This window comes from Seohaeicola zhoushanensis (genome assembly GCF_014656415.1).
Classification (GTDB): Bacteria; Pseudomonadota; Alphaproteobacteria; order Rhodobacterales; family Rhodobacteraceae; genus Seohaeicola_A; species Seohaeicola_A zhoushanensis.
Window position 1 is genome coordinate 1 of sequence record NZ_BNCJ01000016.1, and the last position, 107,022, is coordinate 107,022.

97 protein-coding genes and 4 pseudogenes are annotated in these 107,022 nt (G+C 66.3%); 47 read left to right on the forward strand and 54 right to left on the reverse strand.

Annotated elements, in window-relative coordinates; all coding sequences use genetic code 11:
* Nucleotides 1-417 (forward strand): hypothetical protein (locus IE266_RS26940; protein ID WP_229864320.1); only part of this gene is annotated, 417 nt, incomplete at its 5' end.
* Nucleotides 418-507: 90 nt separating this feature from the next.
* Here the strand turns inward: IE266_RS26940 and IE266_RS19935 are convergent.
* Entirely contained in the window at nucleotides 508-1,200 is a 693-nt protein-coding gene (locus IE266_RS19935; protein ID WP_189681885.1) for a MaoC/PaaZ C-terminal domain-containing protein, read from the reverse strand.
* A gap of 25 nt (nucleotides 1,201-1,225) precedes the next feature.
* A pseudogene (locus IE266_RS27310) lies at nucleotides 1,226-1,498 on the reverse strand (hotdog family protein); the annotation flags it as partial.
* Nucleotides 1,499-1,822: 324 nt separating this feature from the next.
* Between IE266_RS27310 and IE266_RS19945 the strand changes: the two are divergent.
* Nucleotides 1,823-2,521: a spermine/spermidine synthase domain-containing protein gene (locus IE266_RS19945; protein ID WP_189681886.1), complete on the forward strand. Its 699-nt coding sequence runs from the start codon at nucleotides 1,823-1,825 to the stop codon at nucleotides 2,519-2,521.
* Between the two features lie 436 nt (nucleotides 2,522-2,957).
* On the opposite strand, the gene otnC is transcribed toward IE266_RS19945, so the two are convergent.
* Nucleotides 2,958-3,599 (reverse strand): 3-oxo-tetronate 4-phosphate decarboxylase, encoded by a 642-nt coding sequence (otnC, locus tag IE266_RS19950; RefSeq protein ID WP_189681887.1) that lies wholly within the window; start codon nucleotides 3,597-3,599, stop codon nucleotides 2,958-2,960.
* Between the two features lie 26 nt (nucleotides 3,600-3,625).
* The gene (locus IE266_RS19955) at nucleotides 3,626-4,408 is read right to left on the reverse strand and encodes an FCD domain-containing protein (RefSeq protein WP_229864322.1); all 783 of its coding nucleotides are present in this window, start codon (nucleotides 4,406-4,408) and stop codon (nucleotides 3,626-3,628) included.
* Between the two features lie 177 nt (nucleotides 4,409-4,585).
* Here IE266_RS19955 and IE266_RS19960 point away from each other — a divergent pair, with 177 nt between their 5' ends.
* From IE266_RS19960 to IE266_RS19985, 6 genes are read left to right on the forward strand one after another with little or no spacing between them, the layout of a single operon-like run.
* Nucleotides 4,586-5,548: a TRAP transporter substrate-binding protein gene (locus IE266_RS19960; protein WP_229864323.1), complete on the forward strand. Its 963-nt coding sequence runs from the start codon at nucleotides 4,586-4,588 to the stop codon at nucleotides 5,546-5,548.
* A 57-nt stretch (nucleotides 5,549-5,605) separates the two neighbouring features.
* The gene (locus tag IE266_RS19965; protein WP_189681890.1) at nucleotides 5,606-6,121 is read left to right on the forward strand and encodes a TRAP transporter small permease; all 516 of its coding nucleotides are present in this window, start codon (nucleotides 5,606-5,608) and stop codon (nucleotides 6,119-6,121) included.
* The gene (locus tag IE266_RS19970) at nucleotides 6,118-7,410 is read left to right on the forward strand and encodes a TRAP transporter large permease (protein ID WP_189681891.1); all 1,293 of its coding nucleotides are present in this window, start codon (nucleotides 6,118-6,120) and stop codon (nucleotides 7,408-7,410) included. The genes IE266_RS19965 and IE266_RS19970 overlap by 4 nt, the downstream gene beginning before the upstream one ends.
* A gap of 29 nt (nucleotides 7,411-7,439) precedes the next feature.
* A complete protein-coding gene (locus tag IE266_RS19975) occupies nucleotides 7,440-8,402 on the forward strand; it encodes an NAD-dependent epimerase/dehydratase family protein (protein WP_189681892.1) in 963 nt (320 codons plus the stop codon).
* Complete coding sequence (locus tag IE266_RS19980; RefSeq protein WP_189681893.1) at nucleotides 8,402-9,655, forward strand: ribulose-bisphosphate carboxylase large subunit family protein; 1,254 nt, start codon at nucleotides 8,402-8,404, stop codon at nucleotides 9,653-9,655. The genes IE266_RS19975 and IE266_RS19980 overlap by 1 nt, the downstream gene beginning before the upstream one ends.
* Nucleotides 9,652-11,040: a four-carbon acid sugar kinase family protein gene (locus tag IE266_RS19985; protein WP_189681894.1), complete on the forward strand. Its 1,389-nt coding sequence runs from the start codon at nucleotides 9,652-9,654 to the stop codon at nucleotides 11,038-11,040. Before IE266_RS19980 ends, IE266_RS19985 begins: the two co-directional genes overlap by 4 nt.
* Before the next feature lie 14 nt (nucleotides 11,041-11,054).
* Here IE266_RS19985 and IE266_RS26950 read toward each other — a convergent pair.
* From IE266_RS26950 to IE266_RS20000, 4 genes and pseudogenes are all read right to left on the reverse strand, one after another.
* Nucleotides 11,055-11,240: pseudogene (locus IE266_RS26950) on the reverse strand (IS6 family transposase); the annotation flags it as partial.
* 105 nt (nucleotides 11,241-11,345) lie between these two features.
* Nucleotides 11,346-12,347, reverse strand: a complete 1,002-nt coding sequence (locus tag IE266_RS19990) for an ABC transporter substrate-binding protein (RefSeq protein ID WP_189681895.1) — start codon at nucleotides 12,345-12,347, stop codon at nucleotides 11,346-11,348.
* Nucleotides 12,325-14,271, reverse strand: coding sequence for an MFS transporter (locus IE266_RS19995; protein WP_189681896.1), 1,947 nt, complete (start codon nucleotides 14,269-14,271; stop codon nucleotides 12,325-12,327). The genes IE266_RS19990 and IE266_RS19995 overlap by 23 nt, the downstream gene beginning before the upstream one ends.
* Nucleotides 14,268-14,978 (reverse strand): hypothetical protein, encoded by a 711-nt coding sequence (locus IE266_RS20000; protein ID WP_189681897.1) that lies wholly within the window; start codon nucleotides 14,976-14,978, stop codon nucleotides 14,268-14,270. Before IE266_RS20000 ends, IE266_RS19995 begins: the two co-directional genes overlap by 4 nt.
* A gap of 414 nt (nucleotides 14,979-15,392) precedes the next feature.
* Between IE266_RS20000 and IE266_RS20005 the strand changes: the two genes are divergently transcribed.
* Nucleotides 15,393-17,465, forward strand: coding sequence for a choice-of-anchor I family protein (locus IE266_RS20005; protein WP_189681898.1), 2,073 nt, complete (start codon nucleotides 15,393-15,395; stop codon nucleotides 17,463-17,465).
* A 90-nt stretch (nucleotides 17,466-17,555) separates the two neighbouring features.
* On the opposite strand, the gene IE266_RS20010 is transcribed toward IE266_RS20005, so the two are convergent.
* The 6 genes from IE266_RS20010 to IE266_RS20035 all read right to left on the reverse strand — a co-directional run bounded on the left by IE266_RS20010 (nucleotide 17,556) and on the right by IE266_RS20035 (nucleotide 24,295).
* Nucleotides 17,556-19,214, reverse strand: a complete 1,659-nt coding sequence (locus IE266_RS20010; protein WP_189681899.1) for an ABC transporter ATP-binding protein — start codon at nucleotides 19,212-19,214, stop codon at nucleotides 17,556-17,558.
* Entirely contained in the window at nucleotides 19,211-20,056 is an 846-nt protein-coding gene (locus IE266_RS20015; RefSeq protein ID WP_189681900.1) for a metallophosphoesterase family protein, read from the reverse strand. Before IE266_RS20015 ends, IE266_RS20010 begins: the two co-directional genes overlap by 4 nt.
* A 53-nt stretch (nucleotides 20,057-20,109) precedes the next feature.
* Nucleotides 20,110-21,660, reverse strand: a complete 1,551-nt coding sequence (locus IE266_RS20020) for an ABC transporter substrate-binding protein (RefSeq protein WP_189681901.1) — start codon at nucleotides 21,658-21,660, stop codon at nucleotides 20,110-20,112.
* A 63-nt stretch (nucleotides 21,661-21,723) separates the two neighbouring features.
* Nucleotides 21,724-22,605, reverse strand: coding sequence for an ABC transporter permease (locus IE266_RS20025; protein WP_189681902.1), 882 nt, complete (start codon nucleotides 22,603-22,605; stop codon nucleotides 21,724-21,726).
* Nucleotides 22,606-22,616: 11 nt separating this feature from the next.
* Nucleotides 22,617-23,543 (reverse strand): ABC transporter permease, encoded by a 927-nt coding sequence (locus IE266_RS20030; RefSeq protein ID WP_189681903.1) that lies wholly within the window; start codon nucleotides 23,541-23,543, stop codon nucleotides 22,617-22,619.
* A complete protein-coding gene (locus IE266_RS20035) occupies nucleotides 23,540-24,295 on the reverse strand; it encodes an HAD family hydrolase (RefSeq protein WP_189681904.1) in 756 nt (251 codons plus the stop codon). Before IE266_RS20035 ends, IE266_RS20030 begins: the two co-directional genes overlap by 4 nt.
* Before the next feature lie 130 nt (nucleotides 24,296-24,425).
* Here IE266_RS20035 and IE266_RS20040 point away from each other — a divergent pair, with 130 nt between their 5' ends.
* From IE266_RS20040 to IE266_RS20045, 3 genes and pseudogenes are all read left to right on the forward strand, one after another.
* Entirely contained in the window at nucleotides 24,426-25,310 is an 885-nt protein-coding gene (locus tag IE266_RS20040) for a LysR substrate-binding domain-containing protein (protein WP_189681905.1), read from the forward strand.
* Nucleotides 25,311-25,375: 65 nt separating this feature from the next.
* Nucleotides 25,376-25,576 (forward strand): annotated as a pseudogene (locus IE266_RS26955) (IS6 family transposase); the annotation flags it as partial.
* Between the two features lie 23 nt (nucleotides 25,577-25,599).
* Complete coding sequence (locus tag IE266_RS20045) at nucleotides 25,600-26,556, forward strand: alpha/beta fold hydrolase (RefSeq protein ID WP_189681906.1); 957 nt, start codon at nucleotides 25,600-25,602, stop codon at nucleotides 26,554-26,556.
* On the opposite strand, the gene IE266_RS20050 is transcribed toward IE266_RS20045, so the two are convergent.
* From IE266_RS20050 to IE266_RS20060, 3 genes are read right to left on the reverse strand one after another with little or no spacing between them, the layout of a single operon-like run.
* Entirely contained in the window at nucleotides 26,553-27,563 is a 1,011-nt protein-coding gene (locus IE266_RS20050) for a phosphotransferase family protein (RefSeq protein WP_189681907.1), read from the reverse strand. The two genes, IE266_RS20045 and IE266_RS20050, sit on opposite strands and share 4 nt — an antisense overlap.
* Nucleotides 27,560-28,765 (reverse strand): acyl-CoA dehydrogenase family protein, encoded by a 1,206-nt coding sequence (locus tag IE266_RS20055; RefSeq protein WP_189681908.1) that lies wholly within the window; start codon nucleotides 28,763-28,765, stop codon nucleotides 27,560-27,562. Before IE266_RS20055 ends, IE266_RS20050 begins: the two co-directional genes overlap by 4 nt.
* A 10-nt stretch (nucleotides 28,766-28,775) precedes the next feature.
* Complete coding sequence (locus tag IE266_RS20060; protein ID WP_189681909.1) at nucleotides 28,776-29,549, reverse strand: SDR family NAD(P)-dependent oxidoreductase; 774 nt, start codon at nucleotides 29,547-29,549, stop codon at nucleotides 28,776-28,778.
* Nucleotides 29,550-29,665: 116 nt separating this feature from the next.
* Here IE266_RS20060 and IE266_RS20065 point away from each other — a divergent pair, with 116 nt between their 5' ends.
* Nucleotides 29,666-30,334 (forward strand): TetR/AcrR family transcriptional regulator, encoded by a 669-nt coding sequence (locus tag IE266_RS20065; protein ID WP_229864325.1) that lies wholly within the window; start codon nucleotides 29,666-29,668, stop codon nucleotides 30,332-30,334.
* Between the two features lie 86 nt (nucleotides 30,335-30,420).
* The gene (locus tag IE266_RS20070; RefSeq protein ID WP_189681974.1) at nucleotides 30,421-31,446 is read left to right on the forward strand and encodes a nucleotidyltransferase family protein; all 1,026 of its coding nucleotides are present in this window, start codon (nucleotides 30,421-30,423) and stop codon (nucleotides 31,444-31,446) included.
* A 111-nt stretch (nucleotides 31,447-31,557) separates the two neighbouring features.
* On the opposite strand, the gene IE266_RS20075 is transcribed toward IE266_RS20070, so the two are convergent.
* The 15 genes from IE266_RS20075 to IE266_RS20145 all read right to left on the reverse strand — a co-directional run bounded on the left by IE266_RS20075 (nucleotide 31,558) and on the right by IE266_RS20145 (nucleotide 48,704).
* Nucleotides 31,558-33,138 (reverse strand): acyl-CoA synthetase, encoded by a 1,581-nt coding sequence (locus IE266_RS20075; protein WP_189681911.1) that lies wholly within the window; start codon nucleotides 33,136-33,138, stop codon nucleotides 31,558-31,560.
* A 55-nt stretch (nucleotides 33,139-33,193) separates the two neighbouring features.
* The gene (locus IE266_RS20080; protein WP_189681912.1) at nucleotides 33,194-34,501 is read right to left on the reverse strand and encodes a TRAP transporter large permease; all 1,308 of its coding nucleotides are present in this window, start codon (nucleotides 34,499-34,501) and stop codon (nucleotides 33,194-33,196) included.
* On the reverse strand, nucleotides 34,494-35,030 hold the full coding sequence (locus IE266_RS20085) for a TRAP transporter small permease (protein WP_189681913.1): 537 nt from the start codon (nucleotides 35,028-35,030) through the stop codon (nucleotides 34,494-34,496). The genes IE266_RS20080 and IE266_RS20085 overlap by 8 nt, the downstream gene beginning before the upstream one ends.
* 79 nt (nucleotides 35,031-35,109) lie before the next feature.
* Nucleotides 35,110-36,246 carry a C4-dicarboxylate TRAP transporter substrate-binding protein gene (locus IE266_RS20090; protein ID WP_189681914.1) on the reverse strand — a complete coding sequence of 379 codons (1,137 nt, stop codon included), beginning with the start codon at nucleotides 36,244-36,246 and terminating at the stop codon, nucleotides 35,110-35,112.
* An 84-nt stretch (nucleotides 36,247-36,330) separates the two neighbouring features.
* On the reverse strand, nucleotides 36,331-37,110 hold the full coding sequence (locus tag IE266_RS20095) for an enoyl-CoA hydratase-related protein (RefSeq protein ID WP_189681915.1): 780 nt from the start codon (nucleotides 37,108-37,110) through the stop codon (nucleotides 36,331-36,333).
* Nucleotides 37,107-37,997, reverse strand: coding sequence for a crotonase/enoyl-CoA hydratase family protein (locus IE266_RS20100; protein WP_189681916.1), 891 nt, complete (start codon nucleotides 37,995-37,997; stop codon nucleotides 37,107-37,109). Before IE266_RS20100 ends, IE266_RS20095 begins: the two co-directional genes overlap by 4 nt.
* Before the next feature lie 29 nt (nucleotides 37,998-38,026).
* The gene (locus tag IE266_RS20105; RefSeq protein WP_189681917.1) at nucleotides 38,027-39,283 is read right to left on the reverse strand and encodes an acyl-CoA dehydrogenase family protein; all 1,257 of its coding nucleotides are present in this window, start codon (nucleotides 39,281-39,283) and stop codon (nucleotides 38,027-38,029) included.
* A gap of 13 nt (nucleotides 39,284-39,296) precedes the next feature.
* Nucleotides 39,297-40,301: a phosphotransferase family protein gene (locus IE266_RS20110; RefSeq protein WP_189681918.1), complete on the reverse strand. Its 1,005-nt coding sequence runs from the start codon at nucleotides 40,299-40,301 to the stop codon at nucleotides 39,297-39,299.
* Nucleotides 40,301-41,041: a FadR/GntR family transcriptional regulator gene (locus IE266_RS20115; protein WP_189681919.1), complete on the reverse strand. Its 741-nt coding sequence runs from the start codon at nucleotides 41,039-41,041 to the stop codon at nucleotides 40,301-40,303. The genes IE266_RS20110 and IE266_RS20115 overlap by 1 nt, the downstream gene beginning before the upstream one ends.
* 338 nt (nucleotides 41,042-41,379) lie before the next feature.
* Nucleotides 41,380-43,203 (reverse strand): sensor histidine kinase, encoded by a 1,824-nt coding sequence (locus IE266_RS20120; RefSeq protein WP_189681920.1) that lies wholly within the window; start codon nucleotides 43,201-43,203, stop codon nucleotides 41,380-41,382.
* A 386-nt stretch (nucleotides 43,204-43,589) separates the two neighbouring features.
* Nucleotides 43,590-44,972, reverse strand: a complete 1,383-nt coding sequence (lpdA, locus tag IE266_RS20125) for a dihydrolipoyl dehydrogenase (protein ID WP_189681921.1) — start codon at nucleotides 44,970-44,972, stop codon at nucleotides 43,590-43,592.
* Entirely contained in the window at nucleotides 44,965-46,239 is a 1,275-nt protein-coding gene (locus tag IE266_RS20130) for a dihydrolipoamide acetyltransferase family protein (RefSeq protein ID WP_189681922.1), read from the reverse strand. Before IE266_RS20130 ends, lpdA begins: the two co-directional genes overlap by 8 nt.
* A complete protein-coding gene (locus IE266_RS20135; protein ID WP_189681923.1) occupies nucleotides 46,239-47,255 on the reverse strand; it encodes an alpha-ketoacid dehydrogenase subunit beta in 1,017 nt (338 codons plus the stop codon). Before IE266_RS20135 ends, IE266_RS20130 begins: the two co-directional genes overlap by 1 nt.
* A 2-nt stretch (nucleotides 47,256-47,257) precedes the next feature.
* On the reverse strand, nucleotides 47,258-48,490 hold the full coding sequence (locus tag IE266_RS20140; RefSeq protein ID WP_189681924.1) for a thiamine pyrophosphate-dependent enzyme: 1,233 nt from the start codon (nucleotides 48,488-48,490) through the stop codon (nucleotides 47,258-47,260).
* Nucleotides 48,483-48,704: a hypothetical protein gene (locus tag IE266_RS20145; protein ID WP_189681925.1), complete on the reverse strand. Its 222-nt coding sequence runs from the start codon at nucleotides 48,702-48,704 to the stop codon at nucleotides 48,483-48,485. Before IE266_RS20145 ends, IE266_RS20140 begins: the two co-directional genes overlap by 8 nt.
* Nucleotides 48,705-48,849: 145 nt before the next feature.
* Between IE266_RS20145 and IE266_RS20150 the strand changes: the two genes are divergently transcribed.
* Nucleotides 48,850-49,323, forward strand: a complete 474-nt coding sequence (locus tag IE266_RS20150; protein ID WP_189681926.1) for an Lrp/AsnC family transcriptional regulator — start codon at nucleotides 48,850-48,852, stop codon at nucleotides 49,321-49,323.
* An 18-nt stretch (nucleotides 49,324-49,341) separates the two neighbouring features.
* Here IE266_RS20150 and IE266_RS20155 read toward each other — a convergent pair whose 3' ends face one another.
* From IE266_RS20155 to IE266_RS20165, 3 genes are all read right to left on the reverse strand, one after another.
* Nucleotides 49,342-50,652, reverse strand: a complete 1,311-nt coding sequence (locus tag IE266_RS20155; RefSeq protein ID WP_189681927.1) for an aspartate aminotransferase family protein — start codon at nucleotides 50,650-50,652, stop codon at nucleotides 49,342-49,344.
* Nucleotides 50,653-50,729: 77 nt separating this feature from the next.
* A complete protein-coding gene (locus tag IE266_RS20160) occupies nucleotides 50,730-52,394 on the reverse strand; it encodes a hydantoinase B/oxoprolinase family protein (RefSeq protein WP_229864327.1) in 1,665 nt (554 codons plus the stop codon).
* The gene (locus tag IE266_RS20165; RefSeq protein ID WP_189681928.1) at nucleotides 52,391-54,430 is read right to left on the reverse strand and encodes a hydantoinase/oxoprolinase family protein; all 2,040 of its coding nucleotides are present in this window, start codon (nucleotides 54,428-54,430) and stop codon (nucleotides 52,391-52,393) included. The genes IE266_RS20160 and IE266_RS20165 overlap by 4 nt, the downstream gene beginning before the upstream one ends.
* 143 nt (nucleotides 54,431-54,573) lie before the next feature.
* On the opposite strand from IE266_RS20165, the gene IE266_RS20170 reads away from it, so the two are divergent.
* A complete protein-coding gene (locus IE266_RS20170; RefSeq protein WP_189681929.1) occupies nucleotides 54,574-55,353 on the forward strand; it encodes an IclR family transcriptional regulator in 780 nt (259 codons plus the stop codon).
* 38 nt (nucleotides 55,354-55,391) lie between these two features.
* Here the strand turns inward: IE266_RS20170 and IE266_RS20175 are convergent, their stop codons facing one another.
* Genes IE266_RS20175 through dctP (IE266_RS20185) form a run of 3 tightly spaced genes read right to left on the reverse strand, consistent with a single transcriptional unit; the run spans nucleotide 55,392 to nucleotide 58,291 of the window.
* Nucleotides 55,392-56,696 (reverse strand): TRAP transporter large permease, encoded by a 1,305-nt coding sequence (locus IE266_RS20175; protein WP_189681930.1) that lies wholly within the window; start codon nucleotides 56,694-56,696, stop codon nucleotides 55,392-55,394.
* The gene (locus IE266_RS20180; protein WP_189681931.1) at nucleotides 56,689-57,228 is read right to left on the reverse strand and encodes a TRAP transporter small permease subunit; all 540 of its coding nucleotides are present in this window, start codon (nucleotides 57,226-57,228) and stop codon (nucleotides 56,689-56,691) included. Before IE266_RS20180 ends, IE266_RS20175 begins: the two co-directional genes overlap by 8 nt.
* Before the next feature lie 34 nt (nucleotides 57,229-57,262).
* Nucleotides 57,263-58,291, reverse strand: coding sequence for a TRAP transporter substrate-binding protein DctP (gene dctP, locus IE266_RS20185; protein WP_189681932.1), 1,029 nt, complete (start codon nucleotides 58,289-58,291; stop codon nucleotides 57,263-57,265).
* Between the two features lie 439 nt (nucleotides 58,292-58,730).
* On the opposite strand from dctP (IE266_RS20185), the gene ilvD reads away from it, so the two are divergent.
* Complete coding sequence (ilvD, locus tag IE266_RS20190; protein ID WP_189681933.1) at nucleotides 58,731-60,584, forward strand: dihydroxy-acid dehydratase; 1,854 nt, start codon at nucleotides 58,731-58,733, stop codon at nucleotides 60,582-60,584.
* A gap of 55 nt (nucleotides 60,585-60,639) precedes the next feature.
* Here the strand turns inward: ilvD and IE266_RS20195 are convergent, their stop codons facing one another.
* The 5 genes from IE266_RS20195 to dctP (IE266_RS20215) form a co-directional block, all read right to left on the reverse strand.
* On the reverse strand, nucleotides 60,640-62,154 hold the full coding sequence (locus IE266_RS20195; protein WP_189681934.1) for a malonate--CoA ligase: 1,515 nt from the start codon (nucleotides 62,152-62,154) through the stop codon (nucleotides 60,640-60,642).
* Between the two features lie 13 nt (nucleotides 62,155-62,167).
* The gene (locus IE266_RS20200) at nucleotides 62,168-63,409 is read right to left on the reverse strand and encodes a malonyl-CoA decarboxylase (protein ID WP_189681935.1); all 1,242 of its coding nucleotides are present in this window, start codon (nucleotides 63,407-63,409) and stop codon (nucleotides 62,168-62,170) included.
* Nucleotides 63,406-64,725: a TRAP transporter large permease gene (locus IE266_RS20205; protein WP_189681936.1), complete on the reverse strand. Its 1,320-nt coding sequence runs from the start codon at nucleotides 64,723-64,725 to the stop codon at nucleotides 63,406-63,408. Before IE266_RS20205 ends, IE266_RS20200 begins: the two co-directional genes overlap by 4 nt.
* The gene (locus IE266_RS20210; protein ID WP_229864328.1) at nucleotides 64,725-65,222 is read right to left on the reverse strand and encodes a TRAP transporter small permease; all 498 of its coding nucleotides are present in this window, start codon (nucleotides 65,220-65,222) and stop codon (nucleotides 64,725-64,727) included. The genes IE266_RS20205 and IE266_RS20210 overlap by 1 nt, the downstream gene beginning before the upstream one ends.
* 98 nt (nucleotides 65,223-65,320) lie before the next feature.
* Nucleotides 65,321-66,310 carry a TRAP transporter substrate-binding protein DctP gene (gene dctP / locus IE266_RS20215; protein WP_189681938.1) on the reverse strand — a complete coding sequence of 330 codons (990 nt, stop codon included), beginning with the start codon at nucleotides 66,308-66,310 and terminating at the stop codon, nucleotides 65,321-65,323.
* Nucleotides 66,311-66,409: 99 nt separating this feature from the next.
* Between dctP (IE266_RS20215) and IE266_RS20220 the strand changes: the two genes are divergently transcribed.
* A complete protein-coding gene (locus tag IE266_RS20220) occupies nucleotides 66,410-67,084 on the forward strand; it encodes a GntR family transcriptional regulator (protein WP_189681939.1) in 675 nt (224 codons plus the stop codon).
* A 226-nt stretch (nucleotides 67,085-67,310) separates the two neighbouring features.
* On the opposite strand, the gene scpB is transcribed toward IE266_RS20220, so the two are convergent.
* The 3 genes from scpB to IE266_RS20235 form a co-directional block, all read right to left on the reverse strand.
* Nucleotides 67,311-67,907, reverse strand: coding sequence for an SMC-Scp complex subunit ScpB (scpB, locus tag IE266_RS20225; protein ID WP_189681940.1), 597 nt, complete (start codon nucleotides 67,905-67,907; stop codon nucleotides 67,311-67,313).
* Between the two features lie 2 nt (nucleotides 67,908-67,909).
* Nucleotides 67,910-68,794, reverse strand: a complete 885-nt coding sequence (locus tag IE266_RS20230; protein ID WP_189681941.1) for a DUF1403 family protein — start codon at nucleotides 68,792-68,794, stop codon at nucleotides 67,910-67,912.
* Nucleotides 68,795-68,872: 78 nt separating this feature from the next.
* Nucleotides 68,873-69,376, reverse strand: coding sequence for an Lrp/AsnC family transcriptional regulator (locus IE266_RS20235; RefSeq protein ID WP_268249764.1), 504 nt, complete (start codon nucleotides 69,374-69,376; stop codon nucleotides 68,873-68,875).
* A gap of 215 nt (nucleotides 69,377-69,591) precedes the next feature.
* On the opposite strand from IE266_RS20235, the gene IE266_RS20240 reads away from it, so the two are divergent.
* On the forward strand, nucleotides 69,592-70,611 hold the full coding sequence (locus IE266_RS20240) for a 1-aminocyclopropane-1-carboxylate deaminase (RefSeq protein ID WP_189681942.1): 1,020 nt from the start codon (nucleotides 69,592-69,594) through the stop codon (nucleotides 70,609-70,611).
* A gap of 240 nt (nucleotides 70,612-70,851) precedes the next feature.
* Here the strand turns inward: IE266_RS20240 and IE266_RS20245 are convergent, their stop codons facing one another.
* A complete protein-coding gene (locus tag IE266_RS20245; RefSeq protein ID WP_189681943.1) occupies nucleotides 70,852-72,297 on the reverse strand; it encodes an NAD-dependent succinate-semialdehyde dehydrogenase in 1,446 nt (481 codons plus the stop codon).
* Between the two features lie 59 nt (nucleotides 72,298-72,356).
* Here IE266_RS20245 and IE266_RS20250 point away from each other — a divergent pair, with 59 nt between their 5' ends.
* Nucleotides 72,357-73,175, forward strand: a complete 819-nt coding sequence (locus IE266_RS20250) for an IclR family transcriptional regulator (RefSeq protein ID WP_189681944.1) — start codon at nucleotides 72,357-72,359, stop codon at nucleotides 73,173-73,175.
* A gap of 239 nt (nucleotides 73,176-73,414) precedes the next feature.
* Nucleotides 73,415-75,070 (forward strand): Na/Pi cotransporter family protein, encoded by a 1,656-nt coding sequence (locus tag IE266_RS20255; protein ID WP_189681945.1) that lies wholly within the window; start codon nucleotides 73,415-73,417, stop codon nucleotides 75,068-75,070.
* Nucleotides 75,071-75,082: 12 nt separating this feature from the next.
* Here IE266_RS20255 and IE266_RS20260 read toward each other — a convergent pair whose 3' ends face one another.
* On the reverse strand, nucleotides 75,083-75,871 hold the full coding sequence (locus IE266_RS20260) for an SDR family NAD(P)-dependent oxidoreductase (protein WP_189681946.1): 789 nt from the start codon (nucleotides 75,869-75,871) through the stop codon (nucleotides 75,083-75,085).
* Nucleotides 75,872-76,010: 139 nt separating this feature from the next.
* On the opposite strand from IE266_RS20260, the gene IE266_RS20265 reads away from it, so the two are divergent.
* The 19 genes from IE266_RS20265 to IE266_RS20355 all read left to right on the forward strand — a co-directional run bounded on the left by IE266_RS20265 (nucleotide 76,011) and on the right by IE266_RS20355 (nucleotide 95,648).
* Entirely contained in the window at nucleotides 76,011-76,970 is a 960-nt protein-coding gene (locus IE266_RS20265; RefSeq protein ID WP_189681947.1) for a thiamine pyrophosphate-dependent dehydrogenase E1 component subunit alpha, read from the forward strand.
* A gap of 4 nt (nucleotides 76,971-76,974) precedes the next feature.
* Nucleotides 76,975-77,949, forward strand: coding sequence for an alpha-ketoacid dehydrogenase subunit beta (locus tag IE266_RS20270; RefSeq protein WP_189681948.1), 975 nt, complete (start codon nucleotides 76,975-76,977; stop codon nucleotides 77,947-77,949).
* A gap of 17 nt (nucleotides 77,950-77,966) precedes the next feature.
* Nucleotides 77,967-78,749: an enoyl-CoA hydratase/isomerase family protein gene (locus tag IE266_RS20275; RefSeq protein ID WP_189681949.1), complete on the forward strand. Its 783-nt coding sequence runs from the start codon at nucleotides 77,967-77,969 to the stop codon at nucleotides 78,747-78,749.
* Between the two features lie 2 nt (nucleotides 78,750-78,751).
* Nucleotides 78,752-80,017 carry a dihydrolipoamide acetyltransferase family protein gene (locus IE266_RS20280; RefSeq protein ID WP_189681950.1) on the forward strand — a complete coding sequence of 422 codons (1,266 nt, stop codon included), beginning with the start codon at nucleotides 78,752-78,754 and terminating at the stop codon, nucleotides 80,015-80,017.
* A gap of 18 nt (nucleotides 80,018-80,035) precedes the next feature.
* Nucleotides 80,036-81,208 carry an acyl-CoA dehydrogenase family protein gene (locus tag IE266_RS20285; protein WP_189681951.1) on the forward strand — a complete coding sequence of 391 codons (1,173 nt, stop codon included), beginning with the start codon at nucleotides 80,036-80,038 and terminating at the stop codon, nucleotides 81,206-81,208.
* A gap of 25 nt (nucleotides 81,209-81,233) precedes the next feature.
* Nucleotides 81,234-82,736, forward strand: a complete 1,503-nt coding sequence (locus IE266_RS20290) for an AMP-binding protein (RefSeq protein ID WP_189681952.1) — start codon at nucleotides 81,234-81,236, stop codon at nucleotides 82,734-82,736.
* Nucleotides 82,737-82,751: 15 nt separating this feature from the next.
* Nucleotides 82,752-83,405, forward strand: a complete 654-nt coding sequence (locus IE266_RS20295) for a TetR/AcrR family transcriptional regulator (RefSeq protein WP_229864335.1) — start codon at nucleotides 82,752-82,754, stop codon at nucleotides 83,403-83,405.
* A gap of 88 nt (nucleotides 83,406-83,493) precedes the next feature.
* Nucleotides 83,494-84,255: an IclR family transcriptional regulator gene (locus IE266_RS20300; RefSeq protein ID WP_189681953.1), complete on the forward strand. Its 762-nt coding sequence runs from the start codon at nucleotides 83,494-83,496 to the stop codon at nucleotides 84,253-84,255.
* Nucleotides 84,256-84,312: 57 nt separating this feature from the next.
* A complete protein-coding gene (locus tag IE266_RS20305; protein ID WP_189681954.1) occupies nucleotides 84,313-84,762 on the forward strand; it encodes a MaoC family dehydratase in 450 nt (149 codons plus the stop codon).
* A complete protein-coding gene (locus IE266_RS20310) occupies nucleotides 84,759-85,913 on the forward strand; it encodes an acyl-CoA dehydrogenase family protein (RefSeq protein WP_189681955.1) in 1,155 nt (384 codons plus the stop codon). The genes IE266_RS20305 and IE266_RS20310 overlap by 4 nt, the downstream gene beginning before the upstream one ends.
* 102 nt (nucleotides 85,914-86,015) lie before the next feature.
* Nucleotides 86,016-87,152, forward strand: coding sequence for an acyl-CoA dehydrogenase family protein (locus tag IE266_RS20315; RefSeq protein WP_189681956.1), 1,137 nt, complete (start codon nucleotides 86,016-86,018; stop codon nucleotides 87,150-87,152).
* Between the two features lie 204 nt (nucleotides 87,153-87,356).
* Nucleotides 87,357-88,172 (forward strand): enoyl-CoA hydratase/isomerase family protein, encoded by an 816-nt coding sequence (locus IE266_RS20320; protein ID WP_189681957.1) that lies wholly within the window; start codon nucleotides 87,357-87,359, stop codon nucleotides 88,170-88,172.
* Nucleotides 88,169-89,332 carry a thiolase family protein gene (locus IE266_RS20325; RefSeq protein ID WP_229864337.1) on the forward strand — a complete coding sequence of 388 codons (1,164 nt, stop codon included), beginning with the start codon at nucleotides 88,169-88,171 and terminating at the stop codon, nucleotides 89,330-89,332. Before IE266_RS20320 ends, IE266_RS20325 begins: the two co-directional genes overlap by 4 nt.
* 5 nt (nucleotides 89,333-89,337) lie before the next feature.
* Complete coding sequence (locus IE266_RS20330) at nucleotides 89,338-89,745, forward strand: Zn-ribbon domain-containing OB-fold protein (protein WP_189681958.1); 408 nt, start codon at nucleotides 89,338-89,340, stop codon at nucleotides 89,743-89,745.
* A complete protein-coding gene (locus tag IE266_RS20335) occupies nucleotides 89,742-90,128 on the forward strand; it encodes a hypothetical protein (RefSeq protein ID WP_189681959.1) in 387 nt (128 codons plus the stop codon). The genes IE266_RS20330 and IE266_RS20335 overlap by 4 nt, the downstream gene beginning before the upstream one ends.
* A complete protein-coding gene (locus tag IE266_RS20340; RefSeq protein WP_189681960.1) occupies nucleotides 90,116-90,481 on the forward strand; it encodes a MaoC family dehydratase in 366 nt (121 codons plus the stop codon). The genes IE266_RS20335 and IE266_RS20340 overlap by 13 nt, the downstream gene beginning before the upstream one ends.
* Entirely contained in the window at nucleotides 90,478-92,631 is a 2,154-nt protein-coding gene (locus IE266_RS20345; protein ID WP_189681961.1) for an acetate--CoA ligase family protein, read from the forward strand. Before IE266_RS20340 ends, IE266_RS20345 begins: the two co-directional genes overlap by 4 nt.
* Nucleotides 92,632-92,706: 75 nt before the next feature.
* On the forward strand, nucleotides 92,707-94,623 hold the full coding sequence (locus tag IE266_RS20350) for a TRAP transporter permease (RefSeq protein WP_189681962.1): 1,917 nt from the start codon (nucleotides 92,707-92,709) through the stop codon (nucleotides 94,621-94,623).
* 29 nt (nucleotides 94,624-94,652) lie between these two features.
* Nucleotides 94,653-95,648, forward strand: coding sequence for a TAXI family TRAP transporter solute-binding subunit (locus IE266_RS20355; protein WP_189681963.1), 996 nt, complete (start codon nucleotides 94,653-94,655; stop codon nucleotides 95,646-95,648).
* A gap of 34 nt (nucleotides 95,649-95,682) precedes the next feature.
* On the opposite strand, the gene IE266_RS20360 is transcribed toward IE266_RS20355, so the two are convergent.
* Together IE266_RS20360 and IE266_RS20365 are read right to left on the reverse strand one after the other, a co-directional pair.
* Nucleotides 95,683-95,874, reverse strand: coding sequence for a hypothetical protein (locus IE266_RS20360; RefSeq protein WP_088665146.1), 192 nt, complete (start codon nucleotides 95,872-95,874; stop codon nucleotides 95,683-95,685).
* A complete protein-coding gene (locus tag IE266_RS20365) occupies nucleotides 95,871-97,478 on the reverse strand; it encodes an FAD-dependent monooxygenase (protein ID WP_189681964.1) in 1,608 nt (535 codons plus the stop codon). Before IE266_RS20365 ends, IE266_RS20360 begins: the two co-directional genes overlap by 4 nt.
* A gap of 62 nt (nucleotides 97,479-97,540) precedes the next feature.
* Here IE266_RS20365 and IE266_RS20370 point away from each other — a divergent pair, with 62 nt between their 5' ends.
* Entirely contained in the window at nucleotides 97,541-98,272 is a 732-nt protein-coding gene (locus IE266_RS20370) for a helix-turn-helix transcriptional regulator (protein ID WP_189681965.1), read from the forward strand.
* Nucleotides 98,273-98,283: 11 nt separating this feature from the next.
* Here the strand turns inward: IE266_RS20370 and IE266_RS20375 are convergent, their stop codons facing one another.
* Nucleotides 98,284-98,928 (reverse strand): TetR/AcrR family transcriptional regulator, encoded by a 645-nt coding sequence (locus IE266_RS20375; RefSeq protein WP_229864339.1) that lies wholly within the window; start codon nucleotides 98,926-98,928, stop codon nucleotides 98,284-98,286.
* Between the two features lie 191 nt (nucleotides 98,929-99,119).
* On the opposite strand from IE266_RS20375, the gene IE266_RS20380 reads away from it, so the two are divergent.
* Nucleotides 99,120-99,428 carry a Dabb family protein gene (locus IE266_RS20380; protein ID WP_189681966.1) on the forward strand — a complete coding sequence of 103 codons (309 nt, stop codon included), beginning with the start codon at nucleotides 99,120-99,122 and terminating at the stop codon, nucleotides 99,426-99,428.
* Between the two features lie 5 nt (nucleotides 99,429-99,433).
* Here IE266_RS20380 and IE266_RS20385 read toward each other — a convergent pair whose 3' ends face one another.
* Together IE266_RS20385 and IE266_RS20390 are read right to left on the reverse strand one after the other, a co-directional pair.
* Complete coding sequence (locus IE266_RS20385; RefSeq protein WP_189681967.1) at nucleotides 99,434-100,642, reverse strand: acetyl-CoA C-acetyltransferase; 1,209 nt, start codon at nucleotides 100,640-100,642, stop codon at nucleotides 99,434-99,436.
* Nucleotides 100,643-100,759: 117 nt separating this feature from the next.
* Entirely contained in the window at nucleotides 100,760-101,437 is a 678-nt protein-coding gene (locus IE266_RS20390; protein ID WP_189681968.1) for a DnaA N-terminal domain-containing protein, read from the reverse strand.
* A gap of 481 nt (nucleotides 101,438-101,918) precedes the next feature.
* On the opposite strand from IE266_RS20390, the gene IE266_RS20395 reads away from it, so the two are divergent.
* Nucleotides 101,919-103,211 carry an AAA family ATPase gene (locus IE266_RS20395; RefSeq protein WP_189681969.1) on the forward strand — a complete coding sequence of 431 codons (1,293 nt, stop codon included), beginning with the start codon at nucleotides 101,919-101,921 and terminating at the stop codon, nucleotides 103,209-103,211.
* 10 nt (nucleotides 103,212-103,221) lie between these two features.
* On the forward strand, nucleotides 103,222-104,340 hold the full coding sequence (locus tag IE266_RS20400) for a ParB/RepB/Spo0J family partition protein (RefSeq protein WP_189681970.1): 1,119 nt from the start codon (nucleotides 103,222-103,224) through the stop codon (nucleotides 104,338-104,340).
* 9 nt (nucleotides 104,341-104,349) lie between these two features.
* Here IE266_RS20400 and IE266_RS20405 read toward each other — a convergent pair whose 3' ends face one another.
* Nucleotides 104,350-105,447: a tyrosine-type recombinase/integrase gene (locus IE266_RS20405; RefSeq protein WP_189681971.1), complete on the reverse strand. Its 1,098-nt coding sequence runs from the start codon at nucleotides 105,445-105,447 to the stop codon at nucleotides 104,350-104,352.
* Between the two features lie 125 nt (nucleotides 105,448-105,572).
* Here IE266_RS20405 and IE266_RS20410 point away from each other — a divergent pair, with 125 nt between their 5' ends.
* The 3 genes and pseudogenes from IE266_RS20410 to IE266_RS26970 form a co-directional block, all read left to right on the forward strand.
* Nucleotides 105,573-105,842, forward strand: coding sequence for a DUF1403 family protein (locus IE266_RS20410; RefSeq protein WP_189681972.1), 270 nt, complete (start codon nucleotides 105,573-105,575; stop codon nucleotides 105,840-105,842).
* 31 nt (nucleotides 105,843-105,873) lie between these two features.
* On the forward strand, nucleotides 105,874-106,578 hold the full coding sequence (locus tag IE266_RS20415) for an IS6 family transposase (RefSeq protein ID WP_189681973.1): 705 nt from the start codon (nucleotides 105,874-105,876) through the stop codon (nucleotides 106,576-106,578).
* 51 nt (nucleotides 106,579-106,629) lie between these two features.
* A pseudogene (locus IE266_RS26970) lies at nucleotides 106,630-107,022 on the forward strand (IS3 family transposase); the annotation flags it as partial.

The window sequence follows — 107,022 nt, forward strand, 5'->3', positions numbered from 1 at the left end:
GACCCTACCGAGAAACCCGATGGCCACCGACAGCTACACCACGCACCGGGACGTCACCACCGGCTCTGTCCGCTGAAGCCTCTACCAAACTACGAGACGCGAATTGAGCGTATCGCCGATGCCCTGCCCTGCGCACTCCTGACGCAACCGGAATGCGTCAAAGCTTGCGCCGAAGTTCGCCCTTTTCCTTGTAGGGCCTTTGACGAGGAGCGCGCGCTCCGAGAGGCCTCCAAACTGCTCCACGGTTTCGACAGCCTGCGCAGCCGCGGCGTAGAGCCATCCGAGATCGTCGAGCTTGTGGCCTGGGTCGGTAGCACGATTAGATTCATGGATTTCTGTCGAGAAAACCGCGCGATGATCAGCCCATTCCTGCCGACGAAGCCAAAGAACGTAAAGTCTCGCCGCCGCAAGGCCTAGTGTCATATGGGGTCCCCCCAATAGTTCAGGTGACGTCAACTATCCTGTCGGTCTGAGACGCGGGTGCCGGTTGCATGGTTGTTTTCACGGTCAACAACGGTTGCCGCAGGATGGAGCTTCGCGGGAGGAGCCCTCGAATGTAATCAGCGCACTCAGCCGGACCAGCGGTGCGTCCCTGGCAAGCGGAATGGCTCTGCCCATGTCCAGACAGGGGCGTCTCAGTGCGTTCGGAGCCTCAACGGTATCCGTGAGCTTTGAAACATGCAGTTGTTCCGATGGTCGTATCAGGGATACGACCATCGGCTGCCCTGGAACCTGGTCCGCCCCACCGGGCGCGACCAGAGCCAGACCACTGTCGATTACCGTTCGGTCGCCAATGAAGGCCCGAAACTGGACGCGCGGCCCGGATTGCCACACCGCCACGGCAAGGGTCCCGCCCGGATAGGCTACGCCCGAGAACCGGCCGCCGATGCACTGCAATTGCTCGGGCGCAGTCACCCGGCCGCAGATTGTGCGGCCGGCCGCAGCAAAGCTGCAAAGCCGGTGCAGGATCTGCCGCGGGAAGCCTGCGGCGGTTGCATAGTTTGGATCGGCGTGCAGCGGGTTCGTGTCGCCGGCGAGCCGGTAGAGCAGCGCGGCGCCCGGCGGAATGGCGACTTCGGTCACCATGTCGGGCATGCGCTCGGGGACCCGCTCGTTCAGGGCAACGGTCTCGCCCAAGCTGCCACAGCCGCCGTCGCCCCGACAGTAGGTCAAAGTCACGAACCACGGCAAAAGGCTCATCCTGCCCATCCGCACGGATCTCACGCCGGGTCGAGACGATCGCACCGCACCCTTCGCCCTTGTCTGTGATGCCCACCACCCGCAGCTTCGCACGTAGCAAACCATCGGTCGGGATCCTGCCCAGTAGAGTCAGCCGCTCTTCGCCACGGACGACGCGGGCGAAATCGATGCCGAACTCCGGCAGCAACACCCAGCGGAAGAAACCCATGGTCACCGGCTGCGTCAGCACGGCGCGGAAGTCCGGATCGGCCACGCGGAGGTGGCGCAGTTGTGCTTGGTCGAGTGGCGCATCGCCCAACTCGATCCCCAGTTCATTAAGGCGGGCATCGTGCGGAGTGACCGGTGCTGGTTCCTGCTCGGCTGGGGTGTCTTGGTTGCTTTTCGGGCTAGCCGCCGCTATCTAGCTGGGGAGCCGTTATCTGCGACGGCGTCTGTCAGACAGGCTGGACTGATGAATTCCCTGTTCAACATTTCGGCTGTCTTCCCCCTCCTGTGCGGATTCAGTTCAAACAATGTCTGAGGGTTGCCTGATCGCCTGAGGCGCAGGGCAACCCCGGAAAGCGATGAACCGCTGATCGCCCCCGCCTAAGAGCGAGGGGTCACTTTTGTTACAGGACATGACATGACCTCGTGGACCACACTTGCCCGCGCCGGGACGGCGTCGGGAGATGACATCTTTTTGCGCCAACGCGATGAACTGTTCGAAATCCGCTACAACGGCATAGAACTGATGTCGAACCTGAACCATCAGTCCGAGGACCAGCTTGCGCTGCGGTCCATGCGCCGGATGAACTTTGCGGCGCGGCGGATTCTGATCGGAGGTCTCGGCCTCAGCTTCACGTTGCGCGCGGTGCTTGATCTTGCCGCGCCAGATGCGGAAGTGACCGTCTGCGAGCTGATCCCGGAGATTGTCGATTGGAACCGGGGTCCGTTGGCCCATCTGGCAGACCATGCGCTGGACGACCCGCGGACCCGAGTACTGATCGGCGATGTGCAAGCACATCTGGCAGAGATCACCACAGACTATGACCTGATCCTGCTGGATACCGACAACGGGCCAGATTTCCTTGTCCGCACAGAGAATACGGGGCTCTACCAAGATTGTGGTCTGGGCGTTGTGGCAAGGTCGCTCACCCCTGCAGGGGTGGTTGCATTCTGGTCAGCCACCGCATCGCGAGAGTTCGAGGGCAGGTTGTCGCGCCAGCCATGGTTCTGGCTACGGGACGACATTCCGCTGGTTCCGGGGCGCGTCGATGCGATGCATCATATCTACAGCTGCAGCTTCAGCGCTGCGGCGCTCGGGCAACGCAAGGCCGCCTGATCGCCGCGGCCTTGCGTTGCCCGAGCCCCCTTGCGGTCGGCGAGGCGTGGGAAGCTCACGTCCGCAAAGTTGGCGTCTTGCCGTTCGTGACATGCGGGGAATCGGCATGAAATCGACGAACCTTTTCCGCCGCCATCGCTTCCCACCCGCCGTGATCGCCCATGCCGTCTGACTATATTTCCAATTTCCGCTGAGCCTGCGGATGGTCGCGGATCTGTTGGCCGAACGCGGCATTGTCGTGTCGCATCAGCCCTTGCGCGCCTGGGCCGAGAAGTTCGGACGAAAATCGCCGGGACCAACCGCCGGCGTAACGGCGGACGCCGTGGCTACAGATGGCAGCTCGACGAAGCGGAGGTTTCGGTCAGTAGCCGGAATCCCTCCCTTCCGATATCGAATATCCAAAGGATGCTGACGGCGAACAAGTTGCACCCCGCGTTCATGCCTTGCGCAAAGCGTCGGCCTGTTCCTTTGTCAACGGCCGGATCCTGTAATCCTTGAGCAGCATGAACAGACGCGCCGTCTCCTCGAGTTCCTCGGTAGCATACTGGGCCTCTTCGAGGGTCTTGCCGGCGACAATGGGGCCATGGTTGGCAAGCAGGACCGCATGGCTGTGGCCAACCCGTTCCTCGACGGCACGGGCAAGCGCCGTATCACCCGGCGCGTAATAGGGCACCAGCGGCAGCCGCCCAACCCGCATCACATAGTAGGCGGTCAGGGGCGGCAGCAGGTCATCGGGGTCGAGCCCTTCCATGACGCTGATGGCGACGGAATGGGTCGAATGCAGGTGCACAACGGCGTCGGAATGCGGCCGTTGGCAATACACGCACATGTGCAGGAAGGCTTCCTTGGTCGGCTTGTCGCCGTCGAGATGCTGACCGTTGGAGTCCACCAGTGAAAGCCGCTCGGGATCAAGCGCGCCGAGCGAAGCGTTGGTCGGCGTCATCAGGACAGTGCCGTCGGACAGCCGCACGCTGATATTGCCGGTGGAGCCAAAGGTCAGGCCCCGGTCGAAGATCGATTTGCCCACGGCGGCGATTCGGTCGCGCATGCGGGTCTGTTCGGAAATTTGCGCGGTCATGCGCGGTCCTTTTCTTGGCCCCGGTTTCAGAGCCTGGGCGGTTTGGCGTCCGGATTGGTGGGATAGATCGTGGCGAGCTGGCGCAGATGCGCGCGCATCTCGTCGGCCGCGCGGTCGGCCGAACGCGCCGCGATCGCTTCGAATATCCTGACATGGGCGGCGTGAGCGGTCTCCATCTGCCCCTCGTTGCGCAGGCTGGTGTCGCGCACCTCCTGAAGCCACTGCTCGACGGCACGAAAGAAAGAGGAAATGATGGGGTTATCGACGATCTCGGCGATGGCCAGGTGAAACTCGATATCGGTGCTGCCGAACAGTCGGGTGTCCCCTATGGCCTCGCGGTTGGCGCGGAGGCGGTCACGCAGGATCTCGATCTGCTCGTCGGTGGCGCGTTCCGTGGCCAGGCGCGCGGTGCCGGCTTCGACCAGTTCGCGGACTTCGGCGAAGATCTTCAGGCCGCCCGGCTGCTGCAGCGAAAAGGTCGCCGCCTGGCTGAGCATGTCGAGCAGGAAATCCGCGCGCGGCCCGCAGACGCGGGCCCGCGTGCCGGGTCGGGTTTCGATCAGCCCATGGCCTTCGAGCGATGCCAGAGCCTCGCGCACTGTCAGGCGGGAGACGCCGAAATCGTCCATCAGCTGGCGTTCGGACGGCAGGAACTCGCCCACGGGATAGATGCCCTGACGGATATCCTCGCCCAGGACATCCACCAGTTCCTCGTGCATGCGGCGGCGCCGCACCACGCGACGTGGGCGTGCCGCGGCAGTGCCTTGCGCCGTTTCCGGCGCAGGTACCGCGGCGTCGTCAGGTTGCATGGACATGGCAATCCTTTCGGGTTTCTCGATCCGGCTAGTTCCGCAAATTGCTCTTGACAAGAGAGACATCATTCAACGAAGAAAGCAACCGGTCAGATGGTCTGCTGGTCGGACCAGTTGCACTGGAGCAATGCGTGGCGGCGCTGTCGCGCGCACGCTGGAAACTGGGAGGTTACATTGAAGAAATTCGCCCTTGCTGCCCTTTTGGGCAGCGTATCGCTGGCTGTACCGGCCTTTGCCGATGACATCAGCATCGCACTCCACGTCGATCCCTCGCACGAGATGTTCCGGGTTGGCGAACGCCTGAAGGAAGCGATCGAAACCCAGTCCGAAGGCCGCTTCACGGTCACCCTGCTGGGCACCGAAGTGGGTGGCGAGCGCGATCACCTGGAAGGCGCCAGCGTGGGCGAATACCAGATTGCGCTTGGCGGCTCGATGCCGATGTCGCTCTATGCTCCGGCCTATGCGGCCTCGGACCTGCCCTTCGTCTATGACAACTCGGAATCGGCGCGGAAAGTCTATGAAGGCGCGATCGGCGAGGCCGTGCAGAACGCCCTGATCAGCAACGGCAACCTGCGGCTGATGGGCCTGTCGGTGCGCAACCCTCGCAACCTCACCTCGAAGAAACCGGTCATGACGCCGGATGACGTCGCCGGCGCCCGGCTGCGTATCCCCGAGATCGCGCCCTGGGTGACGATCTGGCAAGAAGTCGGCGCCCTGCCCAGCCCCATCGCATGGCCCGAGGTCTATACCTCGCTCCAGACCGGTGTGATCGAAATGCAGGAAAACCCGGTCGACTTCATCTATGCCGGCCGCCTCTACGAGGTGCAGGACTACGTCAACAAGACGGAACACGTCCACTCGTTCTTCCACTGGCTGATGAACAACGACTTTTACGAAGGCCTGTCGGACGAGGACCGGACCCTGATCCAGGGCGCGATCTCCGATTCGATCGCTTGGGGCGACGAGCTGGTGAAAGCCAATGAATCCACCGCCTACGACAACCTCAAGGCCAAGGGTATGGAAGTTGTCGAGCCGGACGTGGCCGCTTTCCGCGAGAAGGCCAAGCCCGCGATCCGCAAGGTCGCCGAAGGCTTTGCGCCCGAGGTCCGCGACTACGTTCTGTCGCAGATCGAGTGAGCCTCCTGCCGGCCCGCACATGTCGCGGGCCGGCCCCCTGTCCGGTGGAGTATGACTATGTCGGCAGATACAGCGGCCGATCCCGTGCCGCGCCCCTCGCGTAACCCGTTCTGGTTTGCGGTCGAGGCCGCGATGATCCTGGCCTTCATCTCCATGCTGGTCGTGATGTTCATCCAGGTCGTCTCACGCCATGCGCTTGCCGTTGGGGTTCCCTGGACGGACGAGACCTCGCGCTTTCTCTATATCGCGCAGATCTTCCTCGGGCTTTCCATCGCCCAGCGTTATGGCCAGCACATCCGCATCACTGTCGCGCTCGACCTGATGGGTCCGCGGCTGCGCCGCATTACCGAGGCCTTTGCCGATCTGCTGACCGCGCTCATCTGCATCCTGCTGATCGTCGGCGCCGTGGAGATGATGCGCAAGAGCGGCAACGCGCTTGCCAGCACGCTGCCGCTGCCGATGTCGGCGATCTATGGCGTCCAATGCATCGGGATCGCGCTTTATGCGCTGCTGGTGCTGAAGGACCTCCGCGACAAGCTGTTTTACCATGATGAGAAGGGAGCTGCCGCATGACGATCCTTATCGCCCTGTTCGGCACCCTGATCCTGCTGATGGCAATCGGAGTCCCCGTCGCCTTCGCGATGGTGGGATCATCGGTCGTGGTGCTGGCCGCCAATCGAGGGCTGGACAGCATTCCCTATGAAATGCTGGCGCAGCGCACGCTCTACGGCGTCAACAGCTTCACGCTGCTTGCCATTCCGGCCTTCCTTCTGATCGGCCGCCTTATGAATGCCTCGGGTATCTCGGACCGCGTCTTCAACGTCGCGCGGGTCATGGTAGGCCACCTGCGCGGGGGCCTCGGCCATGTGAACGTCCTCTCGTCGATGATCTTCGCGGGCATGTCCGGATCGGCCGTGGCCGATGCCGGCGGGCTTGGCCCGGTGCTGATCAAGGCAATGGACCGCGACGGCTATGACCGTGGTTTCAGCGCTGCGGTCACGGCCTCTTCGGCAACGATCGGGCCGATCATCCCACCGAGCATCCCCGCCGTCATCTATGGCGCCCTTGCCAATACCTCGATCGCGGCCGTCTTCCTTGGCTCGATCATCCCCGGACTGCTGATGGGGCTGAGCCTGATGGCGCTAGTTGCGATCATCTCGCACCGGCGCGGATACCCTGTCTCGGCACGGGCAAGTTTTGCGCAGTTCGGCGCCGCACTGGTGACGGGCTTCCTGCCGATGCTGACCCCGATCATCATCATCGCGGGCATCCTGTCGGGGATGTTCACCCCGACTGAAGCCTCGGTCGTGGCGGTCGTCTACTGCCTGGTCATCGCGGCACTGGTCTATCGCACCATCAACCTGCGCGAGTTCTGGGCGATCTGCCGCGAGACCGCCGTCGACACGGCCGCACTGCTCGCCATCATAGCGGGATCGGCGCTCTATGCCTGGGTCCTGGCACGCTACCAGGTCACCAACCAGATCATCGGCACGCTGACCGGCGCCATCGAAAGCAAGTATGTCCTGCTGCTGTTGCTGACGCTGTTCGTACTGGCCATCGGGATGTTCATCGATTCCGTTCCGGCGCTGTTCCTGCTGACGCCGATCCTCGTGCCGCTGGTGACGAGCTATGGCATCGACCCGGTCCATTTCGGGGTCGCCATGATCTTCAACCTGATGATCGGACTGGTCACGCCGCCGGTCGGCACGGTGCTGTTCACGGTCCAGAAGGTAGCCGATCTCAAGTTCGGCACGCTGATACGCGAGATCATCCCCTTCTACATCCCGCTCATGCTGATGCTCCTGGCGATCACTTTCATTCCGGGCCTCGTCCTGTTCCTGCCCGACCTGTTGCTGCGCTGAGCCGCGGCCAAACCTATCGGAGATAATAAATGTCAGTTCTCGTTTTCGGCGGCATGGGCCATGTCGGCTCATGGATCGCGCATGATCTCGTAGCCGAGGGCCGCGACGTCGTGATCTTCGATCTCGGCGCGCGGGGACTCGAAGGCCGGGGGCTCGACTACCTCGAGCCTCACGCCGATCGTCTCCGGTTCGAGGACGTGGACGTCATGGATACCCATAGCGTCTTCGAACGGATGCGGGCCTATGAAGGGCAGATCGAGGCGGTGATCTTCGGGGTCGCCGTCATCGCGGGGCCGACCTTCAAGCTACGTCCGATACGCAACATCAACATCAACACGGTGGGGATGCTGAACGTGATCGATGCCTGCCGGATCCTGGGCGTGCCGAAGTTCGTCAACCTCAGCTCGGGCGCGGTCTATGGCGATCAGCCCGGCGGGCAGACCGAACAGACTCCGTTCAAGGCCACCGATCTTTACGGTGCCACCAAGGTCGCCAACGAAGCGCTTGCCCAGCAATATGGCAATGCCTACGGCATCGACGTGCGCCAGGCGCGGCTCTACTTCGTCTATGGCCCCGGCAAGCTTCCCTCGCAGATGCACGTCCTCTACCAGGCCATGTTCGGCCCGTTGCAGGGGCTGCGCAACATTGCCGCGCCGGCGGGCGGTGGACAGGGGCTCGACTGGACGCATGTGCGCGATACCGCGCAAGGGGTGGTCCGGTTGCTGGACGCCCCTGCCGAAGCCGCGGGCGAGGCGTTCAACATCTCCTGCGGGGTCTCGACGCCGCACCGCGAGATCGTCAGCCATGTCTCGGACCTGCTGGGGCGCGACAGCGGCATGACCCTTGGCGACGGCAATTTCTTCGAGCGCGGTGCGCCGCTGGCGATCAACAAGGCACGCCGGGTCCTTGGCTTCGAGCCGCGCTTCACCGATATCCGCGAGGGCCTGCGCGACTACCATGACTGGCTGAAATCCGTCGGGAAGGCCGCTTGATGGTAACCGAGCGCATCCGCGCGGAGTATTTGCTGCGCACGACGGGCGATCCCGCAAGGGTCGCGGCGGTCATTGCCGGCGAACAATCCTCGGGAACTTTCGTCCGCCTGCCGGGGGAAAGCGACGCGCTGCGCGAACGCTCCGCCGCGCGGGTCGAGACGCTGGAGGAAGTAGCAGACAACGGTGCCCCTGCCCTGCCCGGCGCGCATCCCGATTCAGCCGCGGCGGCGCTGCGGAGCTTCCGCATGGTGCTGTCCTGGCCCTTCGATACCGTTGGCGCCTCGATCCCGAACCTGGTGGCCACGGTGGCGGGCAACCTGTTCGAACTGCGCGAGGTCGCCGGCCTGAAGCTGCTCGACATCTCGCTGCCGGAGGCGTTCATGGACGCCTATGCCGGTCCCGGTTTCGGCATCGCGGGCACCCGCGCGCTGTCCGGCGTGGCCGAGGGGCCGCTGATCGGCACGATCATCAAGCCCTCGGTTGGCCTCGGGCCCGAAGAGACCGCCGAACTCGTCGACAAGATGATCGAGGGCGGAATAGACTTCATCAAGGACGACGAGCTGCAGGCCGATGGTCCCGCCTGCCCGTTCGAAGAACGGGTCCGGGCGGTGATGGCGGTGGTCAACCGCCATGCGGAACGCAGCGGCAAGCGGGTGATGTATGCGGCCAACCTGACCGGCGACCTCGACCAGATGCGCCGGCGCCACGACCTGCTGGTCGAGCTTGGGGGCACCTGCGCCATGCTCAGCCTGAACTCGGTCGGGCTGGCAGGTGTAGCAGCGTTCCGGCGTCATTCCCGGCTTCCGATCCACGCCCATCGCAACGGCTGGGGCTACCTCGGCCGCAGCCCGGCCAACGGGTGGGACTATGCTGCCTGGTCGAAGCTGTGGCGGGTGATCGGCGTCGACCACATGCATGTGAACGGGCTGGCCAACAAGTTCTGGGAGCCGGACGACAGCGTCATCGCCTCGGCGCGCGCGCTGCTGACACCGATCAGTGCCGAGGCCCCGCGGGTTGTCATGCCGGTCTTCTCGTCGGGCCAGACGATCCGCCAGGCGCATGGCACCTGGGCACGGCTGAACTCGGCCGATCTGATTTTCTGTGCCGGCGGCGGGATCATCGCCCACCCCTCCGGCGTGGCGGCCGGCGTCTGTGCGCTGCGCGAAGCCTGGGATGCCGCGCGTGCGGGAATCCCGCTCGACAGCCCCACCGCCTCGCCTGCCCTGCGCAAAGCAATGGAGACGTTCCGATGACCCAGGCCCTGCCCGATGGCGTTCTTCTGGCCTTCTACGGTGACGATTTCACCGGCTCGACCGATGCGATGGAGGTCACGGCGCGGGCGGGGTTGCGCACGATCCTGTTCACCCGCCGCCCCGAACAGCAGGACCTGGATCGTTTCTCCGACTACCAGGTGATCGGTGTGGCGGGCACGGCTCGCGCGCAGGGACCGGATTGGATGGCGCAGAACCTGCCCGAGACATTTGCTGCGCTGGCCTCGCTGAAGCCGAAAGTCCTGCAGTACAAGGTCTGCTCAACCTTCGATTCCTCGCCCGAGACCGGCTCGATCGGCAGGGCGGCGGAACTGGGCGCACAGGCGGTTCCGGCGGGATGGCTGCCCGCCATTGTCGGCGCACCGCAATTGGGGCGGTGGCAGGTCTTCGGCAATCTCTTCGCCACGGCCGCCGGCGTGCAATACCGCATCGACCGTCACCCGACCATGTCGCGCCACCCTGTCACCCCGATGAAGGAAGCGGACCTGCGCCAGCATATCGCGCTCCAGACCTCGCTGCCGGTGATGGGGATCGATCTTGGCGACATGATGCGCGGCCAGACAGCCGAGCGCATTGCCGAGGCCAAGGCCAAGGGGGCCATCACCTTCATCGACGTAGCCGAGGAAGCCAGCCAGGCCGAAGCCGGCCGCATGATCTGGGAGAACAGCGACGAGACGGTCTTTTCGCCCGCCTCGTCCGGCCTGCAATACGCGCTTGTCGCACATTGGCGTGCGGCCGGGATGATCCCGGGGGAACCACCGGGCTTCGAGACCCACAAGCCGGTCGACCGCCTCTTGGTCGTGTCGGGAAGTTGTTCACCGGTCACCGCGGACCAGATCGCACGGGCCGAGGCCGCCGGTTTCGTCTCGATCCGGCTGGATGTCTGCCGCGTTGCGCGCCCCGATCAGGCCGAGGCCGAAGTGGCCCGCGTTCTGGCCGAGATCGAAACCGCCTTTGAGACCCATCGCGCAGCGCTGGTCTTCGCGGCCAAGACCGTCGACGACCCGGACTATGAGGCGCTTTCGCGTATGGCCAAGGACGAGGGCATACCGCTGTCACATGCGCAGGACGCCATCGGCAAGGCGTTGGGCGCGCTCGCGCTGAAGGCAGTGCCGCAGTTCCGACTGTCGCGGTTGGTGGTCGCGGGCGGAGACACCTCTGGCCGCGTTCTCGAGGCGCTTCCGGTGACCGCGCTGGAACTCAAGCACCCGCTTTCGCCTGGCGCACCGATCTGCCTGTGCCATGTCGATGACCCCGTCTTCGAGGGGCTGGAGGTCGTTCTGAAGGGCGGTCAACTCGGCTCTCCGGACCTGTTCCTGCGGGCGCTGGACCCCGATGCACGCGAGGCTTCCGCCGGAGTTCAGTGACCGATGGCGGCAGCCGCAAACATCAGACCGAACCGATGCCACCAGAACCGGAGGGTCTCGTGACACACGTCGATGCCCCGTTCGCGCAGAAGATCCTCGACGTTCCGCAGTGACAGCGGAAATCAGATGTACAACATCACGGCCAACCGGATGATCTCCGCGCTGGTCTTGAAACATCGGAAAGGAGAGCGCCGGATCAAGGACGAACGCTAGTTGGGGCACTGCCCCACCTCAAGCCTGGTTTGTTTGACAAAACTCCCTGGCCTGCTGAACCGGATTCCCGCTGACACCACCCTCCTTTCTGCTCACTCGACGACTTCTGCGACCTGCATCAGGGTGATCGGGGGATAGACGCCAATCTGTTTGGCGACCGACATGTTGATCGTCACCGCGAAGTCCTGCATGCGCGCCACCGGCAGGTCGCCCGGCGCGGCGCCCTCGAACAGGATCTTCTCGGCCAGTTCCCCAGCGAGACGGCCGACATCGTAATACCGGGCCGCGACCGAGATCAGCGCCGCGTTGTCGCGCACAAGCGACTCGTAGGGACTGAGCACCGGCATCCCGTGTGCCGCCGCCGCCTTGGCCAGGGCGGCGCTCTGCGATTGCAGGAAAGAGGAGCTGCCGACATAGACGAATTCCACGCCCGCCGCCTTGAGGGCGGCCATGGCGGGTTCGATGTTCTCGGGGAGCGGTTTGCCGTCCGCGCCGAGGCCGATCTCCACGGCGGTGAACTCCAGCCCCTGCCCGGCCGCAAGCCCAGCGATCTCGTCACGCTTGATGGTCGAGTTCTTCTCGTCCGCGTTGAACATCAACCCGATGTGTTTGACCGTCGGCATGTAGTTGCGGATGGCCTTCAGCGTCACGGTTTCGGGCATACGGTTGTAGGTGCCGGTGATATTGGGCCGCCCGGTCTGGTCGAGCGACTGGACGATACCGGAGCCGACCGGGTCGGCCACGATCATGAAGAGCTGCGGGATATCGCCGTTCAGCCCCTCTCCGCCCTGCGTGGCGAGAGTTCCGCCGATGCCGATGGTCACGTTGGTGCCCCAGGTCAGGATCAGCTGGGCCTTGTCCGCGCGCGCCTGTTCCAGGACGCCCGGCAGGCGGGACTTGTCCTGCGCCGCGTCGAGAACCGTGAAGACAACGGGGTGCCCGCTGTCGCTCAGGTAATCCTGGAAGCCCTTGCAGGCCTCTTCGCATCCCCGCCAGGTCGCGATGGCGATACGCGCGGGGTCCTCGGCACGGACGATCCCCGCCGTTGACAGGAGTATGCCTGTGGCCAGGCTAGCGTATTGCAGGATCTTCATTGGTCCCTCCCCGCCTTAGTATCGGATCCCTCCAGATCGAGATACAGAAGACCGCCAATCCGGCAAATATAATCGCGCTGAGCGTGCCGAGAACCTGGTCCACGCCAGTATCCTTCATCGCGAAGGCGGTGACCAGCAGGCCGACCAGCGCAACGCCCCTTTCAGTGACCCGGTAGGCCGACAGGCCACGCGCCGTGCCGCCGGACAGGCGGGCGGCCAGCTCAAGTGCCGGGCCGCGCACCAGGCCAAAGCCCGCGCCGACGCCGATCACCGTGCCGGTCATCTGCCAGAAGCTCTCGCCGCCCAGCAAGGCCAGCGACAGGCCGGCCAGCGTGCCGCCGACGATGATGCTGGCGAAGAGGCCAAGGGGGTGGCTGGCGATACGGGCAGAGACCGGGCCGAGGATGAGTTGGGCCAAGTAGAACAGCATGACGACCCGGGCGACCTGGGCCGGGGATGCACCGAAGGCCGAAAGGTGGAGCGGCGCCAGATACCAGATCGAAATCGCGGTCACGAGGTTGAGCGGCGCGACGATGCCGAAGAGGAACATGTAAAAGCTCGACGTGCGCGGCGCCATGCCGGTCGACTTCGAGCGGGCAGCGGGCCGTTCGGTCGCCGCCACCAGGAAGCGATAGCCGAAGAGACCCGCCATCAGCACCAGGATCGCCCCGAGGACCATCGCCGCCTCGTAGCCGTAACGGTCTGCGAAGACGCCGCCGATGGTGGAGCCGCAGAAGGTTCCACCGAAGACCATCGCCATGATGACCGAGGAGACCCTGGCGCCATCCTTGGAGCGCAGCGCGAGCGCGTAGTCCTGGCAGGCGACGGTCGCGAAGGCATAGCAGACTGCGATGATGCCCCGGCTGAGCACCACGCCGGCGAGATCATCGCTCCAGGTCATGCCCAGCAGCGCCAGCGCCGCCGGAATCGCCGACAGGGCGAAGACCCGGCGCGGCCCGTAGCGCGCCACGACGCGCGCCGCCAGCGGAGAGAGCAGTGCCAGGACCAGCAGGTAGAGCGCCGATGGCAGCGCGGCGGCGATGGCCGGGTCCAGCCAGTCGGGCCGGCTGGCGCCCTTGGCGTAGACCGGCAGGAAGGATGCCGTCACCTCGGTGGCGGCGGCGAAGGAAAACAGCGCAATCCGCATGTCGACGAGATCGGGAAGCACCAGGCGCCTGGGCGTGGCCCCGCCGTCCCCGCGGCCTGCCCGGCCAGCCAGCGCGATGCAGTGGTCGTTCAACCGCCGCGCCAGCAGGCGCAGGGTCGGCAGCCCGGCGGTCGGGATAACCTGGTCAAACCGCCCTTCGCCCTGGTCGCGCGCGAGGCGGACAACGGCGCGCAGGGGGCCCCAGATCGAATGGGTGGCAATCAGGATCGTCAGCTCGACCCCGATCAGGATCACCGCAATGGCAAGGGCGGTTGCGTCCAGCAGCACCGAGCGCAACCGGGCCTCGACGAAACGGCCGCTGCTCTTGACCTTGATATGGCCGGCGAGGTCGTTGCCAACGAGGATCGGCATGGAGATCTCGGCACCTGAGGTGCCAAGCCTTGTGCCAATCTGGAGACGGTCGAGCAGCCTGGCCTCTTCCTCGCGGCCGACACTGGCGATCACCTCGCCCTTGCGCGATACGATGGTGATGTTCTCCAGTTCGGAAAAGGCGTCCATCGTCGCGGCGATGTAGGTTTCGAACCCGCCAACCGCGTTCAGGGGCAGCCCGGTCGAGAGCGTCTGCTGGATGTTGTCCCGCACCACCGTCGCGATGAGCCGGGTGCGGTTCTGCAATTCGGGCGCGACCGAGCGATCGAACGACACCAGCGTGACGAAGCTGAACAGGAAGACCGAAAGCGCGACCACCACGATCAGGATCGCGGTGATGCGGGCACGCACGCGCGGCGCGTGCAGGCTGTCGAGCGTCTGGCTCATCTGGCCTCGCGGTACCGGGACTGCGCCGCGCGCAGCATCCGCCAGAGTTCGCCTCCGGTTCCGGTGCCTCCCCCGCCCTCGCGCCAGGTGTCGGTCTCGAACAGCTCGGCGTCCGCTTCGATGCTCCGATAGGCCGAGATCTCGACCGAGAAGGCCCAGCGTAGTGCCGCGCCGATCAGCAGCGTGCCGACCAGCAGGAAACCGGCCGCACTCACCAGCAGCTCGGCGCCCATCGCCCACAGCCGTATCACGCTGTCCGTGGCATCGAGCGTGATGCGGATGGCCCCGGCGGCTTCACCATTCGGACCCGAGAGGGGGCTGGTCGAGTAGAAGCGGCCGCTTTCGAACCGGCTGGTGGCGGACTGGGGTCCGCCGTTGCGGCCTGTCGGATCGCTGGCCTCTGCTTCGCCAATGTGGCGCAGGACATCGTTGTCGGCGCCGATCAGATCGATGGAGATGATCGCATCGTCGGTCTGCCGCGCCCGTTCGAGCAGCGCCTCGGCATTGCGGACGGAGGAGAGCGGCAGACCGAGGCCGAGCGCCGCCTCGAAGGGCTCTGCGGTGTTGCGGGCCAGAACTGCGACCCGTTCGGTGAGCAGGGTGCGCTGGACAGTGCGAAACTGCAGAAGCGACAACCCGACGAAAAGCAGGATCGCGATTGCCATGGTGCCTGAGGCCGTCAGCCAAAGCCGCCAGAAAATAGGCAAGATGCTCCCCTCTGCCGGCCTGTGCCAGCTTGTTGTTCCTGGTCATTGCCTTCGGGTTCGATCGAGCCTGAGCAAACCCATGACCAAACATTGCCAGCATGCGCTACGGAAGCAATAGCCAAGGCGGATTGTGCAATCCGGTGTTCTCAGACGGGGTCGAACTTGCTTCGGCATCCAGAGAGGACGGCTTCCCTATTCAGCGCAGATTGATCCGATCCGCAACGTTGACTTGCCCGAAGGCGGAGTTTTCAGGGGGCAAAGCAGATCACTGTGTAGAAATACCCAAGCGGCCAGCGAGCCCCCGGAAGAACCAGCGCGTCACCCGGATTTTACATGATCAGGCTAAGTCGGCCCGGTCGTTGTTGAACCTGCCACACAGGTGTGACGGGGCCAGGAAACCAGGGAAGGCTACCCATGTTCGAGAAACACAAGTTTGCACTAGAAGTTGAAGACTTCGGAGATCTCAATATTGAAATCGCGGAAAAATCGAAGCGCCACAGCAACGCATCCGACTTCGGTGACGATGCCTCCGACAAGTCGAGCAAATTTGTAAAATCCACCGTTCTCGGCGGACTGGGTGTCGAGCCAGTCGGCTCCTATGACAGCCTCTCCGGCGAGGCCGGATCGGAAGTCGTATCCTACTTCGCAGGCAAGCTCTACGTGACCAACGGCGCCGAGGGCCGGATCGACGTTTTCGATGCCATTAGCGGTGATCTGGTCAATTCGATCGATCTCACCACCATTCCCGACTTCGGCGGCGTCAACTCCGTCACCGTGACCGAACACGGCATCGCAGCAGCCGTCGAACTCGGGAACGAAGGGGACGGTGTCGCGCAGAATGGCGTGGTGGCACTGTTCGACCTGACCGGCGCCGCCCTGGGAACGGCCGAGGTTGGGAACCTGCCGGACATGGTCACCTACTCGAAAGACGGCACCATGATCTTTGTCGCCAACGAAGGCGAGCGGCAGAGCGATCAGGAACCGGCCGGGTCCATTTCGATCATCGACGTGGCAACGATGACCGTGGCCACCTTCGGCTTCGAAGAGTTCGACGCAATGGTTCCGGAACTGCGCGACATGGGCGTCCGGATCTTCCCGGATGCGATGCCTTCGACCGATTTCGAACCCGAGTATATCGCCGAAATCGACGGCAAGCTGCTGGTGACCCTGCAAGAGGCCAACTCGGTTGCGGTGTTCGACCTCGCCAGCATGAGCTGGGAGAAGATCATCCCGCTCGGCACGCAGGATCATTCCGTCGTCCCGCTCGACGCCTCGGACAAGGACGACGCGATCAACATCACGACATATGAAAACCTGGTCGGAATTCGAATGCCCGACGCCATCGCCGCAACCGAGATTGACGGCGTCGCCTACTTTCTGACGGCGAACGAGGGCGATGACCGGGGCGATTTCGATGAAGGCGGCGATGCCGCGCGCGTCGGCGACATTCTCGACGGCGAGGTGGCCGGCGTCTCCATCGATGCTTCGGTCGACACCACCGGCCTCGAGCGGCTGACCGTCTCGATCATCGACGGCGATACCGATGGCGACGGCGATATCGACGTGCCGCACGCATACGGATCGCGTTCCTTCACCATCTTCGATCTCGACGGCAATATAGTCTTCGACAGTGGCTCCGATTTTGAAGAGATCATCGCGGCCATCCGTCCGGCAAATGCCTTCAACAATGACGGCTATCCTTCGGACAACCCGGATGTGATCGACGAGAACCGCTCGGACAACAAGGGGCCCGAGCCGGAGGCTATCGCGATCGGTGAAGTCGATGGCAAGACGCTCGCGTTCATTGGATTGGAACGCGATGGCGGGATCATGATCTACGACATCTCCAATCCGGCGGACTCGCAGTTCGTGGATTACATCGACAGCTCGGCCTACGGTCACTCGAGCCCGGAGGTCATCAAGTTCATTCCGGCCTCGGAAAGTGAAACCGGAAACGCCCAGATCGCAGTCGCATACGAGGTTTCGGGCACCACCGCGCTTTACGATATCGCTTTCGGCAAGGCCATCGTCGGCCGCAACAAGTCCGACGATATCCTGGGCACGATCGGAGACGACGGCATCCGTGCGGGCAACGGCAAGGATATCGTCAATGGTCAGGGCGGTGACGACGTGATCAAGGGCGAGAATGGCAACGACGTGCTGTTCGGCGGCGCCGGCGATGACAAGATCATCGGCGGCAACGGCGCCGATATCATTGATGGCGGCATCGGCGACGATCTTTTGATCGGCCGCAACGGTCCTGACACCTTCGTCTTCGCTCTTGGTGCGGGGAACGACACCATCCGGGGCTTCGGCAAAGCAGACGTGATCGACCTCAGCATGACCGGCCTGAGGTTCGGTGACCTTGTCATCTCCGATGTGGAGCCGGGTCTTGCGCTGGTGGAATACGGCGACATGGGGGATACGATCGAAGTCTATCTCCGCAATTCCCATGCGACGCTGGACGCGGGCGATTTCCAGTTCTGAAATATTGTCTGTCCGGGCCAGCCATTGGCTGGCCCGGATCTCCGGCCTTTGAACTCAAGGCTGTTCCCGCGGCCCGATCCAGACCGGACGTTACGCCAATTCGACCTGTACGAAGGGCTCGGGCTGTCTGTCCCCACTGCCGCCGAAGCGCGGAACGGCTGCGATGAGGCGTTTCGTATAGGGATGCTGCGGGTTCCTGAGCACCGTTTCGGTCGGCCCGGTCTCGACGATCTTGCCCTGATGCATCACCGCGATCCGGTGGCTCACCCGTTCCACCACCGCGATATCATGGCTGATGAACAGGAAAGACACCGCGTCCCGGCGCTGGATCTCGGCCATCAGGTCGGTGATCCGCCGTGCGTTCGACACGTCGAGCGCCGAGACCGCCTCGTCCGCCACGATGATCTGCGGCCGCACCGAGAGTGCCCGCGCAATACATATCCGCTGACGCTGCCCGCCCGAGAACTGGTGCGGATAACGTTCCGCCACCTCGGCTGGCAACCCGACCCTCTCGAGGAGCCTCGCCGCCAGTTCGCTACGGTCGCGGGGGGTGACTATGCCGTGCAGGATCGCGGGCTCGGTGACCGCGTCGCGCACCGACATGCGCGGATTGAGCGAGGCATAGGGATCCTGGAACACCATCTGCATCCTGGCGCGATGTGGCTTGAGCGCGGACGGGGCCAGGGTGTCGATACGGGTGCCCAGAAGCTCCACCTCCCCCGCCGCCGGCTCCACCAGCCGCATGATCGACCGCGCCAAAGTCGATTTCCCGCAGCCCGACTCTCCGACCAGGCCCAGGGTCTCGCCCCGGCCCAGCACGATCGACACGTCGTTCACCGCCACCGTCGCGGCATGGCGCGCGAACATGCCGCCGCCAAAGCGCGTGGTCAGCCCCGTCACCTTCAGCACCGGAGCGGGGGCCGTCAGCGGTGCCGGGGCACCTTCGCCCAGCCGCGGCGACGCGGCCATCAGCTCGGCGGTATAGGCGGCGCGCGGCGCCGAGAAGATCTCCGATGTCCGCCCCTCCTCGATCTTCTCGCCGTTCTTCATCACCACCACCCGATCAGCGATCTCCGAGATGACGCCCAGGTCATGGGTGATGAACAGCACCGCCATTCCCAGCTCGCGCTGCAAGCCGGCGATCAGCTTCAGGATCTCGGCCTGCGTCGTCACGTCGAGCGCGGTTGTCGGTTCGTCCGCGATTAGCACCTCGGGCTCGCAGCTCAGCGCCATCGCGATCATCACCCGCTGGCGCAAACCGCCGGACAGTTCGTGCGGATACTGGTCAAGCCGTCGCTCCGGCTCGGGGATCTTGACCCGGTCCAGCGCCGCACGGGCCGCCTCGCGCGCCGCGCCGCCGCGCAGCCCCCGATGCAGGGCCAGCGTCTCGCCCATCTGGGCGCCAATGGTCATCACCGGGTTGAGCGAAGTCATCGGTTCCTGGAAGATCATCGCGATCCGCCCGCCACGCAGGTCGCGCAGGGCGGCCGAGGCCAGCCGCGTCACCTCCAGAGGGTCGGTCTCTCCCAGCCGGACCGACCCGCCGATGATCCGCCCGCCCTCGCGTTCAACAAGCCGCAGGATCGACAGCGCTGTCGCGCTCTTGCCCGACCCGCTTTCGCCGACCAGCGCCAGGGTCTCGCCACGGTGAATGTCGAAGGAAAGCCCGTGCACGGCCTCCACATCGCCAAAGGCGATGCGGAGGTCGCGAACCGAAAGCACGGGGGCGGGAACGGCAAAGGCGATCATTCCGCTGCAAGCTCGCGCAGGAAGGGGGCGAGCGGCGGCGTCCAGCGGCGCGCCCGAGGCGTCAGCCGCGCCTGGAACGGATCGTCGCCGAAGACTTCCCAGTTCACCGTCTCGCCCAGCTCCAGCAGCCCCCAGGCCCGCGCCGGCTCGCCGCCGGTGGTGAAGCTCTCGGTCAGGCTCTGCTGGGTGATATGCGGGATGCCGTCGACGGTCGTGACCGTGTTCCAATGCACGTGGCCCGCGACGCAGACCACCGGCACACGGGCCTGCGCCAGCGCCGCGCGGGCGCGCTCCGACTGCGGATAGGTCGAGAGTGATGCATTCCGCTGGAAGTAGTAGTTGCCGGTCTGGCTGTGCTCCGAGAACGGCACGTGACTTGCAACCAGTGTCGGCTTCCCTGCCCTCTGTGCCATCTGCGACAGCCACAGCAGGTCGGCCTCCGGCAGGTCGAAGCCCGGCCGCGGCGCAGCGCGGTGGATCTTCGAATCCGCACGCCACAGGGCCAGTTGCCAGGCGCCAAGGTCGATGACCTCGTGCGAAAGGTCGCGACCGAGGATTTCGGCATTGTCGCCGACGCTCAGGTGGTCGCGGTCGTGATTGCCGCAGATGTGATGCACCGGCATCTCCAGCCGGGCGAAGAGTTCGGTCACTTCGCGCTCGAGACGGGCATCGGTCTGGCTGTCGACGTCGGAGATGCGATCGCCGAGCTCCAGCACCAGGTCCGGCTTCTCGGCATTGGCCCAGTCGATGAAGGCCGCCAGCAGTTCGAGCGCGGTATCGCCCCGCTTCGTGTGCGACGGCGCGCCATGGTGGATATCGGTGACGATGGCGATGCGGGTCATTTCAATACTCCGTTGAAGGTTGGGCCGGGCGAAGCCGCCCGGCCCGAGGGGGCTCAGCTGTCGGCCAGCGAGATGCTGCCGGCGCGGAAGTCGAGTACATAGGGGATATGTCCGGGCAGAGGCGCCCAGTTGACCGAGGCTTTCATGCCCCAGCTTTCGAAGGGCCGGTAGAGCGGCAGGACGGCCGGGTCTTCCTTCACCCGCTCCATCACCTCTACATAGGCCGCCTTGCGCGCCTCCACGTCGGTGGAGAACCGGAAGCGTTCCCATTTCTCGGCAAAGTCGGCGTCCGTGTTGTAGCGGCCTTCGCTTTCCGACGGACCATTCGGCGCCCACATCACCCCGAAGGACCCGAACGGGTCGGCGAAATACATCGGGTTCGACCAGTTGCGGGTCATCATCTCGGGGTCGTTGCCCGACCACTTGTCCTTGACCACGACCTTGCCGTTGACCCCGACCGCGGCCCACATCTCCATGATCGCCTGCGCGGCCAGAAGGCCGTTGGTGTAATAGGTCGCGGCGGTATCATAGGTGATCTCGAAGCCGTCGTAGCCGGCCTCCTTAAGCAGGGCCTTGGCCCGCTCGGGATCGTATTCGAAGGTCACGAGGTCCGGCTGGTGCAGCGCGCCCATCTCCTTCATCGTATGGGTCGAGGGCACCACGGCCTTGCCCAGCCACAGCGCCTCGTTGAGCGCATCGCGGTCGATGGCGAGGCTCAGCGCCTTGCGGATGCGGGCATCCTTCAGCTTGGCGTGGTTCTGGTTCATGATCATGACGTGGAACAGCGCGGTAGCCGAACCCTCGGTCTTCAGGTTCGGGTCGCTGTCGACCAGCGACAGCTGGTCCGGCGCCAGGTTGGTGATGATGTCGGCCTCGCCGGTCTTGAGCGCGGTGACACGGCTGGCGGTCTCGGCGATCTGAACCACATTGACCCGCTCCAGCGGCGCACGGTCGCCCCAGAAATCGTCGAACCGCGTCCAGACCAGCTTTTCGCCCGGCTGGAAGGTCTCGACCTTGTAGGGCCCGGTCCCCACCGGTGCCAGCGCGAAGGCCTCGTAGTCGCTATCCTCGGCCACGTTCGGATCGCCGGTCAGCGCCTTGGTGTATTTCTCCGGGATGATCATGATCTGCTGCAGCGAGATCAGCGTTTCCCACAGCGGTTCCTCGCGCGCGGCGTGGATGCGAATGGTGTGCTCGTCGACCTTCTCGGCCTTGGTGAAGTTGCCGAGACGGTCCTTGGCGCGCACCACGTAGAGCGGGAAGGTCGCCTGGATCATCCGGTTCAGCGAGAAGATCACGTCATCGGCCGTCATGTCGTCGCCGTTGTGAAACTTGACGCCCTCGCGCAGCTTCAGTTCCATCACGGTCGGTTCGACCAGCTCCCAGGAGGTGGCCAGCGCCGGAACCCACTCGGATTCCAGCTTGTGGTGGTCGCGGTCGATCAGCGTATCGAAGCTGTTGTAATAGAACTGCGACCCCACGTTCGAGTGGTCGCGGCCCGGATCGAGATAGGGTGCCATGTTGGCGGCACCCACGGTGATCTCCTGCGCGGCGGCGGCCAGCGGCATCAGGGCAAGGGCAGTGGTGAGCATCAGTCGGATCATTGTGGTCTCCGGTTCTGGGTTGAAAGGCTTTGGTCAGGCCGGTTCGCCGGCTCTTCTCGTTTGTCAGCGGTCGCGCAGGCGGACATCGGCGCGGTCACGCAGCCAGTCGCCAAGGATCTGCACGGAGAAGGTCAGCGCCACGATCAGCGCGGCGGGGGCCAGCACGATCCAGGGAGCCGTCGGCATGTAGTCGCGGCCCAGCCCGACCATCGAGCCCAGCGAGGGTTGCGGCGGCTGCACGCCCAGGCCCAGGAAGCTCAGCGTGCTTTCCAGGATGACGATGTTCGACAGCGCCAGGGTGAACTGCACCACCAGCGGCGAGACGAGATTGGGCAGGATGTGGCGGACAGCGGTATAGACCGGCCCTGCCCCCGCGGTCCGCGCCGCTTCGAGGAAGGGCTGGACCGAAAGCCGGCGCGCCTCGGCGCGCACGATACGGGCGTATTGCTCCCATCCGGCGATGCCCAGCACCAGGACAAGCACCGTCAGGCTAGATCCCATGAGCGAAAGCACCAGCAGTGCGACCAGGGTGAAGGGAATGGCGATCTGCATGTCGACCAGCGCCATGATCGTATCCTCGACCCAGCCGCGGCGCAGGCCCGCGATCAGCCCCAGTGCGCCGCCGATCAGCAGGCCGATCACCGCCCCCGCAAAAGCCAGCGCAAGGGTGAGCCGCAGCCCGTGGAGCGAACGGGACAGCACGTCCCGTCCCAGCTCGTCGGTACCGGCGAAGTGCCCTGCCGCGAAGCGTTCGAACCCGATCGGAGGACGCAGGCGGCTGAGCAGGCTCTGCGCCAGCGGGTCGTACGGGGCGATCAACGGCGCCAGCAGGGCCGAGGCGGCAAGCAGCGCGGCAATGCCGATGGCAACCTTCTGGATCGGATCGGCCCGGCGCGGCTTGCGGCGGCGCTCTGCGGCAAAGGCGGGATCTGCGGCGATGGTCATGACAAGGCCCCTCACGCGCTGGACAGGCGAATGCGCGGATCGGCCAGCGCATAGGCGACGTCGGTGAGCGCATTGATGACGACGACGGCAACCGCGACCGCGATGACGCCGAACTGCAGCGTCGGGTAGTCCCGCATGATCGCGGCATTCACCAGAAGCTGGCCGATGCCGGGCCACGAGAAGATGCTTTCGACAACCACGCTGCCGGCGGCGGCAAGGCCGGCGATCTGCAACCCGATGACCGAGATCACGGTGACCCCCGCATTGCCGAGCCCGTGACGCAGGACCACCCGGGCCTCGCTCAGCCCCTTGGCGCGGGCGGTGCGGATGAAGTCCTGCCCCAGCACGTCGAGCATCGCGTTGCGGGTGAAACGGGTCAGCGCCGCGATCAGCACGCCGGACATGGCGATGGTCGGCATGATGAAGTGGAGAAAACTGCCGTTCCCAACCACCGGCAACCAGTTGAGCCAGTAGGAGAAGATCAGGATCATCACGATGGCGAGCACGAAGGACGGCACGGCATAGCCCGCGAAGGCCAGCATCATCACGGCCGATCCGACCCAGCTCTTGCGATAAACCGCGCCCAGCACCCCCAGCGGCAAGGAAACCACCACGGTCAGCGCCACCGACGCCAGCAGCAGTTGCGCCGAGGGCCGGAGCCGTTCCGCGACCACCTCGGTGACCGGGCGGCGGTCGATGAAGCTCAGGCCGAATTCGCCCGACAGGACGCCGCGCAGGAAGGCCAGGTATTGCTGCAGCAGCGTGCCGTCGAGCTGGAAGTAGCGGATCAGCTCTTCCCGGCCCTCGGCCGTCAACCCGTCACCGAGAAAGGTGTCGATGGGGTTGCCCGACAGCCGCGTGGCCACGAAGGTCACTGTCACGATGGCAAAGAGCGTCACCATCGCCTTCACGGGAATCTTCACCAGGTAGGCGATCATTGCCGGGCGCTCCGCTGGATGTGCAGAAAGGAAATGCCCGCGGCCGCTGCGGCCAAGCCGTCGGTATCGGGATTGTCCCCGACGAAGATCGCCGCCCCAGGCTCATGTCCGCTACGCTCCAGCGCGGTCAGCAGCATCGACGGGTCGGGCTTGCCGAGACTGCTCCAGCGCAGGCCGGGCCGAATGGCGCGCAGCGCCGCCAGCAGGGCGCCGGTCTCGGCCACCGGCTGGCCATCCTGGGCGGGGTGCGACAGGTCTTCGTTTGCAACCCACAGCACGGCGCCGGCAGCCAGGTCGGCCAGTATCGGCCCCATGGTCTCGACCGTCACCGCCGGATCGCGGCAGAGCAGCACCGCCTCGGGCGTCTCGGCCTCCGGATCCATGCCCAGCACCCGCGCCCGCGCTTTCAGCGACGGATCGGCCCAGAGCCGCAGACGGCGCACGCCTTCGACCCGCGCGAGATATTCGAGCGTCACCACGCCGGCGAGAAGGATCCGCTCGGCAGGCACGACCATCCCGAGGCGCGCGAGGCGCATCGACAGCGTGTCAGCCGTCGCATCCGAGCAATTCGAGATCACCCAAAGCCGCGCGCCACAGGCCGCGACGAAGGCCGGCGCCTCGTCGAAGGCACGGCCATCCGAGACAAGGCAACCGTCGAGATCGCAAAGCACGATCCCGGCCTCCCCCACGGCAGCAGGATCCAGCGCCGAGCGGCGGATACTGTGGGGAATGAAGTGCTTAACGTCGTCCAAGTCGCGGTCTCCTGTCTCGGCCGGAAAGTTCCTGCTTCCGGGCCGACTTTTCGCCGCGGCCTGTGACATGGACGTAACGAAGCGAAGCTAAACCTTGAGAGAACCAAAGCCCGATTTTGGAGAATCGCTCGTGACCCTAAGTCATGCCCGGCTCGATGCCGTTCGCGCCGTGGCCGAATCCGGCTCCTACGCCGCTGCCGCCCGCCTGCTGGGTGTCAGCCAGCCCAACGTATCCGCACATGTGCGCGCGCTGGAGGCCGAATTCGGTGTCCGGCTCTTCACCCGCGAATCCGGTCGGCTGCAGCCGACCGGGCTCTGCCTCAAGCTTTGCGATTCCGCCGAAAGGATGGCCGAGGCAAGGAGCGACGCCGAACGCCTGCTGCTGAGCAGATCGTCACTGCGCGAGGGTAAGATCACCGTCGGTCTTGGCAACGCGATGCCCGGAATGGCCCTCATCGCCGCCTTCCACTGCGCCTATCCCGGCGTGACGCTGCAGGTCGAGACCGGTTCGCACCAGAAGATCACCCGCTCGGTGGTCACGCACGAATGCGACATCGGCATCCTGCCCGACGTGCCCAACGATCACCGCTTCCGCCGCCAGAACCTGATGGCCTCCGAGGTCATCGCCATCACCCCGCCAGACCATCCATTGGCGCGGGCGGGCACGGTCACGGCGCGGGCCCTGTCCAACGAACCGTTGATCTTTCGCTCCTCCGGTTCATCGACCCAGCGTGCCGTCGACCGGATGTTTGCCCGCGCAGGTCTGTCGCCCCGCCCCTTCCTGACGCTCGACGCCCGCGACGGGCTCTACGAAGCGGTCGTGAACGGGTTGGGCATCGGCTTTCTCTGGCGTGCCAGCACGACCCGGACAGACAGCGTCTCGCATCTGTCGATTGCCGAGATGCAGGGGTTGAACAGCCACGAGACAGTGTTCAGCCTGAAAGCGACCGAGAGCAAGATCGTCGAGGCCTTCCTTGGTGTAGCGGCATCATTCGACCAAAGCGTTGAACCCTAGGTCTGGCGTTGTCACGTTAGACCGCAATGCGTTGCCGCGGTCGAGTTCTTGGCCTGGTGGATGGCATGCAGCCTCCTTCCGTCAGCTTCAAGCGCCATCGGTTCCCGCCTGAGATCACCGCCCGTGCGGTCTGGTTGTATGTTCGGTTCAATCTGAGCCTACGCGCGGTCGAGGGAATTTTGCGCGAACAAGGCATCGACGTGTCCTATGAATCCGTTCGGCGCTGGACGGCCAAATTCGGGCCGCAGATCGCGAGGGGCCTGCGGCGGTGTGAATAGCCCAGTGTATCGTGGACGCCTTCATCGCTGAGGATTTCACGCTCCAGTCGGGAACCCCCTTCCCCGGCATCCACATTGCCTACAAGACGCATGGCCAGCTCAACGCGGCGCGCGACAATGCCATCCTGTTCCCCAGCTGGTTCGGCGTCCCGCACGAGACGGTCGAATGGATCATCGGACCGGGCCGCCCGCTCGACCCCCGTCGCTATTTCATCATCGCGGTGAGCATTCTTGGCAATGGCCGCTCCTCTTGGCCCAGCAACAGCCCCGCACCCTTCGACCGGGCGCGGTTTCCACTGACCACGCTGCTCGACAACGTTCTGTTGCAACGGCGCATGGTGGCCGAACTATGGGGGATCGAGGCTTTCCGCGCGGTGATCGGCCGGTCGATGGGGGCGCAGATCGCCTTGCAGTGGGGCGCGCTCTTCCCCGAGATGGTGCCGCGCCTCTTGGCACTCTGCGGTTCTGCCCGGACGGCGGCCCACAACTATGGCTTCCTCGACACGATCAGCAAGGCGCTGCTGCTCGACCCGGCCTACCGGGACGGCAAGTACGACGGCCAGCGGGCGGGCGGGCTCGACCTGATGCGGACGATCTATGACAGCTGGGTCGTCTGGCAGAACTATTACCGCCAAGGTCTGCACCTGACCGAGTCGACGCCGACCACCCGCGCCTACCTCGACCGTCCGCAGCAGGGACCGCTGCGGGATGCCAATGACGTGCTGGCCCAGCAGGCTACTTGGCAGAATGCCGATATCAACGCCAACCCCCGGTTTAACGGCGACTTCGAGGCGGCGCTCGGCGCGATATTGCATTCATCGAACAGGGCATCGCCGATCTGCTCGCCGGCTGACATGGGCACGATGCAGCGGAAGAGCTGCCTTTGGCGCGCGGTCCCACTGCAAGTGCCAAACGAACAGGGGCGCCGGCAACATCCGGCGCCCCTGTTCTCGATCAAACGCGACTAGCCCTCTATGGCCTCCAGCGCCCGGATGGCAAAGCGTTCGGCCAGCGGTCCCAGCGTGTCCGCCTCGGCCGAGGCGGCGCTGCCGGCGCGGGCGCGGTCGGCGATTCCGACGAAGATGACCGAGAAACGGAACATCGCGAAGGCGACATGGAAGGGCGTCAGCGGCGGTGTCGGCAGGGCGGCGGCGTGATAGGCCGCGACGAAGTCGTCTTCCGTAGGGATTCCGCCCGCGCGCCAGTCGGTGCCGAGGATGCCGCCGTATTCCTCCGGGCCCGACCGCCAGGGCATCACGCAATAGCCGAGATCGGCCAGCGGGTGGCCCAGCGTCGAGAGCTCCCAGTCCAGCACCCCCACTACGCGCCGCTCGGTCGGGTGGAACATCAGGTTGCCGAGGCGGAAGTCGCCATGCACGATCGAGACCGCCCCGTCATCGGGCGGCAGGTTGGCTTCGAGCCAGGGCAGCAGCCGGTCGAGCACCGGTACCCGTGGTCCCGTCGACTCGTGGTATTGCCGCGACCAGCGCGCCAGCTGCCGCTCGAAATAGTTGCCGGGGCGGCCGAAGTCCTCCAGCCCGACATCGCCGGGCCGCACCGCGTGCAGCCGTGCCAGCACGCGCGCCATTTCCAGGTAGATCGCGCGGCGCTCGTCCGGGGCCATGCCCGGCAGGGTGCAATCGGCAAAGACCCGACCCTCCAGCCGCCGCATCACGTAGAAGGCGGTGCCCAGGACGGCGGTGTCTTCCTCCAGCCACAGCGCCTCGGGCACCGGCACCTCGCTGTCGGCCAGCGCCCGCAGCACCCGGAACTCGCGCTCGATGGCATGGGCGCCCTTCAGCACCGGCCCCGCCGGCTTCTTGCGCAGCACCAACCGGGCCGCGCCGAAGTCGACGAACCAGGTCGGGTTCGACTGCCCGCCGCTGATCCGCTGCACCGAGAGCCCGCTTTCGCCCGGCAGCTTGCCGGTCAGCCAGCGCTCCAGCGCACCAAGGTCGAGATCGGCTGCGCTCATTCCGCCGCATCCCAGCGCCAGAAGTCGCGGCCTTCCTGCGACAGGTGACGGTTCAGAACCATCTGGTGCACCTCGTCGGCGCCGTCGACCAGCCGTGCCTGGCGGGCATAGCGGTAGATCCATTCTAGCACCGTGTCCTTGGAATAGCCCCGCGCCCCGTTCACCTGGATCGCAACGTCCGCCGCCTTGTGCAGCAGGTTGGCGACGTGGATCTTCGCCATCGAGACCTCCTTGCGCGCAAAGCTGCCCCGATCCAGCGCCCAGGCCGCCTTCATCACCAGAAGCCGCCCGATCTCGATGCCCATGGCCAGGTCGCCCATCTTGATCTGGATGCTCTCACGGTCCGCCAGCCGCACGCCGAAGCCCTGCCGCTCGGCCGCATAGGCCTGGGCGATCTCGGTGCAGCGCTTGGCCAGCCCCAGCCAGCGCATGCAATGGGTCAGCCGCGCCGGACCAAGCCGCATCTGCGTCACCTTCAGCCCCATGCCCTCGCCCAGCAGCACCCGGTCGGCGCCCAGTTCCATCCCGTCGAAGATCAGCTCGCAATGGCCGCCATGCTCTTCCGGCCCCATGATCTCGATCCGCCGCGCGATCTCCCAGCCGGGCTCGTCGCGGTGGAACAGGAAGGCCGTCAGCCCCCGCCGCGGATCGTCCGAGGTGCGCGCCATCAGGATGAAATGCGCCGCGTCCTCGGCCCCGGTGATGAACCACTTGCGCCCTTCGATGACATAGCGGTCGCCCTTGCGGGTCGCCTTGGTCATCATCATGCCGGGGTCCGATCCGCCGCCCGGATGCGGCTCGGTCATCACGAAGGACGAGCGCACCTTGCCCTCGACGATCGGCTTCAGCCAGCGCTCCTTCTGCTCGGGCGTGCCGGCCTGCTCCAGCACCATCATGTTGCCGTCGTCCGGCGCCGCCGAGTTGAACACCACCGGGCCAAAGATCGAGCGGTTCATCTCTTCATAGCAGACCGCCATGCCCTGCCGGCCAATCCCCTGCCCGCCCGTTTCGGGGCGCAGCTGCAGGCACCACAGACCCTCGGCCCGGGCCTGGGCGCGCAGCTTCTCCAGCGGCTCGGGCGCGATGTTCTCATGCGCGTCCCAGTTGCTGCGGTCGGCCTCGACCGGCAGGATCCGGTTTTCGACGAAATCGGCGATGCGCGCGCGGAAGTCCTCGACGCGCGGCGAGATGGTGAAATCCATGTGATGCTCCTCAGAGTGACGAGATGTGGTGGCCGCCATCGACCACGATTTCCGAACCGGTCATGAACCGCCCGAGGTCCGAGACCAGCAGCAGCAGCGGGCCGTCCAGGTCCTCCATCCGCCCCAGCCGCCGTTGCGGGACCCGGCGGATCAGCGCGTGGCCTTCCTCGGTCTGGAAGAATTCGCTGTTCAGTTCGGTTTCGAAATAGCCCGGGCACAGGCTGTTCACCCGGATGCCGTGGCGCGCCCATTCCAGCGCCAGCGATTTCCCGAGCTGCACCAGCCCCGCCTTCGAGGCCGCATAGGCCGAGACATGCCCCGCCACCCGCAGCGCCAGGATCGAGGCGATATTGACGATGCTGCCGCCGATGCCGGCCTCCTTCATCGCCCGCGCGGTGGCATTGGCGACATGGAAGGGCCCCTTGAGGTTGGTGTCGATCACCCGGTCGATCGCCGCCGCGTCATGCGCCAGCGCCGGGGCGGCCAGTGTCGTCCCGGCGTTGTTCACCACGATGTCGAAGACCCGCCCGGCCAGCGCCGTGTCGACCGAGGCCGCGTCGGCCACGTCCATCTCCAGCGCCTCGACCTGTCCGCCGGCCGCGTTCAGCTCGGCGCAGAGCGCTTCGAGCCGGTCGCGCCGCCGCGCGGCGGTTGTCACCTGCACCCCCTGCCCCGCCAAAAGCCGGGTGAAATGGGTGCCAAGCCCCGAGGATCCCCCGGTGACAAGCGCCCGCTTGCCCGCCAGTCCGGGCCAGATCGAGGGTTGGGCTGCGGTCTCTGTCATGCTTCCTCCACATTTTTCGAGCGAACGCTCTAAAAACTGCTTAGAAGGTTGTGACCGGACAAACAAGCGTTATTGGTGAGGGCGGGAAAACGGATCAGACGGGCCGGAACAGGATGTTGGACAGCACGACGCTCACGACCGAAGCCCTCTGCCGGTCCATCCTGGAGCGGCACCATGACACCATCCAGATCCAGAAACCCGAATTCGCCATCCGCAAGCTGACCCGGATCATCACCGCCGCGCTCGACCTCGCCAATGCCAAGAGCTTTCACGGCATGTCGTTGCGCGACCTCTCCGCCGCCTCGGGGATCTCGATGGGCGGGCTCTATGCCTATTTCGACAGCAAGACGACCTTGGCGCGGATGATCCTCGAAGAGGTGACGGCGCAGGTGCGGCTGGCGCTCGAAGCGCCGCCCGCCGATGTGGCCGACGACCCGGTGCGCCACCTCGAATGGCTGATCGACACCCATATCCGGCTGACCGAGATCCTGCAGCCCTGGTTCGTCTTCAGCTTCATGGAGGCCAAGCACTTCCCCCGCTCGGAACGCCGCCTTGCCGTCGACAACGAGGCGCTTACCGAAGACTATTTCGCCCGCGTCATCGAACGGGGCCTGCAACAGGGCCGCTTCCGCCCCGATACGCCGGTGCTTCTGGCCTCGCTCATCAAGCCGCTGCTGCAGGAATGGTATATCAAGCGGTCGAAATACCGCCGCCGCAATGTCAGCATGGAGGAGTACAGCGCCTCGGTGCAGGCCATCGTGCTGCGCAGCTGCCTGCCCGCTTGACGCCTCGTGTTCAACGTCTTTCATTTTTGTTGAACATGCGCTATGTTCAACAAATCTGATCCTTGTTGAACACAAAGCCCCAGGACATGTTCCAGCGCCACTCCGCCATCGCCCATGCCGCTTATCACGACCTGCTGCGCTCGTTGCAGGACGATGCGGTCTCAGACATGCGCGGCACGCCGACCCGGGTGGCGCGCAACGGCAAGGTCTATTGGTACGACAGCTATCGCGTCGGCTCCGAGGTGCGCAAACGCTATATCGGCGAGGACAGCGACAACCTGCGGGCGCGCCTCGACAACCACGCCGCGCTGAAAGCGGCGACCGAGGAACGCCGCCGCGCGCGCACCCGGCTGGTGCGCCTGCTGCGGGCCGAGGGCTTCCTCGGCCTCGACGCCGCCACCGGCAGCCTGCTGGCGGCCATGGCTGCGGCCGGGGTGTTCCGGCTGGGCGGCACCATCGTCGGCACCCATGCCTTCAGGCTCTACGAAGGCGAATTGGGCATCCGCTTCGGCCTCGACATGGCGGCGCAGACCGATGACATCGACATCGCCAGTTTCTCGCGCCTCTCGCTGGCGCTCGAAGATGCCGCCGCGCCGCCGCTCGAAGAGGTGTTCCGCGACTTCGCCTTCGCGCCGCAGCCCAGCCTCGAGGCCGGCCGCACCTGGCGCTGGAAACAGACGCGCGGCGACACGCTGGTCGAATTCCTGACCCCCTCCTTCGAGGAGGACGAGGGCCTGCGCGAACTCCCCGCGCTCGGGGTCGATGCGCAGGCGCTGCATCACCTGAACTACCTGATCGCCCAGCCGATCCGCGCCGCCGTGACCTATCGCAGCGGCGTGCTGGTGCAGATCCCCCAGCCCGAACGCTTTGCCATCCACAAGCTGATCGTCGCCAGCCGCCGCCGCGCCGGGGACGACGCGCTCAAGGCCGAGAAGGACCGCCGCCAGGCCGCCCTGCTGATCGAGGTGCTGGCGCAGGACCGCCCCGACGAGCTGCACGAGGCCCATCTCGACGCCCTCTCGCGCGGCCCGCGCTGGCGCAAGGCCATCGAAACCAGCCTCCGCCGCCTGCCCGCAACCGCCCGCCTGCTGGGGGAAATCGGGGGCGGTTGAGGGGGGCTGAAAGGGTGTCCCAGAAACACTCCCAGGACTTTCCCTTGATATTCAGATACTTGACCCCCCGTCCTAGCTGGGACACTTTCCGAAGGCCGTTTTCAGGCCCCCTCACCTCTCGCCGAAAACCCCCCGCAGGGTCTCGCGAAGATCCCGCTTCAGGATCTTCCCGCTCGCATTCTTGGGCAGCTCCTTCGCGATCTCGATATGCTTCGGCGCCTTGAAATGCGCCAGCGCCTCGCGGCAATAGTCCGACAGCTCTGCCGCCGTCACCTCGGCCCCGGCTTTCGGGACGACGATGGCCGTCACCGCCTCGATCCAGGTCGGATGCGGCAGCCCGATCACCGCCACCTCGGCCACCGCCGGATGCCGGAAGATCGCCTCCTCCACCTCGCGGCTGGCCACGTTCTCGCCCCCGGTCTTGATCATGTCCTTCTTGCGGTCCACGACGTAGAGATACCCGTCCTCGTCGAACCGCCCCAGGTCGCCGCTGTGGAACCAGCCGTTGCGGAAGGCATCGGCGGTCTTCTCCGGGTCGGCATAATACTCGGTGATGAGATGCGGGCTGCGATGCACGATCTCACCCACCTCGCCGACCGGCAGCGGCTGGTCGTAGTCGTCCACCACCCGCGTCTCGACATTGACCGCCGGACGCCCCGCCGACCCCAGCTTGCGCATCTGGTCCTCGGGTTTCAGCACCGTCGCCATCGGCGCCATCTCGGTCTGGCCATAGAAGTTGAAGAGCCGCATGTTCGGCAGCCGCCGCGCCAGCTCCTCGATCACCGCAGTCGGCATGATCGAGGCGCCGTAGTAGCCGGCGTTCAGGCTGCTCAGGTCGCGCTTGTCGAAATCGGGATGCCGCAGCAGCCCGATCCAGACCGTCGGCGGACAGAACAGCTTGGTGACGCGATGGGCCTCGATCGCCGCCAGCATCTCGGCCGGGTCGGCCTTGTCATGCAGGATCGAGGGCACGCCGAGGTAGAGGTCGGGGCTGAGGAAGCAGTCGAGCTGCGCGCAGTGAAACAGCGGCAGGCAGTGCAGCGAGACCGCATCCTCGCGCATCTCACCATCGGCGATGCAGCTGGTATATTGCGCATAGAGCGCGCCCGAGGTCAGCAGCGCGCCCTTGGGCCGCGATTCCGTGCCGCTGGTGAACATCATCTGGATCGGGTCGTCGGACCCGACATCGCGCCAGACCTCGGTGTCGTCGGCATGGTCGAGCAGGTCCGACACCGGCCGCCAGCCCTCGGGCGTCGTCTCGCCGGCATGGGGGATCGCGAACTTGGGCAGGTCCTTCCCGATCTCCGCCATCGCGGCATCGGCAACCGGGCAGAGCGCGTCCTCGACCAGCATCATCCGGACACCGGAATGCTGCAGGATGTAGGCCACGTCGCCCGCGTTCAGCATGAAGTTGATCGGCGTGGTGACCGCCCCCAGCCTTGCCAGCGCAAAACGCAGCACCACGAAGCTGCGGTTGTTGTGCGACAAGAGCGCGACGCGGTCGCCCTTTTCGATGCCCTCGGCGGCCAGCGCATTGGCCGCCCGGTTCACCGCGGCGTCAAGCTCGGCGAAAGTGTCGCGCTGGTCACGGAAGACCAGCGCGGTGCGCCCCGGCACCCGCGCGGCGGAACGGCGGAGAAGATCGCCCAGCTGCTGGCTGCGCGCGCGTCGGATGAGGTGGTTGGTGTCCATCGATGGCCCTCTTGTTCGTTGGTGTTCCGCTCCCCCGCGAGGGACCGGCGTCAAGTCAGTTCAGCAGGTTCGGCAGCCAGAGGACAAGGTCCGGGAAGGCGCAGAGGATCGCGACGAGCACGAGGTCCATCACCACGAACCAGAACACGCCCCGGAAGATCGACGAGATCTTCACCAGGTCGCCCACGACGCTCTTGATGACGAAGACGTTCATGCCGATCGGCGGGGTGATCATCCCGATCTCGAGCAGCTTGCACAGCACCACGCCGAACCACAGCAGGCTCCATCCCGAGGCATCGACCACCGGCAGGATGATCGGCAGCGTCAGCAGCATGGCGCCGATGGGTTCGAGGAACATCCCCATCAGCAGGTAGATCAGCACGATGCCGACCATCAGCAGCACCGGGTTCGAGGCGATGGAGAGGATGCCGTTCGACAGGTAGTCGCCCGCGCCGGACAGGGCCAGGAACCGCGTCAGCAGGCTGGCGCCGATGGCGATCAGCAGCAGCGAAGCCGTGGTCATCAGCGTTTCGCGCGCCGCCGTGAGGAAGCGCGACAGGGTCATCTGCCCGGTGACGATTGCCACGAGGCAGGCGAGCGATGCCCCCACCGCCCCGGCCTCGGTCGGGGTGAAGACGCCGCCGAAGAGCCCGCCGAAGATCCCCAGCATTATCAGCAGGATCGGCCAGGTCTCGCGCAGGGCGAGGAGCTTTTCACGCAGGGTGACGCTGTCGTCCTTGTCGGGCGCGAGGTCGGGGTTGAGCCAGACCCGCACCAGCACGACGATGATATAGCCGGCAGCCGTCAGCAGGCCCGCGATCACCCCGCCAAGGAAGAGTTGCGAGATCGAGATCTGCGCGATCACGCCGTAGAGGATCAGGATGATCGAGGGCGGGATCATCGCGCCGATGGTCCCGGCCACGGCCACCGTGCTGGTTGCCAGTTCGGGGTGGTAGCGGTGCTTCAGCATCTCGGGGATGGCGATGCGCCCCATCGCCGCGGAACAGGCGATGGACGACCCCGAAACCGCCGCGAAGCCGGCCGAGCCGAAGATCGAGGCGATGGCCAACCCGCCGGGAAAGCGCGCCAGCCAGATCCGCGCGGCGTTGAACATCCCCCTGGTCAGCTGCGTGTGATAGCTGATGAAGCCCAGGAAGAGGAACATCGGTATCGAGCTGAGGATCCAGCTGGAGGTGAATTCATAGGGCACGATGCTCATCGCGCCCCAGGCCACGCGCGGGCCCATGAGCACGTAGAGCCCGGTGAAGGACACCCCGATCAGCGCGATGCCGATGGGCACGCGCACGGCGATCAGGGCGATCAGGGTGGCGAGGCCGGTCAGGCCGATTCCTGCGTCAGTCATTGATGAACTTCGCCTCCGGGACGGTATCGCTCAGCCCGCTGCGCGCACCGGTCACCATGACGATGACGTGGTAGGCCGCGACCGCGATCATCAGCGCGGCGCCGACCGGGACGAACCAGTAGCTCTGCCAGACTTCGAAAAGCTGCGAGCCCTGCTCCTTGGTGGCGACCATCCTTGTCTTCTTCATGGCCTCGGTCCAGCCGCCGACCATCAGCACGGCGGTCACCGCGATGGTGAGCAGCGTGGCGAAGACCGACAGCATGTTGCGCGGGCGTTCCGGCAGCAGGTCGGTGAAGACATCGACCGAGATATGCGAGCGCTGCTCCTCGGCCACGCCGATGGCGATGAAGACGATGATGATCATGTAATAGTTCGCGACCACGACGATCGTGCCGGGCAGCGGCGCGTTGAACAGATAGCGTCCAACGACGTCGGCGGTGACATGCAGCATCATCAGAACGACGCAGATGGTTCCGACGAGCGATGCCGACTTGACCAGGTAGGACAGGGCCCTGCCGATCAGGAACATGGGATACCTCCTCGTTTGACGCAGGCCGGGCACCGCGCGACGGCGGCGCCCGACCAAAGCGGTTTTCAGCCCAGCGGCTTCACTTGCCGTAGGTCGCGGGGTCGATCTTGGAGAAGATCTCGTTCCAGTAGACCTCGGCCAGGGCCTCGGGGCTGGCAACGTCCTTGGTCAAGCCGGTCCATTTCGTCATCAGCTCGGTCAGCGCCGTAGCGGCCTGCGAACCGGTCTCGATGCCGAAACGCTCCTTGTAGATCGCGCCGATGGCGTCCTTGTCCTTGGCGATGAAGTCGCGGTTCATCGCGACCAGCGCGTCAGATGCGGGGCCGTATTCGATGCCCTTCGCGGGGGCGCGTTCCTTGCCGGCGCGCGCTTCCTGGATGTAGACGAAGGTGATGTCGGCGGCGAGCTTGGCGCTCGCCTTAAGCATCGCGGTCTTGCTTTCGACCGAGAGGCTGTTCCAGCTGTCGCGGTTCATCGTGTAGGTCACGTTGAACTGTGCGCCCGGCAGGCCGACGTAGAGATACTTGACCACGTCGATGAAGCCGAAGTTGACGAAGTCGGCGGTGTTGCTGGCGGTGCAGTCGACCACGCCCTGGTTCAGGCCTTCCAGCGTCTCGTTGATCGACATGGAGACCGGAACCGCGCCCACGGTTTCAGCCCAGCGGGCCCAGTAGGCGCCGGCGGCGCGGATGCGCTTGCCCTTCAGGTCATCGACGGTGGCAAGGGGCACCACGCATTGCAGCACGTAGGAGGTGGTCGAGCTCGCCCCGAGGTAGACCTGGTTCTGCGCGGCGATCTGGTCCATGCAGTCCGGGCAGCTGTTCATCACGTATTCGATGATCGCGCCGGTGAAGGCGAGGCTGCTCATTTCACCCGCGAACTGCTCGAGTTCGACCAGTTCCGAGAATTCGGCCAGCATGTTGAAATGCGAGAACTCGGCGGGGAAGTAGGCCATCAGGTTGGCGGTCATGTCGGCGATCCCGTCGCGCACGCCGGCGTTGGCCTCGGCGAAGCTGAGCAGCGAGAGCGGGAAGACCTTCATCGTCACGTCGCCCTTGCTGTATTCGCCGACCGCGGTCGCGAATTCCTCGAGCTTGGCGGTGGGGGCCGAGTTCGGGGGCCAGCCGCCCGCGAAGGTCATCTGGTCGGCCTGCGCCGCACCGGCTGCCGCCATCAGGGATGCCCCTGCAAGCAGGGCTTTCAGTCTGTAATTCATGGTTTCTATCCTCCTGTTACCATGTCTTTTTCTGACCGGCGCGGTTGGTGGCTCCTCCACCCGTTCCCGCTCCGGCCGTTCGATTCATTCGGGGAAGACGGCGGGCCGCTTCTCCTTGAATGCCGCGAGGCCCTCGGCGAAGTCGGGCGTCTCGCCCGCCAGTTTCTGCAACTGGCGTTCGGTCTGCAGCGCCTCGTCAAAGCTGCTGTCCGCCGCGCTCCAGGCGGCCTTGCGGATCAGCGCATAGCTGCGCCGCGGTCCGCGCGAGAGGGTCTGCGCGATCTCCATCGCCACCGCCTCGACCGCGTCATCCTCGGCCAGCCGCGTCACCAGCCCCCAGTCATGCGCCCGCTCGGCCGGCAGCTTTTCAGCGAGCAGCATCATCTCCATCGCCCGCACCCGGCCGACGGCGCGGGTCAGAAGCCAGGTCGCGCCGCCGTCGGGGATCAGGCCGATGCGGGCGAAGGCTTCGAGGAAATAGGCGCTGCGCCCGGCGACGATGATGTCGCAGGCCAGCGCGATCGAGGCGCCGACCCCGGCCACCGCGCCCTGCACCGCCGAGACCAGCGGCACCGGCAGGTCACGGATCGCGCGCATCAGCGGGTTGTAGTCCTCTTCCAGCGTGGCGCCGACGTCGAAACTTGCCATGTCCCGCGGCATCGCCGCCTTGAGGTTGGCGCCGGTGGAAAATGCGCGTTCCCCGCCCGCCAGCACGATGGCCCGCGCGCCTGCGGCGACTTCCTGCTGCAACAGCGCGTTCAGGCCACGCGCCATCTGTGGTGTCAGCGCGTTCATCGTGGCCGGGTCGTGCAGCCGCAGGACCGTCACCGCGCCGTGGCGCTCTGTCAGGATTTCGCCGCTCATTTGTTGGTCTCCTCGTTCCAGCCCGGTTCGTGCCACCATGGGAAGAACCCCGGCATGTCCTGCGACACGCGATCGGGGAAGGATGGCGGCCGTTTTTCAAGGAAGCTGGCGACGCCTTCGCGGGCATCGCCCGATGCGCTGCGCGCGGCGATGGCCCGGCTGTCGATCTGGTGCGCCCGCATCGGGTGATCGGCCCCGGCCATGCGCCACATCATCTGGCGGGTCAGCGCGATCGAAACGGGGGCGGTGTTCGCGGCGATCTCGGCCGCAAGCGCGCGGGCCGCCGGCAACAGGTCATCCGGCGCGTGGACCGAGCGGACCAGCCCGCCCGCCAGCGCCTCTTCGGCGCCGAAGACCCGGCCGGTATAACTCCACTCCAGCGCCTGCGACATGCCGACGAGGCGCGGCAGGAACCAGGACGAGGCGGCCTCGGGCACGATGCCGCGGCGGGCAAAGACAAAGCCGAACCGCGCGGCTTCCGAGGCCAGGCGGAAGTCCATCGGCAGCTGCATCGTCGCCCCGATCCCGACCGCCGGCCCGTTCACCGCGGCGATCACCGGCTTGAGGCAGCGGAACAGCCGCAGCGCCAGAATGCCGCCCCAGTCGCGGTTGGCGGGATCGGCCCAGACCTGCGGATCGGTAGAGGCAGGGTCGACCTTGGCCTCGGTAAAGGCGTCATCGGCGTCGAGGTCGACCCCGGCGCAGAACCCCCGGCCCGCGCCGGTCACGATCACCGCGCGGACTGCATCCTCGGCATCGGCGATGTCGAGCGCGGCCAGCAGATCCTCGGTCATCTGGCGCGTGAAGGCGTTCAGCCGGTCCGGCCGGTTCAGCGTGATGGTGAGGACGCCGTCCGCCTGCTCTGTCGTGATCGTCTCGAAGTTCATCTCTTCCCCCGGTTCCTGCCTGGCTGCTCTCAGGCCTTAATCGGCAGGACGTAATGCGCCAGGTTGCGCCCGGCGGCGGACTTGGCCTTCTTCAGCTCCTCGCGGGCGACGACCTTCAGATGCACCTCGTCGGGGCCGTCGAGGAACCGCATGGCGCGGCCCCAGGTCCAGAGGTAGCTGAGTGGCGTGTCCGGGGTCAGGCCGGCGGCGCCGAAGACCTGCATCGCGCGGTCGACCACCTGGGTCTGAAGCCGCGCCGCCGTCACCTTGATGGCCGAGACGTCGATGCGCGCGTCCTTGGCCCCGACCATGTCCATCTTCCAGGCGGTCTGCAGCACGCGCAGCCGGGCGTTGTCGATCTCGATCCGCGAGTTGGCGATCCAGTCCTGGATATTCGCGTTGTCAGCCAGCGCCTTGCCGAAGGTGCGCCGTTCCAGCGCCCGCTCGCACATCAGTTCGAGCGCCAGCTCGCACTGCCCGATGGTCCTCATGCAGTGGTGGATCCGCCCCGGCCCCAGCCGCGCCTGCGCCAGCATGAAACCGTCCCCCTCCTTGCCCAGCATCGCGTCGAGCGGCACGCGCACGTTCTCGTAGAGAACCTCGCAATGCCCCTCGGGCGCGTGGTGGTGCATGATCGGCACGTCGCGCACCACGCGGACGCCGGGCGTGTCCATCGGCACCAGGATGAACGAATGCTTGCGATGCGGGTCGGCATCCGGCGCGCTGTCGGAGACGCCGAAGACGATGCTCAGCTTGGCATTGGGATGTTTCGCGCCGGTCGAGAACCACTTGCGCCCGTTGATGACATATTCATCCCCCTCGCGACGGATCGTCGTGGCGAGGTTGGTCAGGTCCGACGAGGCGGCGTCCGGTTCGGTCAGGCCCACGACCGAGCGCAGCTCGCCCATCATCAGCGGCTCGAGCCAGCGCTTCTTCTGCTCGGGCGTGGCGAAACGCTTGAGGATCTCCATGTTGCCGGTATCAGGCGCGTTGCAGTTGAAAACCTCGGGGCTCCACGGCACGCGGCCCATGATCTCGGCCAGCGGCGCATATTCGATATTGGTGAGCCGGGTGCCCGGATCCTCGGGTTCGAGTTCGGGCATGAACATGTTCCACAGCCCTTCCTGGAAGGCCCTCGCCTTCAGCGGCTCGATCACCTCGAGCGGGTAGATCCCCTGGTGCGCCAGGTCGTGGAACTTCTGGTTGGCCGGCAGGATATGGTCGTCCATGAAGGCCTGGAGCTGCGCCATAAGGGCCTTGGTGCGGTCGGAATAGTCGAAGTGCATCTGCGGCGGGTCCCTACATCAGCTGATCGGTTGAAAGGATGTCCATCGCCTTCTGCGCGCAGAAGGGCGCCAGCGCCCCGATCTGCAAGGCGTCGGAACTCGCGGCCTGCCCGGCCCTGGCGCGGGCGGTGATGCCCTCGAAGATCACGGACATCCGGTAGAAGGCGAAGGCGCGGTGGAACGGGGTGAGATCGGCCGCGCATCCGCCGGCGCGGCGGTAGTCATCGAGGAAGGCCTGCATCGTCGGCAGCCCGAGGTCTTGCAGCGGCAGGCCGGCGATGCCGCCGAGCTGGTCCGGCCCGAACGACCAGAACATCGCCAGATGCGCGAGATCGGACAGCGGGTCGCCCAGCGTCGAAAGCTCCCAGTCGAGCACCCCGGCGATCCTGTCGCCCGAGGGCGCGATCATCAGGTTGCCGATCCGGTAGTCGCCATGGACGATGCAGGTGCCGCTGTCACGCGGCGTATTGGCCGCGAACCAGTCCGAGAGCGCGTCGATCTCGCGGTCTTCGCGGGTCTTGCTCTCGTTCCACTGCCGCGCCCAGCGGCGGACCTGCCGCGCGTAGTAATCCGCGTGCCGCCCGAAGTCGTCGAGGCCCCGCGCCTTCCAGTCGACGCTGTGCAGGCAGGCCAACGTTCGGGCGACATCGCCATAGACAGCACCACGCTGCGACGGCGACAGACCGGGCAGCGCGCTTTCTTCCCAGACCCGCCCGTCGAGCCGCTCCATGATGTAGAAGGGCGTTCCCAGCACATCGGGGTCTTCTTCCAGCATCACCATCCGCGGCACCGGCACACCGCTACCCTCCAGCGCGGCCATGACGCGGTATTCGCGCTCGATCGCATGGGCGCTCGACAGGGTCGCGCCGAGGGGCTTCTTGCGCAGGACGAGCCGGCGGTCGCCGGTGTCCACGAACCAGGTCGGGTTCGACTGGCCGCTCGATACCGGCGAGAGGGTGACCGGCCCGCCGAGCACGGCGGTCAGCCTGTCCTGGTCGAAATCCGGCTTGACCACCATCAGAATGTTTCCGCTGTCTTGAAGGCGGCGCGATCCGCCAGCCCGGCCTTGTTGATGGCTCTCCAGAAATCCTCGATGTGCCGCCGGGCCCAGGTTTCCGCCAGCTCGGCATCGCCGGCGCAGATCGCCTCGACGATATGCTCATGCGCGACGATCTGGCGTTGCAGGGCGATTTTCGCCACCGGCGCGACCTGCGCGAACCCACGGTAGAGCAGCAGCGCCACCGGTTCCCGCGCCATGATCAGCACGCGGTTCTTGGTCGTCTCGGCAATGAAGGAATGAAACCTGGGGTCGAGGTCGATCGTCGCCTCGACGTCGTGCTGCGCGGCGACCATCTCGGCATGGATGGCGCGGAGTTCGCTCTTTTCCTCTTCGGTGATGAGACCCGCCGCCAGGTTCGCCGCCAGCGGTTCGGTCACCATCGCCACCTGCCAGAGATCCCGGAAACTCACCCGCATCAGGGCCATGGCGCGCGAGGCCCGGGCGGTCAGCGCGTCGACCTGCGGCAGGCAGACCTCAAGCCGTCGGGGCGTGGGGCGATGCACCAGCCCGTCGTTCTCGAGCTGGCGCAGCCCCTCGCGCACGGTCGAACGGGTGACGCCGAACATCTCGGCCAGCTCGACCTCTCCGGGCAGCCGTTCACCGGGCTTGATGGAACCATCGAGGATCTGCTTCTGAATCTCGTCCGCGATCTGGTAATAGGCGTATTTCACCTTGAGCGGGCGACCACGGAGGCTCATCGGGACGACATCCCGCAAGGCGCCGCACCGGGCGCCGGGCGGCCTTCCCGAGGTGCCAGCGGGCGCTGCGCAAAGGCATGGCGGCGCCGCTGCGATGAACGCAGGTCCTCTCCCATCGATCCTTCGGCCTCCTCCTCCGCAGGATACCAGGCCGTGTCACGCCTGGATTTGCGTCCGATTGTCAGACACTAATTTTTAGCTGTCAATCGGGTTGTTCTCGCCGCGGGCAGCCCCTGCCCCGGTTGGACGCAACGTCAGCCATCAGGTATTGGCGGGAACCACGCCTGTCCCGGCGGGCAAGTCACCACCGCGCTTCCAGGCCGGGCGAATCGCGGCTGTTACGCCGCTCCCGCGCCCAGTGCCGGTTGCTTGACGGGGGCTTCGGCCAGCGCCATGTCGATGTGGAAGGTGGTGCCGACGCCAAGCTCGCTGTCGTAGGAGATCGCCCCGCCCATGCGCTCGATCAGCAGCTTGGCGATATGCATCCCCAGCCCCGAGCCGCCGGAGGTGATCGACGTGCCGCTCTCCACCTGGCTGAACCGTCCGAACACCTTGTCTTCCTGTCCGTCCGGAATGCCGATACCGCTGTCCTGCACCGAAAGGCGCAGCCTGTTCCCCACCAGCCGGGTCGAACAGCGCACCTGTCCGTCCTCGGGCGAGAACTTGATGGCGTTGGATATCACGTTTCCGACCACCTGCTTCAGCCGGTTCGGGTCGGCGCGCAGCTGCAGGTTCACATCCTCCGACACGATGTCGAGCCGGACCTTGGCCTCGCTGGCATAGGCCTCGTATTCCTCCCGGACGTCGCGCAGGAAGGCATCGGCGTCGAGGTCGTGGGATTCCAGCTTGATCGTGCTCAGGTCGAGCTTCTGGAGGTCGAGAACGTCATCGACCAGCTTCAGCAGCCGCAGGCTGTTGCGCTGCGCGATGGTCAGCAGGTTGCGCAACTGCGGCGAAATCTCACCGCCAACTCCGAGCAGCGCCAGATCGAGCCCGCCCTTCACCGAGGACATCGGCGTGCGCAGCTCATGGCTGATCATGGCAAGGAACTGCGACTTGGCGTGGTTGGCTGCCTCGGCATGGGCCAACGCCTCGCGCAGCGCCTCGGCCGCGTGTTCCCGGGCGGTGATGTCGACCAGCGAGATGGACCAGCCCAGGAGAGACCGCTTGGCCTGGATCGGGCTTTCGATCGGCAGCGCGCGGGGATCGAAGAAACGCCCCCGCAGCCGGATCGGTTCGTCGGATTCGAACTTGCCGGTCTCCAGGAAGGCCCGCACCACCGGACCTACCTTCTCGACCTTGTCCAGCGTCTCGCCCGGGCGGGGCATATGCTTGCTGAACAGCGTCTTGGCCGCCGGGTTCGCACCGATGAACCGCCCGCCCGCATCGATGATGAACATCGGATCCCGCGTCGCGTAGAACAGCAGGCTGCGTCCTTGGGCGGCGGTGTCCATCAAGGTGTTGTTCAGCAGCAGCCAGCTCAGCGCGATGAGCGAGACCGCGAACATGAAGGGCGTCGGGTCGAAACCGAAGAGCGTCAGGCCCCAGACGATATAGCCCAGGTTCACGGCGACCGGCGCCGCGGTGATGATCAGCAACACGGCCAGGAAGGGCCGGATGATCTTCTTGGCATTGAACAACGCATAGACGAGAACGCCGACGGCGCTGGACACGAAGAGATAGAGGCACGCGGCAACCGCATAGAAGACCGGGCCGTGGTCGAAGACCACATAGGGGTGCGGGTCCTGCATCACCATATGCGTGCCGGGGCCGTAGATCAGTTGGGTCTGGTCGTTGGTCAAAGCGAAGAGGCTGACAAGCACCGGCAACCCGACGTAAAGCAGCAGACGGCCCGGCTTGCGGCGCGGTGCCGCGTTCAACGTGTAGTCGAAGACGAAGAAGGTCCAGGCGATCGGCAGCAGGGTGATGCCCGGCCAGGCCGCCAGCGACCAGCCGATCTTGCAGGCCTCGTCCTGGGACGACAGGTCGACCGAGACCGTGAGCAGCCACCACAGCATGGCGGCCAGCGTCAGCAGGAAGGCGGATTTTCCGGCAAAGCGATTGTTCCGCGCGATCCAGCCCAGGATCAGGGCGCAGATCGCCAGAAGGGCGAGGGTCGACGCGGCGGCGACGTTGATCTCCAGGTCAGACAGGCAGTTCATGGCTTGCCCGGACGACGCGGTTGGCAGGATGGAGACTGTGTCGGCTGGTTCATTTTTCGTGCATTCTTCGGGCTGGCAACGGCGGCAGCCCAGTCAGGGTGGTTTGATCCGAGGCCGAAACCTCATGATCGGCATTGGAAACCGAGCCTTTTCAGGGCTCTGCAACCATAGAAGGAAATCGATGTCAACATTGGTACTTGGCCGAGCCGGCAACATTGCGGCACCGCGTTGTCCAAATGTCGGCCAGTCGTCTTTTTGGTGAAAAATGGGCCGCGACGACCAACGAGGCATCGCCGGCAGATGGAGCGATACGCGCCCCTCGGCGCATGAACCCGACCGGCAACCCGCAGGTTACCAGCCGGACGAACCCGACATGCGATGTTCGTTCAGCCGTGGTTGGCCATAGACACCTGCATCAGCGCCGCCTCTTGCAGGGCCTCGCTCAGGGTCGGGTGTGCGTGGATCGTGCCGGCAAGATCTTCGGCCCGCAGCCCGGCCTCGATTGCCACGGCAAATCCCGAAACCAGCTCGGACACACCGGGACCCGTGGCCTGGATGCCAAGGATCACATGGTCGCTCTCGCGCGAGACGATCCGCACGAAACCGTCGGTGTCATCCAGCGTCAGTGCCCGGCCATTGGCGCGGAACGGGAATTCGCTGACCTTGGAGGCAACGCCCTCGGGCACCTCCGCAGGCAGCAGCCCAACGCTGACGATCTCGGGGTCGGTGAAGCAGACGGCGGGCACGCAGGCCTTGTCCCAGGCGGCGGCATGGCCCGCGACCACATCGGCGACGATCTCGCCCTGGGCCATGGCACGGTGCGCCAGCATCGGGCCGTGGGTGACGTCGCCGATGGCATAGACTCCGCGCATCGAGGTGCGGCAGCGATCGTCCACCTCGATGAACGGCCCGTTCTGGCGCAGGCCCAGCTCGTCGAGGCCCATGCCGTCGGTGCAGGGCATCCGCCCGACCGTCACCAGCACGGCATCGACCCCCAGCGGATCGTTGTCGCCGTCGAGGCCAAGCTCGCCGGTGGCGTCGTTCCAGCCTGTCGACCGCGTGCCAAGCCGCAGCTCGATCCCCAAGTCGCCCAGCCGGCGGCGCACCGGCCGGGTCAGCCTTTCGTCGTATTGCGGCAGGATCGACGGCCCCGCCTCGATCAGCGTGACCTTGCTGCCGAGCTTGGTAAATGCCGTCCCCAGCTCCAGCCCGATGTAGCCGGCGCCGATCACCGCCAGCCGGGCGGGCGGTTCGGGCAGGGCCAGCGCGGCGGTGGAATCGAGCACCCTGCCGCCCACCGCCAGTCCCGGCACCTCGGCGGGCCGCGAGCCGGTGGCGATCACCACGTTCTCGGCGCGGACCAGCACCGGGCCGGTCTCGCTCTCGACCTCGACGGTCTTGCCATCGCGAAACCGCGCCCAGCCCTTGAGCGTCTTGACGCCGCTGCGCTCCAGCAACCCGCCGACGCCCGCGCAGAGCTTGTCGACCACGCCGCGCGACCACTCTTGCGTCCGGGCGAAATCGAGCTTTGGCGCGGCGACCGTGATGCCCAGCATCCCGCCGCGCGACTGCATCACCGCCGCGTGGTAGAGATCGGCGGCATGGATCAGCGCCTTGGAGGGGATGCAGCCGACGTTGAGGCAGGTGCCCCCGACCCGGTTGCCCTCGACCAGGATGGTGTCGACCCCCAGCCGCGCCGCGCGCGAGGCGCAGACATAGCCGCCGGGGCCGCCGCCGATGACTAGCAGGGAGCATCTCAGTTCATTCATCGCGCCACTCCATGAACAGCATCGCCGGCGTTTCCAGCAGCGACTTGACCTTGGCCACGAACTCGGCCGCGACCCAGCCATCGACCACGCGGTGGTCGAAGCTGCACGACAGGTTCATCACCCGGCGCGGCATGAAGGCCTTGCCGTCCCAGACCGGGCGGACGGCGATCTTGTTGACCCCGACAATCGCCACCTCGGGGTGGTTGATGATCGGGGTCGTCGCCAGCGCCCCCAGCGGGCCGAGCGACGTGACCGTCAGGGTCGAACCGGACAGACTCTCCGGCCCGATCCGCCGTTCGCGCGCCGCGTCCGAGAGCCGCCGGATCTCGCGGGCGGTATCCCAAAGCATGCGTGCCTCGGCATGGACCAGCACCGGCACCATCAGCCCCGAGGGCGTCTGCGTGGCAATCCCGCAATGCAGCGCCTCATATCGCGTGATGACCCCGGCCACATCGTCGTAATGCGCATTGATCTCGGGGTGATCGACCACCGCCTCGGCCAGCGCGCGCAGCAGGAAGGGCAGCAGCGTCAGGCGGCCGCGCTCGGCCCCGAAACGCTCGTTGAGCCGGGCGCGCAGCTCTTCCAGCGCCTCGACGTCGACCTCTTCGATGATCGAGAAATGCGGGATGCGCTGCTTGGCCAGTGCCATGCGCTCGGCGATCTTGCGGCGCACGCCGGTGACGCGGACCTCCGCCTCGCCGGTTCGCCGGACCAGGCCGCCGGGGCGGGCCAGCTCCGGGCCATGCGCCAGGAAGTCATCAAGGTCCTCGTGCAGGATCCGGCCCGCGGGACCGGTGCCGCGGACCTGCCGCAGGTCAATGCCGGCATCGCGCGCGCGGCCCCGCACCGAGGGCGCGGCCAACGGACGTCCGGCGGCATTGCGCGCGAAGGGCCCGGCGGAGGGCGGTGCGCTGCGGCGGGCCGCCGCCGGCTCGGTGCGTGCCGGCGGCGCGGGGGCCGGCTCGGGTGCGGCTACGACCGCTTCGGCCCTGGGCGTCTCGACCGGTGCGGCAACCGCCACGGCCTCGTCCGTCTCGATGCGGATCAGGTCGCTGCCGATGGCCATGACCTCGCCAGCCTTGCCGCCCAGCCAGGTGACCCGCCCGCCAACCGCCGCCGGGATCTCGACCGTCGCCTTGTCGGTGGTCACCTCGCAGATGATGTCATCCTCGCGGATGATGTCGCCGACCTTGACCAGCCATTCGCCCAGCTCTGCCTCGGCGATGCCCTCGCCGATATCGGGCAGCTTGAAGGTAAGTTCCGCCATCACTCCGCCTCCATCACCTTGTCGATTGCACGTCGCACCCGCTCGGGACCGGGAAAATAGTCCCATTCCTGCGCATGGGGATAGGGCGTGTCCCAGCCCGCGACCCGCAGCACCGGCGCTTCGAGGCTGTAGAAGCATTCGCGCTGCACCAGCGCGGTGACCTCTGCGCCATAGCCCGATGTCAGCGTCGCCTCGTGCAGCACGATGCAGCGGCCGGTCTTGCGGACCGAGGCGGTGATGGTCTCGAGATCGAGCGGCAGCAGCGTGCGCAGGTCGATCACCTCGACATCCGTTCCGCTTTCCGCGACCGCCGCCAGCGCGACATGCACCATCGTACCATAGGTGATGAGCGTCGCCGCCGACCCCTCGCGCACAACGGCCGCCTTGCCGAGCGGCACCTCGTAGTAACCCGGCTCCACATCGCCGGCCTCGTGTTTGGACCAGGGCACCGAGGGGCGGTCGAAGTGACCGTCGAAAGGCCCGTTGTAGAGCCGCTTCGGTTCGAGAAAGATCACCGGGTCGGGGTCTGCGATGGCCGCCAGAAGCAGGCCCTTGGCCTCGCGCGGGTTCGAGGGCACCACGGTCTTGAGACCGGCGACATGGGTGAACAACGCCTCGGGGCTCTGGCTGTGGGTCTGCGCGCCGAAGATGCCGCCGCCGGTCGGCATCCGGATCACCATCGGGCAGGTGAACTCTCCCGCCGAGCGATAGCGCAGGCGTGCCGCCTCGCTGACGATCTGGTCATAGCCGGGATACATGTAATCGGCGAACTGGATCTCGGCGATGGGCTTCAGCCCGTAGGCCGCCATGCCGATGGCGGTGCCGACGATCCCCAGTTCGCTGATCGGGGTATCAAAGCAGCGTTCGACGCCAAACCTTTTTTGCAGACCCGCAGTACAGCGGAACACGCCGCCGAAATAGCCGACGTCCTCGCCCAGCACGACCACGTCGCTGTCGCGCTCCATCGCCACCGCATGGGCATCGCGGATGGCCTCGATCATCGTCATGCGCGCCATGATCAATACCCCACTTCATGCCGCTGCCGCAGAAGGTGCGGCGGCATCTCGGCAAATACGTCCTCGAACATGTCGCGCGGGCTGGGCCGCTGGCCGGAATGCAGGGTGCCGATCGCCTCGGCCTCCTTCTGCACCGCCATGACCTCGGCCAGGATCTCGGCCTCGGCCTGCTTGTGGCGCTCCTCCGACCAGATCCCGAGCTGGATCAGGTGCGCCTTCAGCCGCAGGATCGGGTCGCCCAGCGGCCAGGCTGCGCCTTCTTCCTTGGGCCGGTAAGCGGAAGGATCATCCGATGTCGAATGCCCACCGGCGCGATAGGTCACGAACTCGATAATCGTCGGGCCGAGATCGCGCCGCGCCCGTTCCACCGCCCATTGCGAGGCGGCGTGCACGGCCAGGAAGTCGTTGCCATCGACCCGCAGCGCCGGCAGTCCAAAGCCATGGGCCCGGGCCGCGAAGGTCCCTGCCCCGCCGCGCGCAATGCCCTGGAAGGTCGAGATCGCCCACTGGTTGTTGACGATGTTCAGGATCACCGGCGGCTTGTAGGTCGAGGCAAAGACCAGCGCGCCGTGGAAATCGCTCTCGGCGGTCGACCCGTCGCCGATCCAGGCCGCCGCCAGCTTGCGGTCGCCCTTGATCGCCGCCGCCATCGCCCAGCCCACCGCCTGCACGTATTGCGTGGCGAGGTTGCCCGAGATCGAGAAGAACCCGTGTTCCTTCGAGCTGTAGAAGACCGGCAGTTGCCGCCCCCGCACCGGGTCGCCATCGTTCGAGTAGACCTGGTTCATCATCTTGACCAGCGGATAGCCCGCCGCGATCAGCAGCCCGGCCTGGCGATAGGTCGGAAAGTTCATGTCGCCCGGCCGCAGCGCCCGCTGGAAGGCGCAGGAAATCGCCTCTTCGCCCAGGTGCTGCATATAGAACGAACATTTGCCCTGCCGCTGCGCCGTCAGCATCCTCGCGTCGTAGGTGCGCAGGGTCATCATGTCGCGCAGACCCTGCAGCAGGGCCTCCCCGCTCAGCGATCCGGCCCAGGGGCCGACGGCCTCGCCTTTGCGGTTCAGAACGCGGATGATCGAGAAGGCCATCTCGCGCATGTCCTCGGGCCGTGTATCCGGTTCGGGGCGGTCGACGGCACCGGCGCGGGGGATCGCCACGTGGCTGAAGTCGGGGTCATCGCCGGGGCGGATCGCCGGGGCCGGCACGTGTAGTCGGGGCGAGACTTCCTCAAACATCTTCGGACTCCAGCGCGAAATATGGCAGGGCGGCGACGCGGGCGGTGAAGACGCGTGCCTCGGCACAGCCGGGGTCGAGCAGTTCCAGCGCCAGCACGGCGCGGCCGCTGCCCAGATGCGTTACCGAAAACTGGGCGAATTCGAGGCTGAGACGCCGGGCCATGTCGATCACCCGGCCCGCCACGTTCAATGGATCATCGCAAACCAACCGCATACGGCTGCGCCTCCCTTTCGCCGGTTTCACTGGCGCGAAGGATACGCCCGGTCGGGCAGAATGTTCTTTTGAATGCCCCTGTCGCTCGGGTTATTTCGGATGTATCTTTTGCCCCGAGCTAGATTTTCGAAAGATTCCACCGACCATGCCGTATGAAACCCTAGATCGTATCGACCGGATGATTCTGCGCGAGCTGGCCGCCGACGGGCGCGCCTCGAACACCGAGCTTGCGCAGCGGGTCGGGTTGTCGCCCAGCCCCTGCTGGCAAAGGGTGCGCCGCCTGCAGGAACAGGGCATCATCCGCGGCTATGCGGCGATCCTCGACCAGGAACAGCTTGGCGCGTCAGAGATCGTGATGATCGACGTCATCCTCGACCGGCACGACGACGAGGTGGTCGAGGATTTCGGCAAGACGATGCAATCGATGCCCGAGGTGCTGGAGGTTCACCTGACCACCGGCGAATTCGACTACCTGCTCAAGGTCGCCGTGTCCGGGACCAAGGGCTATGAAGCCTTCCTGCGGGAAAAGCTCTACCGCGTGCGCGGCATCCGGCACACGCGGTCGAGTTTCGTTCTGCGCAGCCTCAAGGACGTCCAGGCCTACCTGCCGGAGCTCTGAACGCCGCTGCGCGGGGCCTCAGCCGAGCTTGGCCAGCGCCCGCTCGAAGGCATCGACGATCTCATCGATGTCGTCGAAGGTCATCACCGTCGAGAAGCAGACCAGCCCGTTCGCGGCGATGATCACGCCCTCGTCGAACAGCGCCTTGGCCAGCGCCGCGACCTTCTGCGCGCCATCGCCGCCGGCCAGCACGGTCGAGCGGAAGTCGCTGAGCTGCGCCCGGTTGAAGTGGACCCGCCGCAGCGAGCCGAGCCCGGTGATCTGCGCCTCGATGCCAAGCCGGTCGAACAGCGCGGTCGCCTTCTCCTGGAAGCGGTCGCCAAGCGCGTCGAGATGCTCGAAGCTCTCCGGCGTCAGCGCCTCCATCGAGGCGATGCCCGCCACCATCGTCATCGGGTTAGCCGAGAAGGTGCCGCCGTGCTGTACGCGCGGCGATCCCTTCGAAGGGTCATAGACCGACATCACCTCGGCCGTGCCCGCAACCGCGCCCACGGGCATCCCGCCGCCGATGATCTTGCCAAGCGCGGTGACGTCCGGCGAGATGCCGTAGCGGCCCTGCGCGCCGTTGAAGCCGAGGCGGAAAGTGATGACCTCGTCGAAGATCAGCAGCGCGCCCAGCTCGCGGCTGACCCGGCGCAGCATCTCGAGGAATTCGCGGCTGGCCGGCACCAGCCCGGCGCGGTTCGGCATCACGTCGACCAGGATCCCGGCCAGGTCGTTGCCCTTGGCGCGCAGGATGCGCTCGCTCACCTCGACGTTGTTGAACGGCAGGATGACCACGTCATCCAGAACGCCCTGCGGCGTGCCCTCGGCGGTTGGCACCGAGTTCGGCGAGTCGGCGTCGCCCCAGGTCTCGGGCGTGGCGTTCTGGCTGGTCTCCACCACGTCATAGGTGCCGTGATAGGCGCCTTCGCACTTGGCGATCTTGGCGCGGCCGGTGAAGGCGCGCGCAACCTTGATCGCGTTCATCACCGCCTCGGTGCCCGAGTTGCAGAAGCGCACCTGCTCGACCGAGGGCAGCCGCTCGGCCAGGATCTCGGCCAGGCGGACCTCGCCCGGCGTCGCCATGCCGAAGCAGAACCCCTTCTCCAGCTGTTCGCGGGCGGCCACCTTGATCGCCTCGCAGCCATAGCCGTGGATCAGCGAGGTGAAGTTGCCCACCGCGTCGATCCGGCTCTTGCCGTCGATGTCGATGATCCGGCAGCCCTCGCCGCGGTCCGCGTAGACCTGGAACGGCGCGCGGAAGACGGTGTGACGGGTATTGCCGCCCGGCATGACAGCCTTGGCGCGTTCGTAAAGCTCTGCCGATTTGGAGGAGTTGGAGTCCATGGTGCCCTCGAAAGACAATCGTGATTTGCGCATGAACGGGGCCGGCAGCCCATTGGCGTGCCGGCCCCGCAAAGGTCTCAGCCGTCGTAACCCATCTTCAGGTCGTGGTCGCGGCTTTCCGGCGACCGCTCGTCAGGCACGCCATAGCCGCCCCCGCCCGGCGTTCCGACGTCGATGTAGTCGCCGGTGCGCAGGTGGAAGTTCTCGCCCTTGGAAATGTGCTCGGGCTCGAATTCCCTGCCGTCGATGTTGACGCGGATCCGGTTCGGCGCGCCATCGCCACCGCCGAGGATGCCCGGGGGCCCGAAGCGGCCGTGCTCCATCAGGAATGAGGCGGTGCCTTCGCCGCGCAGCAGCCGCATCCGGTAGTCGACGCCCATGCCGCCGCGGAAGCGGCCCTTGCCCGACGAGCCCTCGCGCAGGGCGTATCTCTCGACCAGCAGCGGATAGCGCTGTTCCAGGATCTCCACCGGCTGCGACTTGGAGATGCCGATGGTCGAGCAGCCGTTCGAGACGCCGTCGCCATCCCACCAGCCGCCGTAGCCGCCGCCCGAGAAGTAATACATGATGTAATGCTCGCCGGTCTCCGGGTCGAACCCGCCCAGCGAGATGTTCCCCGAAGTGCCCGCCGGCGCCGCGAAGAGCTTGCCGGGGATCGCCTTGGCCAGTGCAAGGAACACCGCCTCCATGATGCGCTGCGACACCTCGGCCGAACATCCCGCCACCGGGCGGGGATACTCGGCGAAGAGGAAGGTGCCCTTGGGCCGCAGCACGTTCAGCGGCTTGAAGCAGCCGGCGTTCATCGGAACGTTTGGGAAGATGTGCTTCATCCCGATGAAGACCGAGGATTGCGTCGTTGCCCAGACCGAGTTCAGAGGCCCGCGGCAGGGCTTGGACGAGCGCGAAAAATCGAAGGTGATATCGCTTCCGGCAACCGTCACATCCAGCGCGATTTCCAGCGGTTCGTTGACCACGCCATCGCTGTCGATGAAGGCCGAGGCCGAATAGACCCCGTCCGGGATGTCGGCGATATGGGCGCGCATCATCTGCTCTGCCCGGCCCTCGATCTCGGCGACGCAGCCGTTGACCACCTCGAGACCATAGCGGTCGATCAGCGCGGTCAGCGCCTTCTCGCCGGCGCGCAGCGCGGCGATCTGCGCCAGGATATCGCCGATACGCTCTTCCGAGACGCGGATGTTGGCGAGGATCATGTCGACCACGTCCTGCACGATCTCCCCGCGCTTCATTATCTTGACCGGCGGAATCCTCAGCCCTTCCTGGTGGATCTCGGTCGCCGTGGTCGAGAAGCCGCCCGGCACCATGCCGCCGGTGTCGGGCCAGTGCCCGGCATTGGCGAGATAGCACCAGAGCTTGCCCTTGTAGTAGAAGGGCATGACCATCTTGACGTCCATCAGGTGGGTGCCCCCCCGATAGGGGTCGTTCACGATGATGATGTCACCGGGTTCGAGATCGGCGGCACGCTCCTTGATGACCGAGTTCACACATTCCTGCATCACGCCGAGGAAGATCGGCAACCCGGTCTCCCCCTGCGAGATCATGCGCCCGTCGGCGGTGCCGTAGATGCCGTTCGAGCGGTCGTAGGCCTCGGAGATCACCGGCGAGAACGAGGTCTTTTCATGCACCAGGTCCATCTCGGTGCAGACCTGCTGCAGGCCCTTCTCGACCACCGTCAGCGTCACGGGGTCGATGGTCGGGGTTGTCTGGAACGCCATGTTGGTCATGCTGCGGCCTCCTCGAAGGTCACGATGATATTGCCGAATTCATCGACTTCGGAACGTGTGCCCGGGTCGAGGATCAATGTGGTGTCGTCCTGCTCGACGATGGCCGGTCCATAAAAGACATGGCCCAGCGGCAGCTGCGCGCGGTCATAGACCTGCGCCTCGTGCCAGGCGCCGTCGAACCAGGCGCGGCGGGTGCCCTTGCGCGCCTTCTCGGCATCGCCGCCCTTCGGCGCGAAATGCGCGAGATCGACGTGGACGCGCTTGCCGATGATCGTCGTGCGGATGTTCACCAGGATCGGGATCATCGTCGGCAGCTCGATCCCGAAGCGGGCCAGGAATGCCTCGCGGAAGGCGGCGCGCACCGCCTCGGCATCGAAGTTACCCTCGGGCGCCGGGATCCGCAGGACATGCGACTGGCCGCGATAAAGCAGGTCGAACTCGTGCTGGAAGACAACCTCGTCCACCGCCACCTTCTCGCGCGCCAGCAGGGCCAGGCCCGCGTCACGCTGCTCGGCGATGATGCCGTCTACGACGCCTTCGGCGATCACCGCCAGCGGCTGGTTCAGCGTGCGCACGAAGTCGTGGCGCACGTCGGCCAGGATGCAGCCAAGCGCCGAGTTCAGGCCGGGATAGCGCGGCACCAGCACGCGCGGCAGGTTCAGCATCCGGGCGATGGCCACCGCGTGCAGCGGCCCGCCGCCGCCATAGGGCATGTAGGTGAAGTCGCGCGGGTCGACGCCCTTCTCGACCGAGATCAGCCGGATCGCCCCCGCCATCTCGGCCACGGCCACGTCGATCACCGCCTGCGCGGCGGCCACGGCGTCCATGTTCAGCGGTTTGCCGACCTGCTCGATCAGCGCCGCCTCGATCTTCTCGAGCGAGGCATCGCTCGTCGCGCCTGTGACGGCATGGGGATTGAGCCGGCCCAGCATGTAGTTGCAATCGGTGATCGTCACCCGGTCGCCGCCCCGGCCATAGCCGATCGGCCCCGGGAACGACCCGGCGCTTTCCGGGCCGACACGCAGCATCCCGGCCTTGTCGATATGGGCAATGGAACCGCCGCCCGCGCCGATGGTCGAGATGTCGATCATCGGGATGCGGATCGGCATGGCATAGGCCAGTTCCTTCTCGGCCGTCACCAGCGGCGTGCCGCCGTTGATCAGCGCGACGTCGAAGCTGGTGCCGCCCATGTCGCCGGTGACGACGTTCTCGCAGCCCGCAAGCCGCGCCAGCTCGGCCGCCGCCAGCACGCCCGCCGCCGGGCCGGACATGACCGTATGCACCGCGTGCTCCGCGATGACCGGCGCGCCGGCCATGCCGCCGTTGGCCTGCATGATCAGCAGATCATGGTCGAAGCCGCGCTCCTTAAGCGCGCTGTCGACGCGGGTGATATAGGCCGAGACGATGGGCGCGATCGAGGCATGGATCGCCGCGGTGGTGCCACGCTCGAACTCGCGCATCTCGCGGACGATCTCGTGCGAGGCGACGACATAGGGATTGGGCCAGAAGGCCCGCACGGCCTCGGCGGCGGCAATCTCGTGCTCGGGGTTCACGTAGGCGTGCAGGAATTGGATGGCGATCGATTCGACGCCTTCGGCCAGCAGCGCCTTGGCCTCGGCCACCACTTCGTCGATTGCCAGGGCGGTCAGCACCCGCCCCTGCGCATCCATCCGCTCGGTCACTTCGCGCCGCAGGTCGCGCGGGATCAGCGGGCGGAAGGTGCCGGACAGGCCATAGGCGTGGGGTCGCGTGCGTCGGCCCAGTTCCAGCACGTCGCGGAAGCCGCGGGTGGTGATGAGACCCGCCTTCGCGCCCTTGTGCTCCAGCACGGCATTGGTGCCGGCAGTGGTGCCATGCACCAGCCAGCGGATATCGCCCGGCGTCACGCCCAGCTGGTCGATGCCCGCAAGAAAGCCGCGCGCGCGATCGTCCACCGTCGTCGGCACCTTCTCGGTCCGCACTTCACCGCTCTCGGTGTCCACCATGAGAAAGTCTGTGAACGTGCCGCCCACATCCACGCCGATCGTGATAGCCATGCCACCTCTCATCATTTCATTTTACGGAACTAGGTTCCGGTTACTGGCAAAAATTCCTTGGGCAGTAACAATTGTCAAGCGACAAAAGCCGGGGTATCAAAAATTCCGAAACAAACGTCCAAGATTTGCAAACGGAGCTGCCGATGGCCAAGAAAACGACCTCCGACGACAGCCCGCTCGGGCGCTATTTCAACGTGCTGGAGGCGGTTGTCGCCAACCGGAACGGCATCTCGCTGACCGAGGTGGCACGGATCACCGGCCTGCCCAAGCCGACCGCCCACCGCCTGCTGAACGCGCTGGCCGAGATCTCGGTGCTGCAATACGACGACCACGGCCGGAAAAGCTTCCAGGCCGGACCGCGGCTCTGGAGGATCCTGCAACTTGGCGCCAACCCCTCGCAGGTCGCCCGCTATGCGCAGATGGTCTGCCGCGAGTTGTCCGAGGTCCTGGGCGAGACCTGCTATTGCGTGCGCTACGACGGCGAGACGGTGGAATCCATCGCGCAGGAGGTCTCTCCCGCCGGCTACCGGTTCCACGTCGTGCCGGGCGATATCCTGCCCTTCCATGCAGCCGCCACCGCCAAGGTCATCCTGGCCGCGCAGCCCGACGACATCGTCGAGCAGCACCTTTCCGGCGCGCTGGCCTCGTTCACGCCGCACACCAAGTCGAGCCGCATCGACATCTTCGCCGAGCTCAGCGAGGTGCGCAAAAACGGCTTTGCCATCTGCGACCGCGAGATTGACGAGAACGTCATGGCCTACGCCGTGCCGGTCAAGCTCGACGGGCAACCGGTCGTCTATGCGATGGGCGTCACCGGCCCGGTCAGCCGGATGAAGCAGGACGACGCGATGAAGTTCATCGAGCCGCTGCGCCGGGGCGCCGAACGCTTTGCCGAGATGATGAGTGGCCGCGGCCCGCTCTGAACAGCCGGGAGGCGCCCGGTGGGGCGCCTCCGCTGTCATCACATGATCGCCTTGGGCAGCCACAGGATGATCTGCGGAAAGAGCAGCATCAGCCCGACGCCCAGTATCATGATCGCCACGAAGGGGATGATCGAGAGGTAGAGCTCGTTCATCGTCACGTCCTTGGGCGCGACGCCCTTCAGGTAGAACAGGTTGTAGCCGAAGGGCGGCGTCAGGAAGCCCATCTCCATCAGCACGATGAAAAGCACGCCGAACCAGACCGGATCGAACCCCAGGTTCACGGCAATCGGCGCGAAGATCGGCGCGGTGATCATGATGATCCCCGTCGTCTCGAGCACCATGCCCAGCACCATCAGGATCAGCAGCATGATGATGATGATCACCCATCGGTTCACCTCCAGCCCCATGATCAGCCCCTCGATCATCCGCGTTGCGCCGATGGCCGAATAGAAGGTCGACAGCGCCGAAGAGGCGATGATGATCCAGAAGATCACCGTCGACAGAACCATCGTCTCGCGCAGGGCGGCGGTCAGGTTCTGGAATGTAAGCCGTCGCGCGATGGCCGCGGCAAGAACCGCGCCGCCCGCCCCAACCGCGCTGGCCTCGGCCACGGCCGCGGTGCCGGTCAGGATCGACCCCATCACCGCGACGGCGAGGCCGATCGGCAGCACCACCTTGCGCAGGCTGCGCAGCCGTTCGCCCCAGCTGTAGGTCACCGGGTCGGCCTGCACCGCCGGATCAAAGACCGAGCGGAAATAGGCGTAGAGCGCGAAGAGGAAGGCCAGCAGCAGGCCGGGCAGGATGCCGCCCATGTAGAGCCCGCCAATCGAGGTGCCGGCCACCAGGCCATAGACGATCATCGTGACCGAGGGCGGGATCAGGATACCCAGCGACCCACCCGCCGCGATGGAGCCGAGCGTCATCTGGCGGTTGTAGCCCCGCGACAGCATCGCCGGGATCGCCACCATGCCCATGGCAATCGTCGCCGCGCCCGAGATCCCTGCCATGGCCGAGAACATGGTGCAGATCAGGATCGTCCCGATGGCAAGACCCCCACGGATGCCGCCCATGAACTTCTGCATGGCGTCGTAGAGGTCATCCGCGATCCGCGATTTCTGTAACATCGCGGCCATGAAGATGAACATCGGGATCGAGAGATATTCAAAGCTCGTCGCCGTCGCATAGGCCCGCAGCGGGATCATGGTCAGCGCGGCGGGGCTCCAGAAGAAATAGATCATCCCGACCGAGAGACCGCCCAGCGAGAAGGCAATCGGCACGCCCAGGCCGAGCAGAAGGAACATCCCGCCGAACAGCAGGATGGTGGGCAGAAGCGGATCAACCATGCAGTTCGACCTCGTCGTCGTCTTTGCGCGCGTTCTCGGGGTGGAGGTAGGCCAGCCATTCGTCGATCATCAGCCGCAGCCAGCCCAGCACCATCAGCGAGGCGCCCAGCGGGATCAGGGCCTTGAACACCCAGACCGGCGCCGGCCAGTTTGCCGAGTTCGGGCGCTCGCCCGACAGGAAGGCGCGTTCGGCGAAGGTATAGCCGTGCCGGATCAGCACGTAGCAGAGCATCAGCAGCAGCGTCGTGCCCAGCAGCGTGTCGATCCACAGTTGCAGCTTCGGAGAGAAGCCGGAATACAGCGCATCGACCCGCACGAACTTGCCGCAGGATAGCGCCCAGGGCCCGCCGAGCATGATGAGCGCGCACATCAGCCAGGATGCCACGTCGGATGCCCAGGCCAGTGAAACGTTGAACACCAGCCTGGAGCAGATCTCCGTCAAGACGACGATAGCTATCGCCAGGGTCGCGAAGGATACCACCTTTCCGGTGGTATCCAGCACGCGGCCGATCATGTCAGACAGTGCCTTCATGCAGGCTGCTCCATCGTCATTGCCGGAGAGAGGTTCACTCGCCGCGGCCCAGTTCGCCCAGGTATTCGGCCAGCAGGTTCACCGCCTTGGCGTTCAGGCCACCCTGGTCGGCATAGGCCATCCAGAGCTTGCGCGCCGCCGCGTCCATCTTGGCGAAATCTTCCGCCGAGATCGTGGTGACCTCCATGCCGGCTGCCTGCATCTCGTTCAGGGCCTTGGCGTCATTCTTCATGCCGGTGGTCAGGTAGTCCAGCGACGACAGCATCGCCGCTTCACGCAGGATCGCCTGCAGGTCGGCCGGCAGCGCGTTCCAGGCGGCTTCGTTCACCGCGAAGAAGTTGTTCGGCGCCGGCATCGGCGAGGGCTGGACATAGTATTTGGCGACTTCCTGCAGCGAGATGTTCTTGTTCGCCGAAGGGCTGGCCCAACGGGCCGCGTCGATCGCGTCGGTTGCCAGCGCGGTGTAGATCTCGGAGCCCGACAGGAACACCGGCGAGGCGCCCATGCTCTCGTACCACTTGGCCTCGAGACCGAAGGCGCGGATCTTCAGACCCTGGAAATCGGCGACCGAGGTGATCGGCTTGTTAGACACGATATCCCACTGCGGCGAAACCTGCGGGCCGAGGTAGTAGACGCCATAGGGCGCATAGGCCTCGCGCGCGATGTCGATGAAGCCCTTCTTGTAGAAGAAGTCGAAGCTTTCCAGCGGGGTACGCAGACCACCCGGAACGCCGCTCTCGATCGAGGCCACCGGGCCGATCTTGCCGGCGAAATAGCCGCCGGTCAGCATCCCCATCTCGGCGACGCCCGCGCCAACGGCTTCGAGACCGTCGGCAATCGGGAACAGCGTGCCCACCGGGTAGACCTCGAAGGCGATGCGGCCGCCCGACATCTCGGTCACAAGCTTGGCAAAGCGCTCCTCGACCGCGACGTGGCCCGGGTCGCCCGGGTTCAGGTTGGTCTGAAGCCGCCACATGAAGTCCTGCGCCAGCGCAGGCACAGCGGCGCTGCCCGTGATCAGCGCCGCGACGACACCCGCTGCGAAAGTTCTGAAGGCTCCCATATTCTTTCCTTTGTTCCGATTGTTAAAACTTTCTGTCGGATACTGAAACATTGACCTCCGGAACGTCAAGGTATTTTCTCCGCCGCACGGCCGCCACGGCGAAGGTCACGGACCGGGATGCGTAAAATCCGGGCGAAGCGGGCCGGGCGGACCCTCGCATGCAAGGCCCCTTTCGCCATGACGCGCCCGTAGCGGCAAGGCGCTAACGGCGAAGGTCAGCTCTCCGGTTTTCGGCGAAGCACGGCCCGGCACCTTCACCACCCGAAAATTATTCGCCGATTCGCCGTCGCCGCCCTGCCTGCGCCAATCCCCCAGGCCCCGTCGAACCGCGAACTTCCCCCCAACCCTCTCTTTCATTTGGCGCGGCTTCGCACTATGGCCTTACTGGTGGAAAGAGCCGCGGTGCGCTGCCCGCAAAGCCGTAGAAAGGGAGGGTTCGATGCCCCGTTATCGTTCGAGAACAAGTACCCATGGCCGCAACATGGCCGGCGCCCGCGGGCTGTGGCGCGCAACCGGAATGACCGAAAGCGATTTCGGCAAGCCGATCATCGCAATCGTCAACTCCTTCACCCAGTTCGTGCCCGGCCACGTCCACCTCAAGGACCTCGGCCAACTGGTCGCGCGCGAGGTCGAGAAGGCCGGCGGCGTCGCCAAGGAGTTCAACACCATCGCGGTGGATGACGGCATCGCCATGGGCCACGACGGGATGCTCTACTCGCTGCCCTCGCGCGAGGTGATCGCCGACTCGGTGGAATACATGGTCAACGCCCATTGCGCCGACGCCATGGTCTGCATCTCGAACTGCGACAAGATCACCCCCGGTATGCTGATGGCTGCCATGCGCCTCAACATCCCCGCGATCTTCGTCTCGGGTGGTCCCATGGAAGCGGGCAAGATCGACCTCGCCTCGCTCGAGGTGAAGAAGATCGACCTGGTTGACGCCATGGTCGCCGCCGCCTCGGACGCCTATACCGACGAGCAGCTGCAGCACATCGAGGAAAACGCCTGCCCGACCTGCGGCTCCTGCTCGGGCATGTTCACCGCCAACTCGATGAACTGCCTGGCCGAGGCGCTTGGCCTCGCCCTGCCCGGCAACGGCTCGACGCTGGCCACCCATGCCGACCGCAAGGGCCTGTTCCTGGAAGCCGGCCGCAAGATCGTCGAAATCACCCGTCGCCACTACGAGCTGGAAGAGCATGGCCTGCTGCCGCGCGAAATCGCGACCTACGAGGCCTTCCAGAACGCCATGAGCCTCGACATCGCCATGGGCGGGTCGACCAATACCGTGCTGCACCTGCTGGCCATCGCCAACGAAGGCGGCGTCGACTTCACCATGGACGACATCGACAAGCTCTCGCGCAAGGTGCCCTGCCTGTGCAAGGTCGCGCCGAACATCGAGAACGTCCACATGGAGGACGTCCACCGCGCCGGCGGCATCTTCTCGATCCTGGGCGAACTCTCCCGCGCCGGCCTGTTGCACAACGACTGCTCCACGGTCCACTCGACCACCATGGGCGAGGCGATTGCGCATTGGGACATCAAGGTCGCCAACAACCCCGAGGCCGAGCAGCTGTTCCGCGCCGCCCCCGGCGGCGTGCGCACCACCCAGGCCTTCTCGACCGAGAACCGCTTCAAGGAGCTGGATACCGACCGTGAAAAGGGCGTGATCCGGTCGAAGGAACATGCCTTCAGCCAGGACGGCGGCCTCGCGGTCCTCTTCGGCAACATCGCCGAGGAAGGCTGCATCGTGAAGACCGCCGGGGTCGATGCCTCGATCCTCAAGTTCACCGGCACGGCCCATGTCTGCGAAAGCCAGGATTCGGCGGTGAACGACATCCTCACCGGCAAGGTGAAGGAAGGCGACGTGGTCGTCATCCGCTACGAAGGCCCGCGCGGCGGTCCGGGGATGCAGGAGATGCTCTATCCGACCAGCTACCTCAAGTCGAAGGGCCTGGGCAAAGCCTGCGCCCTGCTGACCGACGGGCGCTTCTCGGGCGGAACCTCGGGCCTGTCCATCGGCCACGTCTCGCCGGAAGCGGCAGAGGGCGGCACCATCGGCCTGGTCGAAAAGGGCGACAAGATCGAAATCGACATCCCCAACCGCCGCATCCACCTGGCGGTGGACGACGCCGTGCTGGCCGAACGCCGTGCCGCGCGCGAGGCCAAGGGCTGGCAGCCGGAAGAGAAGCGGACCCGCAAGGTGTCCAGCGCGCTCAAGGCCTATGCCGCGCTGACCACCTCTGCCGCACGCGGCGCGGTGCGCGACGTGAGCCAGCTCGAACGCAAGAACTGATCAGCGAAACGACAGGCGCGGCAACGCGCCTGTCACCGGTCAAGGGGCAGCCGCCTCAGCCGCCCGCGCTGAACACCCCGGCATATTGGTCACGCAGGATGTTCTTCTGCACCTTGCCCATGGTGTTCCGGGGCAGTTCGCTCACCACCTCCAGCACCTTGGGCTGCTTGAACCTGGCGAGCTTCTCGCCCACCGATGCCCGGATCGCGTCGAGGTCCGGGGTCGCGCCCGGTGCGGCCACCAGCACCCCCACGACGCCCTCGCCGAAATCGGGATGCGGCACCCCGATCACCGCGCTTTCCAGCACGCCGGGCTGGTCGTCGAGCACCAGCTCGACCTCCTTGGGATAGATGTTGTAACCGCCCGAGATGATCAGGTCCTTGGCCCGGCCCACGATCTGCACATAGCCGTCCGGATCCACCAGGCCGATATCGCCGGTGATGAAGAAGCCGTCCTCGCGCAGCTCGGCCTTGGTCTTCTCGGGCATCTGCCAATAGCCCTGGAACACGTTCGGCCCGCGCACCTCGATGATCCCCGCCTCGCCATCCGGCAGCGTCGCGCCGGTCTCGGGGTCGGTGATCTTCAGCTCCACCCCCGGCAGCGGGAAGCCGACGGTGCCGGCGCGCCGTTCCCCTTCATAGGGGTTCGAGGTGTTCATATTGGTCTCGGTCATGCCGTAACGTTCGAGGATACGGTGCCCGGTGCGCGCCTCGAAGGCCTTGTGCGTCTCGGCCAGCAGCGGGGCCGAGCCGGAGGTGAACAGCCGCATCCCGCTGCAGATCGCGCGGTCGAAACGCGGGTCGGCCAGCAGGCGGGTGTAGAAGGTCGGCACCCCCATCATCGAGGTCGCCTGGGGCAGGAAGCGCAGCACCGTGTCGACGTCGAACTTCGGCAGGTAGATCATCGAGGCCCCGGCGGCCAGCACCACGTTCGAAGCGACGAACAGGCCGTGGGTGTGGAAGATCGGCAGCGCGTGCAGCAGCACGTCCTGCGGGGTAAAGCGCCACTCCTCCACCAACGTCAGCGCGTTCGACAGCAGGTTCGACTGGCTCAGCATCGCGCCTTTCGAGCGGCCGGTGGTCCCCGAGGTGTAGAGCAGTGCGGCTAAGTCGTCGTCGGTCCGATCGACCGGCCTGAACTGGTCGGGCTGCCCCGCCGCCGCGTCCGAAAGGCTGCCCGTGCCGTCGGCATCCAGCGTCAGCACCCTGGCCGCGCCGGCGATCCTTCGCAGCGTCTCCTCCGAGGCCGGGCCGCAGACAACCGCGCCCGCTGCGCTGTCGCTGACGAAATACTCCAGCTCATCCGCCTTGTAGGCGGTGTTGAGCGGCAGGAAGACCACGCCCGACATCACGCAGGCGGCATAGAGCGCCAGCGCCTCGGGCGATTTCTCGACCTGCACCGCCAGCCGGTCTCCCGGCTTCAGCCCGGCCGCCGCCAGCGCCCCGGCCTGCCGCGCGGCGATGCGCAGGAAGGCGTCGCCGCTGAGGTGGGTTCCATCCTGCAATGTGAGGAAGGTGGTGTCGCGCCCCTTCAGCGGTGCCAGCAGCCGATCATACAGCGGGTTCGCCATTGTCCCTCTCCCTTCACGCCGCAACGGATGTCTTGACCAGCGCCCGTACGGCCTTGCTCGCCACCACTTCCTTGTGGCTTGCGAATTTCTCGTGGTTCTCGGCGAAGTTCTCCGCCTCGTAGCGGTAATTCACCATCGCCCCCGCGCTCTCGGCCAGGCCCTTCTCCGACAGGTCGGCCCCGGCGTGCACCGCGTGGACATAGGCCCCGTTGCCGAGGTGGAAGCGCGCCACCGGGTCATAGGGCATCCCGTCGCCGCGCTTGGCGGTCAGCAGGAACTGCGCCGCCACGGCGCGCAGGCCCTCGCTGTCGAGCGTGGCCGGGTCGATCCCCTCCTCGGCCATCCAGCGCGTCAGCGTCGGGATCGGCGACAGGGTGACGAAAGTCCCAAGCCCCGGCAGTTCGGCGGCGAGGTCTTCGGTCACCTGCTTGATCAGCGAGTTGCCAAAGGAAATGCCGGCCAGCCCCGCCTGGCAGTTCGAGATCGAGTAGAATACCGCCGTATCCGCCTCTTCCGCCGCCAGCGGCGCGCGTTCCTCGGTCAGCAGCCGCTGGACCGAGCCGGGAATGCCCTTGGTCAGCGCTACTTCGACGAAGATCAAAGGCTCGTCCGGCATGGCCGGGTGGAAGAAGGCGAAACAGCGCCGGTCCGAGGGTTCGACCCGGCGCCGCAGGTCGTCCCAGGAATGGATCGTGTGCACCGCCTCATAGGCGATGATCTTTTCGAGGATATGCGCCGGGCTCTGCCAGTTGATCCGCCGCAGCACCAGGAAGCCCCGGTTGAACCAGGACGAGAAGAGATGCTGGAAATCCAGGTCGATCCGCGACCGCGGATCGCTGCGCGGGATCAGCCGCAAGAGGTCGGCGCGCATCGCCACCAGCTGTGGCGTCGCGCCCGGCACCCGGTTGAGCCGCCGCGCCAGTTCCTGCCGCTTCGGCTCGGCCGCCTGCAGGAAGGCGCCATAGGCGGCCTGCCCCGGCTCGGCCTCGAAGGCGTCGAGAGCCGCGCGCACCTGGGTGATGTCGATGCCGAGATCGCCGGCGAGATGGTCGAAGAAGGCCAGCTTGCCGGCATCGTCGAGCGCACCATAGCGGTCGAGGATCTGCGCCGCCGTGGTCATCCCCGAAATCTCGCCATTGCCCGACAGCAGGTCGGCGATCAGCGCCTCGGTGCTGCGGGTGTCCGGCGCGCCGCCAAGCCGCCAGGGCGTATTTCGCGAGAACAGCGTGGCGAGAACGCCGGACAGCAGGCTCATATCGCGACCCCCATGACAGCCTCGGGCAGCCAGGTGGCCAGACCCGGGAAGATGCACATCAGGATGATGGCCAGGATCATGCAGCCGACGAAGGGCATCGACCCGACCAGGATCTGCCGCAGCGTGATGTCCGGCGCGATGCCGTTGATCACGTAGAGGTTCAGCCCGACCGGCGGCGTGATGAGTCCGATCTCCATGTTGATCGTCACGATCACCGCGAACCAATAGGGGTCAAACCCCGCCGCGGTGATGATCGGCAGCAGGATCGGCGCCGACATCAGGATCACCGCGACCGGCGGCAGGAAGAAGCCGGCAACGAGCAGGAACAGGTTGATCACCGCCATCAGCACCCAGCGGTTGACGTCCAGCGCCGCGATGTATTGCGCCACCGACTGGGTCACGACCAGCGAGGACAGCATGAAGCTGAACACGCCCGCCGCGCCGATGATGAAGAGGATCATCACGCTCTCGCGGGTGCTGTCGCGCAGCACCACCCAGAGGTCGCGGCCGCTGAACATGCGATAGATTACGATGGCCGCGAGGATGCAGAGCATCGCGCCCACGGCGGCGGTCTCCGAGGGCGTCGCCACCCCTCCGTAAAGCGCGTAGAGCACGCCGGCGATGATCGCCAGGAACGGCAGCACGCGGGGCAGGATCTCGAACCGCTGCCGCCAGGAATAGCGCGCCGAGACCAGCGCGGCGCTGGCTGCCCCCCGCCGCCAGGTGTCGAAAATCGCCCAGGCGATGAACAGCAGCGTCAGCAGGATGCCGGGAAGGACCCCGGCGAGGAACAGCCGCCCGATCGAAGTTTCGGTGGCGATGCCATAGACGATCATCGTGACCGAGGGCGGGATCAAGATGCCCAGCGTCCCCCCGGCGGCGATCGACCCGGCGGCCACCTCGGGCGGATAGCCACGGCGGCGCATCTCGGGAATGCCCATCTTGCCGATGGCCGCGCAGGTCGCGGGGCTCGACCCGGACATCGCGGCAAACAGGGCGCAGGCGCCGAGGTTCGACACCACCAGCCCGCCAGGCACCTTGGTCAGCCAGCGCTCCAGCGCCTCGTAAAGGTCAGGCCCCGCCCGGGTCGAGGCGATGGCCGCGCCCATGATGATGAACATGGGGATCGACAGCAGGGCAAAGCTGTTCAGCTCGGCATAGAACAGTTCGGGCAGCGCCTCGAGCGCGCGCGGGCCGTCGAAGATCCAAAGGAACAGGGTGGCGACGATCAGCAGGCCGACGGCCACCGATACGCCCGAGAACAGGACGACGACCGTCGCGATGGCGACCAGCAGGCCAAGCGTGAGGGGATCCATCAGTCGGGGCTCCGTTCGGGGTGAGGCTCGGGCAGTTCATCGGAGGGGCCGAAGGAGGCCAGCCAGAGATCGGCGAGCAGCTGCAACAGGTAAAGGGCAAAGCCGAGCGGCACGGAAAGATAGGTGATCCAGAGCGGAAACGCCCATACAGACTCTGATTTCCAGCCCCGCTTCCAGGCGAGGTGGAACATTTCCCAACCATACCAGACCATGGCCGCGATCATCGCGATGGTCGACAGCATGACCACCACGGCCAGAACGCGCCGCGCCGCCGGCGGGATCAGCTGCGGCAGCAGGTCGACACCGACATGCCCGCGCAGGCGCTGAACATAGGGCAGGCCCAGCAGGGTCGCGCCGATCATCAGGTAGATCACCGCCTCTGTCTGCCAGATGGTCGACTGCCCCAGCACGCCGCGCACGAAGATCATGTGGCAGGTGATCAGCACCGAGGCGAAGATCATCAGCGACGCCGCGACGCCGAAGGCCGTCGACACCATGCCAATTGCACGGATCGGTGCCGGCGGCCGATACCCGGCGCGCGATGGTCGCGCACCGGGGGTGCCACCCGCCGATCGGGGATCAACGGGCGCCTGTGTCATTCGACCGACAGCGCCATGTCGAGCAGCTCCTGGCCGCCCTCGACCGAAGCCGCGAAGGACGGATAGGAGGTGGTCTTGGCCAGCTCACGCCAGGCGTCGAAATCGGCCTGGGTCATCTCGGCGATCTCGACACCCGCGTCGGCAAAGGCCTTGGTCGTCACCGCGTCGCCCGCCTTGGCCTGCTCCAGGTACCAGGCTTCGGCCTTGGCCGAAGCATCGGTCAGCGCCTTCTGCTGTTCGGCGCTCAGCCCGTCGAAGGTGGTCTTGTTGATGAGCAGCGGCTGATACATGAACCACAGCGCGGTTTCGCCCGCCGGGGTATAGCACTTGAGCTGTTCGTACAGGCGATAGCTGAGGAAGCTCTCGGACGAGGTGTTGGTTGCATCCAGCACGCCGGTCTGCAGCGCCGAGTAGATCTCGGACGAGGCCATCGACGAAATCGAGGCTCCGGCGCCCGCCAGCATCTCCTCGAACGACTTGCCCGCCGCGCGGATCGTCACGCCCTGCACGTCGGCGGGCTTGGTGATGCAGCCCTTGTTAGAGCCGAATCCGCCGGCGAGATAGCCATGCACCAGCGTCTTCACGTCGTCGCCGGTCATGATATCCTCGATCTTCGCCATGAAGGGCGAGGCCGAGAGGCGCGCGGCGTGGTCGTGGTTCTTCACCAGGCCCGGCATCAGGGTCAGGTTGTAGGCCGGCTGCTGACCGCCCGCGTAGGACAGCGGAAAAATGGTCATGTCGAGCTGGCCCCGGCTGAGCGGGGTGTACTGCTCGCGGGCCTTGAACAGGGTCTGGTTCGGGAAGATCTGGATTTCCAGATCGACATTGGCCGCCTTCACCTCGTCCGCGACCATCTGCGCGACCTGGTGGCGCACGTCGCCTTCCGACCACTGGTGCGACAGTTTCAGCGTCTCGGCCCAGGCAGCGCCGCTGCCGAATGCCGCAAGAATGGCGAGCGTGCTCGCCGCGAGAATGCGTTTCGTCATGATGTCTCCTCCCAAGGCGCCATGTTTCCTCCCGGCGCCGGATGGGCGACATCAGGCAGCCTATTGCGTACCTTGTCAACCTTCTTGTATACAAAAAGTATGTCCTTGAATATTTCAGCCCCTGAACCGCGCAGTCGTTCGGACCAGATCGCCCAGATTCTGGAAGATCAGATCCTCATGGGCCGATTCGCGCCGGGTGCCCGGCTGGACGAGGTCAGCCTCGCAGAAGAGCACAAGGTCTCCCGCACCCCTATCCGCGAGGCCTTCCACCGACTCGCCCAGTCCGGGCTGGTCGTGCAGCAGCCGCGCCGCGGCGTCTTCGTGCGCACCGCCTCGCCGGTCGAGATCCTGGAGATGTTCGAGGTCATGGCCGAAGTCGAAGCCGCCTGCGGCCGCCTCGCCGCCCGGCGCGCCACCGATTCCGATATCGCCGAACTGCGGCAGGCCAATGCCGAATGCCAGAAGGCGCGCGAAGCCGGCGACGTCGACCTCTACTACCACAAGAACGGCGTGTTCCATCACCTGCTCTACGCCCAGTCGGGCAACCGCTTCCTCGAACAGGAAGCGTCAAGGCTGCATCGCCGCCTCAAGCCCTACCGCCGGATGCAACTCTTCCTGCGCGGCCGCCTGCAACAGTCGATGGAGGAACATACCGCCATCGTCGAGGCCATCGCCGCCGGAGACGCCCCCCGCGCGGCCGACCTGCTGCGCGATCACGTGGCGGTGCAGGGCGAGAAGTTCCACCACGTGATGTCTCACCTGCCCGAGGCGTGACGGCTGCGGTCATTCCTGAAATGGCGGGGCAACAGCGTCCGGTTCGTCCCCAGGCCGCTCCATACCGGGCGAGATCGTCGCGCCTGCGGCAGAGATCTTGTCGCGGGGCACATGGCGGAAACATATTCGCACATGTTTTTGGTCTCGATGCCGGTCGCCGGGACACAGGTGCACCACCTGATTTATCCCGAGTTCCGGCGCATAGTGCCCCTGCGCGGCATCACTCTCACGAAGACCCAGCCACACCCGCGTCTTCCAGCTGCTCCCGGTCCGGCAGGTCGCGCAGGCTCTCCAGGCCGAAAACGGCCAGAAACTGCTCGGTGGTCACGAACGTATAGGGCGCCCCGCGCCGGGGCGACCTTGGCCCGGTCCCGATCAGCCCGCGCCCGTGCAGCCGTCCGATCAGGTCGCGGCTGATCTCCTTGCCGAAGATCTCGCCAAGCCCGTCGCGCGTGATCGGCTGGTGATAGGCCACGGCGGCCAGCACCGCGATGTCGAATTCGCTCAGGTTGAGGTCCTGATGCCCCAGGTCCGCGGCCGCGCGGATCGCAGGCGCATAGGCGGGTCGGGTCCGGAACATCCAGCCGTCGGCCACCCTGACAAGTTCGAAGGCCCGGCCCGCGAGGTCGACGGCAAGATCCTCGACCAGCAGTTCGACCGACGCCCCCTGCCCCACGACGCGGGCCAGGTCCTCACGCGGCACCGGCGAGGCCGAGGCGAAGAGCACCGCCTCGATGCGCCGCATCCACTCGCGCCAGCGCAGCTCGGGCGGCAGGTCGGCCAAGTCGCGGTCCAGCTCCGGTTCGGAACGATCCTTCGCCATCCCTAGACCCCGTAGAGCCGGAAGGTGTCGCGGCCAGTCAGCTCGCGCACCGCGCCGAGATCGACCAGCCGGTCGCACAGCCGCCGCGCCGCACGGTCCGGCAAGGGCAGGGCCGCAGCGGCAACGGCGTCGCGGGTCAGGAACATCTCGACCGCCTGCGCCGCCCCCTTCGCGCGCAGCTTCGGCGCGACGGCTTGCAGGTGCGCGGCGCGACGCGCGAGGTCGCTGGCCAAACGCAGCGCCTCGGTCGCCGACGCGATAGCCGCGCGGTGACAGGCCAGGGCGAGGTCCTCCCCACGCTTGCGCAGGTCGGCGCGGTTCAGGCCAAGGGCGAGCAGCGGCACCAGGGTTTTCCACCCCAGCGCCTGGGTCAGGACAGCATCGGCAACCAGCAGACCTGGAACCTCCGTGCCCGGCATCGCGTCCAGGGCCAGCTCCAGCGCCATGGCCGCGCGCCGCACCGGGGCACCGGTCCCGGCATCGAGCCAGCCCGCGATCCGCTCAGGATCAAGCCCCGGCAGTGCCCGGTGCAAGGCCTTCACCGACACCGGCCGCTCGACGGCCCGCCGCCAGGCGAGGTAGGTCTCGCCTCCCGGCCCGGGCAGGTCGCCGGGACGCAGCAGGTGCAGGACATCGCGCAGGTCGCCCGCCCGTTCCGGCCGGTCGGAAAAGGCCACGCAGGCCTCGGCGGCACGCAGGGCCAGGCGCTCGCGGAACAGCGCCTGGGGCATGTCCGGATGGCTCACCACCAGATGCAGCTGCCCCAAGGCCGCCCCCGACATGAAGGAAACATCTTCAAGCGCTTCGGCGCGGCCCTTGGTGATCCAGGCCGGCATCCGGTCAATACTTCCGGTATCGCTTGGGGGAACCGCGGGGGCAAATGTCATGCCGCAACCCTATCCGGTGACGGCGCTTTCTTCCATAGAATTGCGCGTTATCCGCCCCGAAGGCCAGATACCCTGCGTTCAGAACCGCAGCGGCGCGTTGGTCTTGACCTCCTTGATCACGAAGAAGGTCCGGGCCTGCCGCACACCCGGCAAGGCGATCAGCTTGCTGGTGTGCAGCCGGTTGAAGTCGGCCATGTCCGACACCCTTATGCGCAGCAGGTAATCGAAGTCGCCCGCCACCAGGTCGCAATCGAGAATTGACTCCTCGTCGGCAATCGCGGCCTCGAATGCGGCGAAGCTCTCCGGCGTCGAACGGTCCAGCACTATGCCCACCATCACAAGCGCCCCCAGCCCCACCTTCTGCGGGTCGATCACGGCCCTGACACCGGTGATGTAGCCCTCTTCGAAAAGCCGCTGGGTTCTACGGTGACAGGTCGCCGGGCTGACGTTGATCCGCTGCGCAAGTTCCGCATTGGTCAGCCGCCCGTCCGCCTGAAGCAGTCGCAAGAGCGTCTTCTCCGCCCGGCTTAGCGGCAGTTTATCCTTGCTTTCCAATAACTTGCCCTCCTTCAAATGGTGCACCTCAGGCGCCAGCCGTTCAGTCGATCGAACACGGCGCGCGATTCGGGTGAAATCTGACTGAAAGCTTCTTTCACTATTGATCGATATTAGTAAGTCATTCTCTATATTCCTGCGTCCGTTCTAACATTCTGGATACAATCTGGCATCCAACTTGAAAGGACACATCACCCACATGTCCGTTAGGCTGGTCTTCGACAAAAAAACCGGAGATGGCCATGTCGCTACTTGAGAAATTCGAACGCTACCCGCTGACCTACGGCAAGACGCCGATCGAACACCTGCCCCGCCTGACCGAGGCGCTTGGCGGCAAGGTCCAGATCTACGCGAAGCGCGATGACTGCAATTCGGGGCTGGCCATGGGCGGCAACAAGCTGCGCAAGCTCGAATACATCGTTCCCGACGCGCTGGCCTCGGGGGCCGATACGCTGGTCTCCATCGGGGGCGTGCAGTCGAATCACACCCGCATGGTTGCCGCCACGGCCGCCAAGATCGGCATGAAATGCGTCGTCGTGCAGGAGAAATGGGTGCCCCACTTCGATGCCGTCTACGACCGCGTGGGCAACATCCTGATGACCCGCCTGATGGGCGCCGACTCCCGCCTGGTCGAGGACGGCTTCGACATCGGCATCCGCGAAAGCTGGGAAAACGCCATGCAGTCGGTCCGTGACGCGGGCGGCAAGCCCTATGGCATCCCGGCCGGCGCCTCGGTGCACAAGTATGGTGCCCTGGGCTATGTCGGCTTTGCCGAGGAATTGGCGCAGCAGGAGGAAGAGCTGGGCTTCAAGTTCGACTACATCGTGGTCTGCGCCGTCACCGGCTCGACCCAGGCGGGCATGATCGTGGGCTTCAAGTCCCAGGGCCGCGCCGACCGCGTGATCGGCATCGACGCCTCGGGCACCATCGACCAGACCCGCGCCCAGGTGACCGAGATCGCCCGCAACACGGCCAGGCTGATCGAGCTCGGCGAGGAGATCAACGAAGACGATATCGTCATCAACCCCGACTATGCCTACCCGGCCTATGGCGTTCCGTCGGACGACACCAACGAGGCGATCCGTCTCGCGGCACGGACCGAGGCGATGATCACCGACCCGGTCTATGAAGGCAAATCCATGCAGGGCATGATCGACCTAACCCGCAAGGGGTTCTTCCCCGAAGGATCGCGTGTGCTCTACGCGCATCTGGGGGGCGCGCCCGCTCTGAATGGCTACAGCTACTACTACAGGGAAGGTTGAACCATCGGAGGGTGCCGCGACGTTCCATATGCCCTGCGTCGCGGGACCTTCCATGCCCTGCAAGTCCGAGAACTTTTCTCGGCCCGGTCTTGAGCAAGGCCTGCAATCTGTGCGCAGGCTCCGCGACCGCACCGACGGCGGCGATGACCTCAGGGCCTGACAAACGGAGGCGCACAACGGCGCCCCCCGAGCTTCCACCAGAGCGGACACGCATAGCGTCCGCTCCGGCAGCCTGTCAGCTCAGAGCGCGCTGCAGACGTATTTCAGCTCGAGATACTCGTCGATCCCGTATTTCGACCCTTCGCGGCCCAGACCCGACTGCTTGACCCCGCCGAAGGGCGCGACCTCGTTCGAGATCAGGCCGGTGTTGTGGCCGACCATGCCGTATTCCAGCCCCTCCGAGACGCGCACCATGCGGGCGTAATCGCGGGTGAAGAAATAAGCGGCGAGGCCGAAGATGGTGTCATTGGCCGCGGCCAGCACCTCTTCCTCGGTGTCGAAGCAGAACAGCGGGGCGAGCGGACCGAAGGTCTCCTCGCGCGCGACCTGCATCTCGGCGGTGACGCCGGTGAGGATGGCCGGTTCAAAGAACAGCCCGCCCAGCGGCTTGCCGCCCTGGATCAGCGTGGCGCCCTTGCTGACGGCGTCGGCGATATGTTCCTCGACCTTGGCAATCGCCTTGGGCTCGATCATCGGGCCGATCTCGGTGCCCGGCTCGGTGCCGTTGCCGACCTTCAGCGCGCGCACCTTGGCGGCGAGCTTCTCGGCAAAGGCGTCATAGACCCCGCGCTGCACGTAGATGCGGTTAGCGCAGACGCAGGTCTGGCCGGCATTGCGGTATTTCGAGGCCATCGCCCCCTCGACCGCCGCATCGAGGTCGGCGTCGTCGAAGACGATGAAGGGCGCATTGCCGCCGAGTTCGAGCGAGACCTTCTTGATGGTGTCGGCGCATTGCGCCATCAGCAGGCGGCCCACCTCGGTCGAGCCGGTGAACGACAGCTTGCGCACCACGTCGCTGTCGGTCAGCACCTTGCCGATGGCCGAGGCCCGCCCGGTCACGATTTGCAGCACGCCCGCTGGCAACCCGGCGCGCTGTGCCAGTTCGCCAAGCGCCAGCGCGGTAAGCGGCGTCAGGTCGGCCGGGCGCACGATCATCGAGCAACCGGCGGCCAGCGCCGGCGCGGCCTTGCGGGTGATCATCGCCGCCGGGAAGTTCCAGGGCGTGATCGCCGCGGTCACGCCGATCGGCTGGCGCAGCACGGTGATGCGCTGGTTGTTCTTCGGCGCGGGGATGGTGTCGCCGTAGATCCGCTTGCCCTCTTCCGCGAACCACTCGATGAACGAGGCGGCATAGGCGATCTCGCCCTTGGCCTCGGCCAACGGCTTACCCTGCTCCAGCGTCATGATGAGGCCGAGGTCGTACTGGTTGGCCATCATCAGCTCGAACCACTTACGCAGCACCGCCGCCCGGTCCTTGGCCGCCCAGCGGGCCCATTCGGCCTGGGCACGGGCGGAATGCGCGATGACCGCCGGGATCTCGGCGGCGTCCATCGCCGGCACGGTGCCGACAACCGAGGCATCGGCGGGGTTGGTCACGTCGATCGTGGCGCCGGAGGCGGCCGCCACCCAGGCGCCGTTCACCAGGCAGGCGGATTTGAGAAGGGTCAGGTCTTTCAGCGCGATCATGGCGGCCTCGTCGATTGGGGCTTGTTAATTCGTTCCATATGTGGAACAGTATTTTATATATGGAACATCTCACCCAGGCGCGCCGATGTCAATCGGTCGCGCAGCGCCAGGAGTGCGCCATCAACGACAGCCTCAAGCGCCGCGCCCCCGCCGCCGAACGCGCCGTCCGCATTCTCGACTGCCTGGCCGCCAGCGCCACGCCGCTGGGCGTGTCCGAGCTGGCCCGCGCCCTCGATCTGCCCAAGAGTTCGGTCTACGGCATCTGCGAAACCCTGGCCGACGCCGGGGTGCTGCATGTCGAGGTCCAGGGCTACAGCCTCAGCGCGCATTGCCTGCGCTGGAGCGGCGCCTTCCTGAACCGCTCTTCCATCGTGTCCGAGTTCCACCGCCTGCTGGCCAAGGACCGGCGGTTGGCCGATTACACGATCACCCTCTCGACGCTCGAGGGCAACGAGGTGGTCTACCTGGCCTGCCACAACTCGGACAAACCACTGGGCTTCACCTTCCAGATCGGGATGCGCCTGCCCGCCGTCTATTCGGCCACCGGCAAGGCGATGCTGTCGCATATGGAGGCTGAAGAGAGGCAGGCCGCGCTGGCGCTGCCCTGGCATCCGCCCTTCACCGCGAACAGCGTGCGCAGCACCGCTGCCTTCGACGCCGCCTGCGCGACCTGGCGCGCACAGGGCTATGCGCTGGACGATGGCGAGATCCGCGAGGGCATGGTCTGCCTCGGCGCGCCGATCCGGGATTCGCGCGGCCGCCCGGTCGCCGGAATCGCCCTGTCGATGACCAGCGCCGAAGCCCGGCCCGAGGTCCAGCGCGACCTCGGCGCAATCGTGCGCGAGGTGGCCGACCGGCTGGGCCTCGTCGCCGGGTGAAGCCCGCCACGCCTTTCCCTGACGGAAGATGACAGCGAAGCGGCAATGTAAAAGTTTTGTGACACTGCCCTATTGCGAAACCCCCGGCATGGGCATTCAATGCGATGCGATCGGGGTCGCGCGCCGGGAGGTCAGGAAGCCTTCGCGCATAAGATGCAGAACCTGCTGACCTTTGACGGCACCCCCGGCGCCGGGCCGGGAAAATCGCCCTCGGGCAGCAGAAGGAACCAAACCGCAAAGTGTCCACGCTCGTCGTCTTCTTCCAGATCGGTGGTGCCGTTGCCCTGCTGCTGTTCGGCCTCGGGTTGGTGCGCGACGGGATCACCGCGGCCTTCGGCCTGCGGCTGAAGACGGCGCTCGGGGTCGGCACCCGCACCGGGCCTCGCGCCTTCGTCTCGGGGCTGGTGGCGACGCTGGGGCTGCAATCCTCGACCGCGACGGCGCTGCTCACCGCCTCCTTCCTCGACCGGCAGCTGATCGGCGCGCGGATGTCGCAGATCGTGCTGCTGGGCGCCAATGTCGGCACCGCCGTCACCGCGCTCATCATCTCGACCGGGATCGAGGCGCTGGCCTCGGCGCTGGTGCTGGTCGGGCTGATCGCCTACCGGCGCAAGGACACCACGGCGGGCGGCGTCGGCAAGGCGCTGGTCGGGGTCGGGCTGATGCTGATCTCGCTGACACTGCTTGGCGAGGGGTCGGAACCGCTGCGCCAGTCGGCGGCGGTCGGCGCCTTCCTCGGGATGCTCGATTCCGCCTGGCTGGTGGCGCTGCTCTTCTCGGCCGGAATCGCGGCACTCTGTTCCTCCTCGCTGGCGGCGGTGATGCTGGTGGCGACCCTCGACGTGCCGCCGGGCCTCTGCGTCGCGCTGGTGCTGGGCGCGAACCTCGGCGGGGCGATCCCGCCGGTGCTGGCGACGATGGGGTCGAGTCTTGCCGCCCGCCGGCTGACCATCGGCAACCTGGTGGTGCGTGCGGCGGGCTGCCTTGTCGTTCTGCCCTTCGCCGGCCCCTTCGGCACCGCGCTGCACGAGCTGCCGCTGAACCTCACCGGGCTGGCTGTCGAAACCCACCTCGCCTTCAACCTCGCCCTGGCCCTAGCCGTCGCGCCCTTGGCCGGCCTGCTGACCAACGCCCTGACCCGAATGCTGCGAGAAGACGAGGCCCAGGCGCTGGACGCCCCGCCGAACTGGCTGGACGAAGAGGTGCTATCTGAACCCGTACAGGCCCTCGCCGGGGCAAGCCGGCAGGTGCTGGCCATTGGCGACGACATCGGCCAGATGCTGGAACTTACCCGCCTCGCCTTCCGCCGCAACACCGAGGCCCCGCTGGCCGAGGTGAGCGAGCTGGAGAAGCGCGTCGACGAGGCGCAGCAGAGGGTGAAGATCTACCTCACCCGCCTGGGCCGCAACGCCGACGAGAACGACCACCGCCGTTCCTTCGCCATCCTCGACTATGTCATCAACCTCGAGCACGTCGGCGACATCGTCGAAAAGGGCCTCGCCTCGGCGGTGCGCAAGAAGATCCGCTTTCAGCTGCTGTTCTCGGATACCGGCTACAAGGAACTCGACTCGATGTTCCTGATGACGATCGAGACGCTGCGCATGGCGCAGACCGTCTTCATGATCCGCAACACCGATATCGCGCGCAAGATGATCGAGCAGAAGGTCGAGGTGCGCGCCCGCGAGAAACAGTCGGCGCAGCGCCACCTGATGCGCCTGCAGGACGGCGACCCGCGCAGCCGCGAGACCTCGTCGCTGCACCTCGACATCCTGCGCGACCTCAAGCGCATCAACGCCCACCTTGTCTCGGTCGCTCACCCGATCCTCGACGAGGAAGGTCTGCTGATCGAAAGCCGCCTGCGCGAGGCCGCAACCGGCAAGCCGGGGCGTGGCTGACGCCGGCCAGGCTCAGGCAAGCGGACCGAGGGGCGCGCCCTCGATATCGCGCAGACCGCCATAGGCGGACCAGTCGCCGGCGACGAGATAGCCGGCATCGACCGGCAGCACGGTACCGGTGATCGCCGAGGCCCGCGGCCCGGCAAGGAAGGCAATCGCCTGCGCCACCTCGGCCGGGGCAACCAAGCGGCGCAGGGCACTCGCGGCCGCCAGCCGGCCACCATCCAGCGCACCGGCGTCGAGACCACGGTCCAGCGCGGGCGTCTCGGTGAACCCCGGCGCGACGCAATTCACCCGCACGCCGCTTGGCCCCCATTCGGCGGCAAGCCCCTTGCTCAGATGCGCGATGGCCGCCTTGGCCGGGCCGTAACCATGCAGCGGCCCGGTCCCGATCCCCGCTACCGAGGCGATGGTGACGATAGACCCAGCCCCCCGCCGCGCCATCCGCCCACCGAAGCTGCGACAGCAGGCATAAGTGCCGCGCAGATGCACGGCGATCATCCGGTCCCACTCCGAAAGGCCCAGCTTTTCGGGCGTGCGGGTGCGTTGCAGCACCCCGGCGCAGGTAACCAGGATCGTGGGCGGATGTTCGGCCTCCAGCTGCTCGGCAATGGCGTCGATGGCCTCGGCATCGCTGACATCAGCGCGGTGGAACGCCGCCCCGATCTCCTGCGCCCCGCTGTCGGCAAGGTCGAGCACCGTGACCCGCGCCCGGCCCTCGCGCAGCAGCCGCGCGGTGGCCAGCCCAATGCCGCTGCCCCCGCCGGATATCACCGCGTGCTGGTTCTCGAACTCTGCCATTCCGCCCTCCCCGAGCTGTCTTCGCCACCCTATCGCGCCGTATCTGATTTGCAAGATTTCGATTTATGATTCACAAATCATTTTTATTGACAGCCCGCCCTCTCCTTGGCAGTTTGCCCCCGACAAAGGGGAATTCGCCATGACGCCGAAAGAACGCGCAGAGCTCTACCGCAGGATGCTGACCATCCGCCGCGCCGAAGAGCGGTTGCAGAAACTCTTCGCCGATGGTCTCGTCCCCGGCTTCCTGCACCTCTCAATCGGGCAGGAGGCGGTTCCGGTGGGTGTGTCCAGCGCCCTGACCGAGGCGGATACCGTGTCGTCCAACCACCGGGGCCACGGGCACACGCTGGCCAAGGGTGTCGACCTCACCGGCTTCTTCGCCGAGATCCTCGGCAAGGCGACCGGCCTTTGCCGCGGGCGCGGCGGGTCGATGCATGTGGCGGACCTGTCCAAGGGGATGCTGGGCGCCAATGGCATCGTGGCCGCGGGCCTGCCGATCACCACCGGCAGCGCGCTGGCGCACAGGATGCAGGGCAAGGGCAATATCGCCGTGGTCTATTTCGGCGACGGCGCCCTGGCCGAGGGTCTGGTGCACGAATGCCTGAACATCGCCAAGCTCTGGTCGCTCCCGATCCTCTTCGTCTGCGAGAACAACGGCTGGTCCGAATTCAGCCCGACCGAGCGGCAGCTGGCCACCAGCCTCGACAGGCTGGGCAAGGCCTATGGCATCACCTACCGCGAGGTCGACGGCAACGTGGTCGAAGAGGTCGCAAGGGCCGCCGGCAAGCTGGTGGCCGGAATGCGCAAGGCCCCTGCCCCGGCGATCCTGGAATGCCGCACCACCCGCGTGCGCGGCCATTTCGAGGGCGACCGGCAGGATTACCGCGACAGCGACGAGATTGCCGCGCTGGATGCGCGCGACCCGATCCGCCTGTGCGCCGAGGCGCTGATGGCCGCCGGGCTGGACGATGCCGCGCTGGCCGCCATTGCCGCAGAGGTCGAGGCCAAGATCGAGGCGGCGACCGAGGCCGCCCTGGCCGCCCCCCTGCCCGAAGCCGGCGACATTCTCGCCGATGTCTACACCCGAGCCGAGGTCTGAACAGATGGCTGAAACGCGATACATCAAGGCCGTCAACCAGGCGCTCAAGGATGCGATGCGCGACGACCCGACGGTCTTCCTGATCGGCGAGGACATCGGCGCGGCGGGCGGGTCGTTCAAGGCGACGCGCGACCTGCTCGACCTCTACGGGCCGGAGCGGGTCTATGACGCGCCGATCGCCGAGGCGGCGATCACCGGCATCGCGGTGGGCGCGGCGCTGACCGGCATGAAGCCGGTGGCCGAGATCATGTTCATGGATTTCATCACCCTGTCGATGGACATGCTGGTGAACCAGGCCGCCAAGGCGCGCTCGATGTTCGGCGGCCAGGGCTCGGTGCCGATGGTTCTGCGCACGCCGCATGGCGGCGGGCTGAACGCCGGACCGCAGCATTCGCAATGTCTTGAGGCCTGGCTGGCGCATGTGCCGGGGCTGAAGGTGGTGGTGCCGTCGAATCCGGCCGATGCCTACAGCCTGCTGCGCGCCGCCATCGACGACCCGGACCCGGTGATCGTGGTCGAGAACAAGGCGCTGTATGCGATGAAGGGCGAGATGCCCGACACGCCGGAGCGGATCGAGATCGGCAAGGCGCGCATCGCGCGGCCCGGGCGCGATGCAACCGTGGTGGCCTATGGCGCCGCCGTCGGCATGGCCGAGGCCGCCGCCGAGGTGATGGCCGCCGAGGGCGTCGAGGTCGAGGTGATCGACCTGCGTTCGGTCCAGCCCTGGGACGAGGCCTGCGTTCTGGAAAGCCTGAGCCGCACCCATAACCTGGTCGTGGTGCACGAGGCGGTCGAGGCCTTTGGCGTCGGCGCCGAGATCGCCGCGCGGATGGCCGACATCGGTTTCGACGAACTCGACGGCCCGATCGTGCGGGTCGGCGCGCCCTTTGCCCCCTCGCCCTTCGGCAAGACGCTGGAAGAGGCCTATCGCCCCAATGCCGACCGGATCGTCGCGGCGCTGCGCCGCACGCTGGCCTGAACAGACAGGAGTTGCAGATGACTACCGACCCGATCCTGCTGGACGTCGATGGCGCCATCGCCACGCTGACCATCAACCGCCCCGAGACGCTGAACGCCCTCGATACCGCCACGATCCAGGCCATGCATGGCGCACTCGACAAGGTTGCCGCCGACCCGGCGATCCGGGTGCTGATCTTCACCGGCGCGGGCCGGGCCTTCATCGCGGGCGGCGACATCGCCGACCTGAACTCGCGTCAGGGGCTGCCGCATTACCAGGAGTTCGCCGAGGACATCCACACCCTGTTCCGCCGCATCGAGACCTTCGACAAGCCGACCATCGGCGCGGTGAACGGTTTTGCCCTGGGCGGCGGCACCGAGCTGCTGCTGGCGCTCGATATCCGCATCCTGTCGGACAAGGCCAGGCTCGGCCTGCCCGAGATCACCCTGGGCCTGTTCCCCGGCGCCGGCGGCACCCAGCGGATCATCCGCCAGCTGCCGCTCTGCCGCGCCAAGGAAATCATGTATACCGGCGACATGCTGACCCCGGACGAGGCCGTCAGCGTCGGGCTGGCGAACCGGGTGGTGCCGCACGAGGCGCTGATGGAGAGCGCGCGCGAGACCGCGGCCAAGATCGCGCAGAAGTCGCCGCTGGTGCTGAAGCTGCTCAAGCGGACGCTGAGTGACGGGGCGGACATGCCGCTCTCGGCGGCGCTGCGCCATGAACAGGCGATGATCGGGCTGGTGCTCGACAGCGCCGACGCGCATGAGGGCTGTTCGGCCTTCCTGGAAAAGCGCGCAGCGACGTTCACGGGCCGCTGATCATGTCCGACTTGGTGATGCCCAAGTTCGGTCTGACGATGACCGAGGGGCTGCTGACAGAGTGGCACGTGGCGCCGGGCGCGGCCTTCCGCGCGGGCGACATGCTGTTCACGGTGGAGACCGAGAAGGTCGCCAACGAGATCGAGGCCGAGGCCGACGGCACGCTGGCCGAGATCCTGGTGCAGGCGGGCGACACGGTGCCGGTGGGCACGCCGGTCGCCCGGCTGGCGGGTGGGGTTGCGGCCCCGCCGCCGATGGCCGCGGCCCCCGCCGAAACGGCAAGTGGCAAGGACACGCTCGACAGCCCGGCCGCGCGCAAGCTGATGGCCGAGCACGGGCTGGCCCGCGAGGCGGTTGACGCGACGGGGCGCGACGGGCGGGTGATGAAGGAAGACGTGCTGCGCCTGATCGCCACGCCGCTGGCGCGGCGGCTGGCCGAGGCCGGGGGCGTCGACCTGTCCCGGGTCGAGGGCTCGGGCCCGCGCGGACGGATCAAGGCGCGCGACGTCGAGGCTGCGGCGCAGGCGGTACCTGCCCCGCCCCCCGCCCCCTCGCCTGCCTTGCCGGAGGTCACCGAGATCGTTCCCGACGCCACCCGCCGGGCCACCGCCGCGCGGGTCAGCGCGGCCAAGCGCGACATCCCGCATTTCTATCTCACCCACGAGGCCGACATGGTCGCACTGGCGCGGCTTCGGGCCGAGCTGAATGCAGAGGGCCACGGCCAGAAGATCTCGGTCACGCATATGCTGATCCGGGCGCTGGGTCTGGCGCTGGAAGAGATGCCGCAGATGAACCGCATCTGGGCGGGCGACCGCATCCTGGCCTTCGGGCGTGCCGATATCGGCATGGTCGCCGAGACGCCGGACGGGCTGCGCATCCCGGTGGTGCGCGATGCCGGCGGCACATCGCTCGACGCGGTAGCCGCGCAGGCCGGCGCCCTGGCCGAGCGCGCCCGCACCGGCCGCCTGACCCCGGCCGACGTGGGTGACGGCGTGATCTCCATCTCCAACGTCGGGATGTTCGGCGTCTCCTCGCTCACGCCGATCATCAATCCGCCCAACGCCATGATCCTTGGCGTCGGTGCCGAGCGGTCGCTGTTCCGCCCCGATGCCGATGGCGCGCCCGCGCTGCGGCGCGAGCTGACGCTGACGCTGGCCTGCGATCACCGCATCATCGACGGCGCCGATGCGGCGCGCTTCCTGTCGGCGGTTGTCGCCCTCCTCGAAACCCCCCTCCGCCTGCTGCGCCCGGCGCGCAAACCGGCCTGAGCCACCCGGAGCCTTCCCATGGATTTCGCCCTCAACGAAGAACAGCAGATGATGATCGAGACCGCCCGCAAGGTGGGCGAGCGCTTCGGCCCGGACTACTGGCGCAGGAAGGATGCCGACAAGGAATTCCCGACCGAATGCTGGCAGGCGATATGCGATGCCGGGCTGGCCGGCGCGATGCTGCCCGAGGACCTCGGCGGCGCCGGCCTTGGCATGGTCGAGGTGGCGCTGATCATCGAGGAGCTTTGCGCCGCCGGCGCCGGGGCGACGCTGGCTCAGGTCTTCATGCTGAACCCGATCTTCGGCGGCGTCTCGGTGGCGAAATACGGCACCGACCGGATGAAGGCCGAGTGGCTGCCGAAACTCTGCACCGGCGAGATGCAGTTCTGCATGGCCCTGACCGAACCCGACGCCGGCACCAACTCGCTCGAACTGCGCACCACGGCGGTGGCCGAGGGCGACGGCTGGCGGCTGAACGGGCAGAAGATCTGGATCACCGGCGTGCCGCAGTCGCAGAAGATGCTGGTGGTGGCCCGCACCACCCCGGTCGACCAGTCGCCGAAGAAGACGCATGGCATCTCGCTGTTCATGATCGACACCAACCGCGAGGGCGTGAGCCATACCGCCATCGACAAGCTGGGCACGAACACACTGCCGTCGAGCCAGGTGTTTTTCGACAACGTGCAGGTGCGCGCCGACGAGCTGATCGGCGATGTCGACAAGGGCTGGCACCAGCTGCTCGACGTGCTCAACACCGAGCGCATCGTCACCACCGCCGGCCTGATCGGCGCCGGACGTCTCGCCATCCGGCTGGGCGTCGACTATGCCAACGAGCGGCGGGTCTTCGGCAACAAGCCGATCGGGTCCTACCAGGCGATCCAGTTCCCGCTGGCGCAGCATTGGGCCGAACTGGAGGCGGCGAAACTGCTGAACCTCAAGGCCGCGTCCTTCTTCGACAACGGGTTGCCCTTCGGATCTGAGAGCAATGCTGCCAAGCTGATCGCCTCGCAGGCGGCCTCGGCAGTGGCGGAACGCTCGATGCAGGTCATGGGCGGCATGGGTTTTTCCAAGGAGATGCACGTCGAGCGGCTCTGGCGCGATGCGCGGCTGTTCCGTTTCGCCCCGGTGTCGGAAGAGATGATCCTGAACTACATCGCCATGGCCAACCTCGGCCTGCCCCGTTCGTACTGAGGCTTCCGGCAAGGAGAGCGTTGCCATGCAGAACCTGACCGCGCAGCTGATCTATCACGCCCGCGTCCGTCCCGAGGCCGAGGCACTGGTCTATGACGACACGCGGCTGAGCTGGCGCGCGCTGCACGAGCGTGTGCAGGAGATCGCCGCCGGGCTGCGCGCGCGCGGCATCGGACCGGACAGCATCGTGGCGCTGGTGATGAAGAACTCGGCCGCCTTCGTCGAACTGCTCTACGCCATCTCGCATGTCGGCGCGGTCTCGCTGCCGGTGAACTTCCGCCTGTCGGGCGAGGAGGTCGGATATATCACCAACCACGCCGGGGCCGACCTCATCATCGCCGACACCGAGTTTGCCACTTCGGTCGAAGGGTTGACGCCGCCGGTCATCCTGCTGGACACGGCCGCGCAGGTCGATCTGCGAACCGCTATCCGGGGCCCGGCCGTCCCGCGCCCGCATCCGCGCGCGGGCAGCGACCTGTTCCGGCTGATGTATACCTCGGGCACCACCGACCGGCCCAAGGGCGTGACCCACAGCCACGACAACTTCCACTACAAGAACATGGACATGATCATGTCCCTCCAGCTGAGCGCGCGTGACCGGCTCTGCATGGTGGGCCCGCTCTATCACGTCGGCGCCTGCGACCTGCCGGGGCTCGCGGTTCATGCCGCCGGCGGCACGTTGGTGGTGCTGCGCGACTATGACCCGGCCCGCGTGGTCGAGACGGTGGCCGCCGAAGGCATCACCGGCATCTGGCTCGCCCCGGTGATGACCAGCGGCATTCTCGCGCTCGACAGGGCGGGCCTGCCAGACCTCTCCTCGCTGGAATGGTGCATCGCAGGCGGCGACCGCACGCCCGAAAGCCGCATCCGCGACTTCGGTTCTGTCTTCCCGAGGGCGCGGTACATCGACGCCTACGGCATGACCGAAACCGTCTCGGGCGACACGATGATGGAAGCCGGGCGCGAGATCGAGAAGATCGGCTCGGTCGGCCGGTCAGTGAGCATGGTCGAGCTGGAAATCCGCGACGACGCCGGCACCGCCCTGCCGCCCGGCGAGGCGGGCGAGATCTGTATGCGCGGACCGAAGGTGACTTCCGGCTATTGGAAAGACCCCGAGCGCACGGCTGCGGCGATGCATGACGACGGCTTCCTGCGCTCGGGCGACGTGGGGTACCTGGACGCCGATGGCTTCCTTTTCCTGACCGACCGCAAGAAGGACATGATCATCTCGGGCGGCGAGAACATCGCCTCTTCCGAGCTCGAACGAGTCATCCACCTGATGCCCGAGGTGGCCGATGTCGCCGTCGTCGCCAAACCCGACGAGAAATGGGGCGAGGTGCCGCTGGCGGTGGTGGTGCTCGCGCCCGGCGCGCAGCTGGACCTCGACCGCCTGACCGGTTTCTGCCGCACCCACCTGGCCGGGTTCAAATGCCCCAAGGCCCTTCGCATCGTGTCGGAACTGCCCCGCAACCCCTCCGGAAAGATCCTGAAGCGCGTGCTGCGCGAACAGGTTCTCTCCGACGGCTGAGCGCCGGGGTCCGCCTTGCCGCGCCGAACCGCAAGACCCACCGACAAGGCAGCCCCGCTGCCGTTCGACCGCCCTGCCCGCAGGACCAGGCCCAACCGCGAGGAGAAGGCGCAGCAGACCTACCGCAACCTGATGCACGCGGCCGCCGCGATCGTCGGGGAAAGCGGCTATGCCGCGACGACCATCGCCAAGGTGGCCGAGGCGGCAGGCGTGGCGCATGGCACCTTCTACAACTACTTCGCCGACCGGCAGGCCCTGTTCGACGTGCTGCTGCCCTTCGTCGGCCTGCAGATGACCGACCGGATCACCGCCGACCTCACCGGCGTCGGCCAGGGGCTGGACCGCGAGGTCGCCCGGTTCCGTTCCTATTGCACATACCTGCGGGAAAACCCCGGCTTCTACCGCGTGCTCTACGAGGCCGAGGTCTTTGCCCCCAAGGCGCATGACGAACATATCCGCCGGCTGAGCGACGGCTACGTCCGCTCGCTGAAACGCGCGATGGCGGCGGGCGACCTGCGCGCCATGTCCGACGACGAGCTCGATGCGACCGTCGCCATCCTGCTCGGCGCGCGCGCCTATGTGGCGATGCTCTACAAGACGAGCGGCGACATCCCCGACAGCGCCGTCGAGGCCTATGCCAACCTGATCCGCAAGGGCCTGTTCCGCTGATACCCCGCAGCGCGAAAATCGATAGTTTACAATCCTCCAGACAGTAAATTATTCTCTGTTGAGAATAATCATTCCGAATGGAGATTTCATGTCCGACGCTCCGCAAGAAAAGCTCGTGGGCGCCCTGATCAGTGGCCTCGCGGTGCTGCGGTATCTGCAGAAGTCGCGCAGCGGCGTCGGCGTCACCCAGGTGGCGCGCGACCTGAACCTGAACCCGTCGACCTGTTTCAACCTGCTCAAGACGCTGGTGCACGAAGGCCTCGCCAATTTCGACCAGGCGACCAAGAGCTATTCGCTCTCCATGGGCGTCGTCTCCCTGGCGCAGGGCGCGCTGGACCGCGAAAACCACATCCGCGTGCTGCACCCCGAACTCGAACGCATCGCGCAGAAATTCGAAGTCGCCATGAACCTCTGGCAGGTGGTCGAGGAAGACCGCGTGCTGCTGGTCGACCGGGCCGAACCTTCGACCACGACGGTGCAGATCTCGATGCGGATCGGACAGCGCCTACCGATGTTCGTCGGCTCGCTGGGCCGCTGCTTCGCCGCGCAGAGCGGCCTGGAAAAGGCGAAGATGGAGCGCCGCTTCCGCAAGATCCGCCTCGCCCGGCCCATCGACTTCGAGGAATGGTACCAGGAAGTTCAAAAGGTGCACGAGACCGGCTATGCCATCGACCGCGGCAACTTCTCGCGCGGGATCACCACGGCGGCGGTGGGCATCCCCGACGCGAACAACCGCCCCCTCCTCGCGATCAGCGCCATCGGGATCTCGGAACAGATCGACGACGAGAAACTGGACGCGCTCTGCCAGGATCTGCTCGGCCTCGCGCGAAATGCGCGGCAACATGGTTAATTATGACTTGTGATTCATAAATCATCATAGATACTCCTCCTCGCGAAGGAGGACCCCATGGATTCGCAAATCACCCATTGGTACGAGACGCTGGCGCCCGGCACGGTGCTGGCGCTCCCCGACATCGATTGCAGCGCCGACCGGATTTCCCGGCATTCCGAACTGTTCGACGCCTATCACCCGATCAACACCAGCACCGACAACCGCTTTGGCCGCGCCATCGCCCACGGGCCGCACCCGGTGGCGCAGGCGATGGCCTCGGTCGGCAACCTGCTGGGCGAATGCCTGGTGGCCATGGGCCAGCTCGGCCCCTGGCGGTTCCTCTCGCCGGCCTTCGTCGGCGAGGTCCTGCGCGCCGACGCCACGGTGATCGAGCGAACCGCCGGCGGCAAGCAGGGCACCGTGGTGCTGGAAATCCGCATCACCGCGCCCGACGGCCGGGTCTCGCAGATCGGCGAGGCACATCTGATCGTGCGCCGCCGCCCGCGCGCGGAGGGCGCGGCATGATCTGGACCGAAGAACACGACGCCCTGCGCCGCACCACCCGCGCGGTGGTCGAAACCCACGTGAACCCCTTCGTCGACCAATGGGAGGAGGAAGGCATCTTCCCCGCCCGCCAGGTCATGAAGGCCTTTGGCAACGCCGGCCTGCTCGGCATCGGCAAGCCCGAGGAATACGGCGGCATGGCGCTGGACCTCTCCTACGAGATCGCCTTCGCCGAGGAACTGGGCGGCATCCGCACCATGGGCATCTGTTCGGCCATCGGGGTGCAGACCAACATGTGCACCCCCGCGCTCGCCAAACACGGCAGCGACCGGCTCAAGGCCGAGTTCCTGGCACCCACCATCGCCGGCGACCTCGTCGGCTGCATCGGCGTCAGCGAGGCCGGGGCCGGTTCAGACGTGGCCAGCCTCAAGACCACCGCCCGCAAGGATGGCGGCGACTATGTGATCAACGGCTCCAAGATGTGGATCACCAACGGCGTGCAGGGCAACTGGATCTGCCTGCTGGCCAATACCGGCACCGAGAACGCCCCCCACAAGAACAAGTCGCTGATCGTGCTGCCGCTCGACACGCCCGGCATTTCGGTCGGCAAGAAGCTCGACAAGGTCGGCTACCGCTCGTCCGACACCGCGCTGCTGTTCTTCGATGACGTGCGCATCCCGCAGGCCAACCGCATCGGCGAGGAGGGGCGCGGGTTCCTCTACCAGATGCAGCAGTTCCAGGAGGAACGGCTGTTCGTCGTGGCCCGCTCCTGGCGCTTCCTCGACATCGCGATAGCCGAAACCATCGACTACCTGCGCCAGCGCAAGGCCTTCGGCAAACCGCTGCTCGACAACCAGTACATCTACTTCAAGCTGGCCGAGATGCAGACCCAGGTCGAGGCGGTGCGCTCCCTGCTCTACCGCGCGCTCGAAGCGCATCTCGCGGGCGAGGACGTGACCAAGCTGGCCTCGATGGCGAAATACATGATCGGCCGCCTGTCGATGGAGGTCCCGGTCGAGTTGACCCAGTTCTGGGGCGGCCAGGGCTTCATGAACGACAACTTCATCACTCGGGTCTACCGCGAGGCACGGCAGACCGCCGTCGGCGGCGGCGCCAACGAGGTGATGCTGCAGGTGATCGCCAAGAAAATGGGAATCTTCCCGGAAAGCTGAGCGCGAAGGCCCGCATGGCAAGGTCAATCCGTCCTTGCCATGTCCGGGCCGCAGGGGATATTCTTTATTGGAAATACTATTCTACAAAGGAAAGACTTAGGGATGGACTTCAGCTTTACCGAGGAACAGGAACAGGTCCGCGACATGGTCGCGCGCTTCGCCGCCGACGAGATCGCGCCGATCGCCCGCAAGCATGACGACGAAGAGAGCTTCCCGCGCGAGATGTTCCGCAAATGGGGCGAGCTCGGCCTGCTGAGCGTGCGCTATCCGGTCGAGGACGGCGGCTCGGGCATGGACAAGATTTCCGACTGCATCGTGCGCGAGGAGTTGAGCTATGCCAGCCAGGCCTTCGCCTCGTCCTGGTCGGCGCACACCCACCTCGGCATCTGGCCGATCTGGAAGGCCGGCACGCCCGAGCAGAAGGCAAAATACCTGCCCGGCGCCTTCGACGGCACCAAGATCAGCGCCTTCGGCCTGTCCGAGCCGCGCGGTGGGTCGAACATCCGCGCGCTCAGCACCAAGGCCGAGAAGATTGACGGCGGCTGGCGGATCTCGGGGGCCAAGACCTATATCACCAACTCGCCGATTGCCGATTTCATGCTGCTGGCCGCGCGCACCTCGCCCGAGCTCAAGCCCCATGCCATCAGCCTGTTCATCATCGACTTGCCCAACCCCGCCGTGGTGATCCACAAGTTGCAGAAGGAAGGCATCCGCGCCTCGGAAACCGGGCTGATCCACATCGACGGGCTGGAAGTGCCCGACGAGGCGCTGCTCGGCCATCAGACCGGCACCTATCCGATCATCCTCGACTCGCTGTCCGAGAACCGGGTCGGCGTGGCGGCCAACGCGCTTGGCATGGCCCGTGCGGCGCGGGACGCCTCCATCGCCTATGCCCGCGACCGCGAGGTCGCTGGCAAGCGGATCGGCCAGTATCAGGCCATCGCGCACAAGATCGCCGACATGGACGCCGAGATCGAGGCCGCGCGCTGGCTGGTCTACCACGGCGCCTGGCTGGTCGATCAGGGCAAGCTGACCAACGCCATGGCCGCCAAGGTCAAGCTGGTCGCCTCGGAAACCGCGATGCGCTGCTCCGAACAGGCGATCCGCATCCACGGCGGCGCGGGCATCATGCGCGACTACTCGGTCGGCCGCATCCACCGTGACGCGCTGGTCTACGTCATCGGCGAAGGCACCTCGGAAGTGCAGCGCAACCTGATCGCCCGCGCGCTCGACCTCTGAACCTCTGCGACCCTCGCCTCGACAGCGGCGAGGGTCCGCCCGCGCGGTCCGGCACATCCGGGCGAAGGCAACGGAATACATGGGAAAAATTCCGCACGAACCGCACCGCCTCCGAAATATGATTGACAAGTCATTTTTTGATGCAATAATTCTTCATATCAAATAGTCTTCTCTATCGGGAATGACTGGCCAGAAGGGGGAGACATGGCCGAGACCTTCCAGACGCTGACCTACGAAGTGAAGGGGCGCACCGGCGTCATCACCTTCACGCGTCCCGACGTGCGCAACGCGCTCGACCTTGCCATGCGCGAAGAGATCGCCGCGCTGCTGTCGCGCATCCGGGCCGACCGCGACCTGCGCTCGCTGATCCTCACCGGCAGCGGCGGCGCCTTCTGCGCCGGTGGCGACCTCAAGTCGCTGACCGAAGAGGAACGCCCGGTCGAGCTGAACCGCGAACGCATCGCCCTGCTGCACACCTGGTTCACCGAGCTCAGCAACCTGGAACTGCCGGTGATCGCGGCGGTCGACGGGCCGGCCTATGGCGCGGGCTTCAACCTGGCGCTGGCGGCGGATTTCGTGCTCGCTACGCCCCGCGCGCGGTTCTGCGCGGTCTTCGGACGCATCGGCCTGGTGCCCGATCTTGGCGGCTTCTTCCTGTTGCCGCGCATCGTCGGCCTTGCCCGCGCGAAAGAGCTGGTGATGACCGCCCGTTCGCTGGGTGCCGAAGAGGCGCGCGACCTGGGCATCGTGCTGGAGATCCACCAGCCCGAGGCGCTGGCCGAGGCCGCGCTGGCCTTTGCCCGCCGCTTCGACGAGGCCTCGCGGCTGGCGACGGGCATGTCCAAGACCATCCTGAATCAGGCTCTACACAGCGATCAGCGCGGTCTGGCCGACATGGAGGCCATGGCCCAGGCGCTCTGCCTTGCCTCGGACTACCACAAGCAGGCGGTGCAGCGGTTCCTGAACAAGCAGCCGCTGGCCTTCGACTGGGACCGCATGACGAAGGACAAGCCCGCGTGACCACCCGCAAACAACATACCGCGCGGATCACCGGCGTTGCCGATACCGCGATGGGCGAATTGCCCGGGTCGACCGCCATGGGCCTGCACGCCGAGGCGACGACCGCCGCGCTGAAGGATGCCGGGCTGACCGCTGCCGATATCGACGGCGTGCTTTGCGGCTATTCGATGACGATGCCGCACCTGATGCTCAGCTCGGTCTTCTGCGAATATTACGGCCTTCGCCCCAGCTTCAACACCGCGATCCAGGCCGGCGGGGCGACGGCCTGTATCATGCTCGCCAACGCGGTGGCCTTGGTGGAATCGGGCGCCTGCCGGCACGTTCTGTGCGTCACCGGCGACAACCGCCTGACCGGCATGACCCGCGACGGCGCGGTGGCGGCGCTGGCCAGCGTCGGCCACCCCGAGTTCGAACAGCCCTATGGCATGTCGGTGCCCGCCGCCTATGCGCTGGTGGCGCAGGCCTACCTGCACCAATACGGCATCAGCCGCGACGAGCTGTCGGCGATTTCGGTTGCCGCCCGCGCCCATGCGGCGCTGCATCCCAAGGCCTACAAACGCGATCCGCTGAGCCTCGCCGATGTCGCCAACAGCCGGGTCATCGCCTCGCCGCTGCGGCTGCTCGACTGCTGCCTGATCTCGGATGGCGGCGCGGCGGTGATCGTCAGCGCGGCCGATGCCGCCCGCGACACCCGCAAGCCGGTGCGCGTGCTCGGCTCGGGCCAGGGCCACACCCACGAACACATCATGGCCGCCCCCTCGCTGACCGACTTCGGCTGCAAGACCTCCTCGGCCATGGCCTTTGATCAGGCGGGCGTGACGGCGGCCGAGATCGACGTGGCCGAAATCTACGACAGCTTCACCATCACCCTGCTGACCGAACTGGAATCGATCGGTTTCTTCGAGAAGGGCGAGGCCGGGAAGGCGGCGCTGGCGGGCGATATCTCGCTGGGCGGGCGGCTGCCGGTGAACACCCACGGCGGGTTGATGAGCTATGGCCATTCCGGTGCTGCGGGCGGCGCCTTCCACATCGTCGAGGCCGCGCACCAGCTGCGCGGCGAAGCCGACGCGCGGCAGGTGGCCGGGGCCGGACTGGCCTTTGTCCATGGCGACGGCGGCATCCTCTCGGCGCATTGCAGCCTCGTGCTGGGACAGGAGTGAACATCATGGCCCTGCCCCTTCCCACCCCCAATGCCGACAGCCGCCCCTATTGGGACGCGGCGCAGCAAGGCCGGCTGGTAGTGCAGCACTGCGCCGCCTGCGGCACCGTTCAGGCCGTGCCGCGCGGCTGCTGCGGCAACTGCCAATCGCCGGCGCTGGAGTGGCGCGACAGCGCCCTGCGCGGCACCGTCGCCAGCTTCTCGGTCGTGCATCGCGGCCCGACGGCAGCCTTCCGCAACTCCACGCCCTATGTTCTGGCCCTGATCGACGTCGCCGGCGGCGTGCGACTGATGCTCAACATCATCGGCCCCGGTCCCGACGAGGTGCAGATCGGCGAAGAGGTGGAGATCACCTTCGAGCCGCGCGGCGAGGCCGGTTTCCAGATGCCCCAGGCCCGGAGGATCACCGCATGATCACCTTTGAGGATTTCGAACCCGGGCGCAGCTTCGGATCGGTGCCGGTCACGCTGGATGACCGGCTCTGGTCGAACTGGACCAGACTCTATCCGGGCGATTCCGCCTGTGCGCCCGAGATGCCCGAGGGAATGACGGCGGTTCTGGTGATGAAGGCCTATATGGAACTGGTCGCGCCGCGCCCACCTGGGAACGTACATGCCAGCCAGAGCTTCGAGGTGACCCGCCTGCCCCGGCTGGGCGAGACCGTCACCACCACCGTGACCTGCACCGGCAAGGAGCTGCGCAACGGCCGCCGCTGGATCGACCTGGCCACCGAGAGCCGGGATGCCGAGGGGCAGCACCTCTTCAACGGACGCATGAGGATGATATGGGCAGCCTGACCGACACCCGCCCCGCCGACCTGGTGGTGACCGCCGAGGCGATCCGCGCCTATGCCGCGATCACCGACGATTTCAACCCGATCCATGTCGACCCCGACTTTGCCGCAAGCACGCCGATGAAAGGCGTCATCGCCCATGGCACCATGTCGCTGGCGCTGATCTGGCAGATGCTGCGACGCGAATTCGGCGCCGAGCGCAGCGGCAAGGCCAGCCTCGAGATCCGTTTCACCCAGCCGGTCCGCATTGGCGACCACCTGCGCGCCTGTCATGCGCCCGACGACAAGGGCGGTTTCGACGTCTGGGTCGAGAACCAAGCCGGTGTGGCCGTCATCAAGGGGAGCGCACGACTGTGACCGCTTTCAAACCGCTCGACGTCCTGTTCAACCCCGCCTCGATCGCGGTGGTCGGCGCCTCGTCGAACCCGATGAAGCTGGGCGGCCGCCCGATCGCCTACATGCAGAAGCAGGGCTATCGCGGCACCATCTACCCGGTGAACCCCAAGGCGACCGAGATCCAGGGTCTGCCCGCCTATCCCAGCCTCTCGGCCATCGGCCAGCCGGTCGATCTCGCCATCATCGCCGCCCCGGCAGCCATGGTCGAGGAGACCATTCGCGAGGGCATCGCCGCGGGGGTGAAATCCTTCGTGGTCTTCTCCTCGGGCTTTGCCGAGCTTTCCGCCGAAGGCGCCGCGATCCAGTCACGCCTGCGCGAGATGTGCGAGGCGGCGGGGGTGCTGCTGCTGGGCCCAAACTGCCTTGGCGCCATTGACATCCGCAACCGGGTGGTCGCCTCCTTCACCACCGCGATGGAGGAACACGAGCTGATCGAGGGCGGCTTTGCCTTCGTCTCGCAAAGCGGTGCGCTGGGGGCCTATTGGCTCGACATGGTGTTCCAGCGGGGCATCGGCGTCTCCACCTGGATTGCCACCGGGAACGAGGCCGGGGTGACGGTGGCCGACGCCATCCATCACCTGGCGCATGATCCGGCGACCCGGGTGATCGGCTGCTATATCGAGGATATCAAGGACGGCCCGGCCTTCCGCGAGGCCGCCCGGGCGGCCATCGCCGCGGGCAAGCCGATCTTGCTGATCAAGGCCGGGCGGTCGCAGACCGGCGCGGCGGCGGCGGCGTCGCATACCGGCGCTCTGGCCGGCGAGGACGCGCGATATCAGGCTCTATTCGAACAGATCGGCATTCTTCGGGTGAACTCGCTGCTGGAAATGGGCGACGTCGCACGGCTGGTGCTGATGCAGCCCGCGCCCACCGGGAGCAATGTCGGGGTGATCAGCGTTTCGGGCGGCGCCGGGGTGCTGCTGGCCGACGAACTAGACGAGGCGGGCTTTCGCGTGCCGCCCTTCGACGAGGCCACCCGCGCCCGGATCGACGCGGCCCTGCCCGACTATGTCTCGGCCAACAACCCGCTGGACGTGACCGGCGGCGTGGCGGGCGACAGCTCGATCTTCGGGCGGGTGCTCGACGCGCTTGGCACCGCGCCGGACCATGACAGCTTCGTGCTGTTCATCGGGCTGATGGGCTCGATCTCGGCCGACCTGTCGCAGAGCCTGGTCCGCGCCTTCGCCAAGGCGGGCAAGCAGGTGGTCGTGGTCTGGATCGGCGCGCGCCCCGAGGTGGTGGCCGAGCTGGAGCGCAACGGGCTGCCGGTCTATCCCGACATCCCGCAGGCCGTCTCCGCCATGGCCCGCGCCCGCGACCTGATGGCCGGGCAGGGCCGCGCCGGGGCGCTCGAGGGCATCGCCTGGCCGCCGCCCCTGCCCTCGCCCGAGAGCTGCGAACCCCGCTCCGAAGTGCGCGCGCAGGATTTCGTGCGCACCCATTGCGCGCTGCGCTTTCCGACCCAGAAGCTGGTGCAGACCCCGGACGAGGCGCGCGCCGCGCTGGCCGACCTGTCCGCCCCGCTGGCGGTCAAGCTGCAAAGCCCCGACATGCTGCACAAGAGCGAGCACGGCGGCGTGCGGCTTGGCCTGTCGTCGCCCGAGGAGGTCGCCGGGGCGGTAGCCGACATGCTGGCCATCGCCAGGGCCGGGAACCTGCGGCTCGACGGCATCCTGCTGCAGGAGATGACACCCGTGGCGCAGGAGCTGATCGTCGGCTTCCGCCGCGATCCGGTCTTCGGCCCGCTGCTGCTGATCGGGCGCGGCGGTGTCGAGGTCGAGCTGCGACCCGACCGCGCCATGGCCTATCTGCCGATGTCGCCCGATGCGGTCGAGGCGATGATCCGCGGCCTCGCCAGCGCGCCGCTGTTCACCGGCTTCCGGGGCGGGCCTTCGGGCGACATCGCCGCACTGGCCCGCGAACTCTCGCGGCTGGGCGACGCCTTTGCCGCCGACGAGAGCATCGAAGAGATCGAGATCAACCCGCTGGCGCTTTCGAAGGACGGAGGCTTCGTCGCGCTGGACGCGCTGTCGCTGCACCGCCGGGCCCCACCGGAACCGCAGGCTGCCACAAGCCAATGCCCGGTTGACAGCGAGGCTGCCGCCGGGTGAACTTGGAAATACAATTCTCGATAGAGAATTGAGGCAGCGGGGCGAACCCCCGCACGCCGAAGGGAGGAGGAAACCTTGACCGACGCTTACCCGCCCCAGAACGACGCCACCCGCGTCGTGGTGCGTGCCCTGATCGTGGCGATCTCGCTCGCCACCGCAGCCTTCTACTTCTACACGGCGTGGTATGGCACCTTCCCCGCGCTGATCCAGCGTTCGGTCCTGCTCGGCACCACGATGAGCCTGGTCTTCCTCGGCCTGGCCGACCGCAGCGCCGCCACCGGCGCGCGCCGGGCGCTGCTGATGCTGGTGGTCGTCACCGGCGTGGTCGCCAGCGCCTTAACCGCCGGCTTCATCGTCATCGACTTCGAGAACATCGCCGAAAGCGCCGGCTTCTACGGCCAGAGGGAGGTGATCCTCGCCTCTATCATGGTGGTCGCCCTGCTGATCGCCACCTACTTCGCTTTCGGCGCCGCCCTGCCGCTGATTGCCGTGGCCTTCATCCTCTACGCCCTCTTCGGCCGCTCGATGCCCGACATCCTGTCGCATCGCGGCCTGAGCTGGAGCTCGTTGATGGCCGGGAACTACCTCACCACCAAGGGCGTGCTCGGCGTGCCGCTGGGTGCGGTGGCCGACGTGGTGCTCTACTTCCTCGTCTTCTCCTCCTTCCTCGCCGCCACCGGCGCATCGGACACCTTCGTGCGACTCTCCCAGCTGTTGGTCGGCCGGATGCGCGGCGGTCCGGCGAAGATCGCCGTGGTCGGCTCGGGCCTGCTGGGCAGCGTCTCGGGCTCGGCCGTCGCCAACGTGGCGGCCAGCGGCACCTTCACCATCCCGATGATGAAACGCGTAGGCTATACCCCGCATTTCGCCGGCGCGGTCGAGGCGGTCGCCTCGTCGGGGAGCCAGATCATGCCCCCGGTGATGGGCGCTGCGGTCTTCATTATGGCCGACATGCTGCAGGTCGGCTACGGCACCATCATCCTCGCCGCCGTCTTCCCGGCGCTGATCTACTACGCCAACCTCTTCCTGGTGGTCGATCTCGAAGCCGCCAAGCTGAAGCTGCGCGGCCTCGACGATCTCGACAAGGATCAGACCGGCCAGCTGATGCGTGACTCGGTCTTCCTGCTGGTGCCGCTGGCGGTGCTCTTCGGCATGGTGCTGATGCAATATTCGCCGCGCTATGCCGCAATCGTGAGCCTCGCGGTGCTGCTGGTGATGAACATGTTCAACCCCAGGCACCGCATGGGTCCGCGCGGTCTTATCAATGCGATTGTCGACGGCATGACCGGGGTCGCCCCGATCGCCGTGGCGGTGGCGGTGGCCGGTATCATCGTCGGCGTCGTCGAGGTGACGGGCCTGGGCCTGAACCTCACCACCATCATGACGGCGGCCGCCAAGAACTCGCTCCTGCTGCTGCTGGTGTTGACCATGGCCAGTTCGATCATCCTGGGCATGGGCCTGCCGACGGTGGCCTGCTACATCATCCTCGCGCTGATCATCGCGCCGGTGATGGTGCGGCTCGGCGTGCCGCCGATCGCGGCGCATATGTTCGTGTTCTACTTCGGCACGCTCTCGGCGATCACACCGCCGGTGGCGCTGGGGTCGTTCACCGCCGCCGGGATCGCCGGGGCCTCGCCGCTACAGACCTCGTTCACCTCGCTGCGGATCGCCCTGCCGGCCTTCCTGATGCCCTATATCTTCGTGTTCCAGCCCGGGCTGCTGTTCCAGGGCGATATCGTCGGCCTGCTGATCCCGCTGGTGAACTCGGCCCTGGCCGTGGTCGGCCTTTCGGCTGCGACCGTCGGCTATTTCCGCGGACCGCTGGGCCTGGTGCGCCGCGCCATGTTCCTGGTCGGCGCGCTGATGGCCTTTGCCCCCGACCACCTGACCGACATCGCCGGCGCGCTTCTGATCGCGGCGGCCATCGCGGTGGGCGAATTCCGCGGCTCCAAGACGGCGGCCATGCCGGCCCGCGAGCCCACCGGACATTGATACCGACAAGAGACCAACAGGAGGTGAAAATGGTTTCTCTCAAGACGAAGACGACTTTGCGCGCGGGGCTGATGGGCCTTGCCGCGGCCACCCTGACCAGCGCCGCGGCGATGGCGGCAGACCTGCAGGAACTGGGCTTTGCCACCTCGGCCAGCGGCGGCACCGGCTACATGTATGCCGTCGCGGTCGCCACCGTGGTGAACGAAGGCAGCGAGGCGCTCAAGATCACCCCCTTCCCCAGCGCCGGCGTGATCGAGAACGACCGCCTCCTGCGCAACGACGAGGCGCAGCTGATCCTGCACACCGGCGGGCAGGCCTACAGCTCGTATCGCGGCGAGGGCAAATACCCGAGCAAGTTCGAGGACCTGCGCGCCATCATGCCGATCTATGCCTCGCTGGTGCAGATGATCGTGCCCGCCGAAAGCGACAGCAAGTCGCCGGGCGATCTCAAGGGCAAGCGCATCGGCCTGGGCGAGCCGGGCTCCTCGGCCAATACCTACGTCCGCCAGGTGCTGAAGGCCGAGAACGTCAATGACGGCGACTACGACGGCCGCCCGAACAGCTTGACCGAACAGGTCGCCGGCCTGCGCGACGGCAACCTCGACGCGCTCACCACAGTGATGGGCGGCGGCGCACCGGCACTGCAGGACCTGGCCGCCAGCCGCGATGTGCGCTGGATCTCGATCACGCCGGAGACGCTGAAATCGGTGATCGGCATGAACCCCACCGGCGCAGTTGTCCCGGTGACCATCCCGGCGGGCACCTACCCGCAGCAGGACGGCGCGGTGCAGACCTTCGGCGTGCCGATCTGGATCATGGCCAAGGCCGAGATGCCCGATGCCCTGGTCTCGGAAATCGTGACCAAGTTCCTGTCGAACCTGCCCCGCGCGCATGAGGTGCACCCGGTTGTGGACGGCACGACGAAGGACTTCGTCGCCAATGCCGCCCCGCCGGTTCCATGGCACCCCGAAGCGGTCAAGGCGCTGGCCGCGATGGGCTATGACACAACGCCCTTCACCGAGTGATCCGGGCCGGGCGGAGTGAACTCCGCCCGCCGCATCAGCCTCGCGAATGCCGCGCCAGCCCGGTGCGGCATTCATCTATTATGGCCAGGCACGGCGCCGCTGCGCCGATGGTGTCGCACAGCGCCAGGGCAAGCTTGGCGAGATAAAGCTCGCGCTCTTCGGCCGCGCAGTCATCCAGCGCCACCGCCAGCGCCTCGTAGACCTGTTCCAGATCGTCCTGCGTCATGCCCTGCCTCCCTTGCGCGCCAGCAGTGTATCGAGGGTGGCGTCGACCTTTTCGGCCGAAACCACCGGCCAACGCACCGCGACATGCAGATCGGGCCGGATCAGATAGCCGGTGCCCTCCCCCGCGCCATAGGCCTGCGCCACCGCGCCCGTGGCTGGCAGTTGCACCACCGTTAGATCCGCCCGCTCGGGCAGATCACCGCTTTCGCCGAAGACCAACAGGGTGAACCCCTCCCACAGCCGGTCCGAGAGGAACCCCTCCCCCAGCGCCACCTCGGCCAGCATCGCGCCGGGCACCGGGCCAGCGGTCATCCCGGCGCTGTCGCGCAGCGTCGCCGGGCTGTCGGCATAGGTATAGGGCGTCATCTGGCGCGGGTTGGCCAGTTGTCCCGCCGAGGGCCGCGTCAGCGCCAGCGACAGCGCCGCATCGCGCGTCAACCGCCAGCCGTGGCTCGGCGGGGTCATGAAACGCGTGCTCTTGGTCGCATTGGCAAAGACATCCAACGTCGCGCCACGCCGCTCGTGCGAATAGCTGTCGAGCAACCCTGCCCCGGCGCGTCTGGTCAGCACCCAGGCCAGTTTCCAGCCGATGTTGAACCCGTCGGCAATGCCATTGTTCAGGCCCCGCACCCCGAAAATCGGCACGATATGCGCCGAGTCACCGATGAAGAAAATCCGCCCGTCGCGGTAGTCGTCGAGCAGCAGCGTATTGGCCGAATAGACGCTCCACCACTCCAGGTCCCAGTCGCCGGCATGGCCGATCTCCTCCAGCACGGCGGCCACCGAGGACCGCACGCTGGCCTCGCTCGCGGCCTCAGTGGCGTCCTCACCCTCGGCCAGCTGGTAGTCGATGCGCCAGATGTCATCGGGCTGGCGGTGGATCAGCACCGTTCCGCCGGGCCGGCAGGCCGGGTCGAACAGCGCGCGGCGGATTGTGGGATAGTCATGCACCATCCGGACGTCGGCGATGACGTAACGCCCCTCGTAGTTCTCGCCCTTCAGCCGCAACCCGCGCATCCGCCGGATCGCGCTGCGCGCCCCGTCGGCGGCGAGCAGCCAGTCCGTTTCAATGACATAGCTGCCGTTGGGATCGCGCACCGTCAGGGCCACCCCCTCCACCAGGTCGCGTAGCTCCGTCACCTCGCTCTGCCAGCGAACCTCGATCAGGTCCGAGGCCGCCACCGCCTCGAACAGGAACGCCTCGATATACTGCTGCTGGAGATTATACATCGGCCGGTATTTCTGTTCCGGCCCGTCCGGCATGTCGAACTCGAGGATCTGCTGCCCGCGATAGAAACTGCGCCCCCTGGTCCACCCCAGGGCCTTCTTCAGAAATGGCCCCACCGCGCCAAGCCGTTCGAGGATGTGATAGCTCGACCGCGACACGCAGATCGCCCGGCTGCCGTCGTTGAAGGTCTCCTTCTGCTCCAGCACGACCGAGCGCACCCCGTGCCGGGCCAGCGTCAGCGCCGCGACCATGCCGACCGGGCCGGCACCGACGATCACCACCGGCGCGCGGGCCTCCTGCGCAGGCCGTTCCGGCGGCGCGAAGTGCGGATAGTCGAAATAAAGCGAGTCGAGCTCGCCGCGTCCATCTGGGCGCATGGTCTCCTCCGTTCCGTTTGCCCCGCTATACAGCAGGCGGCCGCAGGGGTATGTCCTCCAAAATGACGGACACGCCCGAAACCCTGTCCTCCCCTGCCCTGCTCGCGCAGATCGACGCCTGTCTCGCCCTCAGCGGCAGCGACGGCTGGGCGCTGGCCTTCATCGACCTCGTCGCCGCCACCGGCGCGGCGCAGGTGATGATCTTCAGCTATGCCGCCGACCACGCCAACTGCCTGCTGTCCCGCAACTTCCGCGCCAAGGCGCTGGGAACGCGGCTGGCCCGCGACTACCTGGAGGGCTGGTACCGGCAGGACCCGCTCTACCCCCGGGTGATGGCGGCAGAGCCCGGCAAGACCGGGATCGTCGCGCAGGGCGCTTCCTCGGAGGCGATGAGCGCCGATTACCGCGCCCGCTTCTTCGGAGACCCCGGCCTCGGCGGCAAGACGGCGGTGATCGTGGCGGGCCAGCGGCTTCGGCTGATCGTCAACCTCTACTGGGCCGAGCGCGACGAGGACGCCACCCTGCCCGAACCACTGCTGTCGCTCCTCGCCCGCCTCGCCCTGCTGCATTTCGAGACCCCGGCCGAAAACGCCCTGCCCGCCCCGCTCGCGGTGCTGTCCGAGCGCGAACGCGCGGTCTGCCTCGGCATCCTGTCGGGCCGCAAGGCGGAACAAATCGCCGCCGACCTCGACATCGCGCCCTCCAGCGTGGTCACCTACCGCGCGCGGGCCTATGCCAAGCTCGGCATCTCTTCGCGCGGCGCGCTCTTCGCGATCTGCGGCGCGGGGTCCTGACCCGGAACCGCCTATTTCGCCTTGAACAGACCCTGTTTCATCAGGCTCTCATAGGCCGCAATCGCGGTCTCGGGGATGACGCCGGTGTCCTTGAACTGCATCGCCACATAGGCCCGGGCGCCAAGGAGGATGCCGGCAATTGCCCGCAGCTCCTCGTCTCCCATCTCGTAGCAGTCCCCAGCTGCAATCGCCCGCCGGAAGGCGCGGACATAGCCCTCGGTCAGCCGTTCGATATGCGCGTCGAAAGCCTTGGGCGCAAAGACCTCGGCCTCGTAGAGGATGCGGTAGAAACCGGGATTCACCCGCAGGTATCCGCAATAGGCGCGGAACCGGGCAACCTCGCGCTCCAGCCCGCCGCCGACGCCGGCCAGGCTTGCGGTGATGTAATCGGTCATGCGCTCGCCGACATAGGGCAGCAGCACGTCGAACAGCGCCTGGCGGTCCTCGAAGTAGTTGTAGAACGTCCCATGCGCCACGCCCGCCTCGCGGGTCACGTTGGCGATGGTGGTCGCCGCATAGCCGTGCTCGCCGACGATGGCCGCCGCCGCCTCCAGCAGGTTGCGCAGGGTAAGCTGCGCCTTCTCCTCGCGGCTGAGCTTCTTCTTGCGCGGTTGCGGCCGCGGCAGCGCGCTCAATCTGTCCGTGTCGGTGGGCACGTCGCGCGTCACTCCGGCTTTATCGGTCGCTCAAGGGTCCGGGTTCCTAGCACCTTTCCCCCCGCATTTCCAGAAGTGTCACCGGCCTGCCCCCCCTACGCAAGGTTGACCTCGCCGCCCGGACCTGCACAACGGCCCAGCGACGGGCCCGCCCCGACGCAGTCCGGAATACCCAGAAATACGGTCGTCCCATGATACGTCACTTCGTCTTCTTCACCGCCGCCCAGGACAAGAACCTGCCCGCCATTCGCGACGGTCTCCGCCTGCTTACCCAGATCCCGCAGGCCCAGCGGCTCGAAATCGCGCTCAACCGCAAGTCCGATCCCGCGAGCAAGGAAGTCGATATCGTGGTCTACGGCGAATTCGCCGACGACGCGGCGCTGGCGGCCTACAAGGCGCATGAGCTCTATGCCGAGTCCATCCGCCGGGTGAAGCCGCTGCGCGAACTGCGGCTGGCCGCCGATTACGACAGCGCGCAGGCCTTCACAACGCCGGCCTGAGGCCGTCAGGCAACCCGCTCGAACACCGCCGCCAGACCCTGCCCACCGCCGATGCACATGGTTTCGATGCCGTAACGCACCTCGCGGCGCTCCATCTCTCGCAGCAGGTTGGCGAGGATCCGCACCCCGGTCGCGCCGACCGGGTGGCCCAGCGAGATGCCCGAGCCGTTGACGTTCAACCGCGCGTCGTTGTTGGCCACCTTCCAGGACCGCAGGCAGGCGATCACCTGAGCGGCAAAGGCCTCGTTCAACTCGATCAGGTCCATGTCGTCCAGCGTCAGGCCGGCCCGGCTCAACGCGCGCTCCACCGAGGGAACGGGGCCGATGCCCATGCGCTCGGGTCCGACCCCCGCCAGGCCCCAGCTCTTCAGGCGCGCGAACGGCTTGAGGCCCAGCTTCTCGGCTTTCTCCATCGTGGTGACGATACAGGCCGCCGCAGCGTCGTTCTGGCCCGAGGCATTGCCCGCCGTGACCGTCGCATCCGCGTCGGTCTTGCCCATCACCGGGCGCAGGCCCGCCAGGCTCTCGACCGTGGCGTCGTGTCGGATGTGCTCGTCGGTGTCGAAGACGACCTCGCCCTTGCGGGTCTTCATCACCACCGGCACCATCTCGTCGCGGAACTTGCCGGCCCGTGTCGCCGCCGAAGCCTTGGCGTGCGACCAGACCGCGAATTCATCCTGCTCCGCGCGGGTAATGCCGAAATCGCGGCGCAGGTTCTCGGCCGTCTCCAGCATCCCGCCCGGCACCGGGTAGTTCTTGCCGCCCGAGGTGACGCGGCCGCGCCCGATGCGGCAATGGAACTCCTCCGGCCGCCCCCGCAGACCCCAGCGCGCGCCGTTGACGTAATACTCCGCCTGGCTCATCGACTCGGCGCCGCCAGCGATGACAAGGTCTGCCGCCCCGGTCTGCACATACATCGAGGCGTTGATCACCGCCTGCAGCCCCGATCCGCAGCGCCGGTCGATCTGGATGCCCGGCACCGAGATATCGAACCCCGCGTCCAACACCGCGACCCGCCCGATCGCCGGGGCCTCGCCGTTGGGATAGCACTGGCCGAAGATCACGTCGTCGATGTCCTCGCTCCGGATGCCGGTGCGCTTGACCAGTTCCTTGATGACGGTCGCGGCGAGGTCCGCCGCCGGCAGGTCCTTCAAAGATCCGCCATATCCGCCAACGGCGGTTCGGAGGGGTTCGCAAATGACTGCATCACGCATCTGGATATTCTTTCTATTCAGGCGCGGCCCGGTGCCACGCTGTCCTGGTAAAGGGTTTGCCGGGCCACTCTATTGCCCTCTCCGGAATTGAGAACCACTCACGGACCATTTCACCGCTCAGACCTGCACGACCACATCGGCCAGCGCCGGGTCGACCATGCGCAGAACGCGGCGCAGGCGGTCCTTGAGATGCGTGTTCACATAGGTGGCGTGGAACTTGGTCGGGGCGATGAGGACGAGCCGGCCATCGGTGATTTCCGCCTCGGTCAGCATATGCAGCCACGAGCCGTAAAGCGCCGCGTTCTCGCCATGCAGGATCTGCTGCGCCGTGGCCCAGGCCGATCCGCCCCCGGACGGCTGCGGCACCTTGTGCAGCGGGATGACGTTGCTCGGCTCGGCCTGGGCACCCGCCGGATTCATCCGCGCGATGAAATCCTCGCCGATACGTTCCCAGGCCGGGCGGGTGTCATCCAGCATCCGGTCGAAATCGATCCCGTAGACGCTCACCCTGCCCCGCGCGCCCTGCCGCTTGAGCACCAGCCACCCCTGCGCTCGAAGCCGTGCCATCTCGCGTTTCACCGTGCGTTCGTCGACCGCCCACAGCCGCGCGATCTCGGCCTGGCCCATCGACAGTTCGTCGCGCTGCCAGTTGTATCGCGTGGTCACCAGCACCATGGCGCGCAGCACCTGGCGCTGCACGGTCTTGTCCTCGCCCAGGGCAAAGGCCATCAATGCCGAGAGAATGTCATACTTGCGCGATGCGGCTTCACGCCCGACCGCACGGGGCATCTGCATCGTGGTCTCCTGTTCCTCTCCCGCCTGGGGCGGAGCGCCGTGCCTCTGGTGGCAGTTTGTTCTGTCTGCCTTGGATGGCCTGCGTGGTGTTCCCAACGCTTTTCGCCACCGTGAAGCCATTTGCGTCCGATCGTTCGATTCTGTCAAGCCTTTGGTGCCAAAGGCCAGTTTCAGACCGCGAAACCAGAAGTGAAACTTCAGGTTCATTGGTGAAGGGGGACATCCTGTCTGTCCCCTATTCGGGCCGGAATGTCCCCCAATCGGTTGCGGGAGGCCTTGTCCTGTCCCCCAATATTTCGCCCGGTGAGGGCGTCTTGCCGCAACCTGGCCGAGCTGTCCGATTCGCCGCCCCGCCCCGGAAATCAAAGGAAAACCTTCCCCGCGGGGAATATCGCATTCAGTATAACTTCTGTTTTGCTTTCATGGCAAATTCGGCGTAATTCAGGATCAGAGCAGAATTTACGTTTTGACACGAGGCCCCATGTACACCCACGTCGACCTTGCCCGTCTTCAGGCCCAGTCGCTGAAGATGCAGAGCTGGATCAGGCAACAGACCTTCAGCCCGGAGAACACCAAGACCCTGCGACGCTTCTCGTCCTGGGAGGTGTCCGAGCTGGTCTTCCGCATCAACCAGTCGACCTTCCGCGGCCGCCTCGCCGCCGAGCCGGACCTTCCCGGCGGCGAGGTGGAGCCCGACGGCCGCCAGCGCTGGTTCTCGCTCGACGAGATCAACGAGTTGCGCCGGCGGATGAAGATCAACCGCAAGTCGCTGATGCCCCCCCGCCCCGCCGGCAAGCGCGCCTTCCGCGCCGCGGTGGCCAACTTCAAGGGCGGCGCCGGCAAGACCACCGTGGCGTTGCACCTTGCTCATGCCGCCGCGCTTGACGGCTACCGCGTACTGGTGGTCGACTTCGACCCGCAGGCGACGCTCAGCCACTCGATGGGCCTGACCGACGTGGTCGAGGACTTCACCGTCTGGGGCATCATGGCCCGCGACCTGATGCGCGAGACCGACCGCATGAACGAGGCCGCCACCGGTGCCGTCAGCGGCACCGCCCTGCCCCAGCGCCGCATCCCGGCTTCGATCCGTGACCTCGGTCTCGACCGGCTGCGCCACTCGGACTTCATCAAGCCGACGGCCTGGTCGACGGTCGATATCATTCCCTCCTGCGCCAACGCCGCCTTCGTCGAATTCGCCTCGGCCCAGTATCGGCACCTCAACCCCGACTGGTCCTTCTTCGCCGCCGTCTCGCGCTATCTCGACGGGCTGGGCGATGACGACTACGACCTGATCCTCTTCGACTGCCCCCCGGCGATCGGTTACCAGTCGATGAACGCGGTCTTTGCCGCCGACATGCTCTATATCCCCTCCGGTCCCGGCTACTGGGAATATGACTCCACCACCTCCTTCATCGGCCAGCTGGCCGAGGCGCTGGAAGACCTCGACCGCTTCGCCTCGACCTTCCCCGCGGGGAAGGAATCGCTGACCAAGGCCTTCACCGACATCCGCTTCCTGATGACGCGATACGAGCCGGGCAACGACCTGCACCGCGCGATGTTCGAAGCCTTCCGCAAGGTTTTTGGTGAACATGTCGCCGAGCACCCGGTCGAGATGACCCGCGCAGTCGAGCAGTCCGGGCGCTTCCTGTCGTCGGTCTACGAGATCGACTACCGCGAGATGACCCGCGAGACCTGGCGCCGCGCGCGGGCCAGTTTCGACCGGGCCTATGACGAGTTTCGAAGCAGTGTGACTGCCGCATGGGACAAGATATGAGGACATGGCCGTGAGCAAGAAACGCCGGATGTTTGACATCGACATGCCCGAGGAGACGGGCGCCCAGCCCGAAACCTTCCCCGCGGGGAAGGTCGAAGACCGCTCGAACCGGCGCGGTCCGATGGCGGTGGCCATAGCCGAAACCGCCGAATCGACGCGCGAGCGCCAGTCGCTCGAGGCCAGCATCCGCGCCGAGAACGACGCCCTGGCGCATGAACACGCGCGGCTGATCCGGCTGGGGCTGGTCGTCGACCTGGTGCCGCTCGACGCGATCGAGACCCACATGCTGGTGCGTGACCGCGCCAAGGGGCCCGACGGCGAACTCGACACCCTCAAGACCTCGATTCGCGAAATCGGCCTGTCGAACCCGATCCGCGTCGAGGCGCGGCCCGATGGCAAGTTCGAGCTGATCCAGGGCTATCGCCGGATGATGGCCTATCGCGCGCTGCACGAGGAAACCGGCGAGGCGCTTTACGCAACCATTCCCGCAGCGATCAACCCGTCGGGCGACAGCGTCGACTCGCTCTACCGCAAGATGGTGGACGAGAACCTGGTGCGGAAGGACATCTCCTTTGCCGAGATGGCGCAGCTTGCACTCGATTACGCCGCCGATCCGCTGACGCAGGAAAACGACCCCGACAAGGCCGTGGCGCTGCTGTTCCGCTCGGCGGGCTACCAGAAGCGCAGCTATATCCGCAGCTTCATCAAGCTGGTGAGCCGGCTGGGCAAGCACCTGCAATTCGCACCCGATATCCCGCGCGCGCTCGGCATGGCGCTGGTAGCCCGGATGGAAGAGGTCGAAGGGCTGGTGCCGATGATCGCCAAGGAGCTGAAGGCCTTCACCAACCGCTCGGTGCAGGACGAACTGGCGCTGCTGCGGCGCTATGCCGGCACCCCGGTCGATGACCTGATGGACCCGCCTGCGGGCAAGCCTGCACCTCTGCCGACGCCGCCGCGCAAGGCGACGGGCGGGGCGCGCACCTCGTTCCAGTTCGATCGGCGCGAGGGGCGGGGCAAATGCATCGCGGCGGCGGGCAAGCTCGAAATCCGCCTTGGCCGGGACTTCACCACGATCGACCGGCGGCGGCTGGAACAGGCGGTGAAGCTGATGCTGGACCAGCTCGACTAGGGCAGGGGGTCAGAGGCCGGCGGCCCTGGTCAGGTTCACGCGGAACCGGTCGCGGCGGCGCTGGTAGCGTCGGGTCATCTCGGCCGAGGCATGGCCGAGATGCTTCTGCACATAGCGCTCGTCCACCTCGGCCGAACTGGCAAGACCGGCGCGCAGGGAGTGACCGGAGAACAGCGCCAGTCGCTCCTTCTCGGGCAGGTCGGCGCGGATGCCGGCGTCGAGGACCGTTCGCTTGACCAGCCGCGCGACATGCTTGTCGTTCAGCCGTGTCTCCAGCGCATGCTTGCCGTCGCGCGAGGTGCCGACGAAGATGGGGCCGAAGTCGATCTTCGCGAAGTGCAGCCATTGTTCCAACGCATGAACCGGGCAGCTCTGCTCCGACGAGCCGCGGCCGATCTCAACCTCGCGCCAGCCGGTCTTGGCATTGAGGGTCAGGAGGGCGCCTTTCTCCATGATTTCCACCCAGCCGCCGCTGTCGGGCGTGTCGTCCTTTCCGGCGTCGAGGCTCACAATCTCCGAGCGGCGCAGGCCTCCGGCATAGCCCAGCAGCAGGATTGCCCGATCTCGCAGCCCGCGCAGGTCAAAAGGCAGGGTGGCCACCATCGCGAGAATATCCTCGGCCAGGATCGCCGCCTTCTGCACCGGCGGACGCGCGTGCCTGCGCTTGATCCCGGCGAGCACCGAGGCGATGTGGCGGTTGCTCCGGTCCAGGGTAAAGCCGCGCTGCGCGTAGTTCCAGGCAAGGCCCGAGAGGCGGCGCTCGATGGTCGATACCGCGAGGGCAGGGGAGGGGCCCGACCCAGAGGCCAGGTCCGCGAGGTAAAGCCCGATCATCTCGGGCGAGGGGGGCAGGGGCTCCGCGCCCTTCATCCGGCACCAGCGCGCAAAATGCGCCCAGTCCTTCGCGTAGGCCTTGAGCGTGTTCTCCGAGGCCGCCGCGCGCGCATAGTCGCGGGCGGTGTCCACCAGCCGGTCGAGCGTGCCGGAGCCGGCGACGAAGGAGGGGAGGGCGATCGTTTCGTCCTCAGTCCGATCTCCGCGGTCGTCCTGTGCGTCCGATTCCCCGATTGGCGGCTCCAAGCTCGATTTCTCGTGGTTTTCTGACATGGCACTGAGGATATCTATGTATCACCGATAAGGCAAACTTATTGGACATTATATCCGAACACAAGCTGGGGCGGTTAGTTTGCTATTTTGTATATGAAAGCGCCGTCACGGGTTAGGATTGCGGCATGAAATTTGCCCGCGCCACCCAAAACAGCGATGCCGTCAGCATAGTCAGGATGCCGTCCTGGATCACCATGGGGCGCGCCGAAACCCTTGAAGATGTTGCATTCATATCGGGAGCGGCGCTTGGTCAGCTGCATCTGGTGGTGGGCTGCGCAGACCTACCCCAAGCCTTGTTCCGCGAGCGGCTGGCTCTGCGTGCAGCGGAGACCTGCGTGGCCTTATCCGGCCGGCCGGAGCGGTCAGGGGGGCACTGTCAAACAAACTTGGCTTGAGGCGGGGTAGGGCGCTGGCTAGCTTCCGTCCATGACCCAGCGCTCGCCTTTCCGATACTTTAAGACCAGCCCGGAGGTCATCCGGCTGGCCGTGATGATGTATATTCGCTTCCCGCTATCGCTGCGCAACGTCGAAGATCTGCTGCACGAACGCGGTGTCGACATCAGCCACGAGACGGTTCGATTTTGGTGGCATCGATTTGGTCCGCTGTTCGCGTCTGAGATCAGGAAACGGCGGATCGAAGGTATGCGGACCAGCCACTGGCGCTGGCATCTTGATGAGGTGTTCGTAAAGATCAACGGCGAGCGGCACTACCTCTGGCGGGCGGTCGACCATGAGGGCGAAGTCCTGGAAAGCTTCGTCACCAAGACGCGGGACAAGAAGGCCGCTTTGAAATTCCTCAAGAAAGCCATGAGGAAGCATGGCCGGGCGGAGGTCTTGGTGACTGACAAGCTACGGTCTTACGGCGCCGCGCTGCGGGAGATCGGAGCGGCTGAGCGCCAAGTAACTGGCCGCTGGCAGAACAACAGGGTGGAGAACTCACACCAACCATTTCGACGAAGGGAGCGGGCGATGCTCCGCTTCCGGCGGATGCGAAGTTTGCAGAAATTCGCGTCCATCCATGCTTCGGTCCACAACCTTTTCAACCAGGAACGCAGCCTCACCTCACGCGTCCATTTCAAGGCAAACCGCACCGCCGCTCTCACAGAGTGGCGCGGTCTCTGCGCGGCATAAGGGGCAGTCGTTCTGCCCTTGCGTAGACTGGTTCGCATTTGTCTGCCAGCACCCGCCCGTGACCTAGATGTGGCCGAGAGCGTTCTGCGCCGCTGGATGCGGGAGCTGACAGCTGCGCCTGCCGTCGCCTTTCCCGGGAACGGACAGATGCGGACCGACGTGGCCGAGATTGCAGCGCTGAAGAAAGAGGTCGCTCGGCTTCGGGCGGAGCGTGACATCCTGAAGAAAGCGGCAGCTTTTTTCGCGCGAGAGGCGACATGAGGTTCGCCTTCATCGCCAGGCATCGCCACATCTGGCCCGTCAGCTAGCTGTGCGACGTGCTGGAGGTCTCGCGGTCGGGCTTCCATGCTTGGCTCAATCGCCCGACCAGCGCCCGCGAGATCCACGACGCCAGGCTCGTCACGGCGATCGAGACAAGCTTCAAGGCCAGCGACCGGACCTATG

Coding starts and splice junctions, on each gene's coding strand:
- IE266_RS19935 (WP_189681885.1), bottom strand. CDS start 1,200: ATGAGCCTTTTGCCGTGGTTCGTGACTTTGACCTACTGTCGGGGCGAC.
- IE266_RS19945 (WP_189681886.1), top strand. CDS start 1,823: ATGACCTCGTGGACCACACTTGCCCGCGCCGGGACGGCGTCGGGAGAT.
- otnC (WP_189681887.1), bottom strand. CDS start 3,599: ATGACCGCGCAAATTTCCGAACAGACCCGCATGCGCGACCGAATCGCC.
- IE266_RS19955 (WP_229864322.1), bottom strand. CDS start 4,408: ATGCAACCTGACGACGCCGCGGTACCTGCGCCGGAAACGGCGCAAGGC.
- IE266_RS19965 (WP_189681890.1), top strand. CDS start 5,606: ATGTCGGCAGATACAGCGGCCGATCCCGTGCCGCGCCCCTCGCGTAAC.
- IE266_RS19970 (WP_189681891.1), top strand. CDS start 6,118: ATGACGATCCTTATCGCCCTGTTCGGCACCCTGATCCTGCTGATGGCA.
- IE266_RS19975 (WP_189681892.1), top strand. CDS start 7,440: ATGTCAGTTCTCGTTTTCGGCGGCATGGGCCATGTCGGCTCATGGATC.
- IE266_RS19980 (WP_189681893.1), top strand. CDS start 8,402: ATGGTAACCGAGCGCATCCGCGCGGAGTATTTGCTGCGCACGACGGGC.
- IE266_RS19985 (WP_189681894.1), top strand. CDS start 9,652: ATGACCCAGGCCCTGCCCGATGGCGTTCTTCTGGCCTTCTACGGTGAC.
- IE266_RS19990 (WP_189681895.1), bottom strand. CDS start 12,347: ATGAAGATCCTGCAATACGCTAGCCTGGCCACAGGCATACTCCTGTCA.
- IE266_RS19995 (WP_189681896.1), bottom strand. CDS start 14,271: ATGAGCCAGACGCTCGACAGCCTGCACGCGCCGCGCGTGCGTGCCCGC.
- IE266_RS20005 (WP_189681898.1), top strand. CDS start 15,393: ATGTTCGAGAAACACAAGTTTGCACTAGAAGTTGAAGACTTCGGAGAT.
- IE266_RS20010 (WP_189681899.1), bottom strand. CDS start 19,214: ATGATCGCCTTTGCCGTTCCCGCCCCCGTGCTTTCGGTTCGCGACCTC.
- IE266_RS20015 (WP_189681900.1), bottom strand. CDS start 20,056: ATGACCCGCATCGCCATCGTCACCGATATCCACCATGGCGCGCCGTCG.
- IE266_RS20020 (WP_189681901.1), bottom strand. CDS start 21,660: ATGATCCGACTGATGCTCACCACTGCCCTTGCCCTGATGCCGCTGGCC.
- IE266_RS20025 (WP_189681902.1), bottom strand. CDS start 22,605: ATGACCATCGCCGCAGATCCCGCCTTTGCCGCAGAGCGCCGCCGCAAG.
- IE266_RS20030 (WP_189681903.1), bottom strand. CDS start 23,543: ATGATCGCCTACCTGGTGAAGATTCCCGTGAAGGCGATGGTGACGCTC.
- IE266_RS20050 (WP_189681907.1), bottom strand. CDS start 27,563: ATGAGCGCAGCCGATCTCGACCTTGGTGCGCTGGAGCGCTGGCTGACC.
- IE266_RS20055 (WP_189681908.1), bottom strand. CDS start 28,765: ATGGATTTCACCATCTCGCCGCGCGTCGAGGACTTCCGCGCGCGCATC.
- IE266_RS20060 (WP_189681909.1), bottom strand. CDS start 29,549: ATGACAGAGACCGCAGCCCAACCCTCGATCTGGCCCGGACTGGCGGGC.
- IE266_RS20070 (WP_189681974.1), top strand. CDS start 30,421: ATGTTCCAGCGCCACTCCGCCATCGCCCATGCCGCTTATCACGACCTG.
- IE266_RS20075 (WP_189681911.1), bottom strand. CDS start 33,138: ATGGACACCAACCACCTCATCCGACGCGCGCGCAGCCAGCAGCTGGGC.
- IE266_RS20080 (WP_189681912.1), bottom strand. CDS start 34,501: ATGACTGACGCAGGAATCGGCCTGACCGGCCTCGCCACCCTGATCGCC.
- IE266_RS20085 (WP_189681913.1), bottom strand. CDS start 35,030: ATGTTCCTGATCGGCAGGGCCCTGTCCTACCTGGTCAAGTCGGCATCG.
- IE266_RS20090 (WP_189681914.1), bottom strand. CDS start 36,246: ATGAATTACAGACTGAAAGCCCTGCTTGCAGGGGCATCCCTGATGGCG.
- IE266_RS20095 (WP_189681915.1), bottom strand. CDS start 37,110: ATGAGCGGCGAAATCCTGACAGAGCGCCACGGCGCGGTGACGGTCCTG.
- IE266_RS20100 (WP_189681916.1), bottom strand. CDS start 37,997: ATGAACTTCGAGACGATCACGACAGAGCAGGCGGACGGCGTCCTCACC.
- IE266_RS20105 (WP_189681917.1), bottom strand. CDS start 39,283: ATGCACTTCGACTATTCCGACCGCACCAAGGCCCTTATGGCGCAGCTC.
- IE266_RS20110 (WP_189681918.1), bottom strand. CDS start 40,301: ATGGTGGTCAAGCCGGATTTCGACCAGGACAGGCTGACCGCCGTGCTC.
- IE266_RS20115 (WP_189681919.1), bottom strand. CDS start 41,041: ATGAGCCTCCGTGGTCGCCCGCTCAAGGTGAAATACGCCTATTACCAG.
- IE266_RS20120 (WP_189681920.1), bottom strand. CDS start 43,203: ATGAACTGCCTGTCTGACCTGGAGATCAACGTCGCCGCCGCGTCGACC.
- lpdA (WP_189681921.1), bottom strand. CDS start 44,972: ATGAATGAACTGAGATGCTCCCTGCTAGTCATCGGCGGCGGCCCCGGC.
- IE266_RS20130 (WP_189681922.1), bottom strand. CDS start 46,239: ATGGCGGAACTTACCTTCAAGCTGCCCGATATCGGCGAGGGCATCGCC.
- IE266_RS20135 (WP_189681923.1), bottom strand. CDS start 47,255: ATGGCGCGCATGACGATGATCGAGGCCATCCGCGATGCCCATGCGGTG.
- IE266_RS20140 (WP_189681924.1), bottom strand. CDS start 48,490: ATGTTTGAGGAAGTCTCGCCCCGACTACACGTGCCGGCCCCGGCGATC.
- IE266_RS20145 (WP_189681925.1), bottom strand. CDS start 48,704: ATGCGGTTGGTTTGCGATGATCCATTGAACGTGGCGGGCCGGGTGATC.
- IE266_RS20150 (WP_189681926.1), top strand. CDS start 48,850: ATGCCGTATGAAACCCTAGATCGTATCGACCGGATGATTCTGCGCGAG.
- IE266_RS20155 (WP_189681927.1), bottom strand. CDS start 50,652: ATGGACTCCAACTCCTCCAAATCGGCAGAGCTTTACGAACGCGCCAAG.
- IE266_RS20160 (WP_229864327.1), bottom strand. CDS start 52,394: ATGACCAACATGGCGTTCCAGACAACCCCGACCATCGACCCCGTGACG.
- IE266_RS20165 (WP_189681928.1), bottom strand. CDS start 54,430: ATGGCTATCACGATCGGCGTGGATGTGGGCGGCACGTTCACAGACTTT.
- IE266_RS20170 (WP_189681929.1), top strand. CDS start 54,574: ATGGCCAAGAAAACGACCTCCGACGACAGCCCGCTCGGGCGCTATTTC.
- IE266_RS20175 (WP_189681930.1), bottom strand. CDS start 56,696: ATGGTTGATCCGCTTCTGCCCACCATCCTGCTGTTCGGCGGGATGTTC.
- IE266_RS20180 (WP_189681931.1), bottom strand. CDS start 57,228: ATGAAGGCACTGTCTGACATGATCGGCCGCGTGCTGGATACCACCGGA.
- dctP (WP_189681932.1), bottom strand. CDS start 58,291: ATGGGAGCCTTCAGAACTTTCGCAGCGGGTGTCGTCGCGGCGCTGATC.
- ilvD (WP_189681933.1), top strand. CDS start 58,731: ATGCCCCGTTATCGTTCGAGAACAAGTACCCATGGCCGCAACATGGCC.
- IE266_RS20195 (WP_189681934.1), bottom strand. CDS start 62,154: ATGGCGAACCCGCTGTATGATCGGCTGCTGGCACCGCTGAAGGGGCGC.
- IE266_RS20200 (WP_189681935.1), bottom strand. CDS start 63,409: ATGAGCCTGCTGTCCGGCGTTCTCGCCACGCTGTTCTCGCGAAATACG.
- IE266_RS20205 (WP_189681936.1), bottom strand. CDS start 64,725: ATGGATCCCCTCACGCTTGGCCTGCTGGTCGCCATCGCGACGGTCGTC.
- IE266_RS20210 (WP_229864328.1), bottom strand. CDS start 65,222: ATGGTGTCGACGGCCTTCGGCGTCGCGGCGTCGCTGATGATCTTCGCC.
- dctP (WP_189681938.1), bottom strand. CDS start 66,310: ATGACGAAACGCATTCTCGCGGCGAGCACGCTCGCCATTCTTGCGGCA.
- IE266_RS20220 (WP_189681939.1), top strand. CDS start 66,410: ATGTCCTTGAATATTTCAGCCCCTGAACCGCGCAGTCGTTCGGACCAG.
- scpB (WP_189681940.1), bottom strand. CDS start 67,907: ATGGCGAAGGATCGTTCCGAACCGGAGCTGGACCGCGACTTGGCCGAC.
- IE266_RS20230 (WP_189681941.1), bottom strand. CDS start 68,794: ATGACATTTGCCCCCGCGGTTCCCCCAAGCGATACCGGAAGTATTGAC.
- IE266_RS20240 (WP_189681942.1), top strand. CDS start 69,592: ATGTCGCTACTTGAGAAATTCGAACGCTACCCGCTGACCTACGGCAAG.
- IE266_RS20245 (WP_189681943.1), bottom strand. CDS start 72,297: ATGATCGCGCTGAAAGACCTGACCCTTCTCAAATCCGCCTGCCTGGTG.
- IE266_RS20250 (WP_189681944.1), top strand. CDS start 72,357: ATGGAACATCTCACCCAGGCGCGCCGATGTCAATCGGTCGCGCAGCGC.
- IE266_RS20260 (WP_189681946.1), bottom strand. CDS start 75,871: ATGGCAGAGTTCGAGAACCAGCACGCGGTGATATCCGGCGGGGGCAGC.
- IE266_RS20265 (WP_189681947.1), top strand. CDS start 76,011: ATGACGCCGAAAGAACGCGCAGAGCTCTACCGCAGGATGCTGACCATC.
- IE266_RS20270 (WP_189681948.1), top strand. CDS start 76,975: ATGGCTGAAACGCGATACATCAAGGCCGTCAACCAGGCGCTCAAGGAT.
- IE266_RS20275 (WP_189681949.1), top strand. CDS start 77,967: ATGACTACCGACCCGATCCTGCTGGACGTCGATGGCGCCATCGCCACG.
- IE266_RS20280 (WP_189681950.1), top strand. CDS start 78,752: ATGTCCGACTTGGTGATGCCCAAGTTCGGTCTGACGATGACCGAGGGG.
- IE266_RS20285 (WP_189681951.1), top strand. CDS start 80,036: ATGGATTTCGCCCTCAACGAAGAACAGCAGATGATGATCGAGACCGCC.
- IE266_RS20290 (WP_189681952.1), top strand. CDS start 81,234: ATGCAGAACCTGACCGCGCAGCTGATCTATCACGCCCGCGTCCGTCCC.
- IE266_RS20300 (WP_189681953.1), top strand. CDS start 83,494: ATGTCCGACGCTCCGCAAGAAAAGCTCGTGGGCGCCCTGATCAGTGGC.
- IE266_RS20305 (WP_189681954.1), top strand. CDS start 84,313: ATGGATTCGCAAATCACCCATTGGTACGAGACGCTGGCGCCCGGCACG.
- IE266_RS20310 (WP_189681955.1), top strand. CDS start 84,759: ATGATCTGGACCGAAGAACACGACGCCCTGCGCCGCACCACCCGCGCG.
- IE266_RS20315 (WP_189681956.1), top strand. CDS start 86,016: ATGGACTTCAGCTTTACCGAGGAACAGGAACAGGTCCGCGACATGGTC.
- IE266_RS20320 (WP_189681957.1), top strand. CDS start 87,357: ATGGCCGAGACCTTCCAGACGCTGACCTACGAAGTGAAGGGGCGCACC.
- IE266_RS20330 (WP_189681958.1), top strand. CDS start 89,338: ATGGCCCTGCCCCTTCCCACCCCCAATGCCGACAGCCGCCCCTATTGG.
- IE266_RS20335 (WP_189681959.1), top strand. CDS start 89,742: ATGATCACCTTTGAGGATTTCGAACCCGGGCGCAGCTTCGGATCGGTG.
- IE266_RS20340 (WP_189681960.1), top strand. CDS start 90,116: ATGGGCAGCCTGACCGACACCCGCCCCGCCGACCTGGTGGTGACCGCC.
- IE266_RS20355 (WP_189681963.1), top strand. CDS start 94,653: ATGGTTTCTCTCAAGACGAAGACGACTTTGCGCGCGGGGCTGATGGGC.
- IE266_RS20360 (WP_088665146.1), bottom strand. CDS start 95,874: ATGACGCAGGACGATCTGGAACAGGTCTACGAGGCGCTGGCGGTGGCG.
- IE266_RS20365 (WP_189681964.1), bottom strand. CDS start 97,478: ATGCGCCCAGATGGACGCGGCGAGCTCGACTCGCTTTATTTCGACTAT.
- IE266_RS20370 (WP_189681965.1), top strand. CDS start 97,541: ATGACGGACACGCCCGAAACCCTGTCCTCCCCTGCCCTGCTCGCGCAG.
- IE266_RS20380 (WP_189681966.1), top strand. CDS start 99,120: ATGATACGTCACTTCGTCTTCTTCACCGCCGCCCAGGACAAGAACCTG.
- IE266_RS20385 (WP_189681967.1), bottom strand. CDS start 100,642: ATGCGTGATGCAGTCATTTGCGAACCCCTCCGAACCGCCGTTGGCGGA.
- IE266_RS20390 (WP_189681968.1), bottom strand. CDS start 101,437: ATGCAGATGCCCCGTGCGGTCGGGCGTGAAGCCGCATCGCGCAAGTAT.
- IE266_RS20395 (WP_189681969.1), top strand. CDS start 101,919: ATGTACACCCACGTCGACCTTGCCCGTCTTCAGGCCCAGTCGCTGAAG.
- IE266_RS20405 (WP_189681971.1), bottom strand. CDS start 105,447: ATGTCAGAAAACCACGAGAAATCGAGCTTGGAGCCGCCAATCGGGGAA.
- IE266_RS20410 (WP_189681972.1), top strand. CDS start 105,573: ATGAAATTTGCCCGCGCCACCCAAAACAGCGATGCCGTCAGCATAGTC.
- IE266_RS20415 (WP_189681973.1), top strand. CDS start 105,874: ATGACCCAGCGCTCGCCTTTCCGATACTTTAAGACCAGCCCGGAGGTC.